Origin of the sequence: Loktanella sp. IMCC34160 (genome assembly GCF_004145845.1) — a bacterium.
In the GTDB taxonomy this organism is placed as follows: domain Bacteria; phylum Pseudomonadota; class Alphaproteobacteria; order Rhodobacterales; family Rhodobacteraceae; genus SELP01.
Window position 1 is genome coordinate 1 of sequence record NZ_SELP01000001.1, and the last position, 112,886, is coordinate 112,886.

Consider the following 112,886-nt stretch of genomic DNA (forward strand, 5'->3'; position numbering starts at 1 on the left):
TCACGCCGATCGAAACCGCAACGACCTCCTCGGCCTTGCCCGCTTCCTTCAGACGGATCGCCTCTTCAACCGCAATCTCGTCGAACGGGTTCATCGACATCTTCACATTGGCAAGATCAACACCCGTGCCGTCCGCCTTAACACGAACCTTCACGTTGTAGTCGATCACGCGCTTCACAGGCACCAAGACCTTCATAAGCGTAAATCTCCCAAGTTTGCTGTGCAGGATGCACTGACTCGAGGCTGGTGTTAGCAAGCGCGGCACGTCGAAAACAGTGCAAAATCGACGCGGCATGGATCAGGGACGCCACGTCCGCCGTTTCGGTGACGCAAGGGAATGGGGCAGGGGCGCCGGTGTTAGCGGTCACGTCCCAATGTGGAAAGGAGATCCGCCCCTAGCGGGTCGCGCCCGGCACCCAAAGGACATCGTCCTGTCCATCGTTGTTCGCGATCCGCGCCGCGACGAAGAACCAGTCGGACAGACGGTTGAGGTATTTCACCGCCGCCGGGTTCACTGATTCCATCGTCGCCAGTTCGACGGCCTTGCGTTCGGCGCGCCGCGCCACGGTCCGGCACACATGCAGATGCGCCGACAGGGCCGATCCGCCCGGCAGGATGAAGCTGCGCAGCGGTTGCAACTTTGCGTTCATCGCGTCGATCTCGCGCTCCAGCCGGTCCACCTGGCTGTCGACGATGCGCAGCGGCGTGTATTCGGCCTCTGCGTCCTTTTCCATGTCGGGGCGGCACAGGTCCGCGCCCAGATCGAACAGGTCGTTCTGAATCCGCTCCAGCGCGGCGGCGGTATCGCCGTCGGCCGCCAGCCGGGCGACACCGACGAAGCAGTTCAATTCGTCCGAGGTGCCATAGGCGGCCACCCGCATCGAATGTTTGGCCACGCGCGCGCCGTTGCCAAGCGCGGTTTCGCCGTGGTCGCCGGTTTTGGTGTAAATCTTGTTCAGAACGACCATGGTTACTGCCCCCCGCTGCGGCGCAGCCAGACGAACAGCAGGATCAGCAGGACCGCCACGAACTGCGCCGCGATCCGGTAGCGCATGATCTTGTTGGCGTTCCGCTTGTTGTATTCCCCGCCCTTCGAAAAGGATCCGATGCCCCAAAGCAGAATGCCGGCCACCAGCAAACAGGACAGGGCGACGACAATGAACAGCGGGTCTTGCAGCATTTGGAACCTCGTGCGGGTCTGCGGTTTCGCCCCGATGTAGCAGGGCTGTCCCGAAAAGAAAGGGGGCTAGCCCCTGGAAATGATCCAGTCCAGCGCCCGGCTGGGCAACAACCGCTTGAGAAGGCCCATCGCATGGGTCGGCGTTGTGACATAGTAACGCGGCCTTGGGTTCGGGCTGTTCAGCGCCCGCAAAAGCACCTTTGTCACCGCGGCGGCAGGCAGTTCGAACCGGTCGGGTGCGCGCTCTTCATACAGACGGTTCCGCAGGGTTTCGTATTGTTGTGCCCGCGCCGAGGCCTGCCAGTCGATCCAGCGTTCAAAATGCGGGATGGCGTTCTGCCGGATCTTCGATGTGATCGGCCCTGGTTCGATCAGCACGACCTTGATGCCCGTCTCCGCCATCTCTAGCCGCAGCACGTCGGACAGCCCTTCCAGCGCGTATTTCGTGGACACATAGGCGCCACGCCATTTGTAGGGGACGAACCCGAGGATCGAGGAACATTGCACGATCCGCCCGTGGCCCTGTTGTCGCATGACCGGGATCACCGCCCGGGTCAGCTCATGCCAGCCAAAGACATTGGTTTCGAATATGGCCCGCAGCGCGTCGGTCGGCACATCCTCGACCGCGCCGGGGCAGGCATAGGCGCCGTTGTTGAACAGCGCGTCCAGCGTGCCGCCCGTGGCCTCCAGCACCTCGGCCAGCCCCTTCTGGATCAGCTTTGGATCGGTGTAGTCGATGCGCGGGCTTTCGAAGCCTTCGGCGATCCGCTTGTCACAGTCATATTGGGCGCGGCAACTGGCAAAGACCCGCCATCCGGCAGCCCGCAGCCCATGCGCCGCATCAAGACCGATGCCAGAGGAACAGCCAGTTATCAGGATGGATTTCTGCGTCATGGCGCAGTCATGCCGGGCGGACCGATAGGGGGCAAGCGTTTTCGCGGGTCAGGCGCCGATCTCGACCAGCAGGCGTTCGGCCATCCAGCCGACCTTGCCGTCCTCGACCGTGCGGATCCGAGCCCAGCCGTTCAGGGTTTCCAGAACCTCGGCTTCGGTCCCGCGCGTCAGGGTCACGATCACGCCATAGCTGGTGCCGGGGCCGGACCGCATGTTCACCCGCGACCCGGACACCGCCCGCAGGTCTGTCTGTGCCACCAGCGCGGGCGCGGAAGTGTCGATCAGGGGTTGGGCAAGCGACTGAAAGACCAGCGTCGTGGCTGCGGTCTCAGCTTCGGCTACCTCGGTCGGCGGGGCAGGCGGCACGGTGTCCTCACTGCTCATGGCAAGGGCCAGCGCCGCCTCAAGCGCCTCGGCGGGCGAGGTTTCAACAACTGGTGCCGTGAGTTCGGGGGCCATGGCGCTGGCAAGGACAACCTGCGCCTCGGGCACCGCCGGGGCCAGCGTTGATTTCGAGACGGCCGCCGGTTCGGCAGTTGTCGCGACGACGCGCTCGCGTTCTTGCGGCACAAACTCCGCCCCGCCGGACGCCTCGTAGAACGCCCATCCCATGAACACAAAAGTCAACGGCACATAAACTTTCACCACGTCACCCCCAACCGGCAATTACAGCAGACACCAGAATATATTAGCGGGATTCGCAGATTTTTCGGAGGGAAAACCCAAAATTTCCTCCCCCCAACCCGTCTTTACGACGGTCGCGGGCGCCGCTACACAACATCCATGAATGATCTTCCCGAAGACCCCAATATCGGCTCTGCCGTTGTCAGTGAACCGCTGCGCCGCGCCATTGGCGACCGCTACCTGACATACGCGCTGTCGACCATCATGAACCGGGCGCTGCCCGATGCGCGGGACGGGTTGAAGCCCGTGCACCGGCGGATTCTCTACGCCATGCGCGAGCTGAAGCTGTCGCCGACTGGTGGGTTCCGGAAATCGGCCAAGATCTCCGGCGACGTGATGGGGAACTATCACCCGCATGGCGACGCGGCGATCTATGACGCCATGGCCCGCCTCGCCCAGGATTTCGCGGTGCGTTACCCGCTGGTCGACGGGCAGGGGAACTTTGGCAATATCGACGGCGATAACCCCGCCGCCAGCCGCTATACCGAGGCGCGGATGACCGCCGCGGCCGAGGCCCTGATGGAAGGGCTGGACGAAAACGCCGTGGATTTCCGGGCGAACTATGACGGGACGCTGGAAGAACCTATCGTGCTGCCCGCCGCCTTCCCGAACCTTCTGGCCAATGGGGCCAGCGGCATTGCCGTGGGCATGGCAACCAACATCCCGCCGCATAATCTGCACGAACTGATTGACGCCTGCCTGCATCTGATCAAGACGCCCGATGCCCGCGACGATACCCTGCTGAACTATGTGCCCGGCCCGGATTTCCCGACCGGCGGCATCATCGTCGAACCACGCGAAAACATCGCGCAGGCCTATCGCACCGGGCGCGGATCGTTCCGTCTGCGCGCGAAATGGGAGGTCGAGGATCTTGGCCGTGGCCAGTGGCAGATCATCGTCACCGAAATCCCCTATCAGGTTCAGAAGTCGAAGCTGATCGAAAAGCTGGCCGAGGTCATCCAGACCAAGAAGGTGCCGCTTCTGGCCGATGTGCGCGACGAATCCGCCGATGATGTGCGCATCGTGCTTGAACCCCGGTCGCGGACTGTCGAACCCGACATGCTGATGGGGATGCTGTTCCGCAATTCCGATCTGGAAATCCGGTTCAGCCTGAACATGAACGTGCTGATCGACGGGCTGACCCCCAAGGTCTGTTCGATGAAGGAAGTGCTGCGCGCCTTCCTGGATCACCGGCGCGACGTGCTGCAACGCCGCAGCCGCCACCGGATGGACAAGATCGACAACCGGCTCGAGGTGCTGTCAGGCCTGATCACCGCCTTCCTGAACCTTGACCGGGTGATCGACATCATCCGCTACGACGACGACCCCAAGGCCGCGCTGATGTACGAGGACTGGAGCACGCCGCACCAGTCTACCCTCCGCCGCGCCACCTCGGAACGGGATTACCTTTCGCCGCTTGCCGGTGTCGATGTGTCCGGCCTTGCGCTGATCGTTGACGAAGACGCCGTTGCGCCCGCCTTTGCCGAAGACAGCGAACGCAAGATCCCGTCGTCCTACGCGGGCCGGGAAAACGGGCTGTCGGATGTGCAGGCCGATGCGATCCTGAATATGCGGCTGCGCAGCCTGCGGCGGCTCGAGGAGGAGGCGCTGGTCAAGGAACGCGATGCCCTGATGATCGAGCGGGCCGACCTCGAGGACCTCTTGGACAGCGAAGACCTGCAATGGGCCAAGATCGCCGACCAACTGCGCGAGACCCGCAAGGCCTTTGGCAAGGACAGCCCCGGCGGCGCCCGCCGCACCCAGTTCGCCGAAGCGGGCGAGGTCGAAGAGGTGCCGCTTGAGGCGATGATCGAACGCGAGCCGATCACCGTCATCTGTTCCAAGATGGGCTGGATCCGGGCCATGACCGGCCACATCGACCTGACCCGCGAGTTGAAATTCAAGGACGGGGATGAAGGCCGGTTTGTCTTCCATGCGGAAACCACCGACCGGTTGCTGATCGCCGGGCAGAACGGCCGGTTCTACACACTCTCGGCGGCGAACCTGCCGGGAGGGCGCGGCATGGGCGAACCCCTGCGGCTGATGGTGGACCTGCCCAACGACAGCGACATCGTTGATATCTTCAAGCACGACCCCGAGGGCAAGCTGCTGGTCGCTTCGAACGTGGGCAACGGCTTTGTCGTGCCGGAAACCGAGGTTCTGGCCCAGACCCGCACCGGCAAGCAGGTGTTGAACGTCAAAGACGGGGAAACCGCCTGCATCGTCCACCGGATCAGGGGCGATCATGTGGCGGTCGTGTCGCAGAACCGCCGGTTCCTTGTCTTCCCGTTGGCCGAGGTGCCGGAAATGGGCCGGGGCAAGGGCGTGCGGTTGCAGAAATACAATCAGGCGCGCGGCGCACAGGGCTTGCTGGAACTTGACGGCGGGTTGTCCGACCTCACCACCTTCAACATCGAAGAGGGGCTGAGCTGGACCATGGGCGGCGGCAACACCCGCACCGAAAAGGACCTTGGCCAATGGCTGGGCAAGCGGGCGGGCGTCGGAAAACAGCCCCCCCACGGCTTCCCACGCGACAACAAGTTTACCTGAACCGGCAGGCCGGGCTTGCCCCGGCACCGCTCTTTGGCGAAGATCAGGGTCAAAGAGCAATCGAGGCGTGTATGACAGAGGGGCAGGGGCCGTGGGCGGCCGGCAAGAAACTGGACACCAGCACGCACCGCAGCCCCTGGCCCCATGCCGCGGGCGCTGATCCGTCCCCCCGAGTCACGCCGCAGGACGACGCGCGGCCGCGGTTTTCGGTTCCGCCGGCCAGCGGGCAATTGGCGACTGGTTTTGCGGGACGCCGGGGGCGGCTGTTCGGCCTTGCCTTTCGGACCAGCCTTCTGACGATCCTGACCCTTGGGATCTACCGGTTCTGGATGAAGACGCGGCTGCGGCGCTGGTATTGGTCGGCGGTGCGCCCGGGGGGAACCCCGCTCGAATACACCGGCACCCCGATCGAGAAACTTCTGGGGTTCCTGATGGCCGTGGTCATCATGGCCTTTTACATCGGGGTCGTGAACCTGATCCTGATGTTCGTCAGCTTCGCGGTTCTTGCCGACAATTACGCGGCCTACCTGACCAGCTTCCTTGGGGTGATCCCCTTGTGGTTCTATGCCTCATACCGGTCCCGGCGCTATGTGCTGGCCCGGACCCGGTGGCGGGGCATCCGGTTCGGGCTGGAACCGGGGGCGTGGGGCTACACGTGGCGCGCGATCCTGCACTGGATGGTCACCATCCTCAGTCTTGGACTGCTCTGGCCGCGCATGACCTTCGCGCTTGAGAAATACAAGATCGACCGGACCTCCTTCGGCTCGGTCCGGCTGCATCAGGGCGGCAAGTGGACCATGCTCTACCGGATCGCGCTTTTGCCCATTCTGTCCGGGCTGACGATGGTCGGGATCGGTGTCTGGATCCTCTACCTTGATCCCATCGGGCCGATGGTGCCGGACCCGTTCAGCGATGTGCGCCAACTTGGGCCACGCAACCCGGAGCGGATCTGGCTGCTGGTTCTGGCCGGGATGGTCGGATGTGTGGGGATTGTCCGCTATATCGTGCAGTCAAAGGCGATCATGGCCAATCACAAGACCGCCGGCGGCGTCGGGCTGATCGCGGCGCCGCGCACCGGCCGGGTGCTCTGGATCTACTCGATGGGCTATTTCCTGACCTACCTGTGCATGGTGCTGCTGATGATCCCGCTTCTGATGCTTCTCGGGTTCTATCAGCTTGGGTTCGAACCCGACTTCGGCGAGGGGCCAGTTTCCGCCATCCCGGAATGGGTGCTGATCGTCGCGGGGCTGATCCTGTATTTCTCCATCTTCCTGACATGGTCCGTGCTGCGGCACCCGCTGGTGACCCTGCCGCTGTGGCGGCACTACGCCGAGACGCTGACCATCACCGGAGAGGCGGAACTGGCGCAGATCCGGCAACGCGACCGCGACGAGTTTTCCGAGGCCGAAGGCTTTGCCGAGGCGCTGGACGTGGGAGCCGCCATATGAGCCTGTTTCCGCCCCGCACATTCGTCGACCGTGCCATCTATCATGACGGGCAGACCGCCGCCGCCCGGCGCATTCAGGTCGAGGTTATGCCCCTCGAAAAGCTGCTTGTTCTGCACCTTGATGACGGCGCGAAACTGACCTGGCCGCTGGACGAGGTCCGGCAGGTCCCCGACCTTGCGGGCAAGGATCAGCTGGTGTTGCGGCGGGCCGGAACCGGGACCGAGCGGATCATCGTCGCCAATGCCACCGATATCGGGTTGATCCGGGCGACCGCGCCGAACCTTGGACGGAAAGACCCGGTTCCGCAAAAGGGGCGCATTCTGCGCTGGGCTTCTGCGGCGGTGGGGGCGGTTGCGCTGATCATCTTTGTCCTTGTCCCGGTCATGGCCGACCAATTGGCCCGATTCCTGCCGCCCGAAGGGGAAAAGGCGCTGGGCGATGCCACCCTTCTTCAGATCCGGCGGGCGCTGGATGAAACGGGGTTCAGCGAACTGCCCATCTGCGACAGCCGCAAGGGAACCTATGCCCTGCGCCAGATCGAACGGCGGCTGGCGGCTAATGCCGACTTGCCCATCGATTTGACCGTGCATGTTCTGGATCACCCGATGGTCAACGCCTTTGCCCTTCCGGGCGGGCATATCGTTCTGTTCCGCGGGCTGATCGACGAGGCCGAGACCCCCGAGGAGGTCGCCGCCGTCTTTGCCCATGAAATGGGGCATGTCGAGGCCCGCGACCCGACCCGCATCGCCCTGCGGTCCGCCGGGTCCATCGGGGTGCTGGGCCTGTTGTTCGGGGATTTCGCCGGTGGGGCGCTGGTGCTGTTCCTGACCGAACGGCTGATTCAGGCGGATTACACCCGCGAGGCCGAGGCCGCCGCCGATGCCTATGCCCATAGCCTGCTTCTGGCCGCCGACCTGCCGCCGCATGGCATCGCGACCTTCTTCGAACGGCTTCAGGACAGCTATGGCGACGAACCCGCAATCCTTCAGCATTTCCTGTCGCACCCGGAAATGGGCGACCGGATCGCCGCCGCCCGCGCCGCGACCCCTGCTTTCTTCGAGGGGCGGCAGCTTCTGACCGAAACAGAGTGGCAGGCGCTGCGGGCGATCTGCGACCGCTACTAATGGCCGGGTGATTGCCTGTCGGGGCAGGCTGGGCTAACCATGTCTGACCGGTTTCAAAAAGGGGGTCCACATGATCCGTCGCATTGCCGCACTTGCCTTCCTGTCGCTTCTGGCCGCCTGTGGCGGGGTGCGGGACGATCTGACCACCGCGCCTGACCCGATCGGCAACTTCCTTCTGGGTCATAACATCGCCGCGGCGGTCGACCCGCAAAAGGGCCCGTTCTCGCGCGATGCCACGAATGAGGAATGGAAGGCTGCGGTCGAACAGGCGGTGGCCGACCGGTTGGGCCGCTACGACGGGGACGCCTATTACCACGTCGCCATCGGCATACAGGGCTATGTCCTGGCCATGCCGGGCATCCCCGCGGTCTATGCCCCGAAATCCGTGCTGATCTTCGAAGTGACCTTTTTCGAGGACGCCACCCAGCGCAAGCTTAACGAAGAGCCGATCCAGCTGACTGTCTTCGAACCCTGCTGTTCGATTCCCTTCCTTGGGTCCGGCCTGTCGAAATCCCGAGAAGAACAGCTTGAAGGGCTGGCCTTCAACGCGGCGCGGGCCATCGAACGGACGATGCGCGAAAACGCCGATTGGTTCGGCGGCACGCCCGAGGTGCTCGAGGAGGATGCCACCATCCTGTCCGGCAACCGCATGGCCGAGATTCAGGCGGAGGCAGAGGCTGGGGCAGAGGCCGGGGCGGCCGAGGCCCAGTAAATCTCCGCCGCGTCGGCCTCTCGCAATCTTGCGGGGATCGGTGCTTGATTTCCTCGCGGTTCGTCGATACATCGCCCGCGATGTCGAAACGGGCCGCAGGGAATGCAATGCCGGGCCCCCGAACTTGCGAGGCCGAGCCAGATGGCTAAGGAAAAGTTTGAACGTAATAAGCCGCACGTGAACATCGGGACCATTGGTCACGTTGACCACGGCAAGACCACGTTGACCGCTGCGATCACGAAGTATTTCGGTGACTTCCGTGCGTATGACCAGATTGACGGCGCGCCGGAAGAGAAGGCCCGCGGGATCACCATCTCGACCGCTCACGTGGAATACGAGACCGAGAACCGTCACTACGCCCACGTCGACTGCCCCGGCCACGCCGACTATGTGAAGAACATGATCACCGGTGCTGCCCAGATGGACGGCGCGATCCTGGTTGTGAACGCTGCTGACGGCCCGATGCCGCAGACCCGCGAGCACATCCTGCTGGGCCGCCAGGTGGGCATCCCCTACATGGTCGTCTACATGAACAAGGTCGACCAGGTCGACGACGAAGAGCTGCTGGAACTGGTGGAAATGGAAATCCGCGAGCTTCTGACTTCCTACGAATACCCGGGCGACGATATTCCGATCATCCGTGGCTCGGCCCTGGCCGCCATGGAAGGCCGCGACGCCGAGATCGGCGAGAACTCGATCCGCGCGCTGATGGAAGCTGTCGACAGCTACATCCCGACCCCGGCCCGTGCGGTTGACCTGCCGTTCCTGATGCCGATCGAAGACGTGTTCTCGATCTCCGGCCGCGGCACGGTTGTGACCGGTCGTGTGGAGCGTGGCGTGATCAACGTTGGCGACGAGATTGAAATCGTCGGCATCCGCGACACCAAGAAGACCACCTGCACCGGTGTGGAAATGTTCCGCAAGCTGCTGGACCGTGGTGAGGCCGGCGACAACATCGGCGCCCTGCTGCGTGGTGTTGACCGTGAAGGCGTCGAGCGTGGCCAGGTGCTGTGCAAGCCGGGTTCGGTGAAGCCGCACACCAAGTTCGAAGCCGAAGCCTACATCCTGACCAAGGAAGAAGGCGGCCGTCACACCCCGTTCTTCGCCAACTACCGCCCGCAGTTCTACTTCCGGACCACCGACGTGACCGGGACCGTTGAACTGCCGGCCGGCACCGAGATGGTGATGCCGGGCGACAACCTGAAGTTCGGCGTCGAACTGATCGCGCCGATCGCCATGGAAGACGGCCTGCGCTTCGCCATCCGCGAAGGCGGCCGCACGGTTGGAGCAGGGGTGGTTTCCAAGATCATCGAGTGATCCTTCGGGATATCGCGATAGGGGCCGCCTTCGGGCGGCCCTTTTTCTTTGGGGGGAGGCCTTTTCGCGTCCGGACCCCCTTGATCTTGGTCGTAGGTGCCAGTAATTGCCTCCTTGGTCCTAGGGGTATAGCTCAGCTGGTAGAGCGACGGTCTCCAAAACCGTAGGTCGCGGGTTCGAACCCTGCTGCCCCTGCCACCACCTTTTCGGGCGCCACCGGGCGCATGTCCTGCCGAGAGGTTTTCTTGACCAACTTTCCCACCCTTGCCCTGCACGTCGGTCCGCACAAGACCGCGACGACCCATTTGCAACGCGCGATGGAGCGGAACAAGGAGCGGCTGATCGCCCATGGGGTGCGGTTCTACGGCCCCGAGTACCTGCGCGACCGGGGGCGGAACGTTTCGGGCCTGTTCGGACTGGCCGGGGGCCGGGCGTCGCATCGGGCGCCTCACGACCAGTTGCGGTTTCTGGCAAAAGACGGGCATCGGGTTGTCCTGAGCGAGGAAAACTTCTTTGGGCGGCTGCGGGAAGACGACGGGTCGCTGCCCCGGCCCCTCTACCCTGATGGTCCGTCGCGGGTGGCTGACCTGGCCGCCGCCCTGCCCGGTGTCCGGCTGGAGGTGTTCATCAGCCTGCGGCACCCGCTCCGCATGATCGCTTCCATGTATAGCCAGCTGCTTTACAGCCATGTCTACATGACGCCCGAAGACTTCTGCACGGCCCATGATCCGGCGATTCTGGACTGGCTGCGGATCCTGACCGACCTGTCGAAGATCGACGGGTTGGCGGCGATCAACGTCTGGCGCTACGAGGACTACAACCGCATTCAGAACCGCCTGATCCCGGCCTTCATCGGCGAGGCCGCGGCCGACGGGTTCGAGCCCGAACCGGGCCGCCCGAATGTCGGCCTGTCGCAAGAGGGGATGGAGTGGGTCTTTGCCCAGCTTGCCGCCGATCCGAACGCCGATCCGATCGACACGGCGCGCGCCCGCTTCCCGGTGGCGGGCGGCCGGGAACGGATGCAGCTTTATTCCGATGACATCCGCGCGGCGGAGGACCGCCGCTATACCGCGCAGATCGCCGCGATCCGGGACTTGTCCAAGGTCCGGTTCATCGACCCGGCCGCGCAGGCTTGAAAACCGCGCCGCAACTGCGTATGTCGGCGAGCGTTCAAACAAGGAAGCAACAGCCCATGGCACAAGGTGGCACCGCCCAACCGCAGGAAAAGCGCAAGCGCACCTCTCCGGTTCAGTTCATCCAACAGACCCGCGCGGAAATCGCCAAGGTGGTCTGGCCGACCCGCCGCGAGGTTTTGCTGACCACCCTGATGGTCTTCATCATGGCCGTGCTTCTGGCGTCCTTCTTCGCGCTGGTGGATATTCTGATCCGCACGGGGCTGGATGGGGTCCTGACCTACTTCGGTAGCTGACGCCCAGGAAAGTGGGCTGACCCCCTTGAATTCATTGGCTTTGAGGGGTATCAGCCAGCGACTTCCGGATAGGGCGTGCGGCGAATCGTGTTGCACGCCGATTTTTGTTTTCGGAAATATTCAGGTTAACGGCCTGAACAAAATGGAAATTTTTGCCTTCGGGCATTTGACGGCGAGGTGTCGAGGAACATGGCGAAACGGTGGTATTCGGTAAGCGTGCTCTCGAACTTCGAGAAGAAGATCGCCGAACAGATCCGCGCCAAGGTGGCTGAATCGGGGCTGGAAGACCAGATCGACGAAGTTCTGGTGCCGACCGAGGAAGTGATCGAGGTTCGCCGCGGCAAGAAGGTGACGACCGAACGCCGGTTCATGCCGGGCTACGTTCTGGTCCACATGGAAATGTCGGACGAGGGATATCACCTCGTCAACGGAATCAACCGGGTGACCGGGTTCCTTGGTCCGCAGGGCCGCCCGATGCCGATGCGCGACGCAGAGGTGCAGGCGATCCTTGGCCGGGTCGAAGAGGGCCAGGAAGCGCCGCGGACCCTCATCCACTTCGAAGTGGGCGAGAAGGTCAAGGTCAACGACGGCCCGTTCGAGGATTTCGACGGGATGGTCGAGGAAGTGGACGAAGACAACCAGCGCCTGAAGGTGACGGTGTCGATCTTTGGCCGGGCCACCCCGGTCGAACTGGAATTCACTCAGGTCTCCAAGCAGGCCTGATGAACCTTGTGGGAGGCGAGGCGGTCGCGACCGTCGGACCGGACCACGCAACGTAAGGCCCTGACCGGCGCGCCGGATCAGGGGTTGAAAGAAGGAGAGGCCAAATGGCCAAGAAAGTCGTAGGGCAGCTGAAGCTCCAGGTGAAAGCCGGGCAAGCCAACCCCTCCCCGCCGGTCGGCCCCGCACTGGGTCAGCGCGGCATCAACATCATGGAATTCTGCAAGGCGTTCAACGCCAAGACGCAGGAGATGGAGCCGGGTGCCCCGTGCCCGACCGTGATCACCTACTATCAGGACAAGTCGTTCTCGATGGAGATCAAGACTCCGCCGGCGTCCTACTACCTGAAGAAGGCGGCCAAGCTGAAGTCCGGCGCCAACAAGCCGGGCAAGGAAACTGCGGGCACCGTGACCGTGGCTCAGGTTCGTGAAATCGCCGAAGCCAAGATGAAAGACCTCAACGCAAACTCCGTCGAGGCCGCAATGCAGATCATCCTGGGCTCCGCCCGGTCGATGGGCGTGGAGGTGAAGTAATGGCCAAGCTTGGTAAGCGCACCCGCGCAGCCCGCGACGCATTCGCCGGCAAGGAAAACCTGTCGGTCGCCGATGCGGTTGAACTGGTCAAGGCAAACGCCAACGCCAAATTCGACGAAACCGTCGAAGTTGCCCTGAACCTTGGTGTTGACCCGCGTCACGCCGACCAGATGGTTCGTGGCTCGGTCAACCTGCCGAACGGCACGGGCAAAACCGTCCGCGTCGCCGTGTTCGCCCGTGGCGACAAGGCCGACGAAGCCAAGGCCGCCGGTGCCGACATCGTTGGCGCCGAAGACCTGATGGAAACCGTGCAGTCCGGCAAGATCGACTTTGACCGCTGCATCGCCACCCCGGACATGATGCCGATCGTCGGCCGTCTGGGTAAGGTTCTTGGCCCGCGCAACCTGATGCCGAACCCCAAGGTCGGCACTGTGACCATGGACGTCAAGGAAGCTGTCGAAGCTGCCAAGGGCGGTCAGGTCCAGTTCAAGGTTGAAAAGGCCGGTGTGGTCCATGCCGGGATCGGCAAGGCCTCGTTCGACGCCAAGAAGCTGGAAGAAAATCTGCTGGCTTTCGTCGACGCCGTGCAAAAAGCCAAGCCGTCGGGTGCCAAGGGCACCTACATGAAGAAGGTCGCGATCAGCTCCACCATGGGGCCGGGCGTGTCCGTCGACGTGTCCTCGGCGACCGGCAACTAAGAGATTTGTTGCCCCGCAAGGGGTGACGAATGGCGGGGCCGCGAAACCGGCCCCGTCCTGTCCGAGACGGAGGGTTGGGAGACATCCCAATAATTCCTTCCCGAGATGGGGAACGAGACAAGATTTCCGTTTGGGCGCATCCGCGTTCCTTCGGGCGATCACGGCCTCGGGACCCTGAAATTGGACCCGAATGCCCCCAGAAGACCGGGGGTTAAATTGAGCCGGAGGGGAAACCCTCCAAACTTGGAGTGAAACTGTGGATAGAGCACAAAAAGAGAAGCTGGTCGACGAACTCGGCCAGATCTTTGAAAGCTCTGGCGTCGTGGTGGTTGCCCACTACGAAGGCATGACAGTTGCCGAAATGCAGGACCTGCGCGCGCAAATGCGTGAAGCGGGCGGGTCCGTGCGCGTTGCCAAGAACAAGCTCGCCAAGATCGCCCTTGAGGGAAAGCCCTGCGCAAGCATCGCTGACTATCTCACGGGCATGACCGTGCTGTCCTATTCTGAAGATCCCGTGGCTGCGGCCAAGGTTATTCAGAAATACGCCAAGGGGAACGACAAGCTCGTGATCCTCGGCGGTGCAATGGGCGACACGGCGCTTGACGCCGCTGGTGTCAAAGCGGTCTCCGAAATGCCGTCGCGCGAGGAGCTTATTGCCTCCATCGTCGGCTGCATCGGTGCACCCGCTGCGAACATCGCCGGTGCCATTGGCGCGCCTGCTTCGAACATCGCGAGCATTCTTTCGACCATCGAAGAGAAAGCTGCATAAGCAACCTGACTGCCCTCGTGGGGATCAAGTCCCACACGTTGGAACACACATCAAACGAACGGAAAGCATAAAATGGCTGATCTGAAGAAACTTGCTGAAGAGATCGTGGGTCTGACCCTTCTCGAAGCCCAGGAACTGAAAACCATCCTGAAAGACGAATACGGCATCGAGCCCGCCGCTGGCGGCGCTGTCATGATGGCTGGCCCCGCTGCTGAAGCTGGCCCGGCTGCCGAAGAAAAGACCGAATTCGACGTCGTTCTGAAGGACGCTGGCGCCCAGAAGATCAACGTGATCAAGGAAGTCCGCGCCATCACCGGTCTTGGCCTGAAAGAAGCCAAGGACCTGGTCGAAGCCGGTGGCAAAGTCAAAGAAGCCGCTGCCAAAGCCGAAGCCGAAGAAATCAAGGCGAAGCTGGAAGCCGCTGGCGCCACCGTCGAGCTGGCCTAAGCCAGACGACCGGGGCCGCTCTGGCCCTGCAAACACAGGCTGGGCCCGCGAAATCGCGGGTCCAGCCGAACCTGTCTTAGCAGGGGGCGACGCAATGGCCCCCTTCTTGGGTAGGTTCCAATGGTCGGGAGGTGTCCGGTGGGACGGACGCCAGGAATTGACCGGAAAGCCCGCTCTCAGATGGGTCTCGTGCCGTAGCCCAGCGGCGTGAACCCGCGACGAGATATGAAAAGGTGATGACGCACATGGCTCAATCGTTCCTTGGCCAGAAACGCCTGCGCAAGTACTACGGCAAAATCCGCGAAGTTCTCGAAATGCCGAACCTGATCGAGGTTCAGAAGTCGTCCTACGACCTGTTCCTGCGGTCCGGCGACGCGGATATTCCCGCCGACGGCGAAGGCATCAAAGGCGTGTTCCAGTCGGTTTTCCCGATCAAGGACTTCAACGAAACCTCCGTTCTGGAGTTTGTGAAGTACGAACTGGAAAAGCCGAAGTTCGACGTTGAAGAATGCATGCAGCGCGACCTGACCTACAGCGCCCCGCTGAAGGTTACCCTGCGCCTGATCGTGTTCGATGTCGACGAAGACACCGGCGCCCGCTCGGTCAAGGACATCAAGGAACAGGACGTCTTCATGGGCGACATGCCCCTGATGACCCCGAACGGCACCTTCATCGTGAACGGGACCGAACGCGTCATCGTGTCCCAGATGCACCGGTCGCCCGGCGTGTTCTTCGACCACGACAAGGGCAAGACCCATTCCTCGGGCAAACTGCTGTTCGCCTGCCGCATCATCCCCTACCGCGGCAGCTGGCTGGACTTCGAATTCGACGCCAAGGACCTCGTGTTCGCGCGCATCGACCGTCGCCGCAAACTTCCCGTGACCACCCTGCTCTATGCCCTTGGCATGGACCAGGAGGCGATCATGGATGCCTACTACAACACCGTGGACTACAAGTTCGAGAAGAAGGGCCGGGCCTGGGTTACCAAGTTCTTCCCCGACCGTGTCCGCGGCACCCGCCCGACCTATGACCTTGTCGACGCCAAGACCGGCGAAGTCATCGCCAAGGCCGGTGAAAAGGTCACCCCGCGCACCGTGAAGAAGCTGAAGGACGACGGCAAGGTCACCGACCTGCTGGTGCCCTTCAACCACATCGTGGGCAAATACGTCGCCAAGGACATCATCAACGAGGAAACCGGCGCGATCTACGTCGAAGCCGGTGACGAGCTGACCCTCGAGATGGACAAGGACGGCGACGTGATCGGCGGCACCGTCAAGGATCTGCTGGACGCGGGCATCACCGATATCCCGGTGCTGGACATCGACAACATCAACGTCGGCCCCTACATCCGCAACACCATGGCCGCGGACAAGAACATGAACCGCGAAAGCGCGCTCATGGACATCTACCGCGTCATGCGTCCGGGTGAACCGCCGACCGTCGATGCTGCCTCGACCCTGTTCGACAGCCTGTTCTTCGACAGCGAACGCTATGACCTCTCGGCCGTTGGCCGGGTCAAGATGAACATGCGTCTCGATCTGGATGCCGAAGACACCCAGCGCACCCTGCGCAACGAAGACATCGTTGCCTGCGTCAAGGCGCTGGTGGAACTGCGCGACGGCAAGGGCGACGTGGACGACATCGACCACCTCGGCAACCGCCGCGTCCGCTCGGTCGGCGAACTGATGGAAAACCAGTACCGCGTCGGCCTTCTGCGGATGGAACGCGCGATCAAGGAACGCATGTCTTCGGTCGAGATCGACACCGTCATGCCGCAGGACCTGATCAACGCGAAGCCGGCCGCCGCCGCAGTGCGCGAATTCTTTGGTTCGTCGCAGCTGTCGCAGTTCATGGACCAGACCAACCCGCTGTCCGAAGTGACGCACAAGCGCCGCCTGTCGGCCCTTGGGCCGGGCGGTCTGACCCGCGAACGCGCAGGCTTCGAAGTGCGCGACGTGCACCCGACCCACTATGGCCGGATGTGCCCGATTGAAACGCCGGAAGGGCCGAACATCGGTCTGATCAACTCGCTGGCCACCTTCGCCCGCGTGAACAAATACGGCTTCATCGAAACCCCCTACCGCCGCGTTGTGGACAGCAAGGTGACCGACGAGGTCATCTATATGTCCGCGACCGAGGAAATGCGTCACACCGTGGCCCAGGCCAACGCGACGCTGGATGACAAGGGCGCGTTCCAGAACGATCTGGTCAACACCCGCCAGTCGGGCGACTACACCATGGCCCCGCGCGAAAGCGTGGACCTGATCGACGTGTCGCCCAAGCAGCTGGTGTCGGTTGCCGCCTCGCTCATCCCGTTCCTTGAAAACGACGACGCCAACCGCGCCCTGATGGGCTCGAACATGCAGCGTCAGGCCGTGCCGCTTCTTCAGGCCGAGGCGCCGCTGGTCGGCACCGGGATCGAAGGCGTCGTGGCCCGTGACTCGGGTGCTGCGATCATGGCGAAACGCGCCGGGATCATCGACCAGGTCGATGCCCAGCGTATCGTTGTGCGCGCCACCGAAGACCTCGAAGTGGGCGATCCGGGCGTGGACATCTACCGGATGCGCAAGTTCCAGCGGTCGAACCAGAACACCTGTATCAACCAGCGTCCGCTGGTGAAGGTGGGCGACACCGTGCAAAAGGGTCAGGTCGTGGCCGATGGTCCGTCGACCGACATGGGGGAACTGGCGCTCGGCAAGAACGTCGTCGTCGCCTTCATGCCCTGGAACGGCTACAACTACGAAGACTCCATCCTGATCTCGGAACGGATCGTCCGTGACGACGTCTTCACCTCGATCCACATCGAGGAATACGAAGTCGCCGCCCGCGATACCAAGCTGGGGCCGGAAGAGATTACTCGCGACATCCCGAACGTTGGTGAAGAAGCGCTGCGCAACCTCGACGAGGCTGGCATCGTCTACATCGGCGCCGAGGTCGGGCCTGCGGATATCCTCGTCGGCAAGATCACCCCGAAGGGCGAAAGCCCGATGACGCCGGAAGAAAAGCTTCTGCGCGCCATCTTCGGTGAAAAGGCGTCCGACGTGCGCGACACCTCGCTGCGCCTGCCGCCGGGTGATTTCGGCACCGTGGTCGAGGTCCGCGTGTTCAACCGCCACGGCGTGGAAAAGGACGAACGTGCGCTCCAGATCGAACGGGAAGAGGTCGAACGCCTTGCCCGTGACCGGGACGACGAAATGGGGATCCTTGACCGGAACATCTATGCCCGCCTGAAGTCGATGCTTCTGGGCAAGGTGGCCGTGAAGGGGCCGAAGGGCTTCAAGGCCAATACCGAGGTGACGGAAGAGGTCCTTGCCGACCTGACCCGTGGCCAGTGGTGGCAGCTTGCGCTGAAGGAAGAATCCGATGCGCAGATCGTCGAGGCCCTGAACGAACAGTACGAGGCGCAGAAGCGCCAGCTGGACGCCCGTTTCGAAGACAAGGTCGAAAAGGTCCGTCGCGGGGATGATCTGCCGCCGGGCGTGATGAAGATGGTCAAAGTCTTCGTCGCCGTGAAGCGCAAGCTTCAGCCGGGCGACAAGATGGCCGGTCGTCACGGGAACAAGGGTGTGGTTTCCAAGGTTGTGCCGATGGAAGACATGCCGTTCCTTGCCGATGGGACGCCCGTCGACTTCGTTCTGAACCCGCTGGGTGTGCCGTCGCGTATGAACGTCGGTCAGATCCTTGAAACGCACATGGGCTGGGCGGCCCGCGGTTTGGGCATCCAGATCGACGAAGCCCTGCAGGAATATCGCCGGTCCGGCGACCTGACCCCGGTGCGTGAAGCGATGCACTTTGCCTATGGCGACGATGTCTATGACGAAGGCATCGCCGGCATGGACGAGGCTGACCTGATCGACGCCGCGTCGAACGTGACCCGTGGTGTGCCGATCGCCACCCCGGTGTTCGACGGCGCGAAAGAGGCGGACGTGAACGATGCCCTCAAGCGGGCCGGTTTCGACCAATCCGGTCAGTCGGTTCTCTACGATGGCCGCACCGGCGAGCAGTTCGCCCGCAAGGTGACGGTCGGCGTGAAGTACCTGCTGAAGCTGCACCACCTTGTCGACGACAAAATCCACGCCCGTTCGACCGGGCCGTACTCGCTCGTCACGCAGCAGCCGCTGGGTGGTAAGGCGCAGTTCGGTGGCCAGCGTTTCGGGGAAATGGAGGTCTGGGCTCTGGAAGCTTACGGCGCCGCCTACACCCTGCAGGAAATGCTGACGGTGAAGTCGGACGACGTGGCAGGCCGGACCAAGGTCTACGAGTCGATCGTCAAGGGCGAGGACAACTTCGAAGCCGGCGTGCCCGAGTCGTTCAACGTCTTGGTGAAAGAAGTCCGGGGCCTCGGCCTCAACATGGAACTCCTGGATGCGGAGGAGGAGGAGTAGGGCCCCGCGCCCCGCTCCCCCCACCTTCCCCTGATATGTAAGGACGCAAAATGAACCAGGAACTGACCAACAACCCGTTCAACCCGCTCACCCCGGCCAAGGCATTTGACGAGATCAAGGTCTCGCTGGCCTCGCCCGAGCGGATTCTGTCGTGGTCCTATGGCGAGATCAAAAAGCCCGAGACCATCAACTACCGGACCTTCAAGCCCGAGCGTGACGGCCTGTTCTGTGCCCGCATCTTCGGGCCGATCAAGGACTACGAATGCCTCTGCGGCAAATATAAGCGGATGAAGTATCGCGGCGTTGTCTGCGAAAAATGCGGGGTCGAAGTTACCCTGCAAAAGGTTCGCCGCGAACGCATGGGCCACATTGAACTGGCCGCTCCCGTCGCGCACATCTGGTTCCTCAAGTCGCTCCCCAGCCGGATCGGCCTGATGCTGGACATGACCCTGCGGGATCTGGAACGCATTCTCTACTTCGAAAACTACGTGGTGATCGAACCGGGCCTGACCGACCTGTCCTACGGCCAGCTGATGACCGAGGAAGAATTCCTCGACGCGCAGGACGTCTATGGCATGGACGCCTTCCAGGCGAACATCGGCGCCGAGGCGATCCGCGAAATGCTGTCGATGATCGATCTTGAATCGACCGCCGAACAGCTGCGCGAAGAGCTGAAGGAAGCCACCGGCGAACTGAAACCCAAGAAGATCATCAAGCGCCTGAAGATCGTCGAAAGCTTCATCGAATCCGGCAACCGTCCGGAATGGATGGTGCTGACCGTCGTTCCGGTCATTCCGCCGGAACTGCGCCCGCTGGTCCCGCTGGACGGCGGCCGCTTTGCGACCTCGGACCTGAACGACCTGTATCGCCGCGTGATCAACCGGAACAACCGCCTCAAGCGGCTGATCGAACTGCGCGCGCCCGATATCATCGTCCGCAACGAAAAGCGGATGCTGCAGGAATCCGTTGACGCCCTGTTCGACAACGGCCGTCGCGGCCGCGTCATCACCGGCGCCAACAAGCGTCCGCTGAAATCGCTCTCGGACATGCTCAAGGGCAAGCAGGGCCGCTTCCGTCAGAACCTTCTGGGTAAGCGGGTCGACTTCTCGGGCCGTTCGGTCATCGTGACCGGCCCCGAACTGAAGCTGCACCAGTGCGGCCTGCCCAAGAAGATGGCGCTCGAACTGTTCAAGCCGTTCATCTACTCGCGGCTGGAGGCCAAAGGGCTGTCCTCGACCGTGAAGCAGGCGAAGAAGCTGGTCGAAAAAGAGCGTCCCGAGGTTTGGGATATCCTGGACGAGGTGATCCGCGAACACCCGGTTCTTCTGAACCGCGCGCCGACCCTGCACCGTCTGGGCATCCAGGCATTTGAACCGATCCTGATCGAAGGCAAGGCGATCCAGCTGCACCCGCTGGTCTGCTCGGCCTTCAACGCCGACTTCGACGGCGACCAGATGGCCGTGCACGTCCCGCTGAGCCTTGAGGCCCAGCTGGAAGCCCGCGTCCTGATGATGTCGACGAACAACGTTCTGTCGCCCGCAAACGGCGCGCCGATCATCGTTCCGTCGCAGGACATGATCCTTGGCCTCTACTACACCACCATCCAGCGTGACGGGATGAAAGGCGAAGGCATGGCCTTCTCTGACATCGAAGAAGTCGAACACGCGCTGGCCGCTGGCGAGGTGCACCTGCACGCCAAGATCACCGCGCGGATTCCGCAGATCGACGAAGAAGGCAACGAGGTCATCAAGCGGTATGAAACCACCCCGGGCCGTCTGCGTCTGGGTGCGCTTCTGCCGAAGAACGCCAAGGCCCCGTTCGAACTGGTGAACCGCCTTCTGCGCAAGAAGGAAGTGCAGCAGGTCATCGACACCGTCTACCGTTACTGCGGTCAGAAAGAGTCGGTCATCTTCTGTGACCAGATCATGGGCATGGGCTTCCGCGAGGCCTTCCGCGCCGGGATCTCCTTCGGCAAGGACGACATGGTCATCCCCGACACCAAATGGACGCTGGTCGACGAGACCCGCGATCAGGTGAAGGACTTTGAACAGCAGTACATGGACGGCCTGATCACCCAGGGCGAAAAGTACAACAAGGTCGTGGATGCCTGGTCGAAGTGTAACGACAAGGTCACCGAGGCGATGATGTCCACCATCTCCGCCAACAAGGTCGACGAGAACGGCGCCGAAATGGAACCGAACTCGGTCTACATGATGGCCCACTCCGGGGCCCGTGGCTCTGTCACCCAGATGAAGCAGCTGGGCGGCATGCGCGGCCTTATGGCCAAGCCGTCGGGCGAGATCATCGAAACGCCGATCATCTCGAACTTCAAAGAAGGTCTGACCGTGCTGGAGTACTTCAACTCCACCCACGGCGCCCGTAAGGGTCTGTCGGATACCGCTCTGAAGACCGCGAACTCGGGCTACCTGACCCGTCGTCTGGTTGACGTGGCGCAGGATTGCATCGTGCGTCAGAACGATTGTGGCACCGATCTTGCGATCACCGCCGAAGCAGCCGTGAACGACGGTGAAGTCGTGTCCTCGCTGGCCGAGCGTGTGCTGGGCCGGGTTTCCGCCGATGACGTTCTGCGTCCGGGCACGGACGAGGTCGTCGTCGCCGCAGGCGAGCTGATCGACGAACGTCGCGCCGACCTGATCGAAACCGCCGGCGTCGCCAAGATGCGCATCCGCAGCCCGCTGACCTGCGAGGCCGAGGATGGCGTCTGCGCCACCTGCTACGGGCGTGACCTTGCCCGCGGCACCAAGGTGAACATCGGCGAATCCGTCGGGATCATCGCGGCACAGTCGATCGGTGAACCGGGCACCCAGCTGACCATGCGGACCTTCCACATCGGCGGCGTTGCGCAGGGCGGGCAGCAGTCCTTCCTCGAAGCGTCCACCAACGGCAAGGTCGAATTCCGCAACGCATCGTTGCTGGAAAACGCGATGGGCGAACAGATCGTCATGGGCCGGAACATGGTCATAGCGATCATGGACGAAAGCGGCGAAGAACTGGCACAGCACAAGGTGGGCTACGGCTCCAAGGTGTTCGCCAAGGAAGGCGCCATGGTGTCCCGCGGTGACAAGCTGTTCGAATGGGATCCCTACACCCTGCCGATCATCGCCGAAAAGGGCGGTATCGCCCGCTTCGTCGATCTTGTGAACGGCATCGCCGTGCGCGAGGAAACCGACGATGCAACCGGCATGACCCAGCGGATCGTGACCGACTGGCGGTCGGTGCCGCGCGGCAGCGACCTCAAGCCCGAGATCATCATCGCGGGCGAAGATGGCGAACCGGTGCGCAAGGAAGACGGCAACCCCGTCACCTATCCGATGTCGGTGGATGCGATCCTGTCGATCGAAGACGGTCAGAAGATCGAGGCCGGTGACGTGGTCGCGCGTATCCCGCGCGAAGGCGCCAAGACCAAGGACATCACCGGGGGTCTTCCCCGCGTGGCGGAACTGTTCGAAGCCCGCCGTCCCAAGGACCACGCCATCATCGCCGAAATCGACGGCTATGTGCGCTTTGGGAAGGACTACAAGAACAAGCGTCGCATCGCCATCGAATCCGCCGAGGATCCGGATCAGCGCGTCGAATACATGGTGCCCAAGGGCAAGCACATTCCGGTTCAGGAAGGTGACTTCGTCCAGAAGGGTGACTACATCATGGACGGCAACCCGGCACCGCACGACATCCTGTCGATCATGGGGGTCGAGGCCCTTGCAGATTACATGATCAACGAAGTGCAGGACGTCTACCGGCTTCAGGGCGTGAAGATCAACGACAAGCACATCGAGGTGATCGTTCGCCAGATGCTGCAGAAGTGGGAGATCATGGACTCCGGCGACACCACCCTTCTGAAGGGTGAACATGTCGACAAGTCGGAATTCGACGCCGCCAACGAAAAGGCACTGGCACGCGGTGGCCGTGCGGCACAGGGCGAGCCGATCCTTCTGGGGATCACCAAGGCATCGCTCCAGACCCGCTCGTTCATCTCGGCCGCGTCCTTCCAGGAAACCACCCGCGTGCTGACCGAGGCTTCGGTTCAGGGCAAGCGCGACAAGCTGGTCGGCCTGAAGGAAAACGTCATCGTTGGCCGTCTGATCCCGGCCGGGACCGGTGGCGCCACCAGCCGCGTGCGTCGCATCGCCGGCGAACGCGACAACAAGGTGATCGAGGCCCGGCGCGAAGAAGCCGAAGCCGCCGTTGCCCTGGCTGCGCCGGACATGGACGATGTGGTCGGCGGGGACGACTTCGACACGCTGGTCGTGGACATCCCCGAAAGCCGCGAAGAATAATCGCGACTGACTCAAGAACAGCGAAAGGCCCCCACGGAAACGCGGGGGCCTTTTCGTTTTCGTCACGGCCCTTTTCTGCAAACCTCACCGTAGCGGCAGCGGGAAAGTTAGGATCATAGCTAACTAATATTGACAGGGGTCGGTTTCCGGTCATACTTAGCTACATGGCTAAGTATGGAGCGAATCTCGACCTCTGTTTCGCGGCGCTGAGTGATCCCACCCGACGCGCGATCCTTTCCCGCCTTGCGCGCGGCGAGGCAACCGTAAGCGAACTGGCGGCCCCACATGACATGGCGTTGCCGTCCTTCATGGGGCACCTGCGGCGGCTGGAAGAGGCCGGACTGGTTGCTACCCGGAAAAGTGGCAGGACAAGGTTCTGCACCCTCTCGGCCAATGCCTTTCTCCCGGCTCGGTCGTGGCTCGACGAACAGAAAGACCTCTGGGAACAACGCCTCGATACCCTCGACACCTATGTGACTTCACTTCTGAAAGACGATCCCGATGAACCTTGACCCTCAGACTGACCTCTCCTTCACCCGCACCCTTGCCGCGCCCCGGCAGCTTATCTGGGAATGCTGGACGACCCCCGAACACATCAAGAATTTCTTCATCCCCAAGCCCCACAGCGTCACCGCCTGCGACATCGACCTGCGGGTCGGCGGCCGGTTCAACACCACCTTCGAGGTGGAAGGGAACGTGATGGAAAACACAGGCGTCTATCTGGAAATCGTGCCGGGCACGCGGCTGGTCTTCACCGATGGCTACAGCGAAGGTTGGAAGCCAGCGGCCGACCCCTTCATGACCGCCATCATTGACCTAGAGGACGATGGCAACGGCGGGACCATCTATACCGCAACCGCGCGGCACCGGTCGCAGGAGGCCGCCCAGAACCACGAAGCCATGGGCTTCTTCGATGGCTGGGGCACCGTCGTGACGCAGCTGGAGGCCTACGCGCAAAGCCTGTCCTGACCCCAAAGGACAAAGCGGGCGATCCCTCTGGCGCCTCCCCGAGCCGCCCGCTAATGCTTTGCCCATGAAAGCCCTCAGTCCCAATATCACCGGCGCCCTCTTGATGATGCTGTCGATGGCCGCCTTCACGGTCAACGACACCTTCATGAAGGCGGCAGCGGCGCATGTGCCGTTCTATCAGGCGATCACCTTGCGGGGCGTGGGCATTTCCATCGGGCTGATCGGGCTGGCGCTGTGGCGGGGGCAATTGCGGGTCAACCTGCCCCGGCGCGACTGGGGCCGGATCGGGTTGCGCACCGCGGCCGAGATCGTCGGCACGCTTCTGTTCCTGACCGCGCTTGTGTATATGCCACTCGCCAATCTGTCGGCGATCCTGCAATCGCTGCCGCTGACCGTGACACTGGCCGCCGCGATCTTTCTGGGCGAACCGGTTGGCTGGCGGCGGATGACGGCGATCGGGGTCGGGTTTCTGGGGGTGCTGCTGATCGTGCGGCCGGGAACCGAGGGGTTCACCATATATTCGGTCCTTGGCGTCGGCGCGGTTCTGGCCGTGACAGTGCGGGATCTTGCCGCGCGGCGGCTGTCGGCGGGGGTGCCCAGCCTGATGGTTGCGGTCGTGGCCGCGCTCGGGGTGACCGCCTTTGGGGTCATTGGGGGGCTGCGCGAAGACTGGGTCCCGGTCGGCGGGGCAGGGGGGCTGATGCTCGCTGGCGCCGCGCTTTGCCTGATGGTCGGCTATGTCGCCTCGGTCTCGGCCATGCGGATCGGGGAAATCGCCATCGTCGCGCCGTTCCGCTACTCCAGCCTGCTGGTTGCGCTGGTCCTTGGGTTCCTTGTTTTCGGCGACTGGCCCGCCTGGCCGACGCTTCTGGGGGCGGCCATTCTTGTGGGCACGGGGCTCTATACCTTCCACCGGGAACGGCGGGTCGCGCGGCGAAATGCCCGGATGACCCCCTGACGCCCGGGTGCTGTTGACAGGGGGAACGACTCCCCCTATACGCCGCCCATCCGGGTCCGGGGGTCTTCCCGTGCCCGATATCAGAGTCGTCGTGGTCATGATCCGGGATACTACTTCCCCGATCCTCTGAAGACACACCGCACCGATCCTCCGGTAAGGGATCGACTGCGGGTTTTTTGTGCTGTTACGGACGCGTGCGGCACGTCATCGAAAACCGCGGACCTACGGGGCCGCTACACTAGTGTAGGATAGGGAACAAAGCCCAATGCCAACGATCCAGCAGCTGATCCGCAAACCGCGGCAGCCGAAAGTCACCAAGTCCAAGTCGCAGCACCTCGAGCGCTGCCCGCAGAAGCGTGGTGTTTGCACCCGCGTCTATACCACCACCCCGAAGAAGCCGAACTCGGCCATGCGGAAGGTCGCCAAGGTGCGCCTGACCAACGGTTTCGAGGTGATCAGCTACATCCCCGGTGAAAGCCACAACCTTCAGGAACACTCGGTGGTTCTGATCCGTGGCGGCCGGGTAAAAGACCTTCCGGGCGTCCGTTACCACATCCTGCGCGGTGTCCTCGATACCCAGGGTGTCAAAGATCGTAAGCAGCGCCGTTCGAAGTACGGCGCCAAGCGTCCGAAGTAAGGAGAGACCGCAATGTCGCGTCGTCACGCCGCCGAGAAACGTGAAATCCTGCCCGACGCCAAGTTTGGCGACCGGGTTGTCACGAAGTTCATGAACAACCTGATGATCGATGGCAAAAAATCTGTTGCCGAACGGATCGTCTACAACGCCTTCGACCGGGTCGAAAGCAAGCTCAAGAAGGCCCCCGTGGAAGTGTTCCATGAGGCGCTGGACAACATCAAGCCGTCGGTCGAAGTTCGTTCGCGCCGGGTTGGTGGTGCCACCTACCAGGTTCCGGTCGAAGTTCGCCCCGAACGCCGTGAAGCGCTCGCCATCCGCTGGCTGATCACCGCTTCGCGCTCCCGCAATGAAAACACCATGGAAGAGCGCCTTGCAGGCGAGCTTCTGGACGCGGTCAACGGCCGCGGTTCGGCTGTGAAAAAGCGGGAAGACACCCACAAGATGGCCGACGCGAACAAAGCGTTCAGCCACTACCGCTGGTAAGAGGAAGACCTTTCCATGGCTCGCGATTATCCCCTCGACCGCTACCGCAACTTCGGCATCATGGCCCACATCGACGCAGGCAAGACCACCTGCTCCGAGCGGATCCTGTTTTACACCGGCAAATCCCACAACATCGGTGAAGTGCACGATGGTGCCGCCACCATGGACTGGATGGAGCAGGAACAGGAACGTGGGATCACGATCACCTCGGCTGCGACCACCACCTTCTGGGAACGCACCGAAGACGGCGTGACCCCGGACACGCCGAAGCACCGGATGAACATCATCGACACCCCCGGCCACGTTGACTTCACCATCGAAGTCGAACGTTCGCTGGCCGTGCTCGACGGTGCCGTTGCCGTGCTCGACGCCAACGCCGGTGTCGAACCCCAGACCGAAACCGTGTGGCGTCAGGCTGACCGCTACAAGGTTCCGCGCATCGTGTTCGTCAACAAGATGGACAAGATCGGCGCCGACTTCTTCAACTGTGTTCGCATGATCGAAGACCGCACCGGCGCCCGCGCCGTGCCCGTTGGTATTCCGATCGGTGCTGAAAACGAACTGGAAGGCCTGATCGACCTCGTCACCATGAAAGAATGGGTCTGGCGCGGCGACGATCTGGGTGCGTCCTGGGTTCAGGAAGACATCCGCGACAGCCTGAAGGACATGGCTGACGAATGGCGTGGCAAGATGATCGAAGCCGCCGTCGAAATGGACGACGACGCGATGATGGCCTACCTCGAAGGCGAAGAGCCCGACGTGCCGACCCTGCGCAAACTGCTGCGCAAGGGCACGCTGTCGCTGACCTTCGTTCCGGTTCTTGGCGGTTCCGCCTTCAAGAACAAGGGCGTCCAGCCGCTTCTGAACGCCGTAATCGACTACCTGCCGAGCCCGCTCGACGTGGTTGATTACATGGGCTTCAAGCCGGGCGACGAGACCGAAACCCGCAACATCGCCCGCCGTGCGGATGATGACATGCCGTTCTCGGGTCTCGCGTTCAAGATCATGAACGACCCCTACATGGGCACCCTGACCTTCACCCGGATCTACTCGGGAAAGCTGGCCAAGGGCGACACCCTGCTGAACTCGACCAAAGGCAAGAAAGAGCGCATCGGCCGTATGGTGATGATGCACTCCAACAAGCAGGACGAGATCACCGAAGCCTTCGCCGGCGACATCATCGCCCTGGCAGGTCTGAAAGACACCACCACCGGTGACACGCTCTGCGCCGTCAACGATCCGGTCGTGCTGGAAACCATGACCTTCCCGGATCCGGTGATCGAGATCGCGGTCGAACCCAAGACCAAGGCTGACCAGGAAAAGATGTCCCAGGGCCTGCAGCGGCTTGCCGCCGAAGACCCGTCCTTCCGCGTCGAAACCGACATCGAGTCGGGCCAGACCATCATGAAGGGCATGGGCGAACTTCACCTCGACATCCTCGTCGATCGTCTGAAGCGCGAATTCAAGGTCGAAGCAAACATCGGTGCTCCGCAGGTGGCCTACCGCGAAACCATTTCGCACGAGGTCGAACACACCTACACCCACAAGAAACAGTCGGGTGGTTCGGGTCAGTACGCCGAGGTCAAGCTCATCATCACCCCGACCGAGCCGGGCGAAGGCTACTCCTTCGAATCCCGCATCGTCGGCGGTGCCGTGCCGAAGGAATACGTTCCGGGCGTGGAAAAGGGCATCACCTCGGTTATGGACTCCGGCCCGCTGGCTGGCTTCCCGGTGATCGACTTCAAGGTTGCTCTGGTCGACGGTAAGTTCCACGACGTGGACTCCAGCGTTCTGGCCTTCGAAATCGCTGCCCGTATGTGCATGCGCGAAGGGATGCGGAAAGCTGGCGCCAAGCTGCTGGAACCGGTGATGAAGGTCGAAGTGATTACCCCGGAAGAATACACCGGCGGGATCATCGGCGACCTGACATCGCGTCGGGGTCAGGTGCAGGGTCAGGACACCCGCGGCAACGCCATCGCCATCGACGCGATGGTGCCGCTGGCCAACATGTTCGGCTACATCAACACGCTGCGTTCCATGTCTTCGGGCCGCGCGCAGTTCACGATGCAGTTCGACCACTACGACCCCGTCCCGCAGAACCTGTCGGACGAGATCCAGAAGAAATTCGCCTAACTGCGGTGGGCCGTCTGGCCCACCCTACCACCCCTGTAGGGTGCGTGTTTCAACGCACCGCGACACATCAAGGAGGCCACAATGGCTAAGGAAAAGTTTGAACGTAATAAGCCGCACGTGAACATCGGGACCATTGGTCACGTTGACCACGGCAAGACCACGTTGACCGCTGCGATCACGAAGTATTTCGGTGACTTCCGTGCGTATGACCAGATTGACGGCGCGCCGGAAGAGAAGGCCCGCGGGATCACCATCTCGACCGCTCACGTGGAATACGAGACCGAGAACCGTCACTACGCCCACGTCGACTGCCCCGGCCACGCCGACTATGTGAAGAACATGATCACCGGTGCTGCCCAGATGGACGGCGCGATCCTGGTTGTGAACGCTGCTGACGGCCCGATGCCGCAGACCCGCGAGCACATCCTGCTGGGCCGCCAGGTGGGCATCCCCTACATGGTCGTCTACATGAACAAGGTCGACCAGGTTGACGACGAAGAGCTGCTGGAACTGGTGGAAATGGAAATCCGCGAGCTTCTGACCTCCTACGAATACCCGGGCGACGATATTCCGATCATCCGTGGCTCGGCCCTGGCCGCCATGGAAGGCCGCGACGCCGAGATCGGCGAGAACTCGATCCGCGCGCTGATGGAAGCTGTCGACAGCTACATCCCGACCCCGGCCCGTGCGGTTGACCTGCCGTTCCTGATGCCGATCGAAGACGTGTTCTCGATCTCCGGCCGCGGCACGGTTGTGACCGGTCGTGTGGAGCGTGGCGTGATCAACGTTGGCGACGAGATTGAAATCGTCGGCATCCGCGACACCAAGAAGACCACCTGCACCGGTGTGGAAATGTTCCGCAAGCTGCTGGACCGTGGTGAGGCCGGCGACAACATCGGCGCCCTGCTGCGTGGTGTTGACCGTGAAGGCGTCGAGCGTGGCCAGGTGCTGTGCAAGCCGGGTTCGGTGAAGCCGCACACCAAGTTCGAAGCCGAAGCCTACATCCTGACCAAGGAAGAAGGCGGCCGTCACACCCCGTTCTTCGCCAACTACCGCCCGCAGTTCTACTTCCGGACCACCGACGTGACCGGGACCGTTGAACTGCCGGCCGGCACCGAGATGGTGATGCCGGGCGACAACCTGAAGTTCGGCGTCGAACTGATCGCGCCGATCGCCATGGAAGACGGCCTGCGCTTCGCCATCCGCGAAGGCGGCCGCACCGTCGGCGCAGGCGTCGTGTCGAAAATCATCGAATAATTCGGTGATTGCAATTTCGTGGGGCGGGCTGTAAGGCCCGCCCCACACCGTTGAATTCGGGTTCGACGTGGCAGGGCAATCCCGCTCCTCTCACCTCTCAACCTTAAGCCGCGAAAGGCAATGAAAATGGCAGTCCAAAGCCAAAACATTCGCATTCGGCTCAAGGCTTTCGATTATCGCGTTCTGGATGCGTCCACCGCCGAGATCGTAAGCACCGCGAAGCGGACCGGCGCATCCGTGCGCGGGCCGATTCCGCTGCCGAACAAGATCGAGAAATTCACCGTTCTGCGCGGTCCGCACATCGACAAGAAGTCGCGTGACCAGTTCGAGATCCGCACCCACAAGCGCCTGCTTGATATCGTGGACCCGACCCCGCAGACCGTTGACGCCCTGATGAAGCTCGACCTCGCCGCTGGCGTGGATGTCGAGATCAAGGTCTAAGGAGGGCACCAGCTATGTTGCGCTCTGGCGTTATCGCGAAAAAAGTCGGCATGACCCGACTGTTCATGGAAGACGGCAAGCAGATCCCTGTGACCGTTCTTCAGCTGGACAACCTGCAGGTTGTGGCCCAGCGGACCCAGGACAAGGACGGCTACACCGCTGTTCAGCTGGGCGCCGGCACGGCCAAGGCCAAGCGGACGACGAAGGCCATGCGTGGCCACTTCGCCGCTGCCAAGGTTGAACCCAAGCGGAAGGTCGCGGAATTCCGCGTTTCCCCCGACAACCTCATCGAAGTCGGCGAAGAGATCGTCGCCAGCCACTACAACGAAGGCCAATTCGTTGACGTGTCCGGCACCTCGATCGGTAAAGGCTTTGCCGGTGCCATGAAGCGGCACAACTTCGGCGGTCTGCGGGCCTCGCACGGTGTGTCGATTTCGCACCGTTCGCACGGGTCGGTCGGCCAGTGTCAGGATCCGGGCCGTATCTTCAAGGGCAAGAAAATGGCCGGTCACATGGGCGCTGCCCGTGTCACCACCCAGAACCTGCAGGTCGTCCGCACCGATGTGGACCGTGGCCTGATCATGGTGAAGGGCGCCGTTCCGGGCTCCAAGGGTGGCTGGGTCACCATCAAGGACGCCGTGAAAAAGCCGCTCCCTGAAAACCTGGTTACCCCGGCCGCGCTGCGGTCTGCCGTGACCGCTGCAACCGCTGCTGACGCCTCGGCTGAAGCCGCTGAAGGAGGCGAGAACAATGAAGGCTGAAGCGATCAAGCTTGACGGCAAAGCCGCCGGCGCTGTCGATCTCTCGGACGAGATCTTCGGCCTCGAGCCCCGCGCCGACATCCTGCACCGCGTCGTTCGCTGGCAGCGGAACAAGGCCATGGCCGGGACTCACTCGGTCCTGACCAAGTCGGAAGTCAGCTACTCGACCAAGAAGATCTACCGCCAGAAGGGCACCGGTGGCGCACGTCACGGTTCCAAGAAGGCCCCGATCTTCCGTCACGGTGGCGTCTACAAGGGCCCGACCCCGCGGTCGCACGCCCACGACCTGACCAAGAAGTTCCGCAAGCTGGGCCTGCGCCATGCGCTGTCGGCCAAGCTGAAGGCGGGCGAGCTGGTCATCCTGGACGTGGCTGACGTGAAAGAAGCCAAGACCGGCGCGCTGGCCAAGCAGGTCAACGCTCTGGGCTGGAAGCGTGCACTCGTCATCGACGGGGCCGCGGTGAACGAAAACTTCGCCAAGGCTGCGCGCAACATCGCCAACCTGGACGTGCTCCCCTCGATGGGTGCCAACGTCTACGACATCCTCCGCAGTGACACGCTCGTGCTCACCAAGGCTGGTGTCGAAGCTCTGGAGGCTCGTCTGAAATGAGCGCGAAAGCAGAACACTACGACGTGATCCGCAAGCCGATCATCACCGAAAAAGCGACCATGGCGTCGGAAAACGGTGCGATCGTCTTCGAAGTGGCCATGGACGCCAACAAGCCGCAGATCAAGGAAGCTGTCGAGGCTCTCTTTGGTGTGAAGGTGAAGGCCGTCAACACCACCATCACCAAGGGCAAGGTCAAGCGGTTCCGGGGCTCCCTCGGCAAGCGCGCTGACGTCAAGAAAGCCTATGTGACGCTGGCCGAAGGCAACACCATCGACGTGTCGACCGGCCTCTAAGGCCCGCACATCGGGAACGCATTGAACCCCGGCTGCGACAGCGGCCGGGGTTTTTCTTTGCGCGCGCCATGGACCCGCAAGCGCACCAACTTGCCTTGGTCCTGCCGCGATATCGCCGTTTTTGGCTGGCGTAATCGGGGGTTGTAGTGCCCCGTGTGACCCAGAATGGGTCGGGCCAGATCAAAAGGTGGTCGAACATGGAATATGGTCGCATTGAACCGCTCTCCGGCGTTTCGGGCAAGGAAGAGACGGCTGTCACGCTGAAGTCGATCAAAGAGCTGCTGGACGAGGAACTGGCACGGACCGGCGACAGGGCCGCCGTGCAAGAGGTGATCAAGCAGCAGGCCGCGACAGCCGAGCGGAAACAGGCCCCGGCCGTTGCCCCGCAGCCGGCCCCGAAACCTGCGCAGCCGCAGGCCCAGAAACCCTCCGCGTCGCATGTCCTGCCGTTGCAGACGCCGCCGCACATGCGCGCGCCCGCGAAACCGGTGGCCCCGGCCCGGCCCGTCACAACCGCACGGCCCGACACCCCGGCGACCAAACTTCAGTCCGCCGTCCCGCTGGCCCCGGCCCAGGACACCGCCCCCAGCCCCAAATCCGGCTCACTCCTGAAACGGCTTCTGGGCCGCTAGGCAACAGCAGCGACGCGCCCGCCGTTGCCGGCGGTCAAATTCGCCCCCTAGAAATGACAAAGCCCCCTAGGCGAAAGCCCTCGGGGCCTTTTTGCTCTATTATGATGATTAGATTCGGTTCCGATACATTTGAGAGGCACACGGCATGAGAGGTCAGGTAGAATTCAACCGACCTATGAAATACAAGGTTGTCCGCAAGCTCGGAGAAGGAGCTTGCGGCGAGACGATACAGTTGCGCGACGAGTCGATGGCCGCAGATTTTGTAGCCAAGAAATATTCACCGCTCATCAGTGAAGATGACGACAAGGAACTATTTGGCGAGTTGTTCGAGCGGTTTAGAGATGAGGCACGAATACTGTTCAAACTCAACCACCCGAACGTCGTGCGGGTTTTCAACTTCTACGACTATAGCGAGAAGAAGACCGCCTACATATTGATGGAATATGTTGAAGGGTCAGAGATATTGGCGTTTTTGGCGGAGAGACCGTCTGACGCTGATCGTGTTTTTGAAGGAATTGTCGAAGGCTTCATGCATCTTCAGCGTCAAGGCGTTCTTCATAGGGATATCCGTCCAGCGAACATTCTGGTTCAATCAGACGGCTCGCCCAAGATCATCGACTTTGGTTTTGGAAAAAGCTCGATCACTAGTGAAAGGTTGGCTGAAAGGAAGAGTATTTCGCTAAACTGGTGGTGCGAAACTCCCCCGGAGTTTGGAGTAGGTATCTACGATTTCCAAACGGAAGTATATTTTGTGGGGAAACTATTTGAGCACGCATTGTCTGACGGAAAGCTCACCAATTTCCGATACAATAGCTTGGTCCAAAAAATGTGTGAGCTTGACCGTGAGCTTCGGATCGAAAGCTTCCAAGAACTGCAATCCGAAGTAAGCCGAGGAAAGTTTCAGGAGTTGTCATTTTCCAAGGAGGAGGTCTCCGTTTATCGGTGCTTTGCAGACGGCCTTTCATCGGTGATTTCCACTGTGGGTTCAGATGCTCGATTTGAGCGCGATGCTGACAAAATTACCGCTGATCTTAGCAATCTGTATCGGAATTCAATGTTAGAAGAGTTCCTTCCTGCGCCGAACCAACTTGTTAAGATCTTCGTCAAGGGGGAATTTCGATATTGGACCAATCGGTCTATAGAGGTGCGGGCTATCCAGGACTTCCTTGAGTTCATCCGCAGTTTGCCCACTGAAAAGCGGGTGGTCGTAGTCGAGAATATCATTGCAAGGCTTGAAGCGTGTGAACGTACCAAGCCAAGTGAATACGACTTGGACGACGAAATCCCTTTCTAACGCCCTTGACCCCACCCCCATCCCCCTCTAAACCCCGCCCATCCACAGCCCCGGATTCGTCCGGGGCCGTGTGTTTTTGACTATGGGGACCTTCGGGGCCCTTCACCTGCCGGGCCTTACCGCCCGCAAAGCAACGGAAGACAGAAAACATGGCACTCAAGTCGTATAAACCGACGACGCCTGGCCAGCGTGGGCTGGTGCTGATCGACCGTTCGGAGCTTTGGAAAGGTCGTCCGGTCAAGTCCCTCACCGAGGGTCTGACCAAAAAGGGCGGTCGGAACAACACCGGACGGATCACGGCACGTCGTCGTGGTGGTGGCGCAAAGCGTCTCTATCGCATCGTGGACTTCAAGCGGAACAAGTTCGACATCTCCGCGACCGTCGTTCGCATCGAATATGACCCGAACCGGACCGCCTTCATCGCCCTCGTCCAGTACGAAGACGGCGAACAGGCCTACATCCTTGCCCCGCAGCGTCTGGCTGTTGGCGACAAGGTCATCGCTTCGACCAAGGCTGACATCAAGCCGGGCAACGCGATGCCCTTCTCGGGGATGCCGATCGGGACGATCGTTCACAACATCGAAATGAAGCCCGGCAAAGGCGGCCAGATCGCCCGTGCTGCAGGCACCTACGCCCAGTTCGTTGGTCGTGACGGGGGCTATGCCCAGATCCGTCTGTCCTCGGGCGAACTGCGTCTGGTGCGTCAGGAATGCATGGCCACCGTCGGTGCCGTGTCCAACCCCGACAACTCGAACCAGAACCTCGGCAAGGCCGGTCGCGTCCGCCACTACGGCAAGCGTCCGTCGGTCCGCGGTGTCGCGATGAACCCGATCGACCACCCGCACGGTGGTGGTGAAGGCCGCACCTCGGGTGGCCGGACCCCGGTTACCCCCTGGGGCAAGGACACGAAGGGTCGTCGGACCCGCAACAAGAACAAGGCGTCGCAGAAGCTCATCCTTCGCTCGCGTCACGCCAAGAAAGGGCGCTAACACATGGCACGCTCTGTTTGGAAAGGTCCGTTCGTTGACGCTTACGTGCTTAAGAAAGCCGAAGCTGTTCGCGAGTCGGGCAAGAACGAAGTCATCAAGATCTGGTCCCGCCGGTCGACGATCCTGCCCCAATTCGTGGGTCTGACGTTTGCCGTCTACAACGGCCAGAAGCACATTCCGGTCAACGTGACCGAGGACATGATCGGCCAGAAGTTCGGTGAATATTCGCCGACCCGTACCTACTACGGGCATGCTGCCGACAAAAAAGCGAAGCGGAAGTAAGTCATGGGCAAGGCACAGAACCCCCGCCGCGTGGCCGACAACGAAGCAATGGCAAAACTGCGCATGCTTCGCACCAGCCCGCAGAAACTGAACCTCGTCGCCGGCATGATCCGTGGCAAGAAGGTGGAAAAGGCCCTGGCCGATCTGACCTTCTCGAAAAAGCGGATCGCGCAGGACGTGAAGAAATGCCTTCAGTCCGCAATCGCCAACGCCGAGAACAACCACAACCTGGATGTCGATGAACTCGTCGTCGCCGAGGCTTATGTCGGCAAGAACCTGATCATGAAGCGCGGTCGCCCGCGGGCGCGTGGCCGGTTCGGCAAGATCATCAAGCCGTTTTCGGAACTGACCATCACGGTGCGTCAAGTCGAGGAGCAAGCCTAATGGGTAACAAAGTCAATCCCGTCGGGATGCGCCTTCAGGTCAACCGCACCTGGGACAGCCGCTGGTACGCCGACACCAAGGACTATGGCAACCTTCTGCTCGAAGACCTCAAGATCAAGGACTTCGTGAAGAAAGAGTGCAAGCAGGCCGGCGTCAGCCGCGTCATCATCGAACGTCCGCACAAGAAGTGCCGTGTGACCATTCACACTGCACGTCCGGGCGTGATCATTGGCAAAAAAGGCGCCGATATCGAAACGCTCCGCAAGAAGCTTGCGAACCTGACCTCGAGCGAACTGCACCTCAACATCGTTGAAGTGCGCAAGCCCGAACTGGACGCTGCCCTTGTGGGTGAATCCATCGCGCAGCAGCTTGAACGCCGCGTGTCCTTCCGCCGCGCCATGAAGCGCGCCGTGCAAAACGCCATGCGTATGGGTGCCCTCGGCATCCGCGTGAACGTTGCCGGCCGTCTTGGCGGTGCGGAAATCGCACGGACTGAATGGTATCGCGAAGGTCGCGTGCCGCTGCACACCCTGCGTGCCGACATCGACTATGCTCTCTCCGAAGCAATGACCCCCTATGGTATCATCGGGATCAAGGTCTGGATCTTCAAAGGCGAGATCATGGAACATGACCCGAGCGCGCGTGACCGCAAAGCTGCCGAACTGCAGGATGGCCCCGCGCCCCGCGGTGCCGGTGGCCGTCGCTAAGGAGTAGAACAGATGCTGCAACCGAAGCGCACGAAATTCCGCAAGATGCACAAAGGCCGGATCAAGGGTCAGGCGAAGGGCGGGTCTGACCTGAACTTCGGCACCTACGGTCTGAAAGCCACCGAGCCGGAGCGCGTCACCGCGCGCCAGATCGAGGCTGCCCGTCGTGCCCTGACCCGTCACATGAAGCGTCAGGGCCGGGTCTGGATCCGCATCTTCCCGGACACCCCCGTCACCGCCAAGCCCATCGAAGTTCGTATGGGTAAAGGTAAGGGCTCCGTTGACCGGTGGACCTGCAAGGTCAAGCCGGGCCGCGTGATGTTCGAAATCGACGGTGTGAACGAAGAAATCGCTCGCGAAGCCCTGCGCCTCGCCGCGATGAAACTTCCGGTCAAGACCCGCACCGTCGTCCGGGAAGACTGGTAACCGGTCAAATCCATTGGATTTGACCGTGCGGGGTAAAGCGATTGGCAAAGCCAATTGCGGCCCCGCCCGATCGGACCAGAGAAAAACTAGCCCCCGCCGAGAAATCGGCGGGGGTTTCCTGTTTCCATGCCTGGCCATCCAGAACCCGCCGGGACGCCTGCGGCCCGGCACACGCCCGGCCCGCCACACGGCGGGCGTGTGCCTACTGGATCGATCGCTAAGGCTTTCGGCCCTGCTCGCGAGGCTTGGCGACTTTGGCAAAGAACGTTGTATCCCGGTCGACCTGAAAATCGATTCCGGTGAACTCCTGAATGGTCACCGTCAGGCGGGCGAACACCAGATCGGGATCGCCCCCCGTCTTGCCCGCTACCAGATCAACCATCTCTCCGACGGTATAGACCCTTTGGGCTTCGCCTTCTGCGAATGTGATGTCGAATGTCCGTTCGATTGCCGACAAGAGATAAAGATCGTCCAGATCATCGGACAGATCTACTGTATTGTAGCGCGTGATGACATGGCGCCGCGGACGAACCCGAAACAGTTCTTCCGCAATAGCCCTGAAAAGCCCCCTCACTCCCACCGGTAGTTGAAGCTCACCGAAATCCGGTCGTCCTCGGCCATGTTCATCGGCACCTCGTGCCGCAGCCAGCTTTCCCATAGCAGCACCTCGCCCACCTTGGGCGCGGCGTAGACGAAGGTCTGCAGCCCTTCCCGCGCGCCCTTCTTGCGGGTCGGGGCGGCCATCATCCGGGCCGACCGCGGGTCTTCCAGCTTCAGCGCGCTGGCCCCGTCGGGCATCTGCACATAGGTGGTGCCGGAAATCACCGAATGGGGGTGGATGTGCGACGAATGCATCCCGCCTTCCGGCAGGATGTTGATCCACAGGTCCTCCAGCACCAGCGCCCGCCCGTCCAGATCGAACTCCAGATCCTCGGCAAAGGCCGCGACATGCTGGTCCAGCGCATCGGCGATCTGCTTGAACACCGGGAACCGCCAGGGCAGGTCGGTCAGCGAGGCGTAAGAGGTGTATCCGGGGTATCCCTTCTCTTCGCACCATTCCTGCCCGGCCTCGTCATCCTCCGCGATGGAATAGCAGGAGGCGACCAGTTCGTCATTGTCCACGGGGGTGCCGAACTCGGACAGTTCGGCACGGTAAAGGCGGGTCACGAAGAGGGATTTGATATCAGCCATGCGCCCGTCATAGCGCAGGGCGTTTTCCGGCGCGAGAGGCTTTTGTTTATTGGCCTTCGTCCCGCGAACCGCTACATCTGGGGCGGGGACGGACGCCTCGGCAGGAAACCCGGAAAACAGTCCTTGCCAACCCCCCGGAACCCCCCTATACGGCCCACTTCTACACCCACTCCACCGGAGAATCGGGTCACGCCCTTATGGGCGGCTCGCCGGTGATGTTGAAAGGAAAAAGGCGATGAACGCCAATGAACTGCGCGACAAGACCCCGGACCAGCTCCGGGAAGAGCTTGTCAACCTGAAGAAGGAAGCCTTCAACCTGCGCTTCCAGCAGGCCACCGGCCAGCTTGAGAACACTGCACGCATGCGCACCGTCAAGCGGTCCGTTGCCCGTGTGAACACCATCCTGAACGAAAAAGCGGCCGCTGCCGCGTCGGAGGCCTGATCCATGCCCAAGCGTATTCTTCAGGGTGTCGTGACGTCGAACCAGAACGCCCAAACCGTCACCGTTCAGGTCGAACGTCGTTTCAAGCACCCGCTGCTGCAAAAGACCGTCCGTAAGTCCAAGAAGTACCGGGCTCACGACGAGACCAACCAATTCAACGTCGGCGATACCGTCCGTATCCAGGAATGTGCGCCGAAGTCGAAGACCAAACGCTGGGAGGTCATCGCCTCCTAGGGGCGGGGACACTCCAGTTAATCGAAACCCTGGGGACTAGGGCAAACTGCAAGCCCCCCCAAAGGTCGGGAGAAACCAAATGATCCAGATGCAGACCAATCTGGATGTTGCTGATAACTCTGGCGCTCGCCGGGTTCAGTGCATCAAGGTTCTGGGTGGTTCGCACCGTCGCTATGCGTCGGTCGGCGACATCATTGTCGTTTCCGTCAAGGAAGCCATCCCGCGTGGTCGCGTGAAAAAAGGGGACGTCCGCAAGGCCGTCGTCGTGCGCACCGCCAAAGAAGTCCGTCGTGAAGACGGCACCGCAATCCGCTTTGACCGTAACGCCGCCGTGATCCTGAACAACGCAGGTGAACCGGTCGGTACCCGTATCTTCGGGCCGGTCGTGCGCGAACTGCGTGCCAAGAACTTCATGAAGATCATCTCGCTCGCTCCGGAGGTGCTCTAATGGCCGCCAAGCTGAAAAAAGGTGACAAGGTCGTCGTTCTTGCCGGTAAGGACAAGGGCAAGACCGGTGAAATCGCGTCCGTCGATCCGAAGGCCGGCAAGGCCGTCGTCGAAGGCGTGAACATCGCCATCCGTCACGTCAAGCAAAGCCAGACCAGCCAGGGTGGCCGCACGCCGAAGGCGATGCCGATCGACCTGTCGAACCTGGCCATCGTCGATGCCAATGGCAAGGCGACCCGCGTTGGCTTCCGCGTGGAAGGCGACAAGAAGGTTCGTTTCGCCAAGACCACGGGAGACGTGATCTGATGCTCGATACCGCGAACTACACCCCGCGTCTGAAGGCCCAGTACGCTGCGTCGATCAAGGCCGCTCTGAAAGAAGAGTTCGGCTACAAGAACGACATGCAGATCCCGCGCCTGGACAAGATCGTGCTCAACATCGGCTGTGGTGCCGAAGCGGTGCGCGATTCCAAGAAAGCCAAGTCGGCTGTCGACGATCTGACCACCATCGCCGGTCAGCGCGCTGTCACCACCAAGGCCAAGAAGTCGATCGCCGGCTTCCGCGTCCGTGAAGACATGCCGCTCGGTGCCAAGGTCACCCTGCGCGGCGACCGGATGTATGAATTCCTCGATCGTCTGATCACCGTGGCGATGCCCCGTATCCGCGACTTCCGCGGCGTTTCGGGCACCTCCTTCGACGGCCGCGGCAACTATGCCACCGGCCTGAAGGAACACATCGTCTTCCCCGAAATCAACTTCGACAAAGTCGACGAAGTTTGGGGGATGGACATCGTCATCTGCACCACCGCGAAAACCGACGCGGAAGCCAAGGCGCTGTTGAAGCTTTTCAACATGCCCTTCAACTCGTGACGCGCGGGAGGAGATAGAGAAATGGCTAAGAAATCCATGGTCGAACGCGAAAAGAAGCGTGAAAAGCTGGTGGCGCAATACGCCGCCAAGCGCGCCGCGCTGAAAGAAATCGCGAACGATGAAACGAAGTCGATGGAAGAGCGTTTCAAGGCGCGCCTGGCCCTGGCCAAGCTGCCCCGCAACAGCTCGCCCACCCGTCTTCACAACCGCTGCCAGCTGACGGGGCGTCCCCACGCCTACTACCGTAAGCTCAAGGTCAGCCGGATCATGCTGCGCGAGCTTGGCTCGAACGGCGAGATTCCCGGTCTGGTCAAGTCCAGCTGGTAAGGAGGGTTGAGAAATGAACGATCCTATCGGTGATATGCTGACCCGTATCCGCAACGGCCAGATGCGTGGCAAGTCGACCGTGTCGACCCCCGCCTCCAAGCTGCGTGCGTGGGTTCTGGATGTGCTGGCCGACGAAGGCTACATCCGCGGCTATGAAAGCTCGACTGATGTCAACGGCCACCCGGCCTTTGAAATCAGCCTGAAGTACTACGAAGGCACCCCTGTCATTCGCGAACTCAAGCGGGTCTCCAAGCCCGGCCGTCGCGTCTACATGGGCGTCAAGGACATCCCGTCGGTCCGTCAGGGCCTGGGTGTGTCGATTGTCTCCACCCCCAAGGGTGTGATGTCGGATGCGAACGCTCGCGCCAACAATGTTGGTGGCGAAGTGATTTGCACGGTCTTCTAAGGAGGATTGGCTATGTCTCGTATTGGGAAAAAGCCGGTCGAGATGCCGTCGGGTGTTTCGGCGACCATCTCCGGCCAGACCATCGAAGTGAAGGGCCCGAAAGGGACCCGCAGCTTCACCGCAACCGACGATGTGACCCTGACCGTTGAAGACAACGTCATCAAGGTCACCCCGCGTGGCATGTCCAAGCGGGCCCGTCAGCAGTGGGGCATGTCCCGCAGCCAGGTGGAAAACCTTGTGACCGGCGTGACCGAGGGCTTCAAGAAAGAGCTCGAGATCACCGGGGTTGGTTACCGTGCCAACATGCAGGGCAACACGCTCAAGCTCGCTCTCGGCTACAGCCACGACGTGGATTTCGAAATCCCCGCTGGCGTGACCGTGACCGCGCCCAAGCAGACCGAAATCGTTGTGGAAGGTATCGACCAACAGCTGGTGGGGCAGGTTGCTGCCAACATCCGCGAGTGGCGCAAGCCCGAGCCCTACAAGGGCAAGGGTATCCGCTACAAGGGCGAGTACATCTTCCGCAAGGAAGGCAAGAAGAAGTAAGGACCAGACAGATGGCAAACAGCAAACGTACCCTGTTTCTGAAGCGTCGCCTGCGCGTCCGGAACAAGCTTCGCAAGGTCAACGACGGCAAGATGCGCGTGTCGGTGCACCGTTCGAACAAGAACATCAGCGCCCAGTTGATCGACGATGTGAACGGCGTCACCCTCGCTTCTGCCTCCTCGCTCGAGAAAGATCTCGGCGTGGTCGGCAAGAACAACATCGAAGCCGCCGCCAAGGTTGGTGCCGCTCTTGCCGAGCGTGCCAAGAAAGCTGGCGTGACCGAAGCCTACTTCGATCGTGGCGGGTTCCTGTTCCACGGCAAGGTGAAGGCCCTGGCCGACGCCGCGCGTGAAGGCGGCCTGAAGATCTAAATGTCTTGCGGGGGGCGTTCGCGCCCCCCCGATGATCCGGGCCCGCGCCTGTCGCGTGCACCAAGGATCGAGTTGAACGGCGCGCCCGTCGCGCCTTGAGAGAGGAAGCCAAATGGCTCGTGAACCGCAACAGCGTGGGAATCGTCGCGAACGCGAAGAAGCCCCCGAATTCGCCGATCGCCTCGTCGCGATCAACCGTGTGTCCAAGACCGTGAAAGGTGGTAAGCGCTTTGGCTTCGCCGCTCTCGTCGTCGTGGGCGACCAGAAAGGCCGCGTCGGCTTTGGTAAGGGCAAGGCCAAGGAGGTCCCCGAGGCCATCCGTAAAGCCACCGAACAAGCCAAGCGCCAGATGATCCGCGTGCCGCTGCGCGAAGGCCGCACGCTGCACCACGACATCGAAGGCCGTCACGGCGCCGGTAAGGTCATCATGCGCACCGCGCCGACCGGGACCGGGATCATCGCCGGTGGTCCGATGCGTGCCGTGTTCGAAATGCTGGGTGTTCAGGACGTCGTCGCCAAGTCGAACGGCTCGCAGAACCCCTACAACATGATCCGCGCCACCCTCGACGGCCTGCAGAAGTCGCAGTCGCCGCGCAACGTCGCTCAGCGTCGTGGCAAGAAGGTCGCTGACATCCTCGGCTCCAAGGGCGATGCCCCTGCCGAAGCCGAAGCGTAAGGAGACGGACCCATGGCAAAAACCATCGTCGTCAAGCAGATCGGCTCGCCGATCCGCCGCCCCGCCAAACAGCGTGCCACGCTGGTTGGCCTTGGCCTGAACAAGATGCACAAGACCCGCGAGCTGGAAGACACCCCGTCGATCCGCGGCATGGTCGAAAGCATCCCGCACCTCGTCGAGATCATCGAAGAGCGCGGCTAAGTCATCGGTTGCACAGCAACCATGCAGCGCCCCGGCCAGAAATGGTCGGGGCGTTTCTTGTTTCTGAACTCAGGGTTTTCTGATTTCCTAGTTCAATGAACGCGATTCTTTGGTTTCTTGTTATCGTTGGCTTATGCGCACTGGTCGTTATTGGTGCGTTGCTGCTGATCCCGAAGCCATCCGCAGACGGTGCAGTCAAAGCCACCGCTCGCAAGAGCGCCAGTTTGCTTTCATTTATCTTTGCGACCCTGGCTATTACCGAGATCTGGTTGCTCGGGTGGATCTTCCTCCCGAAAATCTACGGAAATCCGGAGAATGTCGGCGTTGCGGGCGATATGTTTGGCGTCCTCACGTCTCTATTCTCTGGTTTCGCGTTCGCGGGCCTAATCTCGACACTGCTGATGCAGAGACAAGAGCTCGAATATCAACGACAAGAATTGCGGGACACACGTGAAGAGTTTTCAAGACAGCGTTTTGAGAGTTCATTGTTCTCAATAGTTGGCCTTTGGACACAGCATATTGATGGTCTGGTCCTAAAAAACGACTCAGATATCACTCTACATGGGAGGGCTGTCCTAGACTACTATGCGAGCGAGTTGCCTAACCAGGTGCAGATTATCTTGGATTCAGATGAAGAGGGCCCTTTCTGGGAGTTGGTCCCGATCCCGATATTTGATGATTATGTTGATCAGGTTCTCGAATACGAAGAGTACTACGAAAGGGAGCTAGAGACAGATCTCGGCCCCTACTTCAGGCTGCTTTATCATGCTATTCGCCATATTGAACGTTCCAACTTGGACGAGAGCGACAAGCAAAAGTACTCCAAGATTGTTCGTGCACACCTAAGCTCGCCCGAATTGGATCTGCTTTTTTTCAATTGCTTCTCGAAATGGGGATATGGCTTTAGAGATTGGATATGTGACTATAGACTTCTCAAGCATATTCGGCCCAAAACGAAGCAAACCAACCCCTTGTTGGTTGAGGACCTGGGTCCTGATGCATTTTCCGATTGAGCAACCTGCTTCCCATGCGTTCTCTGCATTCCGGGGCTTCGGGATTGGCGGTGGTGCGGCGCGGACGGTGGGCGTAGGCAGCGGTCAACCCCAGACAAAAGGCACCCCAATGACCTTCCTCCGCACCCTCGCCGCCAAGATCAAAACCACCTGGGCCAACGGCCCCGTCCCCTGCTGGACTGAATACCTGCACCAGACCCAAGGCGCCCGTCAGTAGGGATCACACCCCACCAGCGCAAAGGTGATTGGGAACCGAACCCGGTTGTGGCAATGCTGGGGGCACCCCAACGAAAGCCCCGCCGATGCGTCTGTTCCTGCTGACCAGCCTCACCATGATCGCCTTCGCGGCGAATTCCCTGTTGAACAGGGCAGCCCTGTCAGGCGGACACATCGGCGCCTCTGAATTCGCCTCGGTCCGGGTTCTCAGCGGCGCGGTCATGCTTTGGCTGCTCATGACGCTCCAGTCCCGGACGCGACCGGTCCTGCTCCGCCCGGATTGGCGCGGTATCGCGGGGCTGGTGGCCTATCTGGTCGGGTTTTCCTACGCCTACCTACATGTCGACGCCGGTCTTGGCGCGCTGGTGCTGTTCGCAGGCGTCCAGCTGACCATGTTTGCCGGGGCCTTGGCCGAAGGGGAAAGCCCGCCGGCGGCCCGTTGGCTTGGCATGGCCGTGTCGCTGGCGGGGCTGACCTATCTGGTCTGGCCGACCGAAACCGTCGCCCTGCCGCCCCTTTCCATCGGGTTGATGGTGATCGCCTCGGTCGGATGGGGCGTCTATTCGCTGGCCGGGCGGCGGGTGTCGGACCCGCTGGCCGCCACGACCACCAATTTCTTCTATGCCAGCCCCGTGGTGGTTCTGGCCGGTCTGGCGCTGCATCCAAGCCCGGCGCTGTCGGCACCCGGGATCTGGCTGGGCGTCCTCTCCGGCGCCATCACCTCGGGGCTTGGCTATGCGCTCTGGTATCGGGTTCTGCCGTCGCTTGGGGCCACCAAAGGCGCAATCGCGCAGCTGTCCGCCCCGGTTCTCGCGCTCATCGGCGGCGCGCTGTTCCTGTCGGAACCGCTGACAACGCGGGCCGTGCTCGCGTCGGTCTTGGTTCTGGGCGGTATCGCATTGGGTGTCGTGCAGCTCACCACAAGGACGAAACCGGGTCGCTAGAAGCCCGCGTTGGTATCTTGCGGTGCACGCGCCGGTGTCTAACATGGCTTCACCGCAATCGAGGGGCGAACATGATCACAAGGTTGGTTACGAGTATTGTCTTTGCCGTCGGCTTTGCCGGGGCGACGTCGGCCTATGACCTCAGACAGATGGTCGACCTGATCGAAAGGACGCCCTGGGGCTGGACCACCGTTGAAAACGTCTGCGTCGAACAGGTCCGCTATTTCACGTTCAACGACGAAATGGACATCATGTTCAGCGACATTGCCGAACTGGATGAACCGCTGGTCTACCGGGTTCACGAATACAGCTCATATTCCATCACAATGGAAATCGACGGTGAAACCAGAATGACGGACGAAGGCGTCCCGGTGGTCTGGGAACTCCGATTTGGGGGACCCGACGGTATTTGTTGGCGGGCAACGCATTGGAGCTTCTTTGACTGCTCTCCGTTTCTGGTCCGGTGCCCGGAGTTGTCGCCGACTTCCTGAACCCGGCAGACCCGGCGCGACAGCACACAGAGGGCTTGAACGTCCCGGCCCCAACCCGTATACGCCCCCGGTGGCCTCGTGATGGGGCCCGACTCAATTGGAAAAGCCGTGTTTGCCCGTTCCGTCGCTGGGGGGCAGTTCCGGCAAAGGAGAAGCGACATGAAACTTCACGAACTTCGTGACAACGAAGGCGCAACCAAGAAGCGTATGCGCGTTGGCCGCGGCCCGGGCTCTGGCAAGGGTAAAATGGGTGGCCGTGGTATCAAGGGTCAGAAATCCCGCTCGGGTGTGGCGATCAAGGGCTACGAAGGTGGCCAGATGCCGCTCTACCAGCGTCTGCCCAAGCGTGGCTTCAACAAGCCGAACCGCAAGAAATTCGCCGTCGTCAACCTGGGCCTGATCCAGAAGTTCATCGACGACAAGAAGCTCGACGCCGCCAACATCAACGAGGACACCCTCGTGGAATCCGGTCTGATCCGTCGCAAGCTGGACGGTATCCGCGTTCTGGCCAAGGGCGAACTGACCGCCAAGGCGACCATCACCGTGACCGGTGCCTCCAAGGGTGCTGTCGAAGCGGTGGAGAAGGCCGGCGGCTCGCTGACGGTCACTTCCGCGGTGGCGGCCGAGTAAAAGGGTTGTCGGCGCCGCACGCGGCGCTTACATCGCTTACAGAGTTTTCCCAACGCCGCCGCCCGGGGACCCGGTTGGCGGCGTTTCAGCGAAAAGAGATCCTAAATGGCTTCAGCAGCAGAACAAATGGCGTCAAACCTGAGCTGGTCTGCCTTCGGCAAGGCAACCGAGCTTCGGCAACGCATCCTGTTCACCATCGGCCTTCTCATGGTCTACCGTCTTGGCACCTATATCCCGGTTCCCGGGATTGACACGGGCGCCCTGCGTGACTTCATGGAACAGGCGGCAAGCGGTATCGGGGGCATCCTGTCGATGTTCACCGGCGGCGCGCTCAGCCGGATGGGGATCTTCGCACTGGGGATCATGCCCTATATCTCCGCCTCGATCATCGTGCAGCTTCTTGGGTCCATGTACGAACCCTGGAAGCAGCTGAAGAAAGAAGGCGAGCAGGGCCGCAAGAAGCTCAACCAATACACCCGCTACGGCACCGTGGTGCTGGCCACCTTCCAGGCCTTCGCTCTTGCCCGCAGCCTTGAGGCCGGCAGCCTCGCGTCCGATCCGGGCCTGTTCTTCCAGGCCTCCTGCGTCCTGACCCTTGTCGGGGGCACCATGTTCCTGATGTGGCTGGGCGAACAGATCACCTCGCGCGGGATCGGTAACGGGATTTCGCTGATCATCTTCGTGGGCATCGTGGCCGAACTGCCCGCCGCCGCCGCGCAATTCCTGTCGACCGCCGCCGCCAACCGGGAAACCGGCGCGCTTCTGATCATCGGCGTGATCATTGGTCTTGCCCTGCTGCTGGCCTTCGTCGTCTTCATGGAACGCTCGCTGCGCAAGATCCACATCCAGTATCCCCGCCGTCAGGTGGGCATGAAGGTTTATGATGGCGGGTCCAGCCACCTGCCGATCAAGGTCAACCCGGCGGGCGTGATCCCGGCGATCTTCGCCTCGGCCCTGCTGCTGCTGCCGACCACCCTGTCGACCTTCTCGGGCGGCTCCGCCGGGCCGGTCATGTCGTGGATCCTTGCCTACTTCGGGCCGGGCCAGCCGCTCTATCTGCTGTTCTTCACCTCGATGATCGTCTTCTTCACCTACTTCTACACCAAGGAAGTGGCGTTCAAGGTCGATGACGTGGCCGACAACCTGAAGAACCAGAACGGCTTTGTCCCCGGTATCCGCCCGGGCAAGCGGACCGCCGAATACCTCGACTACGTGGTGACCCGCGTGCTGGTCCTCGGCTCCGCCTACCTTGCGCTAGTTTGTCTCATGCCCGAGATTATCCGCTCGCAACTCTCGATTCCTTTCTACTTTGGCGGTACGTCAGTGCTGATCATCGTGTCCGTGGGGATGGACACGATCCAACAGATCCAGTCCCACCTGCTGGCGCACCAGTACGAAGGGCTGATCGAGAAATCGCAACTGCGCGGAAAGCGTGGAACCAAGAAACGGACGAAGGGACCGTCGCGTCGATGAACATCATTCTTCTCGGACCGCCGGGGGCGGGCAAAGGTACTCAGGCTGCACGGCTTGTGGATGAACGCAACATGGTGCAGCTGTCGACCGGTGACATGCTGCGCGCCGCCCGCACGTCCGGGACCGAGATGGGCAAGATCGTTGCCGGGGTCATGGACCGCGGTGAACTTGTCACCGATGAGATCGTGATCGGCCTGATCCGCGAACAGCTTGAACAGGGCGGCGATCACGGCGGGTTCATCTTCGACGGCTTCCCGCGCACACTGGCGCAGGCCGATGCGCTGGGTGCGCTTCTGAACGAACTGGGCCAAAGCCTTGATCACGTGATCGAGCTGCAGGTCAATGACGACGTGCTTGTCGAACGGATTCTTGGCCGCGCGGCCGAGGCCGTGGCCGCCGGCGGCACAGCCCGCGCGGACGACAACGAAGACAGCCTGCGGGTCCGCCTGATGGCCTATTACAAGCAGACCAGCCCGCTGATCGGCTATTACCACGCCAAGGGTCAGCTGCAGTCGGTCGATGGTCTGGCCAGCATGGACGACGTCGCCGCCAGCATCGCCAAGGTGCTTGGTTAAGAACGGGCGGGCAGGGGCTTGACCCTCTGCCCAATCCCCTCTAATCAGCCCCATCCCGCAAGGGAATCAAACTGTTGGTTCCGGGTCGCTCCCGCATCTGACAATCACCTCGAATGACAGCGGCCCGTGGGGAAACCCGTCGGGCCTCCGTTGTGAAAAAAGGTTCCGGGAATACGGAACCGCAACGAAAGGAAGCTAAACGTGGCACGTATTGCCGGCGTGAACATCCCGACTGCAAAGCGGGTTCCCATCGCCCTCACCTACATCACCGGTATCGGTAACACCTCGGCCGTCGCAATCTGCGAAGCCGTTGGCATCGACCTGACCCGCCGGGTCAACGAACTGTCCGACGCCGAAGTGCTCGCCATCCGCGAACATATCGACGCCAACTACACTGTCGAAGGCGACCTGCGCCGCGAAGTGCAGATGAACGTCAAGCGCCTGATGGACCTCGGCTGCTACCGTGGCCTGCGTCATCGCCGCAACCTCCCCGTCCGCGGCCAGCGGACCCACACCAACGCTCGCACCCGCAAAGGCCCCGCAAAGGCCATTGCCGGTAAGAAGAAATAAGGGAGGGCTGCAATCATGGCACGTGATACCCGCCGCGGGGGCAAGAAAAAGGTCTCCAAGAACATCGCCGCCGGTGTGGCGCATGTGAACTCCACCTTCAACAACACCAAGATCCTGATCTCGGACGTGCAGGGCAACGCAATTGCCTGGTCGTCGGCCGGGACCATGGGCTTCAAGGGCTCGCGGAAATCGACCCCTTACGCCGCTCAGCTTGCTGCTGAAGACGCTGGCAAGAAAGCCCAGGAACACGGTGTTAAGACGCTGGAAGTCGAAGTGCAGGGCCCCGGTTCGGGCCGTGAATCGGCACTGCGCGCTCTGGCTGCTGTTGGCTTCAACATCACCTCGATCCGCGACGTGACGCCGATCGCGCACAACGGCTGCCGTCCGCCGAAGCGCCGCCGCGTCTAAGCGAATTTTTATGGCTGGGGCCCGCCCGTTTGGTGCGGCCCCAGTCCGTCATTTTGAAACCTCGGGCGTCTGGGCCAATCGGACATGGGGCACAGACAGGAATGGAGGGACGCATGATCCACAAGAATTGGGCAGAACTGATCAAGCCGAACCAGCTTGAAGTAAAGCCGGGCAATGACCCGATGCGGTCCGCGACCGTTGTCGCCGAACCGCTGGAGCGCGGCTTTGGTCTGACGCTGGGCAACGCGCTGCGCCGCATCCTGATGTCGTCGCTGCAGGGCGCCGCCATCACCGCCGTCCAGATCGACAACGTCCTGCACGAGTTCTCCTCGGTGCCGGGGGTGCGTGAAGACGTGACCGACATCGTGCTGAACCTCAAGGGTGTCGCGATCCGTATGGAAGTCGAAGGGCCGAAGCGCCTGACGGTTCAGGCCAAGGGCCCGGGCATCGTCACCGCTGCTGACATTTCGGAAAGCGCCGGGATCGAGATCCTGAACAAGGATCACGTGATCTGCCACCTCGACGAAGCCGCCGACCTCTACATGGAACTGACCGTCAACACCGGTAAGGGCTATGTCGCGGCCGACAAGAACAAGCCGGAAGACGCGCCGATCGGCATGATGGCCATCGACGCCATCTACTCGCCGGTCAAGAAAGTCAGCTACGACGTGCAGCCGACCCGCGAAGGTCAGGTTCTGGACTATGACAAGCTGACCATGAAGGTCGAAACCGACGGCTCGATCAGCCCCGAAGATGCCGTGGCCTATGCCGCTCGCATCCTTCAGGACCAGCTCGGGATCTTCGTCAACTTCGACGAGCCGGAAAGCGCCTCTGCGTCCTCCGACGACGACGGTCTGGAATTCAACCCGCTCCTCCTCAAGAAGGTGGACGAGCTGGAACTCTCCGTCCGTTCGGCGAACTGCCTGAAGAACGACAACATCGTCTACATCGGCGACCTGATCCAGAAAACCGAAGCCGAGATGCTCCGCACCCCGAACTTCGGCCGCAAGTCGCTGAACGAGATCAAGGAAGTTCTGTCGGGCATGGGCCTGCACCTTGGCATGGATGTCGAGGATTGGCCGCCGGACAACATCGAAGACCTGGCCAAGAAATTCGAAGACCAGTTCTAAGGATTTTCGGCCCCCGATTTCGGTTGGGGGCCGATGTACAAATCGGGCGTTTCACCGTCCCGAATTTGTACAAACCGGGCAAAACGCCCCAAGGAGAGCGGCTGACACGCATCGGCTGCCAGACAAAGCAAAAACGCCCGTAGAGGGCACCAGATTGGAGACTAGACAATGCGCCACGCACGCGGATACCGCCGCCTGAACCGGACCCACGAACACCGTAAGGCCCTCTGGGCCAACATGGCCGGTTCGCTCATCGAACACGAACAGATCAAGACCACCTTGCCGAAAGCCAAGGAACTCAAGCGGATCATGGACAAGATGATCACCCTTGGGAAGCGTGGCGATCTGCATGCCCGCCGTCAGGCCGCGGCGCAGCTCAAGCAGGACCAGCACGTTGCCAAGCTGTTCGAAGTGCTCGGGCCCCGCTATGCCGAACGCAACGGCGGTTACACCCGCGTCCTGAAGGCCGGCTTCCGCTACGGCGACATGGCCCCGATGGCCATCATCGAACTGGTCGACCGTGACCCGGCCGCCAAGGGTGCCGCCGACAAGGCCCGCCTTGCCGAAGAAGAAGTCGCGGACGAATAATAGCCGCGTTTCACGGCACGAAATTCTGAAGGGCTCTGTCGAATGACAGGGCCCTTTTTGCTTTACCCTACGTCAATCAATTCCGCGGGCTGCTACTTTCCGCCGCGGTGTTCGTTTCTTGGGCCGACGATTCCACAAGGAAATCGTTCAATTCATTCCCCAGCCCAAGAAATGAAATGATTTCAGCGCGTTGCGCCAATTCCAATTTTTCAAATGCATGTTCCAGATCGCGATCTTGCGCACCCATACCGCTACTCATTGTTTATTTCGACAAAGCACAATTTAAGGTTGACCGAGATTCGATCAACTTGTCTAAAAAGGCATGTCCTTGAGATCTGGAATCGAAGCGCACACCACCAAACTCGCTCTCATTGCTCCGGGCGGGTTCTTCTATGCCTTGCACATCCGCTTCGCGCTGCCGCTGCTTCACCACCAGACCTATCCCAAGGGTTGGACCGACAGATATACAGAGGAGGCCTATGCGCTTCGCGACCCGATCATCGCCTGGGGGTTTAGCCAGATCGGGGCCGCACGCTGGAGCGAGATCGAGATCCCGGACCCGTTCAACATTCTTGGACAGGCACGCGAATTTGGCATGATCTATGGTGTGGCAGTGTCCTATGGGCCCATGCAATCCCGCACCATTGCCTCTGCCGCACGTGCTGACCGAGAGTTCAACGATGATGAAATCGCGGACTTCGCGGGCGAGATCGCCAAGCTCCACGACATAACGGAACCCCCAAAGTCCTTGACGGACGCCCAAGTAGAGGCCCTGCGGTGTGTCGCCGAAGGGGATCGTCACGCAGCTGCCGCAGCACGATTGGGGATATCCGAAAGCGCATTCAAGGCCAGGCTTTCATCGGCGCGCAGCGCCCTCCTGGCCAGAACCACCGCCGAAGCGATCCAGCGGGCAAGGGACAACCGGCTGCTCTGACCATCCTTCGCGATGTGACGGCAGGGTCGTGTGACCCTAACCCACTCGCTGGAGACGATGATGTACAGCACCACGCTATCTTTCGCCAACATGCACAACCATGGCGAGCTATTTGTTAACATTCTGCGCGCCCGGCGGGAATCCTTCATAGTTCGCAACCAATGGGATCTGCCCGAAACCATGGGCATGGAATACGATCAGTACGATACCCCGCAAAGCCGATGGCTTGCCGTCCACGACGATACCGGCCGGGTTTTGGCCGGGGTCCGGCTGACCCCGACAACCGCACGCTGCGGCATCTATTCCTACATGATCCGGGACGCGCAGAACGGATTGCTGGACTCGATCCCCGAGGATCTATTGTTCGAGACCGCCCCAGTGGACGAAGGCACATGGGAAGTGACCCGGGGGTTTGTGGCCCATGACATCCCCGCGTCCATCCGGCACCGTGTCCGGATGCGGTTGGTGCTGCAAATGCTGCGCACCTCGCGCGAGGAGGGCATCCGCCGCATGCTGGCGCTCTTGCCATCGAACTGGCACCGTTGGGCGGCCCGGTGCAGCCTTGAAATGAGCGCGGCGGGGCGGAACATGAACATGGGCGGGATCGACTATCAGGCGGTCTGGATCGACTTCTCCACCCAGCTTCACTGAGCCTTTCCAAGCCCATGGTGGCGGCATAGTCTGCGGCCATGGCAGACCTGTTCGATACCGCGGCAAGCGCCGACACACCAAAGGGGCCGCGGCCCCTGGCCGACCGGTTGCGGCCGCGCACCCTGTCCGAGGTGATCGGTCAGGAACAGGTGTTGGGTCCTGATGCGCCGCTTGGGGTCATGCTGGCCTCTGGCTCGCTGTCGTCGCTGATTTTCTGGGGGCCGCCCGGGGTGGGCAAGACGACGATCGCCCGGTTGCTTGCCCGCGAAACCGATCTGCATTTCGAACAGATCAGCGCGATTTTCACGGGCGTGCCAGAGTTGCGAAAGGTGTTCGAGGCGGCGAAGCTGCGCCATCGAAACGGCAAGGGAACTCTCTTGTTCGTGGACGAAATTCACCGCTTCAACAAGGCGCAGCAGGACGGGTTCCTTCCGCATATGGAGGACGGTACGATCCTTCTGGTCGGGGCCACGACCGAAAACCCCAGCTTTGAACTGAACGCCGCCCTGCTGTCGCGGTCGCAGGTTCTGGTCCTGACCCGCCTGACCCTTGCCGATCTGGAGCGGTTGGCGCAGCGAGCCGAGAAAGAGCTGGGCCGCGCCCTGCCACTGGATGGCCCCGCGCGCGAGGCGCTGCTGGAAATGGCCGATGGGGACGGGCGCGCGCTGCTGAACCTGATCGAACAGGTCGCGGCGTGGAAGGTCGACGGGAAACTGGGGCCGGACGCGCTGACCACCCGGCTGATGAAGCGCGCGGCGAAATACGACAAATCGGGCGACGAGCATTACAACCTGATTTCGGCGCTGCATAAGTCCGTGCGCGGGTCCGACCCGGACGCGGCGCTTTACTGGTTTTCCCGGATGCTGGAAGGGGGCGAAGACCCAAGGTTCTTGGCCCGCCGCCTGACCCGCATGGCGGTCGAAGATATCGGCCTGGCCGACCCGCAGGCCCAAACAATCTGCCTGCATGCCTGGGAAACCTACGAACGGCTGGGCAGCCCGGAAGGGGAGTTGGCCCTGGCGCAGGCGGTTACCTACCTCGCGCTCGCGCCGAAATCCAATGCGGGCTATGTCGCCTACAAGGCGGCCCGCGCGGCCGCAAAGAAGACCGGTTCGGAGCCGCCGCCGAAACACATCCTGAACGCCCCGACCAAACTGATGGAAGATCAGGGCTACGGGGCCGGTTATGCCTATGACCACGACGCGGAAGATGGATTTTCGGGGCAGAACTATTTCCCGGACGGGATGAAGCGCGGGGTCTATTACCAGCCCGTCGATCGAGGCTTTGAACGCGATCTGAAGAAGCGGGTCGATTTCTTCGCGGGGCTGCGGGCAAAGCGGCAGGCCAAGGGCCGGAATTGACTCTTTCCCCCCAAAGGGCCAAGGGGTGCGCATGATGACAACACTCCTTTCCATTGCCGCTGGCGGGGCCATTGGCGCCACGGCCCGCTACCTGACCAACACGGCCGTGATGCGCCTTGTCGGGCCGGGATTTCCATGGGGCACGGTCGTGGCCAATGTGGCCGGATCGTTCCTGATGGGCGTCTTGGTCGTGGTGCTGGCCCATAAGGGCGGAATGCGGTTCGCGCCCTTCCTGATGACCGGGGTTCTTGGTGGGTTCACCACGTTTTCGGCGTTTTCGCTGGACACGATGACCCTGATCGAACGGGGGGCAACGGCGCAGGCGGGGGCCTATGTGCTTGGGTCGGTTGTTCTGTCTGTCACGGCATTGGCCGTCGGCATGGTCTTGGCACGGGGGATAGTGGCATGAGTGGCGTTCAGAACCGGAAGATCGGCCCCGATGACGCCGAACAGCGGCTGGATCGCTGGCTGAAGAAACAGTTCCCGCACCTGACCCAGGGCCGCATTGAAAAGATGTGCCGCAAGGGCGAGTTGCGGGTCGATGGTGGCCGGGTCAAACCGGCAACCCGGCTGGACGAAGGGCAGACCGTGCGCATCCCGCCGCTGGGCGATGCCGCCGACCAGCCCGCGCCCAAGATGGAGCGCAAGATCAAACCGACCGACGCGCAAATGATCCAATCCTGCGTGTTGTGGAAAGACGAACACATCATCGCGCTGAACAAACCCTCTGGCCTGCCGTCGCAGGGGGGATCGGGGCAGGGGGATCGCCACGTCGATGCCCTCAGCGAGGCGCTGAAATTCGGCTACAAGGAGCGGCCCAAGCTGATCCACCGGCTTGACAAGGACACCTCGGGCCTTCTGCTGCTGGCCCGGACCGACCGGATTGCCCGCCGCCTGTCCGAGGCGCTGCGCCACCGCAATGTGCGCAAGATCTACTGGGCCGCCGTGGCGGGCACGCCGCACCCCCGCGCGGGCACGATTAAATACGGTCTGGTCAAGGCGCCGGGTCGCGGACGCGGCGGTGAGGGCGAAAAGATGCTGTGCATCCACCCCAAAGAGGTGGAGGCGACTGAAGGCGCAAAGCGGGCGGTCACCGACTATGCCGTGCTGACCTCGCTTGGGACCCGGATGGCCTGGCTTGCCATGGTTCCCGTGACGGGCCGGACGCACCAGCTGCGCGCCCATATTGCCGAAATCGGCCACCCGATCATCGGCGATGGGAAATACGGCGGCTCGGCGCAGGAAAATCAGGGCGATGGCTGGGGCGCTGGCGTGGGCGGCGGCGTGTCGGATGCGCGGCTTCACCTGCACGCGCGGACGCTGATCTTTGAACATCCCATCACCAAGAAGATGATCACGCTCGAGGCGCCGCTGCCGCCCCATATGCAGGCCACATGGGACTATGTAGGCTGGGATGTGACCCACGCGCCGCTTGATCCGTTCAACATGCCCGATGAGTAAACTGCGGCTGGTTTTGTTCGATGTCGACGGCACGCTGGTCGACAGTCAGGCGGATATCCTTTCGTCCATGGCCGCCGCATTCGGGGCCGAAGGGCTGGCCGTACCATCGCGCGAGGACGTGCTATCCATCGTCGGCCTGTCCCTTCCCGTTGCGATGGAACGGCTGTTGCCCGGTGTCGACGAGGTCCAGCGCGACAGGATGGTCGAGACCTATAAGGATGCCTATGTCAGCCTTCGACAGGCGGCGCCTGTCGAACAGACCAGCCCGCTTTACCCTGGCATCCGCGACGTGCTGGATGGGCTTCGGGCCGATCCCTGGACGGTGCTGGGGGTGGCAACCGGAAAGTCCCTGCGCGGTCTGACCAAGTTGATCGAGGGTCATGGGCTGGAGCAGTATTTCACAACCCAGCAGGTGGCCGACCATCACCCCTCCAAGCCGCACCCGTCGATGGTTCTGGCGGCCCTATCCGAAACCGGAATGGCGGCGCGCGATACCGTCCTGATCGGGGACACCAGCTACGACATGGACATGGGGCGCGCGGCGGGCGTCAAAACAATCGGGGTCGGCTGGGGGTATCACCCGGCGGACAGGTTGCAGGCGGATGCCGTCGCGCGGACGGCGGCAGAGCTTCCCGGCCTGATCGCACAAGTTTTGGAGCAGTAGAGATGAGCAACTGGAAGCCCAAACGGTTCTGGAAGGACGCCACGGTCGCAGAGGCTGACGGCGGCTGGCAGGTTCTGCTTGACGGGCGTCAGGTGCGCACGCCTGCCAAAGCGGTTCTGATCGTCCCGACGAAGGCCTATGCCGAGGCAGTGGCCGCCGAATGGGACGGGCAACAGGATCTGGTTGACCCGACCACCATGCCGGTGACCCGGTCGGCCAATGCCGCCATCGACAAATTGTCGATCCAGCGGGAAGAGGTGATCGACATGCTGGCCGCCTATGGCGAGACGGACCTGCTGTGCTACCGCGCCACCGGTCCGCAGGAACTTGTCACCCGCCAAGCAGAACAATGGGATCCGGTCTTGGCTTGGGCGAATGCCAGATTCGGCACCGCCCTGCGTCCGGTCGCGGGGGTCATGTTTGCCGAACAACCGGCCGAAAACCTGTCCCGGATTCGGGACGAACTTGCCTCATTCGATTCGTTTTCCCTCGCCGCGGCCCATGATCTGATCGCCTTGTCGGGCTCTCTGGTGCTGGCGTTCGCGGTAACATCCGGCCATCTGGACGCAGCTGCGGCCTGGCAATTGTCACGGTTGGACGAGACCTGGCAGGCGGAACAATGGGGCGTCGATGACGAGGCAGCCGAGGCCGCCGCGATCAAAGAACAGGCGTTTCTGACCGCTGCGGATATTTTCACGCTGTGCGCCAGACGGGCATGACGGGACGATTGGCTGCAAATTCGGGCAAGGTCGGGCCGATTTCCTGTTGAACGTGGTGTTAAATCCCGCCAGCGCCCTTGACCATCCGGTATGAATCCGAACACTCTGTGACCTGTTGAGAGGGGAGAAACTTCTCAAGTATCGCCACCGTTCACCTGAACGGAAGATAACTGCCGCCCCATCCAAGGGGCGGAAACTCAGGAAGAGGTAAAAATGAAAAAATCCGTAATCCTCGGCGCCCTGACCGTTGCTGGTCTTGCCGCCGGTGCTGCCTCGGCGGCCACGCTTGACGATGTGCGCGCCCGCGGCAAGCTGAACTGCGGCGTCACCACCGGCCTGACCGGCTTTGCGGCCCCCGATGCGAATGGCGTCTGGGAAGGCTTCGATGTCGGCATGTGCCGCGCCGTTGCCGCAGCCGTCCTTGGCGACGCAACCGCCGTTGAATTCGTTCCGACCACTGGTCAGACCCGCTTTACCGCTCTTGCTTCGGGCGAAGTCGACATGCTGGCCCGGAACACCACCTGGACCTTCTCGCGCGACGTCGACCTGAAGTTCGAATTCACCGGCGTGAACTACTACGACGGTCAGGGCTTCATCGTGCCCCGTTCGCTCGGCGTGTCTTCGGCCAAGGATCTGGACGGCGCGACCGTCTGCATTCAGACCGGCACCACCACCGAACTGAACCTCGCGGACTTCTTCCGCGCCAACAACATCAGCTACGAGCCGGTGCCGATCGAAACCAACGCCGAAGGTCAGCAGCTGTATCTGGCTGGCTCCTGCGACACCTACACCACCGATGCGTCCGGCCTTGCCGCGACCCGCGCCACCTTCGAGAACCCGGGCGATCACGTGATCCTGCCGGAAATCATCTCGAAAGAGCCGCTGGGCCCGCTGGTTCGCCACGGCGACAACGAGTGGGGCGACATCGTGCGTTGGACCCTCAACGCTCTGGTCACCGCAGAAGAGCTTGGCGTGACTTCGGCCAACGTTGCTGAACTGGCCGCTGGCCCGACCGGCAACCCCGAAGTGAACCGTCTGCTCGGCACCGAAGGTGAACTGGGCGCCATGCTCGGCCTCGAAGCTGACTGGGCCGTCAAGGCCATCGCAGCTGGCGGCAACTACGGCGAACTGTTCGAAACCAACATCGGTGAGAACACCCCGATCGGTCTGGCCCGTGGCCTGAACGCCCAGTGGACCGAAGGTGGCCTGATCTACTCGCCGCCGTTCCGGTAAGATACAGAACGGAAAAGGGCGCGGGATATCCCGCGCCCTTTTTCCAACAAGACGATGCACGCAGTCCCGTGAAACTGGGTCACGCCGGATCAACCGGTGGGCCGCACCAAGGGACGCCGGGGAGAGACATCAATGACGACCCTATCCGACCCGCCGAAACCGGGGTTTCGGCCTAGTCAGCTTATCTACGACACCCGCTATCGGTCGATGACGATCCAGACCGTTGCCTTCATCCTGTTGATGGCGGCGATCTTCTGGCTCGTGTCGAACACGATCGAAAACCTCAATGCGCTGGGCAAGGACTTCAACTTCGGGTTTCTTGGGCAGCCGGCGGGCTATGACATCAACCAGCGGCTGATCGAATACGACAGCCAGGCCAGCCACGGGCGCGCGGCGCTTGTCGGCATCCTTAACACGCTTCTGGTCGCGGTTCTGGGCTGTGTCGCCGCCACGATTGTCGGTGTGATCGCCGGGGTCCTGCGTCTGTCGAAGAACTGGATCGTGTCGCGGCTGATGTCGGTCTATGTCGAAGGCTTCCGCAACGTTCCCCTGCTTCTGTGGATCGTGCTGATCTTTGCGGTCTTCAACGAATCCACGCCGCAGCCCCGCGATTTCCGGGGCGAAGACCCGGCGGCCTCGATGATCTTCGGGGACACCGTCGCCATCACCAACCGCGGCACCTATGTGCCCGAGCCGCTGTTCTCCAACGGCCTTGGCGATGTCGACGTGAAGCCGGGTTGGATTTTCTCTGACCTGTATTTCGCGATCAGCATTGATCTGGCGGCAATCGTCCTGACGATCATCGCCAGTATCCTGCTGATCCGTCTGATCAATCAACGTGCGCACCGGATTCAGGACGCCACGGGGGTCAGGCCGACGACGTGGTGGGTGAACCTGCTGGTGTTCTTCGTGCCGGTCGGGCTGCTGCTTTGGTATCTCGGGTTCCACCTTGGCTATCCTGAACTTCAGGGCTTCAACTTCTCGGGCGGTACGCACATCCGTAACTCGCTCATGGCGTTGTGGCTGGCGCTGACGCTTTATACCGGCGCCTTCATCGCTGAAATCGTCCGGGGCGGTATCCTTGCCATCAACAAGGGCCAGACCGAGGCCGCGTTTGCATTGGGTCTGCGTCCCAGCAAGACGATGAACCTTGTCATCCTGCCGCAGGCAATGCGGGTCATCATCCCGCCGCTGATCTCGCAGTATCTGAACCTGACCAAGAACTCCTCGCTCGCCATCGCCGTGGGTTACATGGATGTCCGCGCCACCCTGGGCGGCATCACCATCAACCAGACGGGTCGAGAGCTGGAAGGGATGCTTCTCTTGGGCCTGTTCTACCTGATCCTCAGCCTGCTGATCTCGGGTGGGATGAACATCTACAACAATAGCGTCAAGCTGAAGGAGCGTTGATATGAGTACTACCGACCTCAGCTACGTCCGCACCGAGATGCTGCCCCAGCAAGAACCGCCGCTGGCGGAAAAGGGGGTGTTCAAGTGGATGCGGGAAAACCTGTTCAGCTCGTGGATCAACGGGCTGCTCACCATCGCGTCGCTTGTCGTGATCTATGTGGTCATCTCGACCCTCGCGCCCTGGCTGCTCAATTCGGTCTGGGATGCAAACAGCCTGACAGAATGCCGGGACATCCTTGCCGAACAGGGGTTGGATAGCCACGGCGGCGCCTGCTTTGCGGTTCTTGGGGATCGCTGGCACCAGCTTGTGTTTGGCTATTACCCCAGCGAATTGTACTGGCGTCCGGCGCTGGCACTGGTGATCTTCCTGGCCGGGCTTGCGCCCGTTCTGTTCACCGGCTTGCCCCGCAAGATGCTTATCCTGACCGCGCTTGTCCCCTTCGTCGCCTTCTGGCTGCTTTGGGGCGGGTCGATCTGGCTGCCGGTTTCGGTGGCGCTGGGCTTTGTGGTGGGCTTTCTTGCCCTCAAGTTCCTGACGCCGATCGTCGGCACGCTTGCCGGAACGATCCTGATCTTCGTGCTGCCGATCCTGTATTGGCTGTTTGTTGCGGGGCCGCTGGCCAGTGGGCTGGCGAGCGCGGTGCCGATCGAGATCCAGTTCGTTGAATCCCGGGCTTTTGGGGGCTTCATGCTTTCGGCTGTTATCGGGCTTTCGGCCATCGTTCTGTCGCTGCCACTGGGTATCCTTCTGGCGCTTGCGCGTCAGTCGAACCTGCCGATCATCAAGTATTCCTCCGTCACCTTTATCGAAGTGATCCGGGGCATTCCGTTGATCGTCTGGCTGTTCACCGCCCAGCTTCTGCTGAACTACTTCCTGCCGCCGGGGACGAATTTCGACCTGACCCTGCGGGTGATCATCATGGTGACCTTCTTCTCCTCGGCCTATATCGCCGAGGTGATCCGGGGCGGTCTCGCCGCCTTGCCGAAGGGCCAGTATGAAGGGGCCGACAGTCTTGGCCTGAACTACTGGCAATCCATGCAGTTGATCGTCCTGCCGCAGGCGCTGAAGATCTCGATCCCGGGGATCGTGAACACCTTCATCGGCCTGTTCAAGGACACCACCCTTGTCGTCTTCATCGGCCTGTTCGACCCGCTTGGGATCGCATCGGCTGTCCGTGCAACCACGGACTGGAACGGCGTCTATTGGGAACTGTTCATCTTCATCGGCCTGATGTTCTTCATCGCCTGCTTCAGCATGGGCCGCTACTCACTTTTCCTGGAGAAGAAGCTCCAGCGCGAACACCGCTAAGGGAGACCATAAATGTCTGAACTTGCTATCGAACGAGAAATCAACCGCAGCCAAATGCAGGTCTCTGACGAGGTCGCGATCCAAATCACCAACATGAACAAGTGGTATGGAACCTTCCACGTCCTGCGGGATATCGACCTGACGGTTCATCGCGGTGAACGGATCGTGATCTGTGGCCCGTCCGGGTCCGGAAAATCCACCCTGATTCGCTGCATCAACCGGCTTGAGGAACATCAGGCAGGGCAGATCGTGGTGGACGGGACGGAACTGTCGTCGGACCTCAAGAACATCGACAAGATCCGGTCCGAGGTTGGTATGTGCTTTCAGCACTTCAACCTGTTCCCGCATCTGACGATCCTTGAGAACTGCACGCTTGCGCCGATCTGGGTCCGCAAGGTGCCCAAGAAGGAAGCCGAAGAAACGGCGATGCACTTCCTTGAAAAGGTGAAGATCCCCGAACAGGCCAACAAATATCCCGGCCAGCTTTCGGGCGGTCAGCAGCAGCGTGTGGCCATCGCCCGCTCGCTGTGCATGAAGCCGCGGATCATGCTGTTCGACGAACCGACCTCGGCGCTTGACCCCGAGATGATCAAGGAGGTTCTCGACACCATGATCGAACTGGCCGAGGAAGGCATGACCATGCTGTGCGTCACGCACGAGATGGGCTTTGCCCGGCAGGTGGCGAACCGCGTGATCTTCATGGATCAGGGCCAGATCGTCGAACAGAACGAGCCGGAACCCTTCTTCAACAACCCGCAGTCGGACCGGACCAAGCTGTTCCTCAGCCAGATCCTGGGCCACTAAGCGATTGGAATGAACGACAGGGGCGGGCCATCTGGCCCGCCCTTTTTCGTTGTCCTAACCGATCAGGTCACGGGGGGTCGTGAAATCCACCACCCGCCCGGTGCCGGGGCGCACATCGGCCCAGCTGTCGGCGTCAAAGTCAAAGATGGTCGTCGCCGCAGTTGGATAGTCGTGGAATCGAGGATGGGCCGGGGGCGTGGCCGCCAGCCCAGAGGCGAAATCCCCGATACCCGGATTGTGCCCAACCATCAGGACCGTGTCGGCCCCGGCCATGGCCAGAGTTGCCAGCATCCGGGTGGCGGGCGCATGGTACAGCCGGTGGAAATACTCGGCCTGTGGCGGGTCGGGCAGTTCCGCCGCGATCAGCGCCCAGGTTTCGGCCGTTCGCACGGCATCGGAACACAGCACTTCCTGCGGCAGGTAGCCATTGCTGGTCAGCCATTTGCCGATCGCGGTGGCCGATGCCCGGCCGCGTGCATTCAGCACCCGGGCGTGATCTTCGGCGAGGGGATCGTCCCAGCTTGATTTCGCATGGCGGGTCAGGATCAGGCGCAGGGTCATCGGTGAAACCGTCCCATGTGATAAGCGGATTGTTCGGGCAGTCGCCGGTCTTGCCCGACCGGACAAGCGCGACGCACAAGGCAGCCCCGGGTCAGGCAGTCCGCCCCCTCTGTTGCGTCCAGATGTGCGTGGCATGCAGGCACGTCATATCCCGCGTCCGTCAGGGCGCCCACGGGGCAGGCGGCAAGGCAGGGTTGCGCGCAGGTATCGCAGGGGCGGGTTCCGGAGTTGGAGGGCAGGGCATAGGGCAGGGCGATGGCGCCCCTAAAGGAAATGAACAAGCCTGCAACGTCGTGGACGAGCAGGTTCACTGGCGAGGCCCAGCAGCGCCCGCTTTGCAGCGCCCATGTGAAGAAGGGCGCGTAGGGCGGCCCATCGCTGGGAAAGATCGCGGTGCCGCCCAGCGTCTGCGCCAGACTGCCGATGATCCGCTTGGACCAGCGGTCAATCGGATCGGACCGCCCGTCCTGCCATTCGGGGCTGTCGGTCATCCGGGGCCAGAAGGCGGGTTCGTCCGGGGCCAGAAGGATCAGGCTTTGCGCGCCTTTGGGAAGAGTCTCGACCCCGCCGACGACCCCGGCCACCATAAGGTGGTTGCGGGCGGCCCGGGCCTCGATCTCGGCCAGCGGCGTCATCCCCGGCGGGGCTTTACGCTTGGTTCCGTGGACCGGATGATCGACCCGGCACCGTGTTCGGTGAACAGTTCAAGCAGCGAGGCATTGGGCAGTCGACCGTCAAGGATGACCACGGCGCGCACGCCCTCCTCGATCGCCTTGAGCGCGGTTTCGGTCTTGGGGATCATGCCGCCTGCGATCACGCCCTTGGTGGTCATGTCGCGCACCTGATCGGGGGCCAGCTGGGTCACCACTTCGCCGCTGTCGTCCTTCACGCCCGCGACGTCCGTCAAAAGTAGAAGGCGGTCGGCCTTCAGCGCCCCGGCAATGGCACCGGCGGCGGTGTCACCGTTGACGTTGAAGGTTTCATTGTCGGCCATACCGGTGGCAACGGGGGCCACAACCGGGATGATTCCGGCATTGAACAGGTCGCGCAGCACCTGCACGTTCATTTCCACGGGGCGTCCGACAAATCCCAGTTCCGGGTCGTCGGCCTCGCAGACGATCATGTCGTCGTCCTTGCCCGACAGGCCCACGGCGCGGCCACCCTGATCGTTGATGGCCTGCACGATACGCTTGTTCACAAGGCCCGACAGGACCATTTCAACCACTTCAACGGTTGCCTTGTCGGTGACGCGCTTGCCCCGCACAAAGTTCGATTCGATCCCCAGTTTGCCCAGAAGATCGTTGATCATCGGGCCGCCGCCGTGGACGACGACGGGGTTCACGCCGACCTGCCGCATCAGCACGATATCACGGGCGAAATCGGCCATGGCCTTATCGTCGCCCATGGCGTTGCCGCCGAATTTGATGACGACGACCGCGCCGGAATATCGCTGCAAATAGGGCAGCGCTTCGGAAAGGGTGCGGGCGGTGGCGATCCAGTCACGGTTCATGTTCTGCGTCCTCACGGGCGTCTTGTCCTTGTTCCTGCGCTAGTCCAGCGCGGCGATGATAGCGCGAAGCGTCTCGATCCCATCGCCTTTTTCCGAACTCGTCAGGACGATTTCGGGAAAGGCGGCGGGGTGGCGGTTCAGGGCTGCACGGGTCTTGGTCAGGCTGGCATCCAATTCCGATTTACGGACCTTGTCGGTCTTGGTCAGCACCGCCTGAAAGGCCACGGCGGATTTGTCCAGCAGGCTCATGATCTCTTCATCGACGGGTTTTACCCCGTGCCGTGCGTCGATCAGGACAAAGGCGCGGCGCAGGGTCGGACGGCCCGACAGGTAGGATTTCAGCAGGCGCTGCCATTTTTCGACAACGGCCACCGGCGCATTGGCAAAGCCATAGCCGGGAAGGTCCACCAGGTACCGTTCGTCGCCCAGCCCGAAAAAGTTGATCTCTTGCGTGCGCCCGGGCGTGTTCGACGCCCGTGCCAGCCCCTTGCGCCCGGTCAGCGCGTTGATCAGCGAAGATTTCCCGACGTTCGACCGCCCGGCAAAGCAGAACTCGATCCGGTCGGCCGGGGGCATCCCGGACATCGCCACGACACCTTTCAGGAAATCGCAGGGCCCGGCGAACAGCTTGCGCCCGGTTTCCAGTGCGGCATCGCTTGGTGTTTCCACCTCGGGAAAGGGGAGTTGCATGGTCAAAGAACCTCCAGCGGGTCGCCAACCCGGATGTCGCCACCCGTGGTGACCTCGGCATAGACCCCGAAATTCCGGTGGCCCCAGCCGTCTTCCAATGTGCCCAGCGTATCGGTATCGCGCTTGCCCGTCACGGGGTTCGCGGCGGTGTGCAGGCAGCGCACCACCTCTTCGCGGATGGTCAGGGCCGCAGCGCCGATCCGGATGCTTTTCCCGATCCACTCCCGCTCTTCCCATGGGGCAAGCCCGTCGACCCAGATGTTGCCGCGCCAGCGCTCTTCCTCGATCGGGCGGCCCAGTCGCTGCGACACGGCGCGGTGCGAGGCCCGGTTCATGATCGTGACCGAGGGGAAATCGGTATCGGTCCAGCCGCGGCCACCCTTGGTGCGGACAATGGCAACCGGGCGGGCCCGGTCAGCGGGACACAGCGGCGCTGTCCACGCGGTAAGGGTGCTGCTGGCGTCGGGCGCGTCGGGATCAAAAGTAAGGCTGCCAAGATCCTGATGGGTCAGCGTGATCTGCCCGGTGGCTTCGTCCAACCGGGCGTTGATCCCGGCCAGACCCGGCGTCCGGGTTCCGATCATAAAATTCTGACAGGAGATCCAGCCGCTTTCGGGGTCGTCGCGCGTGGCGTCATGGGTCACGGCCCAGGTCCGGTCCCAGGGCAAGGCCTGACCGGCGGTCAGGGTGACGCCGGTCAGGGGCTCGCGCCCGTGGCTTTTGATCGGGTGCCGCCACAGCGCGGCGACAGCCGCCATCACTTGTCGCCCGGCTTCTTGGTGCTGTTCGCCGCAGCCTGCGCCGGCTTGCGGCGGAAGCTTGCGATGATGTTGCCAAAGACGTCGGGCCGGTGCCCGTGGCTGCGCATGATCGTGTACTGCTGAATGAAGGTGATCACGTTGTTGGTGATCCAGTACAGGACCAGCCCGCTGGCAAAGCTGCCCAGCATGAACATGAAGACCCAGGGCATCCAGGCGAAGATCATCTTCTGCGTCGGATCGGTGGGCGCCGGGTTCAGCTTTTGCTGAAGCCACATCGAAATACCCAGCAGGATCGGCAGGATGCCGAGGCTGAAGATTTCGAGGAACCCAAGGTTCGGGACACTATGGGGCAGGATGCCGAACAGGTTGAAAATGGTGGACGGGTCGGGGGCGGACAGGTCCTTGATCCAGCCCACCCATGCGGCCTGTCGGATCTCGATAGTGTTGAAGATCACCTTGTAAAGCGAGAAGAAGATCGGGATCTGGATCAGGATCGGCAGGCAGCCCGAAGCCGGGTTCACCTTGTTGTCCTTATACAGTTTCATCATCCCTTGCTGCATGGCCTGCCGGTCTTCGCCAGCGCGTTCCTTCAGCTTCTCCATCTCGGGCTGAAGTTCCTTCATCCGCGCCATGGAAACATAGGATTTATAGGCCAGCGGCAGCACGATGATCTTCAGCACAAGGGTCAGCGCCATGATCGCCCAACCCATGTTGCCGATCAGCCCGTGCAGCCAGTGCAACACGGCGAAGATGGGTTTCGTCAAGAAGAAGAACCAACCCCAGTCGATGGCGTCGATGAAGCCACGCACGCCTTCTTCGCTTTGGTAGTGGCGGATGGTTTCCCATTCCTTGGCGCCCACGAACAAGCGGGTCGCAACGGATGCAGATGCGCCAGCCTCAACCGCCTCGACCGGCATGACGGCCTCTGCCTGGAACAGTTCCCGGCCCTCGAAATAGCGAGAGTTGGATTGGAACGGCGTGCCTTGCGCCGGGATCAGCGTGGTCAGCCAGTAGTGGTCGGTATAGCCGATCCAGCCATCTTCGGTGACCTCGATCCGCTCCATCTGGCTTCCGTTGACTTCGGAATAATCCTCGATGGCGTTGTATTTCTGGACATCCAGCGTCCCGTCGGACAGGCGCACAAGGCCTTCGTGCACGACGAAGACGCCGGTCAGGTCGTCGGGCCGGGTCACCCGCCGGATCAGGCCGTAGGGGCGCACGCTAACAGCGGCGCCGCCTGCGTTCTCCACGTCCTGCGTGATGGTGAACATGAACTGGTCGTCGATTTCGTAGGTCTGGCGGAAGATCTGGCCGGCGCCGTTGTCCCAGACGAGCGTCACCGGGCTGTCCGGGGTCAGCGTGTCGCCACTTTCCACCGTCCAAACCGTGTCGGGGGTCGGAACGGCGCTGCCTTCAACACCGTCAACCGCGGCCCAGCCGAAGGAGGTGTAATAGGCGTCGTTCTCGCCAACCGGCTTCAGCAGGCGAACCGTTTCCGACTCCGGGTCCAGTGTTTCGCGGTATTGCGACAGGTAGACGTCGTCGATCCGGCCACCGAGAAGCGAGATCGACCCGGTCAGTTCCGGGGTCTCGATGGCGATGCGGGCAATCTCGGCCTCGGCATCCGCGGTAGCTTCGGCACCGGGGGCCGTGGCCGCCGTGTCGGTGCCGCCCGTGGCTGTCGGCGTCAGGGCATCGCCGGCACCGGGGGCGATCGTGGCGGTGGCCACATCCTCTTCGGTCGGGGTGACCGGGGTTTCCGGCGGGAAAAGCCAGAACCAGACAAGGATCACGAGGAAGCTGAGTCCGGTTGCGAGGATGAGGTTCTTGTTCTGATCGTCCATCAAAGCCGCCATGAGGTATGGATAGGTCAGGCCGGTTCAACAGGCCGAAACCCCAAAGGTCAAGCGGTTTTCAGGGAAATCGGGGGCAAATGCCCCGGCGGCGGCGATTGGTCGCCCGACGGGTGCCCGGCGCCTGTCCCGACGGTCTGCGCCGCAGGCCGTCGCGGCGAAATCAGATCGCCTTGCGACGGAAGGGAATCGCCCCGGACTGCACCGCGCAATAGCGGGTGATCCAGGCGTCGACCTCTTCCGGGGGAAGCGGACGGGCGACGCCGAACCCTTGCAGGTGACCGCAGCCGAGTTTGGCCAGCATCGCCTGTTCTTCAGGGGTTTCGACCCCTTCGGCGAGGGTATCAAGGCCGAGTCGGTCGGCCATGGTCAGGATCGCGGACACCATTTTCTGTTGTTCGGGGTCGGCGTCGATATTGGTCACGAATGACCGGTCGATCTTGATCCGCTCGATCGAGAAATTTCGGATCGAGGTGATGGAGGCATGTCCGGTGCCGAAATCGTCAAGATCGAGGCTGCAACCAAGGCGTGACAGGGATTTCAGGTTGCGCACGACGATGTCTTCGGCGTGGTTGGCCACAACGGTTTCCAGAACCTCGACAGCCAGCCGTTCAGCCTGAAGGTTGAACCGATCCAACTCCCAGGCGATCCGGTCGACAAGGCGGGGGTTGCGCAGCTCCTCGTTCGAGAAATTGACGCCGACGCGGGGAATGTTGAACCCGGCCTCGTCCCAGCGGCGCAGCGCGGTCAGGGCATCATGGACCATGATCTCGCCCAGCTTATCCATCAGGCCCGCCTGCTGCAGCGCCGGAAGGAATTCCACCGGTGGGATCAACCCGCGGCCCGGATGTTGCCAGCGGGCAAGGGTTTCGAAGCCGGTGATCGCACCGGTCCGCGACGAGACCTGCGGCTGGAAATAGGCCCGAATTTCGCCCCGCTCCATCGCGGTGGCGACGTGGTCGGTCAATTCATTGCGGCTGCTGATCCGGCTTTGCATCGCCTCTGAAAAGCTGCGGATCGCGCCGGGGGCATAGCGCTGCGCCTCGATCAGGGCGCTGGTGGCACTTTGCAGCAGGTTTTCCGGGGTTGGACTCGACAGGCGGGACGCAAGGCTAAATCCGATCGAGGCCGTCACATAGACATTCGCCCCGTCAATGGCGATTGGTTCTGCGATGGCCTGTTGCACCCGCGCGGAAAGCTGGATCGCCACTTCGAGGTCGAGGCGCCGGACAGGGCATAGCGCAATGGCAAACGTCGGACCTTCAAGCCGCGCGGCAAGGTCCGTATCCCGCAGCACAAGGGTCACACGCTCTGCCGTTTGTTTGAGGATCTGTTCGATGGCGGCCCGGTCATGACGTTCTTCCAGCAGCTTGAACCGATCGATTTCAAAGACGAGGGCCCCTGTCACATGCCCATTCTTTGCCGAACGGGCCAACCCGCATTCCAGCCGTTCAATAATCGCTTCGCGCTGGGCCAGCCCGGTAACCCGGTCAATGGCCCCGCTTGAAAGCGCGAGGTCGGAGGGGACCGCCACCGCCAGTAGAACTGGCACGATGACCGCCGCGGCGATCACACCTGTCGTCCCTGCCGACAGAAAGGCCGCCAGCAAGGTCAGCGGAAGCAGCGCAAGCAGATGGGGACGACGCAGGGTTCGAAGCGGGGTGAGCAGGTTCTGAGCAGTTATTGCCATCTCTCGGCCTTCTTGGGGTCGGTCCTGAATACCCGAACCCTAGGGGCCGAAACCTGAGGGGTCTGTTAACGTAACAGCGGAATTTCGTTAGAATTTTCCGTTTTCCGGTCAGAAATCGTCAACGCCTTGAAGTCGAAGATCGCCGGGTCGAGCAGGTGCGATGGCCGCGTGTTCATCAAGGCGCGGAACATCTTTTGCCGCCGTCCGGGGGCGTTCTTTTCCCAGCCGTCAAGAATCGCCTTTACCTGTTGCCGTTGCAGCCCGTCCTGCGATCCACACAGGTCGCAGGGGATGATCGGATAGTTCATCGCCTTGGCGAACTTCTCGCAATCGGCCTCGGCCACATGGGCCAGCGGGCGATAGACGAAGAGGTCGCCTTCCTCGTTCACAAGCTTCGGCGGCATCGTCGCAAGGCGCGATCCGTGGAACAGGTTCATGAAGAAGGTTTCAAGGATATCGTCGCGGTGATGGCCCAGAACCACCGCCGAACAGCCCTCTTCCCGTGCGATCCGGTACAGGTTCCCGCGCCGCAGCCGGGAACACAGCGCGCAATAGGTGCGCCCTTGCGGCACCTTGTCGACAACGATGGAATAGGTGTCCTGATATTCGATCCGGTGCGGGACGCCCATCTTTTCAAGGAACTCCGGCAACACGGTCGACGGAAACCCCGGTTGACCCTGATCGAGGTTGCAGGCCAGCAGGTCCACCGGCAACAGGCCGCGCCACTTGAGTTCATTGAGGATGGCCAGAAGCGTATAGCTGTCCTTGCCCCCCGACAGGCAGACGAGCCAACGCGCATCCCGTTCGATCATCCCGTATTGGTCGATCGCCTCGCGCACGTTCTGGACGATCCGTTTGCGCAGCTTCTTGAACTCCGTCGATTTCGGAGCCCCGTGAAACAGCGGATGGATGTCATCAAGATCGTCAAGCATGGCGCGGGATTAGTGCAGTTGGGGCGTTCCGGCAAGGGGCGGCGGCAGGGGCCGGAATACCTGACTAGGCGGTTTGGGCGGGAACCGGCATTCTGGGACCAAAATGGGGGGACCGACCGATGGACTATGTTTTCTGTGTGCGCAGTATCAAGAACGGGGCGTTCGGGGACGAACCGGGCGCCACCCATTTCCTGAAGGTTCCGGCCGGCAAATCGCCCGATCCGGCCCATAAGATCGCCAAGTCGACGTGGTTCAAGGAGGTGCAGCAGATTGCCCGCCACGGCCCGCAGGACAATGGCCCGGTCGGGGATGTGCTGATCTATGTGCACGGTTTCAACACGCCGCAGGACGTGATGATGGAACGGCACCGCAACCTGCGCGCCGGGCTGGAGGCGCAGGGCTATGAGGGAGCGGTGATCAGCTTTGACTGGCCCTGCGCCTCTACCGCGCTGAATTATCTGGAGGACCGGACCGACGCCAAGATGACGGCGATCCGGCTGGTGGACGAAGGCATTGCCGCCTTTGCCGCGATCCAGCGGCCAGACTGCCGGATCAATGTGCATCTGATGGCGCATTCCATGGGCAGCTATGTTGTCCGCGAGGCCTTCGACGACGCGGACGACCGCCCCGGCGTTGCGGCGCACAGCTGGTCGGTCAGCCAGGTCATCCTGTGCGGGGCGGATATTTCGGCCGGGTCGCTGGAGGACGGAAACGCGAAATCGTCGTCGCTCTACCGGCATTGCGTGCGGCTGACGAACTACTTCAATCCCTTTGACGATGTCCTGAGCCTGTCCAACGTCAAACGGGTCGGCGTTGCGCCCCGCGCCGGTCGGGTCGGGGCACCGGCGAATGTGCCGCGCAAGGCCGTGAACGTGAACGTCGGCAATTGGTATGATGCGCGCAAGGCGAACTTTGGCGGCGTGAAAAGCGCGCCGCACACGTTCTATTTCTATGACCCGGATTTCCTGCGCGATGTCTTGTTCACCCTGCGGGGCGATATCGACCGCAAGCTGATCCCCGGACGTGCGATGGGGTCCGAGGGGAACCTTGTGCTTCTGCCCTGATTGGTCCGAAGCGGAATCGGTCGCGTATCAGAACCAAACAGGAGTTTCTGATGCGCATCCTTCTTGCCTGCCTTTTGTTCCTTGCTGCCTGCACGGGAAAGCCGGATCTAGACGATCCCGCCCTGACCGATCGGAAGCTGAACCTGGAAGAATTCTTTGACGGTCGGATCACAGCCTACGGCCAGTTTCAGGATGTCCTTGGGACCGTGCGCCGATCTTTCGTTGTCGAGATCGAAGGGGACTGGGACGGCGAGCGCCTGCGGCTGGTCGAGGATTTCGTCTATGAAGACGGGGCGACCGAGCAAAGGGTCTGGACCCTGACGAAGACCGGGGAAGACACCTGGCAAGGAACCGCGCCGGGCGTTATCGGCACCGCATCGGGCGTGGAAGACGGGAACCGGTTCAACTGGGTCTATACGATTGACCTGCCGATCCCCTCTGCCGATGGAACCGTCGATACCATGCGCGTCGATTTCGACGATTGGATGTGGCTGCTCTCCGATGACCGGTTGTTCAACCGCGCCTATGTGGAGCGGTTCGGCGTGGTCATCGGAGATGTCAGCATCATGTTCGAGAAGCACTAGCGGCCGGGGGGAACCACCTCGTAGCCCGGCTCTTCCGGTTCGTCGTCGATCAGTTCCATCGGGAACCCATCGGCCAGAACCTTTAGCCCGGTCGCTTCTTCCAGCCGCTCGACGATCTTGTCCGATTGCGCGCGGGTGCCATAACGTTTCTGCCCGTCGCTCATGATCTCGATCATCAGTGGCGAGATTTCCAGGGGCACGTTGTGATCGTCGGCGATCTTCTGGAAGAGGCCGATGTCCTTCTGAACAAGGTCCATGGTGAAATTCACGTCGCGCGATCCCGACAGGATCAGCTGGCTTTCGGTTTCATGGACGAAAGAGGTGCCAGAGCTGATCTTGATCGCCTCGTAGGTGGTCGCCATGTCGAGGCCTGCCGCCTTCATTGTCACCAGCGCCTCGCACAGGGTCAGAAGGTTCGCGGTGGCAAGGTAGTTCGTCATCACCTTCAGGATCGAGGCGGTGCCGAGATCGCCGGTGTGCAGGACGCGGCGGCCCATGACTGTAAGGAAGGGCAGGATCCGCTCGAAGGTGTCGCGCGGGGCGCCACAGAAGATCGAGATATTGCCGGTGTCCGCCCGGTGGCACCCGCCCGATACGGGGCATTCGACCGCCGTGCCGCCGCGCGCCTCGACCTCTTTTGCAAGGCGCTGAATCTCGCTGGCGTCGGTGGTGGACATTTCCATCCAGATCTTGCCGGGGCCGACCTCGGGCAGCATCTGGGTGACGACGGCGTCGGATGCGGCGGGCGAGGGCAAGCAGGTGATGACCGCGTCGCAGACCCGCATCAGCTCGGCCGGGCTATCTGCCGATTTCGCGCCGCGGGCAACGAAACTGGCGACCTTTTCGGCGTCCAGATCGTGCACCGTCAGGTCCATCCCGTTGCGCAGCAGGCTGCCGGACAGTTTGCCGCCGACGTTGCCCAGCCCGATAAAACCAACTTTCATGTATTCCTCCCGTTCGTGGTTGCCCGCACCCGAACAGGGAAAACCGACCGCGTCTAGCCTGTCTGCGCCTCAATCCACATAGAAATCAGTCTGGCACATTGTCGATGCCGGACCCGCCCAGCGGATGGCAGCGCAGGATGCGGCGGGCGGCAAGATAGCCCCCTTTGATGCCGCCGTGCTTTTCCAGCGCCTCCAGCGCATAGGCCGAACAGGTCGGCTGATACCGGCAGCCGTGCCCGACCCAGGGCGAAAACACCATCCGGTAGAATTTCACCGGCAGTGACAGGGTCCAGGCAAGGGGGCTCATCCGTGCACCTTTATCAAGGCGCGGATCAAATCATCCTGCATCTGGGCAAAGTCATAGGTTGCGGTCACGTCGCGGCGGCCGACCAGCACATAGTCCCAGCCGGGACGGGCGTGCGCCGGAAGAACCAGCCGGGCAATTTCGCGCAGCCGCCGTTTGGCCCGGTTACGCGCGACGGCATTGCCGACCTTCTTGGAACAGGTGAACCCGATACGGACGGTGGGTGCATCGTCCTTGCGGTCACAGGCCTGAAGGTGGAACGACGGCGTGCCCTGTCGCAGCGCCTGTGCCGCGCGCAGGAAATCCGCCCGTTTCTTCATGACCTGGGGACGAAGCAAAACCGCCGCGGGCGAGGCCCCGGCGGTTTCGGTCTTTTCCACATCCTGCGGTGTCATGTCTGACCCCGCGCCAAGCGGCATTACGCGCTCAGCGATTTCCGGCCGCGGGCGCGACGGGCGTTCAGGATCTTCCGGCCGGCCTTGGTGGCCATGCGGGCGCGGAAACCGTGGCGGTTCTTGCGAACCCGGTTCGAGGGCTGGAACGTGCGCTTCATCGCGTCTCTCCGTATTCATCGTTGGGGCCAAACCAATCAGATTCGAGGCCCGGGGCATTCGAAGCCCTGCCAATAAGGCGGCACCGGCAGGCTGTCAACATGGGCGACGGGGAAATCCTGCAACATTTGCCGATTCCACCCGCGCCGATTGTTACAGGAATGGGGAGACGACCCGCAATTCCTGAAACAGCCGTTCACCACCTATCACCGAATGGTGAGGAGGCTTCCCGTGCTGGACCTTGGCGGTCATCTAGGGCCCTATCAAACAACGCGTAGGACAGAACATGGCCGAGATGACAGACCCGACCGAGCCCACCCAACATCCCTTGCTGCGGCGCTTGCCGCTGATCGCCATCGTTGCCGCTGCGGTCTTCGGGGCAATCTACCTGCGCGATTACCTGAGCTTTGAAGCGCTGCGCGACAACCGCGAGGCGTTGATCGCCTTTCGGGACGCCAATTATGCCCTGACGGTTCTGGCGTTCATCGCCGCCTATGTCGTCATCGTGGCCTTCTCGCTTCCCGGGGCGACCATCGCCACGCTGACCGGCGGGTTCCTGTTCGCGACCTTCCCCGGCGCATTTTTCAACGTCACCGGGGCCACGATCGGCGCGGTGCTGATCTTTCTTGCGGCGCGTTGGGGATTGGGCGACCGGCTGGGCGCGAAACTGGAAGGGTCCGATGGCGCGGTGAAGCGAATCAAGGACGGGATCGACGAAAACCAGTGGTCGATGCTGTTCCTGATCCGACTGGTCCCGGCGGTGCCCTTCTTTGTCGCGAATCTTGTGCCGGCCTTCCTTGAGGTGCCGCTTTACCGCTTTGTCGTGTCCACCTTCCTTGGGATCATTCCCGGTGCGGTCGTCTATACCAGCGTCGGTGCGGGACTTGGCGAAGTCTTCGCACGGGGCGAGACCCCGAACCTTGGGATCATATTCGAACCCCATATCCTGTTGCCCATTCTTGGCCTGTGCCTGCTGGCGGCCCTGCCCATTGTGATCAAGGCCGTGTCGGCCCGGAAAGGAGCCCGGAAATGAATCGGATCAAGACAGATATCTGTGTGATCGGGGCCGGATCGGGTGGGCTTTCGGTTGCGGCGGGCGCGGTGCAAATGGGAGCCTCGGTTGTGCTGATCGAAGGGCACAAGATGGGGGGCGACTGCCTGAACTATGGCTGTGTTCCGTCAAAGGCGCTCCTGGCGGCCGGCAAAATGGGCTTGGGCTATGCCGAGGCGAAGGACCATGTTGCCAGCGTGATCGACACAATCGCCCCCGTCGACAGTCAGGAACGGTTCGAAGGGCTGGGCTGCACCGTCATCCGCGACTACGGGCAGTTCATCAGCCCGCGCGAGGTGCAGGCGGGCGACACGATCATCACCGCCCGCCGGTTCGTGATTGCGACAGGGTCGTCGCCCTTCGTGCCGCCGATTCCCGGGCTGGACGATGTCACGGTTCACACCAACGAAACCATCTTTGACCTGCGCGAAAAGCCCGATCACCTGCTGATCATAGGGGGCGGGCCGATCGGGATGGAAATGGCGCAGGCGCACCGGCGGCTGGGGTGCAAGGTCACGGTCATCGAAGGGGCCAAGGCGCTGGGCAAGGACGACCCGGAGCTGGCCGCGATTGTGCTGGACCGGATGCGCGCCGACGGGATCGAGATTGTCGAAGGGGCACAGGCCGAAAAGGTCAGCGCCGAGGGTGGTGTTACGGTTCACACGACCAAGGGCGATTTCACCGGATCGCACCTGCTGATGGCGGTGGGCCGCAAGGTCAACATCGACAAGCTGAACCTTGGCGCGGGGCAGGTGGCCCATGACCGGCGCGGGATCGACGTGGATGCGGGTCTTCGGTCCCGCTCGAACCGCCGCGTTTATGCGATTGGCGATGTGGCCGGCGGGCTGCAATTTACCCATGTGGCGGGCTATCACGCGGGGGTCATCATCCGGTCGATGCTGTTCGGCCTGTCGTCAAAGGCCAAGGTAAGTCACATCCCCTGGGCAACCTATACCGACCCCGAACTGGCGCAGGTCGGCCTGACCGAGGCCGAGGCACAGGCCAAATACGGTGACCGTGCCGAGGTCGCCCGGTTTGAGTTCCACCATAACGACCGGGCCATTGCGACTGGCCAGACTACGGGGCTGATCAAGGTCATGGTGGTCAAGGGGCGGCCCGTTGGTGCCTCGATCGTCGGGGCGGGTGCGGGTGAATTGATCGGCCTCTGGGCCATGGCCCTTGCCAACAATCTGAAAATGTCGGCCATTGCCGGAACGGTTCTTCCCTATCCGACCATGGGCGAGATTAACAAACGTGCCGCAGGTGCCTATTTTAGTCCAAGGCTGTTTGACAGCCCCATGGTAAAACGAGTGGTAGGGTTCGTGCAGCGCTGGCTGCCCTAGGTCCCTTCGCGGAGGTGAGATGTTCAGAACCCTGTCCGGTCGGTTCCTTGTCTTGACGGTCATCTTCGTGATGCTGGCCGAAGTGATGATCTTCGTGCCTTCCATCGCGCGGTTCCGGCAGGACTATCTTATGAACCGGTTGGAACGGGCGCAGATCGCCTCGCTCTCGCTGGAAGCGGACGACATGATCACGCCCGAGCTTGAGGCCGAACTTCTCAAGAATGCGGGGGTCTTCAACGTTGTCTTGCGCCGCAACGAGGTTCGGCAACTTGCCCTGTCGTCCCCCATCCCGGCCCCGATCGAGGCGACCTTCGACATGCGGGGCACGCCCGGCTGGATGCTGATCCGCGACGCGATGAACACCCTGTTCAACCCCGGAAACCCGATCATCCGGGTAATCGGCAACCCGGTTCAGGATGGCGGGTTGCTGATCGAGGTCACCATGGAGCAGGGGCCGCTGCGCGCGGCGATGATCGATTATGGGCTGAACATCCTAGCCCTGTCGGCGGTGATTTCTGTGATGACCGCCAGTCTGCTGTTCTTTGCGGTGCAGATGTTGCTGGTGAAACCGATCAAGGGCGTGGTGCGGCACATGCAATCCTTCGCGCAGGCCCCGGAAGACGCCCGGCGGATAATCGAACCCAGTGCGGGTGTCACCGAACTGTATGAGGCCGAAATGGCGCTGCACGACTTGCAGACCCAGCTTGCCGCCGCGCTAAAGCAGCGCGAACGGCTGGCCCAGCTTGGCGAAGGCGTTGCGAAGGTAAGCCATGATCTGCGCAATATCCTGACCTCGGCCCAGTTGTTCACCGACCGGATCGAGGCATCGGAAGACCCCATCGTCAAACGCATGGCACCCAAGCTGGTGAATTCCATCACTCGCGCGGTCCATCTGTGTGAAAGCACCCTTGCCTTTGGCGGCGCCAAGGAACCGCCGCCCCGCCTTGAGAGGATCCGTCTGGCCGAGGTGGTGGCCGAGGTGATCGACAGCGAACGGCTTGCAGCGGGTGACCATGACTTGTCTTTCTCGGAAGACATTCCCGCCGATCTGATTGTCAGGGCGGATGCCGAACAGCTCTACCGCGTCATCGGCAACCTTGTCCGCAACGCGCGGCAGGCCATCGTCGCGACCGGGGAGAGCGGCGAAATCAGCGTCCACGCCCATGAAGACGAAGACCATTGGTGGATCACTGTGGCCGATACCGGGCCCGGTCTGCCGCCCAAGGCCCGCGAACACCTGTTCCAGGCCTTTCAGGGTGGCACCCGGAAAGGCGGCGCCGGGCTGGGCCTTGTGATCGCGGCAGAGCTGGTCCGGGGGCACGGTGGACGGCTGGAACTGGGGCGCACCGACGAGACCGGAACCGTCTTTGCCATTTGCCTGCCCAAGGCCGGGATGGCCGGTTAAGGTCTGTCCGAAATTTCTTGCCAAGCCCCCTTGCATTGGCCGACCCATAGGGCTACATCGCGCTCACTCTACTGCGGACTGGTAGCTCAGTTGGATAGAGTACTTGACTACGAATCAAGGGGTCGGGGGTTCGAATCCTCCCCAGTCCGCCAGATATCCCCAAAAACTTGAGAAAACGCGTTATTTTTAGGGGATTCCTTAAAGTTGCGACCCATTTTGCAACCCATTTTGCGACCCATTTGCCGTCTTGCGCCACGGCTTTGCTTGAATGTATGCCGGTCGTATGACCCTGATTCAGCGCGGAAAGAGCAAGACGTTCCACCTGCTGCGGCGCGTTCCAACGCGATACGCCGAAGTAGATTCACGCGAGAAGGTCTGCATATCCCTTCACACCGATAGCAGACGGGAAGCTGAAACGCGGGCCGCCGGGGCCTGGTCCGGCTTGATTGAAAGTTGGGAGTTGCGGCTGCGAGGCCGGAGTAACGACGCAGAGGAAAGCTACAAAGCGGCGAAGGAGATCGCGAGATCGAAGGGCTTCCGGTTTATGCCAGTCAAGGAGGTGGCGGAGCTACCAATCGACGAGATCATTGACCGCGTGCTGGCGACCATCGGGCCGAACGGGAAGCCATCTATCGAAATTTCGAAGGGCACCCTTGGCACCGCCCGTGCCCCAGAGATAACCGTGTCACGCGCGCTCAAAGCTTTTTGGGATCTGGCGGCCGACCGAACCCTTGGAAAGAATACGGACCAGATCCGGCGATGGGAGAACCCGCGAAAGAAGGCGGTGGCAAACTTCATTAAGGCCGTCGGCGATATTCGGATCGACCATATCTCCGCCGACGACATGCTCGACTGGAAGGAATGGTGGCTTGACCGCGTGCGGTCTGGCGAAGTCACCGCGGGGACCGCGAACAAGGATTTTGTTTACTTCGGCGATATCATGGAGACAGTGAACCAGGGCAAGCGTCTCGGTATCGCGCTTCCTGTGCGCGGCTGGAACATTCGGAACCGCGAGGATCGGCCGGAGCGTCCGGCCTTTTCGACAGATTGGATCAAGGAGAAACTGCTGGCGCCTGACGCGCTGGCCGGGTTGAACCCGGACGCCCGCGGGCTGGTCATCGGGATGATCAACACAGGCTACCGGCCCTCCGAAGGTGCTTGCCTGACATCGGCGCAGATCCGCCTCGACGTCAACATCCCCTATATTTCGATTGAACCGGTTGGGCGCACATTGAAGACCAAGCAGGCCAAACGGAAGATCCCGCTTCTTGGTGTAAGCCTCGAAATCTTCCGGGAGTTCCCCAACGGGTTTGAGCGCTACCACAAGAGCGGGAACGTCTCGAACACGATCAACAAGTATCTGACCGAGAACGGGCTACGCGAAACCCCGGCCCATTCCCTTTACAGTCTCAGGCACTCGTTTCAGGAACGCATGATCGCGGCCAGGGTCGATGACCGGATCAGGCGGGAACTCTTCGGCCACCGGCTGACCGAAGAGAAGTATGGCGACCCCGGTCTTGATGTGAAGCGGGATCAGTTGCGGGCCGCCGCTATCTATTGATTTGCCAGTTCTTGTGCTTGGACAAGTTCTGCGAGGCGTGTGTAGCCTTAGGAGGTCCTCTGGACCGGGGTTTGGTCTTTTGGGACCTGTGCTAACCTGATGCAATGATTGGAGCTTTGGTCTCTCGCTCAGCCTGAGTGGCGATTGAGCGGGTCCGGTTTTCTCTGCTTCCCCGCGTTTCCTGGGTGCTTCCCCGGGTTTTGCGTGGGCTTGTTTCCTGAAGCGGAGAAGGATTGCCCCAATGGCACAATCACAAAGTAGAACCCGCGCAGCGCAGTGGGCGAAGACCCCTCAGACCCGGCCAGACAGACGGGACGCGTTTATCTGGGACACGGAGGTTCCGCAGCTGGCCGAGCGTCGGCGCGGCGCGGCCCGCAGCTGGATCGTCCAGACACGCGCGGGCGGGCGCAGCCTGCGCCGCAAGATCGGCGATGTGGAGGAGATGCCCGTAGAGGTCGCCCGGGCGCTGGCCCGCGAGGCGCTGGCAGAGATCGCGGCGGAGGGAGGACTTGGCCTCTCCCCTGCCGAGACCATCGCCAGCTTCGCGCCCCGGTTTCTGGAAGACTGCGCCGGACAGTGGAAGCCAACAACCCTGGCGTCTCACCGGCTGTGTTTCACCGGACAGATCCTCCCCGGTCTTGGAGAGGTCTGTGTCGCGGAGCTGACCAAGGCGCAGGTGATCCAGTGGCGCGACGGGCTGACTGTCGCCCCCGGCACCCGCAACCGGGCGCTGGCGGTGCTCTCGTCGATGATGCGCCATGCGGAGCTGTTGGGTCTGCGCCCCTCCGGTGCAAACCCCTGCGCCGGGCTGCGGCGGCACAAGTCCGACTTTGCCGCCGACTATCTGGACCCTGCAGGATATGCGGTTCTGGGCCGGGTGCTGGACCGCGCCGCCGAGCGGTATCCTTTGGCCGTACCCTTCGTCCGCTTCGTGGCCCTGACCGGCTGCCGCAAGAGCGAGGCGATGGGGGCCACATGGGACCAGCTCGACCTGACCCGCGCGGGCGGGCGGCTGGCGCTGCCCGATGCCAAGTCCGGGCCAAAGGCGCTCTGGCTCGGACGTCCGACCCGGGCGCTGCTGGCGGGCCTGCCCCGGCACGGGCGGGCGATCTTCGCGGGCGAGGACCCGGCGGCGCTGGAGGCTGAACTGCGCCCGCTCTGGCGGGAGCTGCGCAAGGCGTTGCGCCGCCCCCGGTTCCGGCTGCATGACCTGCGCCACAGCGCGGCCTCGGTCGGGATCAACCGCGGCTTCTCGCTGCAGGTGATCGGCGGGCTTCTGGGCCACGCGGACCTCGACAGTACCGCGGGCTATGCCCATCTCGATCAGGGGCGGATGGTTGCGGCGAGCGAGCGGGTGGGCGCGCATCTGAGCCGCGCCTTTGCCAGACCCCGGACTGGCGGGGCACCGCCCCCGCGCGCCGCCCGGCGCAAGACGCTGGCGGCACCGGGGCCAGAGGACTACGCGGCCTTCGCAGAGAGCGGCGATGGGCTGCACGGCTTCTGTGCTGCCCGGAAGATCGACCCGCGGCTGTTCCACGCAGGGCTGAAAGACTGGCAGAAGAGCGGGAGGACCACGTCATGACCGCCCGCTCCCTCCTGACCCCGCACACCCTCGCCAGCCTGCGCCCGGCAGAGAAGGAATACACCCTTGGCGACGTGCAATGTCCCGGCCTTGGCCTGCGGGTCCAGCCCGGCGGCACCCGGTCCTGGGTGCTGTCGAAACGGATAGATGGAAAGCCCCGGCGGATCACCCTCGGGACCTGGCCCGAGATGTCGCCCGAGGCAGCGCGGGCGGCCTTCCACGCAAAGATCGCCGCGTTGACGCCCCCGGCCTCCCCCACGGCAACGGGGGCGGGAACGCGGCGGGGCAGTCCGGCGCTCCGGTCCCGGATCGCCCCGCCTACGCCGGTCTTTGCAGAGCTGGTGGCCCGCTTCATGGCGGAGCGCGGCAAGGGGTTCAAACCCTCCAGCATCGTTCCGCTTCGCGCCTATCTGGACTCCCAGCTCCTGCCCGCTTTCGGCAAGACCCCGGTCGGGGCCATCACCCCGGTGCAGGTGGCCGAGTGGTTCCACCTTTACTCCCGCACCCGCCCCGGCGGGGCCAATCAGGCGCTGGGGCACTTCGGCACCATCTTCAACTGGGGCAAGGCGCAGGGCTATCTGCCCGAGGACCTGCCCAACCCGGCCACCCCCATACGAAGGAATCGCCGACAGGCGCGGGGGCGCATGCTCAGCTTTGACCAGATCCGGGCGCTGGCCCGCGAGATCGACCGCGAACGGGGGGCGCATTGGCTGGCGGCGCAGGCGCTCCGGCTGATCCTGCTTACCGGTTGTCGCCGGGGCGAGATTCTGGGGCTGCGCTGGTCCGAGGTCCTAAAAACCAAGCTGGCGCTCTCGGACGCCAAGACCGGGCCGCGCGACGTGCTCCTCAGCGCGCCTGCGCGGGACACGCTCGACGCGCTCCGGCGTGAGACCGGCCATCAGCGGTTTGTCTTCCCCTCGCAGAAGTCGCGGTCGGGCCGCGTGGTAAGCATCGCCGGGGTCTGGGCGCGGCTGCGGCAGGCGGCCGGGCTGCCCGAGGACATCCGGATCCACGACCTGCGGCACACCTACGCCTCCCACGCGATCCTCGCGGGCGAAAGCCTGCCCACTGCGGGCAAGCTCCTGGGCCACAAGACGCCGCGCACCACCAAACGCTACGCCCACCTCGACGGCTCAACCCTCAGCAAAGCCGCCGACACACTGGCCAAGGAGATCGACCGGATGATGCGGGGCGAGGCCGAGACGACAAAACGGTGAAAGTGCACCACAAAGTCAAGGCGGCCCGGCAAAAGCCGGGCCGCTTGAAGCCATGAGCAAGGGAGGATCAAGGGGGGCAACGGGTTCTGGCAACTGGCCGTCCCAAGCGCATACGGCAAGTGGCTCAGAACGCAGCTCGAAGCTGTCGGCTGACGTCAGCTAATACGTACTAGTACGTCCGCTTTGGGGCCGTCCAAACCAAACAGATAGAAGAACGGCCCTGAATCCGAAGCTGATCATCACTTGCGACCAGAAGGACTCCTCTAGCTGTTAGCTATCGTTGCTAGGATTATGGAAGATGATCCGACCAACATTGTCACCCACAACACAGGTCTGATTTCCGATTACGACACGTTCTGTCGCACGAAGTGGGCCGACCCCGTTGGCACGGGCTTCTTGCATATCGCTGCATGGTTGGAGCTGAACTCGCTGATAGCCCTTCGAAATCATGCAGGCTTCGAAATTACGTACACGTGTTGCGGCGTTGGCATCCTGCGCGGCGTAGACCCCAGTCAACAACGCGACTGCGATCTCTGCTCCAGGGCTTCGGTTTACAGGCACTTCTTGGGTGGCCTTGGTTTCACAGTAGGCCCGGTCACGCTCATAGTCAGCGTAGCGCATATTTTGCTTCACAAATGCTTCTTGTGCAACGCATCCGCTCAGCAAGATCATTGCCGAACCCGCTGCCAAAATCGTTCTCTTCATAGTGGTAGATTTCCTTTCAACACATCTGACTAAATGCGGCCATAAAGAGCGATTCAATTCGCTCAACACCACTGGCAGACCAAGGCATTTTCCCTGTCAGGTCAAGCTTGTATGGCTCGAACATCGAAAACTCTCACACTGTCTCCATTTTGATAGATTGACAATTCTAGGTTGTTCGCACTTTCTTCTAGAGAAGCCCTTTGGAAGAAATCCATGCGTCATTTGGTTCACTATTGTGCGGCAATGGCAGCGGCCCTATCGATTTCTGCTCTGATACCACAACCTTCATTTGCCCACAGCGGTGGCCTCAACGCCGCAGGTTGCCATGCAGGGAGTCGTCCCTATCATTGCCATCGCAGTCCAAGTGAGATGGTTCGCACTCAAGACGGTCGCAATCGCCTAAGATGCGATCTTGGAAGCCGTTCGCGCGAGTGCACGCAAGGCAGCAATTCGACAATGGTTCCTGTGCTGAACATTCAGATCCAGCTCCAGCGCCATTGCAGCGGTCTGCCACGGAACTTCGCCGACGGAAAATGGGGGCCACTCACCCAACAGACGCTAGTGAGGTTTCAAAGAGCATATGGCCTCGTTCCTGACGGGGTATACGGACCCGCAACCGCTGCCGCGCTCTCGACCAGCCCCAATGGGCGCTGCTAGTTGAGGTAGGGTGCGCCCAAGCTGAAGACACTCGGCAAGGATTTCACCGAAGATCTTGAGCATGTGCCTGGCCGCTTCGTTGTGTACAGGATTGTCCGGCCCCGCAAAGCCTGCGCGGGCTGTGAAGCGATTGTCCAATCGCCGCTGCCGTCACGCCCCATCGAGCGCAGAAGACCCGGCCCCGGCCTGCTAGCGCATGTGTTGGTCAGCAAATACGCCGCTCATCTACCTTTGTAACGCCAGTGCCAGATCTATGCCCGAGAAGGGATTGATCTCGACCGCTCGACCATGGCCGACTGGATGGGCCGGTCAACGGCACTGTTGGAACCGCTGGCCGGCCGCTTCACTTCTACGCTTCTCTGTTCCCGGTATCGAGGTCTCTGAACATGTCAAAATACTCAAACTCGACTGTCCAAGTAGCGCGCAGGTTCGACTGGGCCAGATCGCTTATTTCCTTGGGGTAATTGGGGGTTGTCGGGGCCAAGGGAGGGACACTGGGTGCCGCGACTTCAACACCAACAGCCTCAATGATCTTGTGTCCGCAATATGCAAGGTTCCTCGTTTCAACACAGGCCAAGACCCGAGACGCGTAGTCAAAGGCAAAACGTGTCGGGTTTCCAAAATGGAACTGGTATCCTCGTCGGATATGGCGAATGGCATGCATTGAAAAATGAGCGGCAGAATGTTGTATGGGGTCTTCTGACGACAACGCCTCCGCCAGATCATTGGCCGTGCTAAAATAGGAAAACGCTGCTGCTTCACCTGAATCCCATCGTGCGCGGTGGTCCGGCAGCCCCATGCGCTGTCGGCAATAGAAACCAGACACAAATCTCTCGATTGGATCACGATAGGTTATGACAAGACCGGAAGGTTCTCCGAAGCGCTCTTCTGCCTCTGCAAGTGTGCAGTGGTTCAACAGCACTATCCTGTCTTGAAGGACTTGAGGCTCCTGAAGCTTGGGAGCGTCAAGTGCGCCTCGGATCAATCGCTTGACATAGGTCCCACCGGTCTTTCCGACATGCATTAAGAAAAGCACAATGTATCTCTACCCAATAAAGCCAACATATCTCCCTTGGCAGCCTCAACGACATGCCTATAGGTCTATCGACGTCGTGCAGTAGCGACTAGGACGCAACACATGTCGGCCGTGGCAGGGTCCAATCCGTTTGGCCGTTTTCCGTTTCTCAATAACGCATAATGTAACCTTCATGCCACGCATCATTCTACATCTCAAGCCTGCGGATACCTGCAACAATCTCAAGGGTTGGCACTTGCGATTGTACAGAGACATCCGCGACCTGTGTGAGGTCGATGGCATAGCCCTTGAGATCAGGGAGCGCGACAACGATATTCGTGTTGGAACTCGCCGAGTAAGAGACCGGCGATTTGCAGACGGAAACCTCCACATTATCGATGACAGGTCTGTTGAGGCCGAGGGCGTTCTCAACGCTGCTGTGGCTTACTTGTGGGAGTACTGGCATCTCGATCCAATAGGCACCAAGGCCTTCTCATCCATTGGCCACATGACATATGATCCTTCGTCCGTCGCTCCAAAGCGCACGGAAGCATTCATGCGCAATTTGAAGAACAGGTACGTTGACAGTAGGAAGTCGAAGTATCGCCAACCTTTTGTTCGGCTTGACCTTCCGACGGGAGCGATTTCGGTCTTCTTTCAAGGGCGGTATCCGATGGCTTCGGGGGCATCGCAACATTCCGATTCCAAGATACTTAGGGCCACACAAGAGGCCGCCGGAGACCGGCCAATCATTGTAAAACCTCATCCGATGTCGAGCGACGCATCGGATAGGCGAATGGTTGAGGACCTTGCCAAAGAGGATGACCGGATTTTCCTGGTTGATGCAAACGTGCACGATATTCTGGCAGCGAGCGCTTGCACGATCTCAAACAACTCCACGGTCGCCTTGGAAGGCTTTATGCATGGAGTCCCTGCGATCCATTGTGGTCGATCAGACTTTCACCACTTGGCCGAAGACGGGTCCGATCTCTCCCAATTGCAGACGGCAATCCAGAAGGCTGTCGGCACGCGCCACGACTACGATACCTACCTGACGTGGTATTTCGTCAAACATTGCATCCACCTCAGGAGCGGAAAACTTAACGAGATATTGTGGGATCGGTTCGCACGGGCGGGATTTCCGCGGGAGCGCTTTCTTGACGGTTAGTTCACCCGTCATTTCTCCTTGGCCTCAAGACGGCTCAAGAAGAGGGGCCGGGCACCATGAACACCGAATCGAAGACCAAACCTATCATCTAGATCTTTCCCAATAGCACGAAAGTACGCTCGATGATCCATCATCATAAGTCGTTGTGCGAATGCGCAATGCCCCGGTGCTGTCGCAATTATCGGCGTGAGCGGCCTCAGGCAACTCTTTGATTAAGAAATTGTTTCCTTGAAAGAAACACAATTGTTAGGGGTGGGTCTCGCTTGTCTTTTACCGGATCTTTTGGCAGCGTTTGGTAAATTTCGGAGTTCATTCATGAGTATCTTTCTTCTCCCGCTTTTCATTTCGATGTTGGCGCTGAGCCTGTTTCTTGACTTTGGTGTTCAAGACGAGGGAGGCGAGGGGACAGCCGGGTCTGACGACGAAGACCTTGGACCCGGCGACGACACGTTTGACGCCGGAGCCGGGAACGATCTTGTTCGCGGAGGTTATGGCTTCGATGACATCCTTGGAGGCTCTGGGGGCGATATGCTCTGGGGCGACGGAGGGAAAGACATTCTGATCGGCGGAACCGGAGCCGACATCCTATATGGTGGCGGATGGCATGACGGATTGTCTGGGAATGCCGGAGACGACACATTGTTTGGTGGATCTGGCGAGGACATCCTAGACGGTGGTGCCGATGATGACGTCCTCGTGGGTGGTGACGGTGACGACTATCTAATTGGGGGGGCCGGAGCGGATACCCTTCTTGGGGGTCAAGGGTTTGATTTCTTGAACGGCGGCAATGCCTATGAAAGTGAACTTGATTTGTCCACTTTGAGCGAGGTCATCCGAAATGATGGCCCGCTGCCGGAAAACCTGTTTCCACAGGGGCTGGATGATGAAGCGGACTACATCGATGGAGGGCCTGGGGAGGACTTCTTGCTACTTGGTCCAGGTGATACAGCGGTCGATGGAGATGTTGTTCAAGACTTCATTATTATTGGCGACTGGATATTGGGGCATGAGCCTGCCGAGATTCTCAGTGCACATTACCAAGGGCCACCTGAAGGGGAAGCATGGGAAAGTGATGCTGTGGCCGAACGGATCATTGTTTACTACAATGAGGCAGATCCCATGCCCGCCTTGACGTTTTTGGAAGACGGCCCAGACCATACGCTTATTCAACTGGACGGGACAACCATCGCTCGGGTCGAAGGCGATCCTACTTGGGTTGAATTGGGAACCTACCTGCTCAGCTACTAGATCAACTCGAGGGGCGGAGTGCTGCCGTTCGCTGCGGCTACGAAATAGAGCTGTCCTCAAGTCAAAAACAGACATTCACGAAAGTGGCGGCAAGAGGTCGGCGCACTCAAAACCAGACTTTTTTGGATAGGCTGGTGTTGTCTCGGCTCTCGCTGTGTAGTGTCGAAGTTATTGTCAAACGTAATTGAGAACATAAACAAAATGCAAATTCGGCGACTAAAAATTAGGAACTTTCGCAGCGTGGCGAGCGGGGAAGTCCTGTTCAATGAACACACGGTTCTGATCGGAAGCAACAGCGTCGGAAAATCCACGGTGTGCGAAGCGCTCGATCTGCTGCTTGGACCTGATCGGCTTTCGCGCACCAACCCGATCAATGAACACGATTTCCATCAGCGGACCTACCTCGACGAAGATGGCGAGCCGGTCGTGATCGAACTCGAGGTCGTTCTTACCGATCTTACACCGGAACTCGAGGTCAAGTACCGGGCGCATCGCGAGTACTGGGACACAAAGGACGAGACCCTTCTCGATGAGGGCGATGATCCTGAGGACACCGACCTCGACCATGTCACACCGGCGCTTCGCATCGTGTTCGAAGGGACCTACGACAAAGAAGAGGATGAGTTCTCGGCGCAAACCTATTTCGCGTCCCCGCCTCCCGATGATGGCGGGAGTCCAGTGCGCGTAAGCCGGTCATCGAAGCGGGAATTTGGCTTCATCTATCTGAGGGCGTTGCGGACGGGCGCGCGCGCACTCAGCCTGGAACGCGGATCACTCCTGGATATCATTCTTCGGCTCAAGGAGGACGATCGTTCGGAAATGTGGGAGCAGACCCTTGGACAGCTTGAGGAGTTGGATCCGCCGATTGATCAGATTCCCCAACTAAAGAAGATTCTGGAGGACGTTGACGAGCGGGCAAGGCGCTTCATCCCCCTGACCGACGAAGGTCAGGCTTTTCGGCTTTTTCCCTCGGCCCTAACGAGAGAAGATCTGCGCCACTCGATTACCCTGTTCGGTTCGTCGGAACGGTCCAACACACCTGTACCGTATTGGCGCTTGGGATCTGGGGTCATCAATGCGCTGGTGTTTTCCCTGCTGACCTTCATCGCGCAGTTGAAAAAGAACGTGATCTTCGCGATGGAGGAACCGGAGATCGCTATTCCTCCGCATACGCAACGACGGATCGTGAAGTTCCTGCGGAGTCGGATGCAGCAGGCCATCCTCACCACGCACTCGCCATTTGTGCTCGAGCAGTTTGAACCGGAAGACGTCGTTATCCTGGAACGCGCCGAAGGCTGCGAGTTGACCGGCAAGCATGTCGAGATGTCCGGCATAAAAGCCAAGACGTATCGTGGCAACCTTCGACGCATTTTGGCCGAAGCCATGCTGGGCACAGGTGTCATCTGCGTAGAAGGCGTCTCCGATGCCGAGGTGCTCTCATCCGCCTCCGACGTGATCGAAGAGGGGTATAGTCCTGGCGCATATACTCCGCTTGATCTGTCTGGCGTGACAATCGTCCAATGTGAAGGCGACGGTGGAATCCTACGCTATGGCGAGTTCTTCAAATCACTCGGGAAGAATATCTACGCGTTATATGACAAGCAGGCTAACAGAGATATCGCAGACGATATCGATGATCTCTTCGATGCCTCCTGGCAGCTTGATCAGACAGGGATCGAGTTTCTACTAGCCGAAGAAGTCACGATCGCGGTTCTGCGCAAATTTCTGAAGCGCGCATCGAAATGGCAGGACTACCCATCCAACGCGGCCAAGCCGGCGCAGTTCAAGTATGACGCCGATCTTGATGACGACGATGTTCGCAAGCTTGCGAAGCGGGTGTTGAAGGTCCGGAAGGGCTCAGGATACGCGGGGCGCCTGGTCGAGCTTTGTGGGCCGGACGATCTCCCAGGAATCGTTGTGGAAGCGCTCGAGACCATTAGCGATGCGTTGCCTGACAATCTCGTGCCAGGAGATGATGAGGGGGATGAGGATGGCTCGCCCGATGGTGAATGAGCTCTGCCAACCCGGAAGATGAATTCACGCTCTGTGAGCAGCGCAAGCGGATACTCGACGATGACGGCCACATGCTCGTTGTCGGGGGGCCCGGTTCGGGAAAGACGACGATCGCGCTTCTGAAAGCACGCCGCCGCGTCCTTGAGCAGCTCAGTGCAGGGCAAAAGGTCCTGTTCGTCAGTTTCTCGAACTCGGCTATTCGTCGGATCATGGAGAGTGCCGGTGGTATTTTGACCGACGAAATCGCTGATCGCGTGGACATCAAGACCTATCACTCGTTCGCTTGGGAAATCCTGACCTCGCACGGCTATCTCACATCGTCTCGCCGGCGACTGAAGATCATTCCTGCCCAAGACGCTGCGGTGCGTGCCGCGGGGTTGAGCAAGGACGATTGGCGGGCGGAGCAGGATCGCCTTTATGTCGAGGAGGGGCTGGTGACATACGATCAGTTCGCACCGCGCGCAGCCGAACTACTCCAACGCTCGGCGGCCGCGCGCGCATGCTTTTGCGCTGCGTATCCGCTCATTCTCGTAGATGAGTTTCAGGATACTGACGAGGAGCAATGGGCGCTTGTCCAGGCATTGAGCGAGCAATCCGAGATCATTGGGCTCGGTGACGCCGAGCAACGAATCTTTGAATGGCGCCCCGGCGTGTCTGAGACCCGTCTCGAAGAATTTGGCAACGCGTTTGAGTGTGAACGGTTCGACTTCGCCAATGAAAATAATCGTAGCCCGGCAACGGGTATCGCGGGATTTGCGCGTTCACTTCTGTCGCCAGGGTCCGAACTGGACTTTCCCGATGAAATCGTGCGCCAACGGTTCAGACCGGGGCGGCTGGCCGTGCAGCTTCATCTTGCGGTCCGCAAAGCGTTCAAGGAGGCGAAGGAGCGATCGGGCAAGGATCGACCGAAAATCGCGATGGCGGCGCGGAGCAAGCGGCTCGTGAGACAGGTCTCTGACGCGCTCTCCGTGAAGGCGAGCGCAAACGGACGGGTTCTCAAGGCGCTGCCGCACGATGTGTTCATCGACCAGCATCAGATACTCCTCGCTTCGCGTGTGATCGCAAATATCATGTCCAACGCAAGCGGGGTTCCGCGGAACGAGCAGTTGGCTGAGGCCCTGGACCGAGTTGCTGACATGTTGCGGTCTGCGGCGAACAAGACCAACATCGTGGCATCTGACAGGCTAAGGAACTGGGCGGGTAAATGCCGGGAAGGTAAGGCGCCAAAGACGAAATGCGTTTCTGCCCTTGCTACTGTGATGGCGCAGATTGACGAAGAAGGCCTTACCGGTTCTCCGACGCAGGATTGGATTGCCACTCGAAGATTGCTTGCAAAGGCCGATGCGAGTGAACTGAAAAAGGTCGCGGATCTGGCACGGTATCTCCGCCTGCTGCGACGAGGGTCGGTGATCGAACAGGCATTGATCGGTCTTTGGGTGGCGCAAGGCAATTACCAGGGCGCAGAGGCAGCCCTTGAACAGGCTATCCTTCAAGATCAACTTGTGGATTCGCAGCGAGAGTCAGCCACAATTTCGGTAATGAATATGCATCAGCTCAAAGGGCGGGAGTATGACGCGGTCGTTCTCGTTGAGGATCAATACAATAACTTCATGGCACAGGATAAGGCTCCGCCACACGCCGATACACGGCGCCTGTTGCAGGTATCTTTGACGCGTGCGCGCGAGTTTGTCGTGGTTGTCTCAAATGCCGGTGACGACACTTTTGACCAACTGCTATCATAATTAGCCTAATGGATCGTACGGAGAAAGATCGAGGTGTGAGCGGACTGCTTCTCGTCGCCTTCGGTTTCAGACTCGCGTGCGCTGCGCCATGAAAGACCGCTTCGGGCACGCCGCACCGCAACGATGGTCGTGCTGCCGAATGCCCGCTAAGGGCCGCTTCTCGAGTTCCGTTTCAAGAAAGTGCCAAGATGTTAGCCGTCTTGGACCGATTGCGAAACCTTACAAGACTCGACTCTGAGGAAGAGCTTGTACACAATGTACGCATTTGTGGTGATTTAAGATGATAGATGATCTTTCCGTTGCAACCTCTGCAAATTTTCATACAATTCGAAGGAAATTGTCAAGCAAGGCCATCGATGACTTGTTTGTAAAGCTTCGTGCGAGCCACGGTGCTACGGCCCAAAACGAATTCAAATACATACGTGAACAACTCGACGACGTTCACTGGTCTGCGATTTGCTTCAGATATGAGAGCCCGCCCTCCTTTCTCGAAAACACCACTACGATACGAGAGCGCCTTTGCGGATTTATGCTGTTAATCGAACATCAAGGTTATGTAGCAGTCCTCTCGTCCCGATTGATCCTCCCGTCCTCCTTCAAGACGGCCCATCTCTCGGCGGTTACAACGGCTCGTGTCGAAGGCGCGATCGCCAAAACGGATGCGGTTTTCCAGCGCATGACGATGCGCAACATGTCCATCTCGCCCTACGCGATGCGCTCCAAGACCGTTGATGCGCCAGATCTTGCTAATGTTGTTGGCCAGGCGGGGAGTAGGCGATATGCGCCCCGTACATACAGCGTCGTTGCGAATGGCATGCAGAGTACCGCGACGCCGAGCACCGGACGCATTGGCGTTCGTTCGGCGCGCACCGATCTTCCTGGCGTCATTACCTTTGCTAAGAACGTTATCGAAGAGCTTCGTGTGGATAATACGGACATATCACCATTCATCAGGTCCTTTGCCCGACCGGTGTCTTTGACCGAAGCTTTGGAAGCTTCGGAGCCAATTGCCATGGCGATTGATACAAACAAGCTTTCCGACGCCGTGGGCGATGTTGAGGAGGGCATCAGACTCATTCGCCTGAACGACGATACGGCAGTCGACCTATCTGCAGAAGAACTGACGGCTTTGATGGAAAGACTTGACCACCCCCTGAATATCGAAGGGAGTGCCCGCCTCAGAACGGCACGCGACCCCGCGACAGGCGATCAGGGGGCTTCGATCCGACTGAACAAGAACCGCATCGCTCTCCGCTCCCTGTCCTCGCCTCAGTTATCTGATGTTTACGTGGAGAGAGCCGGTGAGGCGCTTGGTGAAGATGGTGACCGGCAGACGTTGCTAGCGTATCTCGACAATATGAATGCGCTCATCGTCCTGTTCGAGGATGTGCGATTAGCCTATATCGATGGTCAGGTATTCCGAGACGAAACTCTTGTAGATGGGGGTGAGTCATTTCTACGCCACTTCACCGTCTGCGAGCCTCTATCGGCAGTTACAAGCGAGAAAGGGGCATTCACCGCTGCGCAGACCGCGTTCGATGACACTTCAAGTTTCGGAGCGATTGTCGATCACATTGCCGCTGCAGATCCCATCCTACTATGCGACGACCTTGGCGATGAATGGGCTGACTTCATAGGCGTCTCCGACAGCGTCGGGGTCACGCAAATCTCTTTCTACCATGCAAAGCACGGCGCGCCGTCTCTCGGTGCCAGCCCCTTCCATGTCTCGGTCAGCCAGGCGATTAAGAACCTCGGAAACATGTCGTTTCCTGAAGAGCGGCTCGCTGGTAAGCTAGGATTGTGGGGTTCGACCTACAACGCGCCCAATCAGGAAACTCAGATTCAACGGACGATACGCTCGAACGCCGCTGATCTTGCAGTCGCGCTGCGTCGCGCAAGAGTGGCACCGGATGCGCACCGCCGCGCTGTCATTGTGACTTCGTCGCTCAGTCGGCAAGCGCTCGAGGACGCTTTAGCCGCTATTCAGCGCGGTGAAAGGCCCACTCCGTCCTTTGTTCAACTCTACTGGCTTATGCAATCCTTCTTCTCGGCATGCGCGGAAGTCGGTGCCAGCGGCGCGGTCATCTGCCAGCCATGACGCCGCCAGGCAGGCGCGGCGAAAATCCGGTATGACGGGCCGCACCGTGGCAAAGGCTGTGTCAGGTCAATGGCGGCTTAGGGCCGACCGGGCATTAGAAATGGACCGACAAATACACCAAAGCGCATGGCGCGCTCTTCACGTATAGTCGTCGATGCTGTCCTCCAAACTCTCGCCGGTCAGCTCGCAGAAGGTCTTTAGAGCACCTTGTAGCGTGAAATATTGATGTTCGCTGCGGTGAACGAACAGCTCGCCACGGATCGTGATCATGGCGACAGCCCAGTCTTTGATCGCGTCAGCTTCCGCGGCACGGGTAAGAACGACCAGCCCGTCTTCGACGAGCGCGCACTGAACGACCAAGCTCTGGTAAATGTCGTTCCGGGCAAAAACCTGTCCGAACCGGAGGTTCTGTGCGTATCGTTCCAAACCATCTTCTGACACCGCCTCCGGGCATCCCGGAAACTCGGTGGGAACCCTCCACTTCACTTGGATCGCCGATGGCGTCAGGCTTTCATACTCTTCTGGCTCCGGCTCGAAATCAGCTCGCTCACGGGTGCCGTAGAGCCACTCGCCGATTGTGCCGCCGCTCGGAACCGATCCGCTCTTCGCCCATGCCTCGAAGCGGGACTTGGTTCTGGCACCCTCTTCCTTGGTCACGGTTCGCATCCATGAGACGTCGGGAAAGGATGTCTCGTTTATGGGCTTGGACGGATCTTCGAGAAACGCTTCTATCGACCCGTAAGCCAGCTCAATTCTGCGGGCGGTGGTTTCGTTCAGGAGGGCATTTTCCAGCCTAGTGAGCCAGCGCAGGTTCTCGGGCCTGTTATTCGCCCGATTGGTGTCGATGTGATCGACGACATGCTGATCGGTGGGTGGCGGACCGTTGAAGGCGCTGCAAACGATGCGATGGATCGGCACACCGGCCAGAAGTTGGTAGCCGGTCGTGAGGTTCTGGCGTCCGAAGGTCCATGCTTTGTCGAGCGGACGAGCGCGTTTTCGGAATTCATTTAGTCGATAGACCGCGCCGTTGTCACGGACGCGATATCGCTCGCCGCGATATTCGACCTCGACTTCGGCTTCGTAGATATCCAAGAGGTGGTCATGCTCGCCCACAGGCGTTTTCAAGGATGGCATCTTGCTCTCCAGTGCAAGGGTGTCTCGGCCTTCCCCGGAATGGCCCGGTGCCGGCTATTTTTGGCAGACGTGAAATAGTGCGTCGGGCGCTGCCTTATGCTCTGGACGCATCGAGAGACTGGCGAATGTATGAGGTTAGAGTCAAGAAGAACGAGGGACAGCGCACCCTCTCGCTACGCTCACTAGTCTGAAGGAACTTTGATGACGGCTTTGCGGGCTGCAAACGGAGCATCCAATCGCGGCATTGAGAGTCCGGTAGGGGCCGCACGAAACACTGACTTCTGTAGCCAGCGTGGCAGGGTAATCATTATACGGTGCGCTTCTTGGTGCGAATACTGGTAAGAGTTGTGCTGTAAGTCAATCAAGATAGTAGGATGTGCAATTGGAACGCCTTTTTGTGACTGTGCTCGGCAATCGAAACTCTGGAAAATCCCTCACTTGGAACACCCTATTTGGGGCGACAGTCCGAACTGGTAAGAACACTCGAAAACTTTCTTTGAGCGGGAACCGATGCGTTGAGGTTTTCTTGATCAGTGGTTCTCCGGAAGAGCGAAAGACCTATGCCGGTGACATCTTGGCAGACCAAGAATGCCGAATTGTTTTGTGTTCGGTTCAGTACGCCGACACGGGTTTAGAAACTTACGACTATGCATTTGCGAACGGGTTCTCGGTCTTCGCCCAATGGCTAAACCCTGGTTATCATGACGCGGGTGAGAATTTTAATCGTCATGGCATGACGCCTTGGTTGCTTGCCCGAGGTGCCACTATCTCGATTAGAGATGCTACTCGAGCAGTTCATACCAGAGCCGAAGAGATACGTCAGTTTGTTGATGGATGGGCATCATCACGTGGCTTAACTTTTCCCTGTCCGTAGGACCTTTTAGATCTGGAAAGCCATGAATGGCCGCGATGCAGGCTGCGACCGCAGCATCATTAGAGCTCGTCGGATGGCGGCTATGGGCCGAATTCTGGTTCCAATCAATTGCGCCAGGGCAAACGGACATCAGCGAACGGAACGGGGTCGTAACGAAGATCGCTCAATGGCTGACTTGAAACCTCCACACACATACCGTCGCGTCCCATTTCGAGGATGCCGGGGATGGGTTGAAACAGGGGAAGATCTGGGTCGCAGATCGGCACCGGAGGGGAAATCGACCGGCACATGGCCGAGGCCGTCAAGGCGGCTCTCAACATCGGACATTCCATGCTTTCAATACTTTGCTCCAGGTCTTTCGCCAGATCTCTGTCCGCATCCTTCAAGCCTGAGGTTGCGGCATCGTAGGCGATGTCTACGGCGTAGACGTTTTCGAGGAGGTACTGAAGATTCTGACCAGAATAGGCGATCATGTTCTCGAAGAAGACCTGTTGCGACTGGTAATCCGATGGGTGACGGTCGGCGATCGCCAGACTCGCTCCAAGTCGCCAGATGCTATCATTCATTTCACCGTACCACATCCCGTCTTCCCATGACCGTCGGGCCTGATGAAGGAGGTCGGGAAGTGGGGTCACCTGATAGTCTTCAAGCAGGAGCTGTGCCTGAAACCTGAGTAGCTTGTGATTGAAAGGATCGTCTTCCAATCGGGACGAGACCATGTCCCGGACCCGGGCTCTGGCCTCCTCGGCATATCCGTCGTTTTGGAAAAATCGGGCGATCCTGCCTGCGTCGGACAGATAGCGAACAGGGTCGGAGTCGTGGGTCAGGGCTGTACGATGGATCTCGAAAATTCGTTCCGGGGTTCCCTCGTAGTCCCTTTGGTGTCGGAGGAAAGTGACAAGGCGGGCCGCGTCAAGGGTTGGTTCCTCCAGTTGCCATAACAGGTCTTCAGCGCGAGCGCGAATGTCAGCGTCGACATGCCGGACGACAGCCAATTCCGTCATGCAAAGGTCCGCATCATAGTCCCGAGCGGCCTGACCGTACATCAGACACAGGTTGGCGACATCCCTTCCCCCGCTGGAAGACCGGATCTGCGCCGCACGTGAAATGCGCAGGACACTCTCTCGTTCAGGGGCGATCTCAATCAATCTGGTGGCCAAAGGCGCGGCCTCGTCCAGCGTTGCATATCGCATCTCCATTGCGACCAGCCCGGCATCGAGCCCAGGTACAAAACCGGTGGGATTGGCCGCGGCCTGCCGGGCAAGAGCGTGCGCCCGACTGCGAGCATCTTGCCAGGGCTGCATCGCCTCTCGGACCTTTGGCTCGCGATAGATTTCGTACTCACTTCCCAACAATTCGACCGCCCTGATCGCCACCCAGGCTTCCGCTGCGACTGCAAATGGGGATTCATGGCGCTCAGCGTGCCACTTTTCTATCACTTCGATCCGTTGGGGGTGGGTGGTCTGAAATAGCCGTGAAGCGATGTCACGTAGGTCTTTCGCGCTGCCGCCGTCGATCACATCCTGATGCAGTTCAGCGAGGACATTTTCAAGTCCGGCGATATCCCCGGCATCCAAGAGCAGCCTTACCTGATCCACCGGAGTTTCGGCCTTCACTTGATTGGCCACTGGAAGCACGCACGCCCATATAACGAACGCGAGTTTGATGAATATCGCCGATTTGTCGGGCTTCCCCCGGGCCTCGCAACAGGTCGGATGTTTGCCGTGTTTTTTCGGAAGGTCAGACCAACGCAACAGAATCATCGCCCCGCTCCCGTGAAGTAATCGGTCGGGACTGGGCTGAAGCCAAGCTGATGAATTGGCGCGGACTTGACCCAGGCACAGTCGGAACTGTTTTCCATCATGCGCCGGGCCCGATCCGGAAAATCCGACGCCCAACCTCCGATCGAGCAGAAGTTCTGGTTCGGTGCGGCTGTACAAAGGTAGTCGTAGATCCGTGTGACACGGAACAGCTCGCAACGTGACGCCTCGCCAATGGTCTCCGGATCCAAAGTTGAATTCGGGGCAAGGCGCGCCTCGCCAGTGGCGATCGACTGAGCCTCGAACAGATAGATTAGGTAGGATCTGACGTAGCTAACGTCGTGGTTGCCATAGAATATCTGGTTCTGAAAATACGGCATCTGGCGTTCAACCTGCCATGTGCCATTTGCGACCGCGTCAAGACGCCGCCCAAGTGCCCATGTTTCCGGCAGGTATGACCCGTGAACAAGCATCTCTTGCCAGAGGTCCTGTGCCTGCTCGATGGTGGCCGTCGGATCGCGGCGCAGGCGACGATCAAGGCTATCCTCGATCAAAACCCGAAGAATTCGGTGGCTTTGAGGATTGTCAGGGAGCCGGTCCGTCAGCACGGCGATCATCGCATCATGCGCTTCGATCTCATAGAATGGCATTTGAAAAGTCCGGTTGATCCTGGCCAGTTGATCGACATAGGCGGGGACGATCATCTCTGGCCCCAGACTGGCGCGATGGAGCCGCACCACTTCGTCAGGCGCTTCTGGTCGGTTTGACCATTCTCTGAGGTAGGCCGCCAGTCTTGCATAGTCGAGAAACTCTTCATCGCGGCGGTCGAGCGCTTCAAGCGCCGCCTGCCGCCACCTGCCGCTCAGACCGTTCTCGAAGACCGCGTCGATGAAGCACAACTCTGCGTCATAGTCCGGAACCCTCTCCGTCATGGTTCCGCAAAGAGCGATGATCTCGACCGCGCTTCCCCCCCAATTGAGGTTTGCTGCAGCCAGTCCAAGCAAGATCGCGTGCCGGTCGGGCGCGATATCAAGTTCGCGATCGACGATCGTCAGCATCCCGCCATAGTCCCCGCGTACTTCGCGAAGCAGGATTGCGGCATCCAGTGCAGGAAGAAAGTCGTCGGCGGACTCGACCGCAAGCGCGGCATAGCCGGATGCGCTCTGCATTTCATCTTCAAAACCTTCAATGGCAAGCGGAGATGTCATGCCGTAGGCAGCAGGACCCCGGACCAGAAAGGCGCGGTAATAGTGCGACCATGCCAGTGCCGCCGCAGCATAGGGAGACGCAGGATAGGCTTCCAGCCAGGCCTTGGACAACTCCATCCGATCCCGGTTCGCGGTGACAAACAGGATGGAATAGACAGACCGGAGTTGCGAAAAATCCCGCACGTCGAGCGCCGCTTGATGAGCCGCCGAAAACTCGGTTTCAAGCTGTTCGAAATCGCGGCTTTCCAGAGTCTGGCGCACGAAGTCCGCTCCGAATTCGGCCCGTACTGGTTGGCCAATTGTTATTAATAGAAGAAAGCAAGTGATAAATGTCTGCATGACAGCCCCTTTTGCTCTACTTTAGGTTTATTCCGAAATCGGCAAATGTATGGCAACAAAATGAAAACTATCTTCGTGGGGTGATGGGGAGACATCACGTTGCTCGTCAGGGATGAGCTTTGATGGTAGGTGATCGAGATGCCGATGAGCAGGGCGGCTCCGTTCAGATTCCGGGACGAACGTTCCAAAAAGGATTCTGTATTGGCACAGGATCGCTGCGGATTCGCTAGTTCTCCGTATCGATCGAGCGACTTGACGGATCTTGCACTATCGACTTGCCAATGGCGATGGACCGACCCAAAAGAGCCCCTCTTCGCAGATAGATGCTGAGCGGCGGTGCGACGGACACAGTGAGAGAGTCAAGCCGTCGCTTTGATCTGCGGGCTGGCTTCTACAGAGGGTGTCGACATTGCAGCGAATGTCCGTAGTGCAGGCTGCGAACGCAACACCATGACACTAGGTCGAGTGACCGGCTGAGGCCGTCCGGGCTGGTGGACAAGGCCTGGAAGTGACTTGGCGGCTGCCCGCCTGCGAACATGCCAAGCTCACCCTGACGATTCCCGTGTGTAGTCCGGTTTTGCTGGACAAATCGGTTGGGATTTGGCCTGATGTTGCCTGAAGCAGGCCAATCGGCCAAAGCTTCCAATCTGTATCGGACACATTTTGCGCCTCAAAGCTCTGCAAATACAACAGCTTGACGCGCAAACCTCCAAAAACACATTCCCGCCGGGTTGGCGAGGCGTGTGTGTGTGGGGGGGGTGGTGGACGAGGTGGATCGGCGGCGATGGAACTGCCCGAAGGTTCTCCAAACGGCCACTCAGTTGAGGTTTCGGGCACCTGATTGGACCTTAGACTCAACGGTAAGATTCCCCAATAATTTTGCGATGTAGGATGCTAAGGAATCCTAAGCTTCGAACGCATCACTAGGAGTAGAAATCCAGCCTCTGGCGAATTGGCTCACTATGCCGTTGGGCTCACCGGCGATCGCCGCCCTGTTCCCATGATTTTTTACCAAGAAGGGCAGTCTTGCGACATCGCGGATGTTAAAGAAATGCAACATCATCGCAGAGATCGATCGCCTCAATCAGAAGGCCACTGAGAAGGCCGAGATCACCGCGACAGAGGTGCTGGATAAGTGGGTCAACATCTTCCGGGCCGACCCAATCGACGCCATCAAGATCAGGCGTGTCCCCTGCCGCTACTGCTACGGAGCCAGCCACCTCTACCAGTGGCGGAATGAGGCCGAGTTTCGGGCGGCACAGGCCCGGTTCAATGCCAAGTCTGACAAATGGAAGGCGGAACACGCCCATGAGGCGCCTTCGATGGACGGGGGCTTCGGCTACAAGCGTCTTCGCCCCCCTCATCCAGAGTGTCCCTATTGCGAGGGGGAAGGGGAACCCGAGATCTACATCGCCGATCTGTCAAGCCTCCCCCCGCAGGCCAGGGCCCTGATCAAAGGGGTCAAACAGACCCAGCACGGCATCGAGGTGCTGTTTCACGATCAGATCAAGGCCACCGAGTTTCTGTCCCGCTTTACGAAACTGGAGGATGCGCCACGCGATCCGGCGGAAAGCATCGACCGTTTGGCCGCCGCAATCGCGACGATCCAGTCACGCGGCTCTTCCGCCCCGATCAAGACCGGGCAAGGCTCGCAGCCTCAAAGTGATTTGGAAGAAGAGGATATTGACCCATGACCTTGATCAACATTGCCCCCATCTACGTCAACAACGCCGATGGCACCCGCCGGAACCTTGTCGAGGCCGCCAATGCGGCGCTCCTGGAGTATTCAAAGCGGGGCAACGACCTCGGCCACCGCATCGCCCGCAACTGTCACGTCGAATCCGCTGGGACAGTCCTGGAACCCGGCAACCCGCTTGTCGCTCTTGTGATCGAATGGGCGGGATCGCCTTCGCAGACGCACACACCCGTCGCCTACCTCGTCCCCGGCCTGATCAGCAAGGAAACCATTGTCGCCGAGATAATTGCCTCCTGCCTCTTTTTGTCCGATGACTACTTCCAAGCCGCTTCCGAGGGCCGGGAGTTCGATGAACCGGAAGAGGACGACCGCAGCGACACCCCGTCGACCGGTGAGACGATCCACTGATGGCACAACGCGGCATCATAAACCGGCGGATGATCGACACGCTGCGCGATGCGCCGCCCGAGATCGTCAGTGAGGCGCTTGCCCTAAGCGTCACACCGGACATGGTGCCGCAGACCGACGTGGAACTGATCGCATGTCTCGCCTCTTGGGAGTGGCGCATATTCAGCGGCCAACTCTACAAGATCATGACCAAGGATCCAGAGGCCGACGAGGACGACGAAACCGCCGTTCTCGTCGTCCCCTTCATCCCCAACCGGGCGCAGCGGAAGTTCCTCGACCGGCTCCACACCCGCAACGTCATCCTCAAGGCCCGTCAGCTGGGCTTTACCACCCTGATCGCCATCCTTTGGCTCGACCACGCCTTGTTCAACGCGGACCAGCGCTGCGCCATCATCGCGCACAGCCTCGAAGATGCTGGCGTCATCCTGCGCGACAAGGTGAAGTTCGCCTTCAACAACCTTCCCACCTACCTGATCGGCGAGGAAGGGCAGAACGAGTTGCCTCTGTTCTGGCTCTCCAAGGATAGCGAGACCGAGATTGTCTTCGGTCACAACAACAGCGCCGTTCGGGTCGCCACATCTGCCCGGTCAGGCACCTACCACCGGCTTCATGTCTCCGAGATGGGGAAGATCGGGGCCAAGTTCCCCCTGAAGGCCAAGGAAATCGTCACAGGCTCGCTTCCCACGGTTCCCAAGACCGGGATCACCGTCATCGAGTCCACCGCCGAGGGAAGATCGGGCGAGTTCTACCGCATCGCCACCCGCGCGGAAAAGAACACCCAGATCGCGGAGGCCACAGGCCGCAGGCTGGCCGCCAAATCGTGGAACTTCCACTTCTTCCCGTGGTGGGAAGAGGCCGCCTATGTCGAAGACCCCGCCAATGTGGATCTGACGCCGGCGGATGAGGAATACTTCCTCGACCTCGAATCCCAGATCGGCCGCAAGATCACACCGGAGCAACGCGCCTGGTATGTGATGACCCGCGAAGACGAGCAGGGCGGCGATGCCGAAAAGATGTGGCAGGAGTATCCCACCACCCCGGAAGAGGCATGGAAGGCCAGCACAGAAGGAACATGGTTTGCCAAGCAGCTTGCCGCGGCCCGCAAACAGGGCCGTATCGTCCCAAGCCTTCCCAAGCTGACCACCGTTGCGACCCACACCTTCTGGGATATCGGCCACGGCGACGGGACCGCGATTTGGCTGGGTCAAGAGGTGGGCGCACAGTTCCGTTTCGTCGGCTTCATCGAGGAATGGGAAGAGGATTACGAGTTCTATTGCCGCAGGCTGGACGAGGAAGCCGACAAGCACGGCTATCGCTGGGGCTACCACCACCTCCCCCACGACGCGATCCAGAAGCGCCAGCAGATGAATTCCCGCGTCGGACGTGAGGGCCGCCGGGTCAACAGCGCCGAGGAAATGCTTCAAGCCCTCCGGCCTGACTGGCGGTTTCACATCGTCCCGCGCGTGGATCGCGTCATCAACGGCATCAATGCGGTGCGCGAAGAGTTCGCCTCCTACTGGTTCGACGCCACCGAATGTGCGGCTGGGCTAGTGCACCTCGAACGCTACTCCAAGAAGCGAAACACCGTGCAGGGCGGTTTCACCGACGAACCGCTGCATGACGAACACTCCGAGGCCGCCGACGCGCTGCGCCAGAAGGCGCAAGGCTACCGGCCCCTCGCATCGATCCCTCGCAACCACGAACCCCACGGCAGACGGTCCCGACCGCACCGCCGCGCAATTTCAGGAATGGCAGTATGATGCAGACCCAGCCCCAACAGATCGCCAACACCCCGGAAATGGCCGTGGACCTGCGCTACCCCGCCATGGAAGCCGACTATGGCGACATCCGCCTCACCCTGACCTGGTATATCCCGGACGGTCAGCCCTGCATGGTGCTGACCCCTCTGTTGCAGCGTCACAAATCCGCCTTTGTTCCGCCAATCATCCTTTTGACCAACGCTTGGCGCTGGGATGAGAAGATCGGAGACACCCGCTGGGCATATGACGCAGCAGGCATCTTCACCGAGGCGCTGGGGTTCACCCGATCGATCGCCATGACCCATCGCATCCTTTCCATCATCCGCGACAATCTGGGCGAACTCTTGGCCCTGCCCAACATGACCCACACCGAGTCCCATGCCGTGGTCGCAGAACTCACCGTAACCAACCGCAGCACCGGGAAGACCCGCCAGATCGAGGTATCCCGACATGTTTGAGAACAACGAGCACGACTACGACCCCGAACGCCCCGAATGTGCGAAGTTCGCCCGCGCCATCGACACCGACCCAATGCGGCACCTCAAGGATCCGGCACCGGACCTCAAAGCCGTGGCCCCGTCCAAGCTGGATAGCCCGCAGATAAAGAACCGCCACACCAGCCTGATCAGCCATTTCTTCACCGAACTGGAGATCCAGAACAGCAACCGCCGCCGCCGCGCCGAATACGAAAGCTTCTATGATGGCTGGGGGCAATGGGCGGAAGAAGACAAAGAGATTTTGGAGGGACGCGGCCAAGTGCCTCTTACCTTCAACGTCTCCGCGACCTCTGTGAACTGGCTTCTGGGGACTGAAAGACGCGGCCGCACAGATTTCCGCCTTCTCGCCCGCCGGAAAGAAGGCACCAAAGCCGCCGAACATAAGACCTCGATCATGAAATACCTCTCCGATGTGAACCGGTCAGAGTTTGGTATCTCGCGCGCCTTCAAGGACAGCACGATCACCGGGCTTGGCTGGCTGGAATCCGGGGTGCAGGACGCCGACAACCGCGAACCCGTCTATGACCGCTACGAAAGCTGGCGGAACATGATCCATGACAGCCGGGCCACCGAGGATGATCTGAGCGATGCCCGCTACCTCTTCCGGGTCCGCTGGACCGATGTCGACACCGCCTGTGCGCACTTCCACGACCGGAAATCCATGATCATGGCATCCGCTCAAGACACCTTCGACTATTTCTCCGGTCTCGGAGGCGGGCTTGATGACCCCATGGACGAGAAAGAAGAGCAGCTTGACGATGCTGGCCTCACCAGTGCCACCCTTGCCCCCCTGAACGGATCGGGCACACGGCGCCGGGTCAGGCTCATCGAATGCTGGTATCGCATCCCGGAGAACGAGATGCAGATGTCGACGCCTCCCAACAGCTGAATCCATGAGATGCGGTCAATTCTAGCTGCTGTTGCGGTGCGCTGGCGCTAGTAGTCTAGTCAAAGACTGCTATATAATCTGACCGACAGACCTGTCCCCATCAGGCCTACTTGGTATGGTGACGAGTGCTGAACTGAATAGCCCACTATGATGTGGCGAAGCCGAGCGGAAAACGAATGCTGCAAAAGCTCATTGAAACTACTCGGTGGTTTCGGATGCCGAGGCGACTCCCGTCAGCAAGGCAGCTTCGTGCCAGAGGTGATTGGAATCTGGCGGCAAATGAACTCCTAGCGCTTCTTGAGGATGGTCCGAGAAGCTACCTGGAGGCTGTTCTCATCTCCTTTGTGCTTTTTCAGGCTAGAAATCTGGAGGAAGCTGAAGAGGCATTCCGGTTGATCAGTTCAAATCCCATTCGCTATCGACTTGGAAGCGACGCGGATGTGGACTTCCTAAGCAAGTTCTCAGATTTTCATCTGCATATTTGCTCGAAAAAGAATGGGAGACATGTTCCGTCAATAGTGGATTTGAACTCTTTGCTGACCGACCAAATGAGAGCTTCGCGGCGAGTTCGGCGTGTTCTTCCCAAGTCAGAGTGGGGCGACATCCATCCGGACGTCTGGTTGCAGCCTCACTCGAACAGAATACCTGGTTGGGTCGACGCCAAACTTGCGAGTCGGCTTGTCGAAAGAATCAAGAATGGAAGCGACGTCAAAGCGGCCTGAAATCTTGTGCTACGCAGGCATGGCCGGGACGTCTAGACGTAATTCTCAATGACCGATCAAACTGATGAACAGAAGGCCTGGATCGTGATCTTGATGGCGACCTATGATGGGGCGCCCCACTTGGCAGAACAATTGAATAGCATCGCCGCACAGACCTATGAGAATTGGTCGTTGCTGGTAGGCGACGACGGTTCAAATGATGGTACGCTTGATTTGTTGGAGGCATTTGGGAAACGGGGACATAAGTTGTCGGTCATCAAAGGGCCAGGGGAGGGTAGCACAGCGAATTTCATGGCACTATTGCAGGCTGCCGCCGAACAGGAAAAGGGGGGGTGTATTGCCTTTTGCGACCAGGACGACGTTTGGCTGCCTGACAAACTGGAACGTGCGGTCGAGCGCTTGCGTGCCGTCGCGCAGGATGTCCCTGCGCTCTATTGCAGCAGGAGCTGGGTGACGGACGCCGAGTTGGGGAATTGTAAGCTTTCGGTAGCTTGGTCGCGCCCGTTGGGTTTCCGCAACGCCATCGTGCAGAATGTAGCGGCAGGCAATACGATAGTACTAAACCCCACCGGGTCGCATTTGGTTTTGCAAGAGAGCAAAGTCGCAGGCGTGGTAGTGGTTCATGACTGGTGGATCTACCAGATCATAAGCGGCGCAGGGGGGCGGTTGATCTATGATGATTTGCCCACGCTACTATATCGCCAGCACGGCAGAAATGTCATTGGTGCAAACACCGGGCTACGAGCCCGTTTGAAACGCATTAGGATGTTGTTGGACGGTACCTTTTGCAGGTGGAGCCAAATCAATGTCGAGGCACTCAACCGGTCAAAATCAAGATTTACGCCGGAAAACCAGATGATCCTAGACGGGTTTGCCTTAATGCGCCGCGCTGGGATTCTGCGCAGACTGCGACTCATCTGGCAGTTGCGGCTCTACCGGCAGACTTGGCTCAGTACGGCGGCGCTATGGCTAGCGGTACTGATCAAGCGAATTTGAGGTGGATTTCAAACCGTACGCTCGGGATGCGAAATCTGATCTGGGTGCATTTGCGCAATGGGAGCCCTGGGATGCGATCACATTGGCTCTGAGTAGATTCTCAATGAACCTAATCGATCGCGCGTCAGGGCAGTGTAGCGTGACTGTCATGGACCTCTTTGGGGGCGCTCAACGTACTTGGATGTCTTCTTGTTTCCCCTTGCCACATCTCGCTCCCTTTGTCACATTTTCCCGATGGCAGCGCTCGTTTTTGGAAAGATAGACTGCAGCAACTAGCTGAGGCCACCAAGATGCTCGCTCAGATGCGCGATAAATCGGCCCTCGTGGAGTGGCTGAATTGGCCGGAGGCGGTTAAAGTTGCTCGGCATTGATTATGACCCAAAAGGACGACCGCTTTGAACGCGACTCATTCGCCCTCTTCACGCTTTTCGCCTCAACAGTCGCTTCTGCGCGGCCTTGCGCGGCGGCCGCCAAATCTGGTGCGAATCAAGTCGACGCTTGGACTCGTCTCGAAGTTGACTTTTTTCGTGTTCGTGTTCGTGCCAGCGCTGGTCGGGGGCTACTATTACTTTGCGATCGCTAGCGATCAATACGAGACCGAGATACGGCTCGTTGTTCGTAGCATTGGGTTGCAGACGGCCCAAGAGGAGGGTGGCGACCGAGTGACTATGCTAGGTGGGGCCGCAGTGGTGCAAGATGCTCACATCCTAGTCAACTACCTCTCGTCAGTGGACGTTGTGAAGGATCTCCAGGATGACGTCGATCTACGCGCAGCCTTTTCTAGGGAAGGGGTTGATGAGTTTTCGCGGTTGGAACCGGATGCGACAATGGAGGAATTGCACAGCTATTGGAAACAGCAGACCACCTCCTACGTTGACGGGCCATCGGGCATCATCCAATTCTCTGTCCGGGCTTTCAGTCCCGAGGATGCGGTGCTCATCTCGGAAGCCGCGATCAGGCGCGCGGCGGGTCTGATCGAAGAGCTGTCAGAGGAGGCGAAACGCTCGTTGCTCGAACGTTCTAGGCGAGAACTCGACGCGGCAAAAGCCGCTTACGTCGCCAGCCTAAACGATCTGCGGGATTTGCAGAATGAGGCAGGCATCCTCAATCCGCTAACCGAGGCTGGGGTTTCCACAGAGCTAATCGCCACGCTCTTCATGGAGAAGCTCGAGGCCGAGGTTGAGCTAGAGGTGCTCAGAAACAGCGGCGCCTCCAACTCCCCGTTGATGACTCAGCTGTACAACCGAATTGACACGCTGGGATCTCGGATTGATGAGCAGCGCCAGCAGATGGCGGGGGTGCAACAGGATGGAGGTGAGTTGTCGGCCTTTTTCGCTAGAATCAACTCGCTTGAGACTGAACGGTTGCTGGCCGAGAGCCTCTACCGCTCGGCTAGCAGAAACTTCGATTTGGCCAAGTCAACCACCGAGCGGCAATCTACTTTCGTTTCTGTCTTTTCTCCGCCGATCCTGCCGACGTCCCCGAACCATCCCCAACGCTTTGCGCTTTGGATCATTCTTGTCAGCTGCCTGCTGGCCGTTTGGGCCACGCTTGTCCTTGTTCTTGCTTCCATAGACGATCATAGGAGCTGACTTGTGATCGTGATGGATCGAGTAGATAAGTTCTATGAACTCGAAGGTCAGCGGCGTTACATTTTGCGCCAACAGTCTATGCATTTCGAGGCGGGCTACTCTTACGGGCTCCTAGGCGTAAATGGGGCAGGAAAGTCCACGACCATTCGGCTTCTGGCGGGGCTTGAGCTGCCGGACTCGGGAACTATCCGCCGGGACTTAAGGGTGTCGTGGCCATTGGGGTTTGCGTCCGGCTTCAACTACCTGATGAGCGGGCGAGAAAACCTCAAGTTTGTCTCCCGTGCTTATGGCGAGGACCCCAAGAGGGTGCTCAAGTTCGTTTCCGACTTCTCCGAGTTGGGGATCTACCTAAACCAGCCAGTAAAGACGTATTCCTCTGGCATGATTGCTCGTTTGGCTTTTGGACTGTCCATGGCGATTGAATTCGATTGCTATCTGATCGACGAGATTGTTTCGGTGGGCGACGCCCGTTTCCAGCAGCGCTGCGAGGACGTGTTCAAGGAGCGGCGAAAGCGAGCTTCGCTAATCATGGTCTCCCATGACATGAACATGATTAGCCGCTTCTGCGACCGAGCGATGGTGTTGGTGGATGGGGAACTGCTCGCTTTTGCGAGCGTCGACGACGCGATAGGCGTCTATATGCGGTTGAACAAATGACCTACATGTCTAGACATTCTCGCTCTGCGGCGCCGCGGGGTTCCTTTGATGGATGACCAGAGCCATCATAACGCCCTAACCCCCCCGGCTCGACAGACGTCGGCGCAGCCTGCTGTGCGCAACCGGCAGATTTCGGAGCAACTGCGGGACGCATCGCGAAAGCTTGCTATGCAAAGCGGTTCGCGGCGCGGGATCTATTCCGCTCTTGGTCTCGCACCGAGGCGGCGCGACCGAGCGTTCAGGCTACTCTACAGATTGGCCTTCGTGATGTGCTTCCTGGCACCGCTGGCTGGTGGGCTGGGGTACCTGTACTATTTTCTCAGCCCCCAGTACGAGACTGAGACACGCTTCGTATTGCGCTCTGCGCTGCCCGCCTTTCCAAATGCCGACGCGCCAAATGACGCCAACGTCGCCTCCTTAAAGGTTGTGCAGGACACCTTGGTGGTGGTCAGCTTCCTAGAGAGCCCTGGCCTGGTCAAGCGCCTCAACGAGGAAGTCAATCTGGAGAGGATCTACGGTGGGGCGGAGGTCGACCCACTTTCTAGGATGCGGCTCGGTGCAAGCCCTGAGGACATGGCCGAATATTTCGAGAAATTCATTACCACCGAAGTGAGCTCTGTGAGCGGTATCGTGACGGTAAAGTTGCGCGCCTTCCGGCCCGAGGACGCAAGCGAAGTGCTTGAAATAATCTTCTCGCTCGCCGAAGAGCGGGTGAACCTGCTCAACGGAACAATCTGGGCCTCAGTCTTGGAGGTGGCCGAGCGCAACTTCGACGAGGCATCGGTCCAGCTTCGTGAGGTGCGCCAGCGATACGCGGCGCTGCAAAATGAGACCGGCGTCTTCGATGTCGAGCTGGAAGCCAAGGTCCTATCCGAGGTCATCACCGCCTTGCGCACAGAACTGATCGACCTCGAAAACCGCCGCGCAACGCTGTTACTGGAAGTGCCCGAGACCCATCTCAATGTAGTGCGCTTCAATCGAGCCATCGAAGTCCGCACAGCCCAACTAGAGCAACTGAAGGACGAGTTGGCAAGCTCTCGGGGAAGTGCCGCTACCTTGTCGATCAACCAACAGCGCTTCGATGCGCTCCGAGTTGAGCTGGAGATCGCGCAGGATCGCTTCAAAACGGCGGCTACTGAGCTGGAGCAAGCCAAGCTTCTTAACTCGGTGCAGATGGTCTTTCTTGACCGCTTTATATTTCCCACCGTGCCGCAAGGCAGCAGCTACCCAATCTATGCTTGGGAGGTGGTGCGACTGCTGTTTTTTTGCCTATCGACTTGGGGTCTGGCATTTCTGGCGCTGAGCTGGCTGCAGCGTCGTGTCGATTAAGGGCGCGATGATGAGCGAAACCAAACCAGTGCATGAGGTGTTTATTTCCCGGCGCCAAAGCATGTTGGCCGCCCTGGCCGAGCAACGCAACATTATGGGCGCGGTAATTCTGCGTGACTTGCGGACCCGTTTCTTCAACCACGGCTTGGGCTTCCTGATCGTACCAGCTTTTCCCTTTGTGCACCTCTTCGCGCTTTTGCTGTTACACAATCTGGCGGGCAGCGAATACGCCTATGGCGAGGATGCGAACGTCTTTCTGGCCACTGGCCTCATCCCAACATTGAGCTTCATGTACGTCTCTCGCTTCATGGGGCTATCGCTTCTGATGAACCGTCCCATGCTGGCCTACCCGATAATCGGGATGCTTGAAGTTGTCTTTGCGCGTGCCATTTTGGAGATTCTGGGGGCGGTCTGGATGGCGGCGGCGGTGATTTCGGTGCTCTATGCGGTTGGGTCGGACCCGCTTCCGGCGGACCCAGTGCAGGCTTTTTTAGCCTTCTGCACAACCTTGCTCTTGTCTGTGAGTGTCGGGCTGCTAGTGGCTCTGGTCACAGCGGTCTTCGAGACATTTGTTACCGTCTGGGCACTGACGCTGATCTTGTTCTATATTGCCTCAGGGTCACTCTTTGTAGTGTCGTTGTTGCCTGCGCAGGCAGTGCGCATCCTAGCCTGGAACCCGGTACTTCATTGCACTGAGTGGATGCGGACGGCCTATTATCCAAGCTATCCCGAACAGGTGCTCGACAAAGGGTATCTTCTGGCGGTTGCCTTCGGTGCGCTGGTGCTGGGGCTCGCGGCAGAGCGGGCCCTGCGCCGCCGGATCCTAGGGGGCTAGAGTCATCAGCCAAAAGAAGATTTTCGACGGAATTCGTGGGCAAGCTAGTGGGAAAGAGACATCTTCGCTCGAACGAGAGCCATGTCTTGCGCCCAAGTGGTCAACTGCGTGTCCGAGTAAGCCGAGATGGCATGCAATTCAGATAATAGCGGCGGCCAAATGGCGGTCAGCATTGAGGTATTCGTCAACATTTTGTCGGGCTTGAGGGGGTGGCTGCCGATAGTCTTTCCTCCTCCGTCTGACCCGGGTCAAACTGCGAGGGGGCGAAGCTGAACGACATAGGCTTTTGTGAGTAGAAGGCGCGTTAGTGGGAATACTTTTCCGAATTCTCACATTGAATGTCGGCCTAAACTGTAGTTTCACCGCCCACATGGCTAACGGAGTGGGCGATTTCTCATGAGTAAACTTTTCTGCGTTTGTAAAGAGCGGGCCAAAAGGCTACTTGGTATGAAGAACTACCTCAGAGTTCGCCAAACGATCTTAAATGTGCAGCAGAAATTAGCCTTCGGTGCGCAAGAGGTTGCCGCCGATGCGGCCCTTTTTGCCAAGATATCGGCGTCCAAGACGACCTTCAGCATTGTTGTGCCGATCTACAATACGCCTGAGCCGTACCTACGGCAGTGCCTACAATCAGTCTATGATCAGATCTACCAAAAGTGGGAGCTTGTCCTGGTCGACGACAAGTCGACGGCGCCACACATTCGCCCCGCGCTGGAGGCGGCGGCCAATGCTGATCCACGGGTCCGAGTGGTGTTCCGTGAAGAGAATGGAAACATCTCAAAGGCCACGAACTCTGGCCTTGAAGCAGCCACAGGTGACTACTACACGGTGTTGGACCACGACGATCTTCTGCACCCTGCGGCTCTTTTCTGGATGGCTGAGGCCATCCAACGCAATCCAGAAGCGGAGTACTTATATTCCGATGAGGACAAGACTGACAAGCATGGCCAGCATTTTTACAGCCCATTTCTTAAGCCGGGCTGGTCGCCAGAACTCCTGCTTCAATGCATGTATACCTGCCATATGAGCGTGTTCGACCGCAAGAAGGCGCTGCAGATCGGCGGTTATCGCAGCAGTTTCGACGGGGCGCAAGACTATGATTTTACGCTGCGTTTCGTCTCAAGATTCGACAGAATATGTCATGTGGACAAAATCCTGTATCATTGGCGGGAGTGGGAGGAGTCGACTGCGCTGAACCTGGATGCCAAGCCAGAGGCCTACAAGCGCCAACGCAAAGCGCTAACTGAGTACCTTGATGCCCAGGGCGAGACCTACACTATCGGGGATCACGCCATTCGCGGTCACCACAAAGTCACTTTTCTGCCGCGGCGGCGCGAGAAAGTTTCGATAATTATTCCTACAGCCAACAAGTCGGCTGAGATCAACGGCCACACTGAAAATCACGCAAACTCCGTCGTGCGCTCGATCCTAGAGACTACCACCTACGACAATTTCGAGATTATCCTCGTCCACGACAACAACCTGACCGACGCGCAGCTGCGTGCCTTTCGTTCCACAATTCGAGTTAGGTTGGTGGAGTACTGCAACGATGAAGGTTTCAATTATTCGGAGAAGGTAAACCTAGGAGCATCCGCCGCGACCGGCGAACACTTCCTGTTGATGAATGATGACACTCGGGTGATCACGCCGAACTGGCTTGAGCGGATGCTAGGTATGGCGCAGCGACCCGGGGTCGGGGCAGTGGGGGCGAAGCTCCTGTTCCCGAACGGTACTGTGCAGCACAGCGGAATATGGCTACGGGGCAACGTGGCCGGACATATCGATTACGGTTCCGAGCGGAACGCATTGGGCTATGACCTAAGCGGCAACTCAAACCGCAACTGCATTGGGGTAACAGCAGCCTGCCAACTGACTCCAAGAGCGGTATTCGAAAGACTGGATGGCTACCGTACCTATTTTCCGTTGAACTACAACGATGTGGACTACTGTCTTCGGGTGCACCAGAGTGGGCTGCGCTCCGTATGTCTAAATGATGTGGAGCTCTTCCATCATGAAGGGGCATCGCGCTCGGGCGGGCAAGAGGTGGCGACCGACGAGATCGAGCGCTTTCTGGAGTTATGGCGTGAGCGGGTACCCTACGACCCCTATCTGCCGTCCAACCTAGTTTAGACCAGACACACAGCCCGCGGGCACAGGTGACCCCTCAGTCAGTCGGTGGAATCTGCTTCTACAACCCTCTGACGCAGGGCTTCATAGGCGCGCCGCTCCAAGCTTTTGGGGTCCAGCTCGACTTTTCCAGCCGTTGGGCCCAGGCTCGCTTCGGCGGTCATTCCTTCAAAGGCTTGGACCGTTTCCTCCACCTGTGCGACATTCCCGGCTATTTTCCGCAGCCCAAGAGTGTTCTCCACGGGTCGGCGTTTCTCGATCAGGCACATCGAGTTGCGGAACCTTATCTCGTGGACATGACTTAGCATTTGTCCCATGGGCGGCAGTCCGAAGCGTTCCTCGAAGAACGTCATCGGGGTCTCACTCATCTCCGGGACGGTCCAGTGCTCGAGGTTGACGTAGTCGCTCAACCGCCGGAAAAAAGCCGCTGCGCTATCAGGCCGCTCGAGCCCACCGTTCCAAGGAGTTTGGAAGCCGCACATCAAATCCTCGCAGATATATACACCCCCGTCGCATAACCGGGTAAAAAGATGTGGGAATGCACGTATGATGTCCGCGCTCTGGTGAGAGCCATCGTCGATCACGATGTCGAACTCTGGGCAGATTCCATCGATTTCCGTGAAGGTTGTCTCCGCACCAGCGTCGCCCACCACAACCTGGATCTCTGGGGCCTCGAACTCTAGCGCACGGCAGGTTGGGTTGATGTCGCAGCCGATAATGTGGCGCTTCCGAGGAAAGTATTTCGACCAGATTTCTAGCGAACCGCCGTTTTGCACTCCAATCTCAAGCAGACGGATTTGATCCTCACGGAAGGGCGCTAGAGCCGCTTCGTAGACCTGCAGGTAGGTTGACCACTTGTCGCTCACCTTGCCGGTGTGGGCATCCCATATCGCACAAAGGCTCAACATGCTTGTGTGGCTCTCTCAGTTCGCGCTCTTTGTCATTAGAAAGAGACAGGAAGGGCCGTTGGGTCCATCGGTCTCCTCGAAGCCGATCTGGATGTTGTCGAAACCGTTGCGCTTGCACAAGGCGATAATATCGGGGCGCTCCATCCAGAAATGAACGTCATCCGGGCCGCCGCAGTAGCTACTCTGGTCCCACGCGCGGTAGTAGCTACGCCGGTGGAGCCGGAAGACATGATCTCTATGTTCGAATGCGACCGGCTCCCGCGAAAAGACCGTCCTCCGTGGGTCGTCCTCGTGCATGACCTCCGAGTCGAAATAATGGGTCCAAAGGATTAGGGCGCGGCACTTCTTGCCGATGTTGTCAAGTACTTCGACCGGGTTGTGCATGTGGTAAAGTATACCGGAGGCTAGAATGACGTCGAAAGTCTGATCCATCTGCTCCAGATAGCGCACGAAGTCACCGAGTAGGAAACGGCTTCGAGTGAGGCCTAGGATTTCTTTCGTGATCAGGCAGCGCAGGAACGCTTGCTTGTTGCCTTCGATTGCCAAAATCTCGCCAGCGCCGCGACGCTCGACGAGATAGGTATGGCTCCCTTCCAGCGGCCCGAGTTCCAAAACCCTTTTTCCTTCAAGGGACCCATACCGATCCAGCGCCCAGTGAAGCCGGGGGTCCGCGTGCAGGGCCATCGTACCCGCGGTCAACTCCAGGTCATCGGGAAAGGATCCGGCCCATCCAGACATCAGATCTAGGGCGTTTTGCGGGTGCGGTTCGCGATACTCAAACTTCGCAGTTAATGCATCGGTATTCTGGGCCGGTTTAGTCTGGAACCATCGGAAGAGCCGCTTGATGCGTTCAGAAATTCGCACGCTTGACCTCCACTCGCTGTCGCAGGGGCTCAACTCATTGCAGCCCAATCTCACCGGTCGCATGTTGCTGATCTCGCGTCAACGGGTGCCTTCCTGTGTGGGAAAAGTTGCCTGCTCGAGATAATGGTATACGACGAGGTCATTCTCCAAAGCAAGTTGCAGCGCGTTAACGCCCTTGAGGGCCTCTGCTAGAGCGAGAATGTGGATGGGGCGGTCGATCTCTGGCATTGCCAAGGGCGGTAAGCCAAGTTCAAAGCCAAGTTCTGTGTGGGCGCTTCTCGCGTCGACGCCGAGGATAGTGCGGTCGAAATATGAAAGGGCATTCAGCGCGCTCGGAATATCTCGCCGCGCGCCTCCTACACCGGGCGTATGGCCTGTAAGCAGGCCCGTGAGGGGCGACTCGATGGCAGACAACACCGGTCTAGGGGCTGATTTAAGCCTCCGACATAGTTTGTCCGTATCTGTAATCGCTATTCCTTCGAGATAGGCAGCGAGCGGAAGTAGCGCCACCACCTCTCGCTCCTCAAGATCGCACTGTACTTGGTGCGGTCCCTGGCACAGATGCGACAAGGTTTTGGCGAGTGACACGAAAGGCTCTTCGATTGAAACGATAGAGTATATGCCCTCGGACAGGTGCTTTTGGTGCGGTTTTACATTTACCCGTCCCTCGAAATACATTGATGAATAGTTGCCAAGATTAAAGAGCTGGCTCAGCGTCTCCTGCCCGTAGAGATGGGCGTCGACAAGGCTGTAAGCGAAGTGAGGCGCCAGGGTTGTAGCATAGGGATTCGATGCAGGCAGGCAGGTCTCGAGCCGGAACACCCGTCGTTGAATATGACGGTCCGGCCGGTTGCGCCGGTAGATCAGGAACCCGCTCTCCGCGTCGGTAATGGTAAGTTCGCGAACATCCCGCAGCGCTGGGATTTTGGTGGTGTCGAGGGTAAATGAGGCTAGGCCTGTCTGGTGTCGACCGATCCGTACCAGATCCTCAACTACTGCGTCGCATGGACCGGAATAAAGCACAACCTCATCCCCGACCACACGGATCGAGATATTTGCGGACAGACTATTGGGTACGAAGTAACCTTCAAGACGATCCTCGGTCTCAGTATGCACGTTAAACATCATTGTAATACTGCTGCTCGTTACCGCATCCGTGTACCAACTCTTATTAGATTGCTACGAACATGCCAAAAGATACTCATAGACCAGCGATCAGTACACGCTTCCGTCGGATCGCCTCGCTGCGACTTGGCATCTGCTTGGAGGGGGCGCAAGATACGGATTGGGTCAATCTGTGCCGC

The 112,886-nt window shown here is 60.4% G+C and carries 116 protein-coding genes, 2 tRNA genes and 2 pseudogenes (1 of these 120 running past the window's edge); 91 read left to right on the top strand and 29 right to left on the bottom strand.

All coding sequences use genetic code 11. From position 1 onward, the window contains the following. The 5 genes and pseudogenes from EU803_RS00005 to EU803_RS00025 form a co-directional block, all read right to left on the bottom strand. Positions 1–196 (bottom strand): annotated as a pseudogene (locus EU803_RS00005) (electron transfer flavoprotein subunit beta/FixA family protein); the annotation flags it as partial. A 199-nt stretch (positions 197–395) separates the two neighbouring features. Then, positions 396–968 carry a cob(I)yrinic acid a,c-diamide adenosyltransferase gene (locus EU803_RS00010; RefSeq protein ID WP_129678808.1) on the bottom strand — a complete coding sequence of 191 codons (573 nt, stop codon included), beginning with the start codon at positions 966–968 and terminating at the stop codon, positions 396–398. A 2-nt stretch (positions 969–970) separates the two neighbouring features. Further along, on the bottom strand, positions 971–1,180 hold the full coding sequence (locus EU803_RS00015) for a twin transmembrane helix small protein (protein ID WP_129678809.1): 210 nt from the start codon (positions 1,178–1,180) through the stop codon (positions 971–973). A 66-nt stretch (positions 1,181–1,246) separates the two neighbouring features. Further along, entirely contained in the window at positions 1,247–2,074 is an 828-nt protein-coding gene (locus tag EU803_RS00020; RefSeq protein ID WP_129678810.1) for an SDR family NAD(P)-dependent oxidoreductase, read from the bottom strand. A 48-nt stretch (positions 2,075–2,122) separates the two neighbouring features. Further along, positions 2,123–2,707 carry an SH3 domain-containing protein gene (locus EU803_RS00025; RefSeq protein WP_129678811.1) on the bottom strand — a complete coding sequence of 195 codons (585 nt, stop codon included), beginning with the start codon at positions 2,705–2,707 and terminating at the stop codon, positions 2,123–2,125. Between the two features lie 150 nt (positions 2,708–2,857). Between EU803_RS00025 and EU803_RS00030 the strand changes: the two genes are divergently transcribed. The 33 genes from EU803_RS00030 (at position 2,858) to rplP (ending at position 36,444) form a co-directional block, all read left to right on the top strand. Further along, positions 2,858–5,308, top strand: a complete 2,451-nt coding sequence (locus EU803_RS00030) for a DNA topoisomerase IV subunit A (RefSeq protein ID WP_129678812.1) — start codon at positions 2,858–2,860, stop codon at positions 5,306–5,308. A gap of 71 nt (positions 5,309–5,379) precedes the next feature. After that, complete coding sequence (locus tag EU803_RS00035) at positions 5,380–6,756, top strand: DUF898 family protein (protein ID WP_207209145.1); 1,377 nt, start codon at positions 5,380–5,382, stop codon at positions 6,754–6,756. Then, positions 6,753–7,880, top strand: coding sequence for a M48 family metallopeptidase (locus tag EU803_RS00040; protein WP_129678813.1), 1,128 nt, complete (start codon positions 6,753–6,755; stop codon positions 7,878–7,880). The genes EU803_RS00035 and EU803_RS00040 overlap by 4 nt, the downstream gene beginning before the upstream one ends. Positions 7,881–7,950: 70 nt before the next feature. After that, on the top strand, positions 7,951–8,592 hold the full coding sequence (locus tag EU803_RS00045; RefSeq protein ID WP_129678814.1) for a hypothetical protein: 642 nt from the start codon (positions 7,951–7,953) through the stop codon (positions 8,590–8,592). A gap of 141 nt (positions 8,593–8,733) precedes the next feature. Further along, positions 8,734–9,909 (top strand): elongation factor Tu, encoded by a 1,176-nt coding sequence (tuf, locus tag EU803_RS00050; RefSeq protein ID WP_129678815.1) that lies wholly within the window; start codon positions 8,734–8,736, stop codon positions 9,907–9,909. 122 nt (positions 9,910–10,031) lie between these two features. Next, a tRNA-Trp gene (locus EU803_RS00055) sits at positions 10,032–10,107 on the top strand. A gap of 47 nt (positions 10,108–10,154) precedes the next feature. Beyond that, entirely contained in the window at positions 10,155–11,045 is an 891-nt protein-coding gene (locus EU803_RS00060; RefSeq protein WP_129678816.1) for a hypothetical protein, read from the top strand. 56 nt (positions 11,046–11,101) lie between these two features. Next, positions 11,102–11,338 (top strand): preprotein translocase subunit SecE, encoded by a 237-nt coding sequence (secE, locus tag EU803_RS00065; RefSeq protein WP_129678817.1) that lies wholly within the window; start codon positions 11,102–11,104, stop codon positions 11,336–11,338. A 189-nt stretch (positions 11,339–11,527) separates the two neighbouring features. Continuing rightward, on the top strand, positions 11,528–12,061 hold the full coding sequence (gene nusG, locus EU803_RS00070; protein WP_129678818.1) for a transcription termination/antitermination protein NusG: 534 nt from the start codon (positions 11,528–11,530) through the stop codon (positions 12,059–12,061). Between the two features lie 104 nt (positions 12,062–12,165). Beyond that, positions 12,166–12,591 (top strand): 50S ribosomal protein L11, encoded by a 426-nt coding sequence (rplK, locus tag EU803_RS00075; RefSeq protein WP_129678819.1) that lies wholly within the window; start codon positions 12,166–12,168, stop codon positions 12,589–12,591. Beyond that, positions 12,591–13,289, top strand: a complete 699-nt coding sequence (rplA, locus tag EU803_RS00080) for a 50S ribosomal protein L1 (RefSeq protein WP_129678820.1) — start codon at positions 12,591–12,593, stop codon at positions 13,287–13,289. Before rplK ends, rplA begins: the two co-directional genes overlap by 1 nt. A gap of 256 nt (positions 13,290–13,545) precedes the next feature. Then, on the top strand, positions 13,546–14,058 hold the full coding sequence (gene rplJ, locus EU803_RS00085; protein WP_129678821.1) for a 50S ribosomal protein L10: 513 nt from the start codon (positions 13,546–13,548) through the stop codon (positions 14,056–14,058). Positions 14,059–14,130: 72 nt separating this feature from the next. Further along, entirely contained in the window at positions 14,131–14,505 is a 375-nt protein-coding gene (gene rplL / locus EU803_RS00090) for a 50S ribosomal protein L7/L12 (protein WP_129678822.1), read from the top strand. Positions 14,506–14,750: 245 nt separating this feature from the next. Beyond that, entirely contained in the window at positions 14,751–18,890 is a 4,140-nt protein-coding gene (gene rpoB, locus EU803_RS00095) for a DNA-directed RNA polymerase subunit beta (protein ID WP_129680099.1), read from the top strand. Between the two features lie 50 nt (positions 18,891–18,940). Next, the gene (rpoC, locus tag EU803_RS00100; RefSeq protein WP_129678823.1) at positions 18,941–23,188 is read left to right on the top strand and encodes a DNA-directed RNA polymerase subunit beta'; all 4,248 of its coding nucleotides are present in this window, start codon (positions 18,941–18,943) and stop codon (positions 23,186–23,188) included. 164 nt (positions 23,189–23,352) lie between these two features. Beyond that, positions 23,353–23,700, top strand: coding sequence for a metalloregulator ArsR/SmtB family transcription factor (locus EU803_RS00105; protein ID WP_129678824.1), 348 nt, complete (start codon positions 23,353–23,355; stop codon positions 23,698–23,700). Beyond that, positions 23,690–24,157 (top strand): SRPBCC family protein, encoded by a 468-nt coding sequence (locus EU803_RS00110; protein WP_129678825.1) that lies wholly within the window; start codon positions 23,690–23,692, stop codon positions 24,155–24,157. The genes EU803_RS00105 and EU803_RS00110 overlap by 11 nt, the downstream gene beginning before the upstream one ends. A gap of 64 nt (positions 24,158–24,221) precedes the next feature. Further along, positions 24,222–25,115, top strand: coding sequence for a DMT family transporter (locus EU803_RS00115; protein WP_129678826.1), 894 nt, complete (start codon positions 24,222–24,224; stop codon positions 25,113–25,115). Between the two features lie 265 nt (positions 25,116–25,380). Then, positions 25,381–25,752, top strand: a complete 372-nt coding sequence (gene rpsL, locus EU803_RS00120; protein ID WP_129678827.1) for a 30S ribosomal protein S12 — start codon at positions 25,381–25,383, stop codon at positions 25,750–25,752. A gap of 12 nt (positions 25,753–25,764) precedes the next feature. Beyond that, positions 25,765–26,235, top strand: coding sequence for a 30S ribosomal protein S7 (rpsG, locus tag EU803_RS00125; protein ID WP_129678828.1), 471 nt, complete (start codon positions 25,765–25,767; stop codon positions 26,233–26,235). Positions 26,236–26,250: 15 nt separating this feature from the next. Next, positions 26,251–28,368, top strand: coding sequence for an elongation factor G (gene fusA / locus EU803_RS00130; RefSeq protein WP_129678829.1), 2,118 nt, complete (start codon positions 26,251–26,253; stop codon positions 28,366–28,368). Between the two features lie 81 nt (positions 28,369–28,449). Further along, positions 28,450–29,625 (top strand): elongation factor Tu, encoded by a 1,176-nt coding sequence (gene tuf / locus EU803_RS00135; RefSeq protein WP_129678815.1) that lies wholly within the window; start codon positions 28,450–28,452, stop codon positions 29,623–29,625. Positions 29,626–29,751: 126 nt separating this feature from the next. Further along, positions 29,752–30,066, top strand: a complete 315-nt coding sequence (gene rpsJ, locus EU803_RS00140) for a 30S ribosomal protein S10 (RefSeq protein WP_129678830.1) — start codon at positions 29,752–29,754, stop codon at positions 30,064–30,066. Between the two features lie 14 nt (positions 30,067–30,080). Further along, entirely contained in the window at positions 30,081–30,827 is a 747-nt protein-coding gene (gene rplC / locus EU803_RS00145; protein ID WP_129678831.1) for a 50S ribosomal protein L3, read from the top strand. Further along, on the top strand, positions 30,817–31,437 hold the full coding sequence (gene rplD / locus EU803_RS00150) for a 50S ribosomal protein L4 (protein ID WP_129678832.1): 621 nt from the start codon (positions 30,817–30,819) through the stop codon (positions 31,435–31,437). Before rplC ends, rplD begins: the two co-directional genes overlap by 11 nt. Further along, complete coding sequence (locus tag EU803_RS00155; protein ID WP_129678833.1) at positions 31,434–31,730, top strand: 50S ribosomal protein L23; 297 nt, start codon at positions 31,434–31,436, stop codon at positions 31,728–31,730. The genes rplD and EU803_RS00155 overlap by 4 nt, the downstream gene beginning before the upstream one ends. Positions 31,731–31,927: 197 nt before the next feature. Beyond that, positions 31,928–32,362 (top strand): hypothetical protein, encoded by a 435-nt coding sequence (locus EU803_RS00160; protein WP_129678834.1) that lies wholly within the window; start codon positions 31,928–31,930, stop codon positions 32,360–32,362. Between the two features lie 175 nt (positions 32,363–32,537). After that, positions 32,538–33,656 carry a protein kinase gene (locus EU803_RS00165; RefSeq protein WP_165352731.1) on the top strand — a complete coding sequence of 373 codons (1,119 nt, stop codon included), beginning with the start codon at positions 32,538–32,540 and terminating at the stop codon, positions 33,654–33,656. Between the two features lie 149 nt (positions 33,657–33,805). Further along, on the top strand, positions 33,806–34,645 hold the full coding sequence (rplB, locus tag EU803_RS00170; RefSeq protein WP_129678836.1) for a 50S ribosomal protein L2: 840 nt from the start codon (positions 33,806–33,808) through the stop codon (positions 34,643–34,645). Positions 34,646–34,648: 3 nt separating this feature from the next. Further along, entirely contained in the window at positions 34,649–34,927 is a 279-nt protein-coding gene (gene rpsS / locus EU803_RS00175; RefSeq protein WP_129678837.1) for a 30S ribosomal protein S19, read from the top strand. A gap of 3 nt (positions 34,928–34,930) precedes the next feature. Continuing rightward, a complete protein-coding gene (gene rplV / locus EU803_RS00180) occupies positions 34,931–35,311 on the top strand; it encodes a 50S ribosomal protein L22 (RefSeq protein WP_129678838.1) in 381 nt (126 codons plus the stop codon). Next, entirely contained in the window at positions 35,311–36,018 is a 708-nt protein-coding gene (gene rpsC / locus EU803_RS00185) for a 30S ribosomal protein S3 (RefSeq protein ID WP_129678839.1), read from the top strand. Before rplV ends, rpsC begins: the two co-directional genes overlap by 1 nt. A 12-nt stretch (positions 36,019–36,030) precedes the next feature. Next, positions 36,031–36,444, top strand: a complete 414-nt coding sequence (gene rplP / locus EU803_RS00190) for a 50S ribosomal protein L16 (protein WP_129678840.1) — start codon at positions 36,031–36,033, stop codon at positions 36,442–36,444. Positions 36,445–36,661: 217 nt separating this feature from the next. Here rplP and EU803_RS00195 read toward each other — a convergent pair whose 3' ends face one another. Continuing rightward, complete coding sequence (locus EU803_RS00195; RefSeq protein ID WP_165352732.1) at positions 36,662–37,018, bottom strand: hypothetical protein; 357 nt, start codon at positions 37,016–37,018, stop codon at positions 36,662–36,664. Beyond that, a complete protein-coding gene (locus EU803_RS00200; protein WP_129678842.1) occupies positions 37,015–37,635 on the bottom strand; it encodes a 2OG-Fe(II) oxygenase family protein in 621 nt (206 codons plus the stop codon). Before EU803_RS00200 ends, EU803_RS00195 begins: the two co-directional genes overlap by 4 nt. Positions 37,636–37,870: 235 nt before the next feature. Here EU803_RS00200 and rpmC point away from each other — a divergent pair, with 235 nt between their 5' ends. From rpmC to rplQ, 21 genes are all read left to right on the top strand, one after another. After that, positions 37,871–38,077 (top strand): 50S ribosomal protein L29, encoded by a 207-nt coding sequence (gene rpmC, locus EU803_RS00205; protein ID WP_129678843.1) that lies wholly within the window; start codon positions 37,871–37,873, stop codon positions 38,075–38,077. A 3-nt stretch (positions 38,078–38,080) separates the two neighbouring features. Further along, positions 38,081–38,311, top strand: coding sequence for a 30S ribosomal protein S17 (rpsQ, locus tag EU803_RS00210; protein ID WP_129678844.1), 231 nt, complete (start codon positions 38,081–38,083; stop codon positions 38,309–38,311). Positions 38,312–38,390: 79 nt separating this feature from the next. After that, on the top strand, positions 38,391–38,759 hold the full coding sequence (gene rplN, locus EU803_RS00215; RefSeq protein ID WP_038073566.1) for a 50S ribosomal protein L14: 369 nt from the start codon (positions 38,391–38,393) through the stop codon (positions 38,757–38,759). Further along, positions 38,759–39,064 carry a 50S ribosomal protein L24 gene (gene rplX, locus EU803_RS00220; protein ID WP_129678845.1) on the top strand — a complete coding sequence of 102 codons (306 nt, stop codon included), beginning with the start codon at positions 38,759–38,761 and terminating at the stop codon, positions 39,062–39,064. Before rplN ends, rplX begins: the two co-directional genes overlap by 1 nt. Further along, positions 39,064–39,627, top strand: a complete 564-nt coding sequence (gene rplE, locus EU803_RS00225; protein ID WP_129678846.1) for a 50S ribosomal protein L5 — start codon at positions 39,064–39,066, stop codon at positions 39,625–39,627. The genes rplX and rplE overlap by 1 nt, the downstream gene beginning before the upstream one ends. A gap of 21 nt (positions 39,628–39,648) precedes the next feature. After that, positions 39,649–39,954, top strand: coding sequence for a 30S ribosomal protein S14 (rpsN, locus tag EU803_RS00230; protein ID WP_129678847.1), 306 nt, complete (start codon positions 39,649–39,651; stop codon positions 39,952–39,954). Between the two features lie 13 nt (positions 39,955–39,967). Continuing rightward, positions 39,968–40,360, top strand: coding sequence for a 30S ribosomal protein S8 (rpsH, locus tag EU803_RS00235; RefSeq protein ID WP_129678848.1), 393 nt, complete (start codon positions 39,968–39,970; stop codon positions 40,358–40,360). Positions 40,361–40,372: 12 nt separating this feature from the next. Next, a complete protein-coding gene (rplF, locus tag EU803_RS00240) occupies positions 40,373–40,906 on the top strand; it encodes a 50S ribosomal protein L6 (RefSeq protein ID WP_129678849.1) in 534 nt (177 codons plus the stop codon). Positions 40,907–40,917: 11 nt separating this feature from the next. After that, the gene (gene rplR / locus EU803_RS00245; RefSeq protein ID WP_129678850.1) at positions 40,918–41,277 is read left to right on the top strand and encodes a 50S ribosomal protein L18; all 360 of its coding nucleotides are present in this window, start codon (positions 40,918–40,920) and stop codon (positions 41,275–41,277) included. Between the two features lie 112 nt (positions 41,278–41,389). Continuing rightward, positions 41,390–41,953, top strand: a complete 564-nt coding sequence (gene rpsE, locus EU803_RS00250; RefSeq protein ID WP_129678851.1) for a 30S ribosomal protein S5 — start codon at positions 41,390–41,392, stop codon at positions 41,951–41,953. 12 nt (positions 41,954–41,965) lie between these two features. Then, on the top strand, positions 41,966–42,154 hold the full coding sequence (rpmD, locus tag EU803_RS00255; RefSeq protein ID WP_129678852.1) for a 50S ribosomal protein L30: 189 nt from the start codon (positions 41,966–41,968) through the stop codon (positions 42,152–42,154). A gap of 95 nt (positions 42,155–42,249) precedes the next feature. After that, positions 42,250–43,167, top strand: a complete 918-nt coding sequence (locus EU803_RS00260; RefSeq protein ID WP_129678853.1) for a putative phage abortive infection protein — start codon at positions 42,250–42,252, stop codon at positions 43,165–43,167. A 302-nt stretch (positions 43,168–43,469) separates the two neighbouring features. Then, the gene (locus tag EU803_RS00265; protein WP_129678854.1) at positions 43,470–44,327 is read left to right on the top strand and encodes a DMT family transporter; all 858 of its coding nucleotides are present in this window, start codon (positions 43,470–43,472) and stop codon (positions 44,325–44,327) included. Positions 44,328–44,476: 149 nt separating this feature from the next. Next, a complete protein-coding gene (locus EU803_RS00270; protein ID WP_129678855.1) occupies positions 44,477–44,818 on the top strand; it encodes a hypothetical protein in 342 nt (113 codons plus the stop codon). Positions 44,819–44,977: 159 nt separating this feature from the next. After that, on the top strand, positions 44,978–45,448 hold the full coding sequence (rplO, locus tag EU803_RS00275) for a 50S ribosomal protein L15 (protein ID WP_129678856.1): 471 nt from the start codon (positions 44,978–44,980) through the stop codon (positions 45,446–45,448). Positions 45,449–45,574: 126 nt separating this feature from the next. Further along, positions 45,575–46,921, top strand: a complete 1,347-nt coding sequence (secY, locus tag EU803_RS00280) for a preprotein translocase subunit SecY (protein WP_129680101.1) — start codon at positions 45,575–45,577, stop codon at positions 46,919–46,921. Further along, complete coding sequence (locus EU803_RS00285) at positions 46,918–47,496, top strand: adenylate kinase (protein ID WP_129678857.1); 579 nt, start codon at positions 46,918–46,920, stop codon at positions 47,494–47,496. The genes secY and EU803_RS00285 overlap by 4 nt, the downstream gene beginning before the upstream one ends. A 201-nt stretch (positions 47,497–47,697) precedes the next feature. Beyond that, positions 47,698–48,066: a 30S ribosomal protein S13 gene (gene rpsM / locus EU803_RS00290; RefSeq protein ID WP_129678858.1), complete on the top strand. Its 369-nt coding sequence runs from the start codon at positions 47,698–47,700 to the stop codon at positions 48,064–48,066. 15 nt (positions 48,067–48,081) lie between these two features. Next, positions 48,082–48,474, top strand: coding sequence for a 30S ribosomal protein S11 (gene rpsK, locus EU803_RS00295; protein ID WP_129678859.1), 393 nt, complete (start codon positions 48,082–48,084; stop codon positions 48,472–48,474). 113 nt (positions 48,475–48,587) lie between these two features. Further along, positions 48,588–49,604 carry a DNA-directed RNA polymerase subunit alpha gene (locus tag EU803_RS00300; RefSeq protein ID WP_165352733.1) on the top strand — a complete coding sequence of 339 codons (1,017 nt, stop codon included), beginning with the start codon at positions 48,588–48,590 and terminating at the stop codon, positions 49,602–49,604. A gap of 168 nt (positions 49,605–49,772) precedes the next feature. Beyond that, positions 49,773–50,192 (top strand): 50S ribosomal protein L17, encoded by a 420-nt coding sequence (gene rplQ, locus EU803_RS00305; RefSeq protein WP_129678861.1) that lies wholly within the window; start codon positions 49,773–49,775, stop codon positions 50,190–50,192. A 76-nt stretch (positions 50,193–50,268) separates the two neighbouring features. Here the strand turns inward: rplQ and EU803_RS00310 are convergent, their stop codons facing one another. Then, positions 50,269–50,451, bottom strand: coding sequence for a hypothetical protein (locus EU803_RS00310; protein ID WP_129678862.1), 183 nt, complete (start codon positions 50,449–50,451; stop codon positions 50,269–50,271). A gap of 63 nt (positions 50,452–50,514) precedes the next feature. On the opposite strand from EU803_RS00310, the gene EU803_RS00315 reads away from it, so the two are divergent. The 11 genes from EU803_RS00315 (at position 50,515) to EU803_RS00365 (ending at position 60,738) form a co-directional block, all read left to right on the top strand. Beyond that, the gene (locus EU803_RS00315) at positions 50,515–51,126 is read left to right on the top strand and encodes an autoinducer binding domain-containing protein (protein WP_129678863.1); all 612 of its coding nucleotides are present in this window, start codon (positions 50,515–50,517) and stop codon (positions 51,124–51,126) included. 60 nt (positions 51,127–51,186) lie between these two features. Beyond that, positions 51,187–51,777 carry an acyl-homoserine-lactone synthase gene (locus EU803_RS00320; protein ID WP_129680103.1) on the top strand — a complete coding sequence of 197 codons (591 nt, stop codon included), beginning with the start codon at positions 51,187–51,189 and terminating at the stop codon, positions 51,775–51,777. A 38-nt stretch (positions 51,778–51,815) separates the two neighbouring features. Next, positions 51,816–53,138: a replication-associated recombination protein A gene (locus tag EU803_RS00325; RefSeq protein ID WP_129678864.1), complete on the top strand. Its 1,323-nt coding sequence runs from the start codon at positions 51,816–51,818 to the stop codon at positions 53,136–53,138. Positions 53,139–53,169: 31 nt separating this feature from the next. Continuing rightward, entirely contained in the window at positions 53,170–53,547 is a 378-nt protein-coding gene (crcB, locus tag EU803_RS00330) for a fluoride efflux transporter CrcB (RefSeq protein WP_129678865.1), read from the top strand. Further along, complete coding sequence (locus tag EU803_RS00335) at positions 53,544–54,599, top strand: RluA family pseudouridine synthase (RefSeq protein ID WP_129678866.1); 1,056 nt, start codon at positions 53,544–53,546, stop codon at positions 54,597–54,599. Before crcB ends, EU803_RS00335 begins: the two co-directional genes overlap by 4 nt. Continuing rightward, positions 54,592–55,263 carry an HAD-IA family hydrolase gene (locus EU803_RS00340; RefSeq protein WP_129678867.1) on the top strand — a complete coding sequence of 224 codons (672 nt, stop codon included), beginning with the start codon at positions 54,592–54,594 and terminating at the stop codon, positions 55,261–55,263. The genes EU803_RS00335 and EU803_RS00340 overlap by 8 nt, the downstream gene beginning before the upstream one ends. 2 nt (positions 55,264–55,265) lie before the next feature. Continuing rightward, complete coding sequence (locus EU803_RS00345; protein WP_129678868.1) at positions 55,266–55,982, top strand: ATP12 family protein; 717 nt, start codon at positions 55,266–55,268, stop codon at positions 55,980–55,982. A gap of 213 nt (positions 55,983–56,195) precedes the next feature. Continuing rightward, positions 56,196–57,215 carry an amino acid ABC transporter substrate-binding protein gene (locus EU803_RS00350; RefSeq protein WP_129678869.1) on the top strand — a complete coding sequence of 340 codons (1,020 nt, stop codon included), beginning with the start codon at positions 56,196–56,198 and terminating at the stop codon, positions 57,213–57,215. A gap of 132 nt (positions 57,216–57,347) precedes the next feature. Beyond that, on the top strand, positions 57,348–58,625 hold the full coding sequence (locus EU803_RS00355; protein ID WP_129678870.1) for an ABC transporter permease subunit: 1,278 nt from the start codon (positions 57,348–57,350) through the stop codon (positions 58,623–58,625). Between the two features lies 1 nt (position 58,626). Then, on the top strand, positions 58,627–59,934 hold the full coding sequence (locus EU803_RS00360; protein ID WP_129678871.1) for an amino acid ABC transporter permease: 1,308 nt from the start codon (positions 58,627–58,629) through the stop codon (positions 59,932–59,934). Positions 59,935–59,946: 12 nt separating this feature from the next. Next, positions 59,947–60,738, top strand: coding sequence for an amino acid ABC transporter ATP-binding protein (locus EU803_RS00365; protein ID WP_129678872.1), 792 nt, complete (start codon positions 59,947–59,949; stop codon positions 60,736–60,738). 54 nt (positions 60,739–60,792) lie between these two features. On the opposite strand, the gene EU803_RS00370 is transcribed toward EU803_RS00365, so the two are convergent. The 8 genes from EU803_RS00370 to ttcA form a co-directional block, all read right to left on the bottom strand. Then, the gene (locus EU803_RS00370) at positions 60,793–61,299 is read right to left on the bottom strand and encodes a histidine phosphatase family protein (RefSeq protein ID WP_129678873.1); all 507 of its coding nucleotides are present in this window, start codon (positions 61,297–61,299) and stop codon (positions 60,793–60,795) included. Then, positions 61,296–61,934, bottom strand: a complete 639-nt coding sequence (locus tag EU803_RS00375; RefSeq protein WP_129678874.1) for a ferredoxin — start codon at positions 61,932–61,934, stop codon at positions 61,296–61,298. Before EU803_RS00375 ends, EU803_RS00370 begins: the two co-directional genes overlap by 4 nt. Beyond that, positions 61,931–62,809, bottom strand: coding sequence for an acetylglutamate kinase (gene argB, locus EU803_RS00380; RefSeq protein WP_129678875.1), 879 nt, complete (start codon positions 62,807–62,809; stop codon positions 61,931–61,933). The genes EU803_RS00375 and argB overlap by 4 nt, the downstream gene beginning before the upstream one ends. Before the next feature lie 39 nt (positions 62,810–62,848). Continuing rightward, the gene (gene yihA / locus EU803_RS00385) at positions 62,849–63,499 is read right to left on the bottom strand and encodes a ribosome biogenesis GTP-binding protein YihA/YsxC (RefSeq protein ID WP_129678876.1); all 651 of its coding nucleotides are present in this window, start codon (positions 63,497–63,499) and stop codon (positions 62,849–62,851) included. Between the two features lie 2 nt (positions 63,500–63,501). Next, complete coding sequence (locus EU803_RS00390) at positions 63,502–64,257, bottom strand: MOSC domain-containing protein (RefSeq protein ID WP_129678877.1); 756 nt, start codon at positions 64,255–64,257, stop codon at positions 63,502–63,504. Next, positions 64,257–66,104 carry a membrane protein insertase YidC gene (yidC, locus tag EU803_RS00395; protein ID WP_129678878.1) on the bottom strand — a complete coding sequence of 616 codons (1,848 nt, stop codon included), beginning with the start codon at positions 66,102–66,104 and terminating at the stop codon, positions 64,257–64,259. Before yidC ends, EU803_RS00390 begins: the two co-directional genes overlap by 1 nt. 172 nt (positions 66,105–66,276) lie before the next feature. Further along, positions 66,277–67,803: a bifunctional diguanylate cyclase/phosphodiesterase gene (locus EU803_RS00400; RefSeq protein ID WP_129678879.1), complete on the bottom strand. Its 1,527-nt coding sequence runs from the start codon at positions 67,801–67,803 to the stop codon at positions 66,277–66,279. A 65-nt stretch (positions 67,804–67,868) separates the two neighbouring features. Next, on the bottom strand, positions 67,869–68,735 hold the full coding sequence (gene ttcA / locus EU803_RS00405) for a tRNA 2-thiocytidine(32) synthetase TtcA (protein ID WP_129678880.1): 867 nt from the start codon (positions 68,733–68,735) through the stop codon (positions 67,869–67,871). A gap of 119 nt (positions 68,736–68,854) precedes the next feature. Between ttcA and EU803_RS00410 the strand changes: the two genes are divergently transcribed. Both EU803_RS00410 and EU803_RS00415 read left to right on the top strand, forming a co-directional pair. Continuing rightward, positions 68,855–69,799 carry an alpha/beta hydrolase gene (locus EU803_RS00410; RefSeq protein ID WP_129678881.1) on the top strand — a complete coding sequence of 315 codons (945 nt, stop codon included), beginning with the start codon at positions 68,855–68,857 and terminating at the stop codon, positions 69,797–69,799. Between the two features lie 50 nt (positions 69,800–69,849). Continuing rightward, positions 69,850–70,383 carry a DUF3833 family protein gene (locus EU803_RS00415; RefSeq protein ID WP_129678882.1) on the top strand — a complete coding sequence of 178 codons (534 nt, stop codon included), beginning with the start codon at positions 69,850–69,852 and terminating at the stop codon, positions 70,381–70,383. Here the strand turns inward: EU803_RS00415 and EU803_RS00420 are convergent. From EU803_RS00420 to rpmH, 4 genes are all read right to left on the bottom strand, one after another. Then, complete coding sequence (locus EU803_RS00420; RefSeq protein WP_129678883.1) at positions 70,380–71,327, bottom strand: NAD(P)-dependent oxidoreductase; 948 nt, start codon at positions 71,325–71,327, stop codon at positions 70,380–70,382. The genes EU803_RS00415 and EU803_RS00420 overlap by 4 nt on opposite strands. An 85-nt stretch (positions 71,328–71,412) precedes the next feature. Further along, positions 71,413–71,634, bottom strand: coding sequence for a membrane protein insertion efficiency factor YidD (yidD, locus tag EU803_RS00425; RefSeq protein ID WP_129678884.1), 222 nt, complete (start codon positions 71,632–71,634; stop codon positions 71,413–71,415). Next, positions 71,631–71,951, bottom strand: a complete 321-nt coding sequence (gene rnpA / locus EU803_RS00430; RefSeq protein ID WP_242494270.1) for a ribonuclease P protein component — start codon at positions 71,949–71,951, stop codon at positions 71,631–71,633. Before rnpA ends, yidD begins: the two co-directional genes overlap by 4 nt. Positions 71,952–72,049: 98 nt before the next feature. After that, positions 72,050–72,184: a 50S ribosomal protein L34 gene (gene rpmH / locus EU803_RS00435; protein ID WP_026757035.1), complete on the bottom strand. Its 135-nt coding sequence runs from the start codon at positions 72,182–72,184 to the stop codon at positions 72,050–72,052. A gap of 293 nt (positions 72,185–72,477) precedes the next feature. Between rpmH and EU803_RS00440 the strand changes: the two genes are divergently transcribed. The 7 genes from EU803_RS00440 (at position 72,478) to EU803_RS00470 (ending at position 80,341) form a co-directional block, all read left to right on the top strand. Next, entirely contained in the window at positions 72,478–73,215 is a 738-nt protein-coding gene (locus EU803_RS00440; RefSeq protein ID WP_129680105.1) for a TVP38/TMEM64 family protein, read from the top strand. Next, complete coding sequence (locus tag EU803_RS00445) at positions 73,212–74,576, top strand: FAD-dependent oxidoreductase (protein ID WP_129678886.1); 1,365 nt, start codon at positions 73,212–73,214, stop codon at positions 74,574–74,576. Before EU803_RS00440 ends, EU803_RS00445 begins: the two co-directional genes overlap by 4 nt. Positions 74,577–74,595: 19 nt before the next feature. Next, positions 74,596–75,981, top strand: coding sequence for a HAMP domain-containing sensor histidine kinase (locus EU803_RS00450; RefSeq protein WP_129678887.1), 1,386 nt, complete (start codon positions 74,596–74,598; stop codon positions 75,979–75,981). Between the two features lie 75 nt (positions 75,982–76,056). Continuing rightward, a tRNA-Arg gene (locus tag EU803_RS00455) sits at positions 76,057–76,133 on the top strand. Between the two features lie 131 nt (positions 76,134–76,264). Then, the gene (locus EU803_RS00460; protein ID WP_129678888.1) at positions 76,265–77,542 is read left to right on the top strand and encodes a DUF6538 domain-containing protein; all 1,278 of its coding nucleotides are present in this window, start codon (positions 76,265–76,267) and stop codon (positions 77,540–77,542) included. A 241-nt stretch (positions 77,543–77,783) separates the two neighbouring features. Further along, positions 77,784–79,124 (top strand): tyrosine-type recombinase/integrase, encoded by a 1,341-nt coding sequence (locus EU803_RS00465; protein WP_129678889.1) that lies wholly within the window; start codon positions 77,784–77,786, stop codon positions 79,122–79,124. Further along, positions 79,121–80,341, top strand: a complete 1,221-nt coding sequence (locus EU803_RS00470) for a site-specific integrase (protein ID WP_129678890.1) — start codon at positions 79,121–79,123, stop codon at positions 80,339–80,341. Before EU803_RS00465 ends, EU803_RS00470 begins: the two co-directional genes overlap by 4 nt. Positions 80,342–80,611: 270 nt before the next feature. Here the strand turns inward: EU803_RS00470 and EU803_RS00475 are convergent, their stop codons facing one another. Beyond that, the gene (locus tag EU803_RS00475) at positions 80,612–81,046 is read right to left on the bottom strand and encodes a hypothetical protein (protein WP_129678891.1); all 435 of its coding nucleotides are present in this window, start codon (positions 81,044–81,046) and stop codon (positions 80,612–80,614) included. A gap of 678 nt (positions 81,047–81,724) precedes the next feature. On the opposite strand from EU803_RS00475, the pseudogene EU803_RS00485 reads away from it, so the two are divergent. Then, positions 81,725–82,045, top strand: a pseudogene (locus EU803_RS00485) (transposase); the annotation flags it as partial. A gap of 7 nt (positions 82,046–82,052) precedes the next feature. Here EU803_RS00485 and EU803_RS00490 read toward each other — a convergent pair. Further along, positions 82,053–82,727 (bottom strand): hypothetical protein, encoded by a 675-nt coding sequence (locus tag EU803_RS00490; RefSeq protein WP_129678893.1) that lies wholly within the window; start codon positions 82,725–82,727, stop codon positions 82,053–82,055. A gap of 184 nt (positions 82,728–82,911) precedes the next feature. On the opposite strand from EU803_RS00490, the gene EU803_RS00495 reads away from it, so the two are divergent. From EU803_RS00495 to EU803_RS18695, 5 genes are all read left to right on the top strand, one after another. After that, entirely contained in the window at positions 82,912–83,886 is a 975-nt protein-coding gene (locus tag EU803_RS00495) for a hypothetical protein (protein ID WP_129678894.1), read from the top strand. A 315-nt stretch (positions 83,887–84,201) separates the two neighbouring features. Next, a complete protein-coding gene (locus tag EU803_RS00500) occupies positions 84,202–85,134 on the top strand; it encodes a calcium-binding protein (RefSeq protein WP_129678895.1) in 933 nt (310 codons plus the stop codon). Positions 85,135–85,335: 201 nt separating this feature from the next. Next, a complete protein-coding gene (locus tag EU803_RS00505) occupies positions 85,336–87,147 on the top strand; it encodes an AAA family ATPase (protein ID WP_129678896.1) in 1,812 nt (603 codons plus the stop codon). Beyond that, on the top strand, positions 87,144–88,889 hold the full coding sequence (locus EU803_RS00510; protein ID WP_129678897.1) for a UvrD-helicase domain-containing protein: 1,746 nt from the start codon (positions 87,144–87,146) through the stop codon (positions 88,887–88,889). Before EU803_RS00505 ends, EU803_RS00510 begins: the two co-directional genes overlap by 4 nt. Positions 88,890–89,169: 280 nt before the next feature. Then, a complete protein-coding gene (locus EU803_RS18695; protein WP_129678898.1) occupies positions 89,170–90,987 on the top strand; it encodes a hypothetical protein in 1,818 nt (605 codons plus the stop codon). A 138-nt stretch (positions 90,988–91,125) separates the two neighbouring features. Here EU803_RS18695 and EU803_RS00520 read toward each other — a convergent pair whose 3' ends face one another. From EU803_RS00520 to EU803_RS00535, 3 genes are all read right to left on the bottom strand, one after another. Further along, the gene (locus EU803_RS00520; RefSeq protein WP_165352734.1) at positions 91,126–92,079 is read right to left on the bottom strand and encodes an HNH endonuclease signature motif containing protein; all 954 of its coding nucleotides are present in this window, start codon (positions 92,077–92,079) and stop codon (positions 91,126–91,128) included. 1,020 nt (positions 92,080–93,099) lie between these two features. Continuing rightward, the gene (locus EU803_RS00530; protein WP_129678901.1) at positions 93,100–94,758 is read right to left on the bottom strand and encodes a hypothetical protein; all 1,659 of its coding nucleotides are present in this window, start codon (positions 94,756–94,758) and stop codon (positions 93,100–93,102) included. Beyond that, entirely contained in the window at positions 94,755–96,302 is a 1,548-nt protein-coding gene (locus tag EU803_RS00535) for a DUF4034 domain-containing protein (RefSeq protein WP_129678902.1), read from the bottom strand. Before EU803_RS00535 ends, EU803_RS00530 begins: the two co-directional genes overlap by 4 nt. Positions 96,303–97,342: 1,040 nt before the next feature. Between EU803_RS00535 and EU803_RS00540 the strand changes: the two genes are divergently transcribed. The 11 genes from EU803_RS00540 (at position 97,343) to EU803_RS00590 (ending at position 109,813) form a co-directional block, all read left to right on the top strand. Beyond that, positions 97,343–97,996 carry a terminase small subunit gene (locus EU803_RS00540; protein ID WP_129678903.1) on the top strand — a complete coding sequence of 218 codons (654 nt, stop codon included), beginning with the start codon at positions 97,343–97,345 and terminating at the stop codon, positions 97,994–97,996. Further along, the gene (locus EU803_RS00545) at positions 97,993–98,406 is read left to right on the top strand and encodes a hypothetical protein (RefSeq protein ID WP_129678904.1); all 414 of its coding nucleotides are present in this window, start codon (positions 97,993–97,995) and stop codon (positions 98,404–98,406) included. The genes EU803_RS00540 and EU803_RS00545 overlap by 4 nt, the downstream gene beginning before the upstream one ends. Then, positions 98,406–100,166: a terminase gene (locus tag EU803_RS00550; RefSeq protein ID WP_129678905.1), complete on the top strand. Its 1,761-nt coding sequence runs from the start codon at positions 98,406–98,408 to the stop codon at positions 100,164–100,166. Before EU803_RS00545 ends, EU803_RS00550 begins: the two co-directional genes overlap by 1 nt. Beyond that, a complete protein-coding gene (locus EU803_RS00555) occupies positions 100,163–100,624 on the top strand; it encodes a hypothetical protein (RefSeq protein WP_165352735.1) in 462 nt (153 codons plus the stop codon). The genes EU803_RS00550 and EU803_RS00555 overlap by 4 nt, the downstream gene beginning before the upstream one ends. Beyond that, complete coding sequence (locus EU803_RS00560) at positions 100,617–101,552, top strand: hypothetical protein (protein ID WP_129678907.1); 936 nt, start codon at positions 100,617–100,619, stop codon at positions 101,550–101,552. The genes EU803_RS00555 and EU803_RS00560 overlap by 8 nt, the downstream gene beginning before the upstream one ends. A gap of 770 nt (positions 101,553–102,322) precedes the next feature. After that, positions 102,323–103,270: a glycosyltransferase gene (locus EU803_RS00565; protein WP_129678908.1), complete on the top strand. Its 948-nt coding sequence runs from the start codon at positions 102,323–102,325 to the stop codon at positions 103,268–103,270. Positions 103,271–103,665: 395 nt separating this feature from the next. After that, the gene (locus tag EU803_RS00570; RefSeq protein WP_129678909.1) at positions 103,666–104,862 is read left to right on the top strand and encodes a hypothetical protein; all 1,197 of its coding nucleotides are present in this window, start codon (positions 103,666–103,668) and stop codon (positions 104,860–104,862) included. A 12-nt stretch (positions 104,863–104,874) separates the two neighbouring features. Next, the gene (locus EU803_RS00575; protein ID WP_129680107.1) at positions 104,875–105,519 is read left to right on the top strand and encodes an ABC transporter ATP-binding protein; all 645 of its coding nucleotides are present in this window, start codon (positions 104,875–104,877) and stop codon (positions 105,517–105,519) included. A gap of 48 nt (positions 105,520–105,567) precedes the next feature. Further along, positions 105,568–106,848: a hypothetical protein gene (locus tag EU803_RS00580; RefSeq protein ID WP_129678910.1), complete on the top strand. Its 1,281-nt coding sequence runs from the start codon at positions 105,568–105,570 to the stop codon at positions 106,846–106,848. Positions 106,849–106,858: 10 nt separating this feature from the next. Continuing rightward, positions 106,859–107,683 carry an ABC transporter permease gene (locus EU803_RS00585; RefSeq protein WP_165352737.1) on the top strand — a complete coding sequence of 275 codons (825 nt, stop codon included), beginning with the start codon at positions 106,859–106,861 and terminating at the stop codon, positions 107,681–107,683. A 447-nt stretch (positions 107,684–108,130) separates the two neighbouring features. Beyond that, positions 108,131–109,813, top strand: a complete 1,683-nt coding sequence (locus EU803_RS00590) for a glycosyltransferase (RefSeq protein WP_165352738.1) — start codon at positions 108,131–108,133, stop codon at positions 109,811–109,813. 38 nt (positions 109,814–109,851) lie between these two features. Here EU803_RS00590 and EU803_RS00595 read toward each other — a convergent pair whose 3' ends face one another. From EU803_RS00595 to EU803_RS00610, 4 genes are all read right to left on the bottom strand, one after another. Continuing rightward, positions 109,852–110,718 carry a class I SAM-dependent methyltransferase gene (locus tag EU803_RS00595; RefSeq protein ID WP_129678913.1) on the bottom strand — a complete coding sequence of 289 codons (867 nt, stop codon included), beginning with the start codon at positions 110,716–110,718 and terminating at the stop codon, positions 109,852–109,854. A gap of 15 nt (positions 110,719–110,733) precedes the next feature. After that, the gene (locus tag EU803_RS00600; protein ID WP_165352739.1) at positions 110,734–111,582 is read right to left on the bottom strand and encodes a DUF1698 domain-containing protein; all 849 of its coding nucleotides are present in this window, start codon (positions 111,580–111,582) and stop codon (positions 110,734–110,736) included. 78 nt (positions 111,583–111,660) lie between these two features. Further along, positions 111,661–112,710, bottom strand: coding sequence for a hypothetical protein (locus tag EU803_RS00605; RefSeq protein ID WP_129678915.1), 1,050 nt, complete (start codon positions 112,708–112,710; stop codon positions 111,661–111,663). Between the two features lie 162 nt (positions 112,711–112,872). Continuing rightward, positions 112,873–112,886, bottom strand: partial view of a class I SAM-dependent methyltransferase gene (locus EU803_RS00610; protein WP_165352740.1) — the end only. Its footprint extends 706 nt past the window's final position; only the last 14 of its 720 coding nucleotides appear in the window; its start codon lies beyond the right edge, outside the window; the stop codon is at positions 112,873–112,875.

Excerpts from the sequence above, each read along its gene's own strand:
- EU803_RS00010 (WP_129678808.1), bottom strand. The coding sequence starts at position 968 with ATGGTCGTTCTGAACAAGATTTACACCAAAACCGGCGACCACGGCGAA.
- EU803_RS00015 (WP_129678809.1), bottom strand. The coding sequence starts at position 1,180 with ATGCTGCAAGACCCGCTGTTCATTGTCGTCGCCCTGTCCTGTTTGCTG.
- EU803_RS00020 (WP_129678810.1), bottom strand. The coding sequence starts at position 2,074 with ATGACGCAGAAATCCATCCTGATAACTGGCTGTTCCTCTGGCATCGGT.
- EU803_RS00030 (WP_129678812.1), top strand. The coding sequence starts at position 2,858 with ATGAATGATCTTCCCGAAGACCCCAATATCGGCTCTGCCGTTGTCAGT.
- EU803_RS00035 (WP_207209145.1), top strand. The coding sequence starts at position 5,380 with ATGACAGAGGGGCAGGGGCCGTGGGCGGCCGGCAAGAAACTGGACACC.
- EU803_RS00040 (WP_129678813.1), top strand. The coding sequence starts at position 6,753 with ATGAGCCTGTTTCCGCCCCGCACATTCGTCGACCGTGCCATCTATCAT.
- EU803_RS00045 (WP_129678814.1), top strand. The coding sequence starts at position 7,951 with ATGATCCGTCGCATTGCCGCACTTGCCTTCCTGTCGCTTCTGGCCGCC.
- tuf (WP_129678815.1), top strand. The coding sequence starts at position 8,734 with ATGGCTAAGGAAAAGTTTGAACGTAATAAGCCGCACGTGAACATCGGG.
- secE (WP_129678817.1), top strand. The coding sequence starts at position 11,102 with ATGGCACAAGGTGGCACCGCCCAACCGCAGGAAAAGCGCAAGCGCACC.
- nusG (WP_129678818.1), top strand. The coding sequence starts at position 11,528 with ATGGCGAAACGGTGGTATTCGGTAAGCGTGCTCTCGAACTTCGAGAAG.
- rplK (WP_129678819.1), top strand. The coding sequence starts at position 12,166 with ATGGCCAAGAAAGTCGTAGGGCAGCTGAAGCTCCAGGTGAAAGCCGGG.
- rplA (WP_129678820.1), top strand. The coding sequence starts at position 12,591 with ATGGCCAAGCTTGGTAAGCGCACCCGCGCAGCCCGCGACGCATTCGCC.
- rplL (WP_129678822.1), top strand. The coding sequence starts at position 14,131 with ATGGCTGATCTGAAGAAACTTGCTGAAGAGATCGTGGGTCTGACCCTT.
- rpoB (WP_129680099.1), top strand. The coding sequence starts at position 14,751 with ATGGCTCAATCGTTCCTTGGCCAGAAACGCCTGCGCAAGTACTACGGC.
- rpoC (WP_129678823.1), top strand. The coding sequence starts at position 18,941 with ATGAACCAGGAACTGACCAACAACCCGTTCAACCCGCTCACCCCGGCC.
- EU803_RS00105 (WP_129678824.1), top strand. The coding sequence starts at position 23,353 with ATGGCTAAGTATGGAGCGAATCTCGACCTCTGTTTCGCGGCGCTGAGT.
- EU803_RS00110 (WP_129678825.1), top strand. The coding sequence starts at position 23,690 with ATGAACCTTGACCCTCAGACTGACCTCTCCTTCACCCGCACCCTTGCC.
- EU803_RS00115 (WP_129678826.1), top strand. The coding sequence starts at position 24,222 with ATGAAAGCCCTCAGTCCCAATATCACCGGCGCCCTCTTGATGATGCTG.
- rpsL (WP_129678827.1), top strand. The coding sequence starts at position 25,381 with ATGCCAACGATCCAGCAGCTGATCCGCAAACCGCGGCAGCCGAAAGTC.
- rpsG (WP_129678828.1), top strand. The coding sequence starts at position 25,765 with ATGTCGCGTCGTCACGCCGCCGAGAAACGTGAAATCCTGCCCGACGCC.
- fusA (WP_129678829.1), top strand. The coding sequence starts at position 26,251 with ATGGCTCGCGATTATCCCCTCGACCGCTACCGCAACTTCGGCATCATG.
- tuf (WP_129678815.1), top strand. The coding sequence starts at position 28,450 with ATGGCTAAGGAAAAGTTTGAACGTAATAAGCCGCACGTGAACATCGGG.
- rpsJ (WP_129678830.1), top strand. The coding sequence starts at position 29,752 with ATGGCAGTCCAAAGCCAAAACATTCGCATTCGGCTCAAGGCTTTCGAT.
- rplC (WP_129678831.1), top strand. The coding sequence starts at position 30,081 with ATGTTGCGCTCTGGCGTTATCGCGAAAAAAGTCGGCATGACCCGACTG.
- rplD (WP_129678832.1), top strand. The coding sequence starts at position 30,817 with ATGAAGGCTGAAGCGATCAAGCTTGACGGCAAAGCCGCCGGCGCTGTC.
- EU803_RS00155 (WP_129678833.1), top strand. The coding sequence starts at position 31,434 with ATGAGCGCGAAAGCAGAACACTACGACGTGATCCGCAAGCCGATCATC.
- EU803_RS00160 (WP_129678834.1), top strand. The coding sequence starts at position 31,928 with ATGGAATATGGTCGCATTGAACCGCTCTCCGGCGTTTCGGGCAAGGAA.
- EU803_RS00165 (WP_165352731.1), top strand. The coding sequence starts at position 32,538 with ATGAAATACAAGGTTGTCCGCAAGCTCGGAGAAGGAGCTTGCGGCGAG.
- rplB (WP_129678836.1), top strand. The coding sequence starts at position 33,806 with ATGGCACTCAAGTCGTATAAACCGACGACGCCTGGCCAGCGTGGGCTG.
- rpsS (WP_129678837.1), top strand. The coding sequence starts at position 34,649 with ATGGCACGCTCTGTTTGGAAAGGTCCGTTCGTTGACGCTTACGTGCTT.
- rplV (WP_129678838.1), top strand. The coding sequence starts at position 34,931 with ATGGGCAAGGCACAGAACCCCCGCCGCGTGGCCGACAACGAAGCAATG.
- rpsC (WP_129678839.1), top strand. The coding sequence starts at position 35,311 with ATGGGTAACAAAGTCAATCCCGTCGGGATGCGCCTTCAGGTCAACCGC.
- rplP (WP_129678840.1), top strand. The coding sequence starts at position 36,031 with ATGCTGCAACCGAAGCGCACGAAATTCCGCAAGATGCACAAAGGCCGG.
- EU803_RS00200 (WP_129678842.1), bottom strand. The coding sequence starts at position 37,635 with ATGGCTGATATCAAATCCCTCTTCGTGACCCGCCTTTACCGTGCCGAA.
- rpmC (WP_129678843.1), top strand. The coding sequence starts at position 37,871 with ATGAACGCCAATGAACTGCGCGACAAGACCCCGGACCAGCTCCGGGAA.
- rpsQ (WP_129678844.1), top strand. The coding sequence starts at position 38,081 with ATGCCCAAGCGTATTCTTCAGGGTGTCGTGACGTCGAACCAGAACGCC.
- rplN (WP_038073566.1), top strand. The coding sequence starts at position 38,391 with ATGATCCAGATGCAGACCAATCTGGATGTTGCTGATAACTCTGGCGCT.
- rplX (WP_129678845.1), top strand. The coding sequence starts at position 38,759 with ATGGCCGCCAAGCTGAAAAAAGGTGACAAGGTCGTCGTTCTTGCCGGT.
- rplE (WP_129678846.1), top strand. The coding sequence starts at position 39,064 with ATGCTCGATACCGCGAACTACACCCCGCGTCTGAAGGCCCAGTACGCT.
- rpsN (WP_129678847.1), top strand. The coding sequence starts at position 39,649 with ATGGCTAAGAAATCCATGGTCGAACGCGAAAAGAAGCGTGAAAAGCTG.
- rpsH (WP_129678848.1), top strand. The coding sequence starts at position 39,968 with ATGAACGATCCTATCGGTGATATGCTGACCCGTATCCGCAACGGCCAG.
- rplF (WP_129678849.1), top strand. The coding sequence starts at position 40,373 with ATGTCTCGTATTGGGAAAAAGCCGGTCGAGATGCCGTCGGGTGTTTCG.
- rplR (WP_129678850.1), top strand. The coding sequence starts at position 40,918 with ATGGCAAACAGCAAACGTACCCTGTTTCTGAAGCGTCGCCTGCGCGTC.
- rpsE (WP_129678851.1), top strand. The coding sequence starts at position 41,390 with ATGGCTCGTGAACCGCAACAGCGTGGGAATCGTCGCGAACGCGAAGAA.
- rpmD (WP_129678852.1), top strand. The coding sequence starts at position 41,966 with ATGGCAAAAACCATCGTCGTCAAGCAGATCGGCTCGCCGATCCGCCGC.
- EU803_RS00260 (WP_129678853.1), top strand. The coding sequence starts at position 42,250 with ATGAACGCGATTCTTTGGTTTCTTGTTATCGTTGGCTTATGCGCACTG.
- EU803_RS00265 (WP_129678854.1), top strand. The coding sequence starts at position 43,470 with ATGCGTCTGTTCCTGCTGACCAGCCTCACCATGATCGCCTTCGCGGCG.
- EU803_RS00270 (WP_129678855.1), top strand. The coding sequence starts at position 44,477 with ATGGTCGACCTGATCGAAAGGACGCCCTGGGGCTGGACCACCGTTGAA.
- rplO (WP_129678856.1), top strand. The coding sequence starts at position 44,978 with ATGAAACTTCACGAACTTCGTGACAACGAAGGCGCAACCAAGAAGCGT.
- secY (WP_129680101.1), top strand. The coding sequence starts at position 45,575 with ATGGCGTCAAACCTGAGCTGGTCTGCCTTCGGCAAGGCAACCGAGCTT.
- EU803_RS00285 (WP_129678857.1), top strand. The coding sequence starts at position 46,918 with ATGAACATCATTCTTCTCGGACCGCCGGGGGCGGGCAAAGGTACTCAG.
- rpsK (WP_129678859.1), top strand. The coding sequence starts at position 48,082 with ATGGCACGTGATACCCGCCGCGGGGGCAAGAAAAAGGTCTCCAAGAAC.
- EU803_RS00300 (WP_165352733.1), top strand. The coding sequence starts at position 48,588 with ATGATCCACAAGAATTGGGCAGAACTGATCAAGCCGAACCAGCTTGAA.
- rplQ (WP_129678861.1), top strand. The coding sequence starts at position 49,773 with ATGCGCCACGCACGCGGATACCGCCGCCTGAACCGGACCCACGAACAC.
- EU803_RS00310 (WP_129678862.1), bottom strand. The coding sequence starts at position 50,451 with ATGAGTAGCGGTATGGGTGCGCAAGATCGCGATCTGGAACATGCATTT.
- EU803_RS00315 (WP_129678863.1), top strand. The coding sequence starts at position 50,515 with ATGTCCTTGAGATCTGGAATCGAAGCGCACACCACCAAACTCGCTCTC.
- EU803_RS00320 (WP_129680103.1), top strand. The coding sequence starts at position 51,187 with ATGTACAGCACCACGCTATCTTTCGCCAACATGCACAACCATGGCGAG.
- EU803_RS00325 (WP_129678864.1), top strand. The coding sequence starts at position 51,816 with ATGGCAGACCTGTTCGATACCGCGGCAAGCGCCGACACACCAAAGGGG.
- crcB (WP_129678865.1), top strand. The coding sequence starts at position 53,170 with ATGATGACAACACTCCTTTCCATTGCCGCTGGCGGGGCCATTGGCGCC.
- EU803_RS00335 (WP_129678866.1), top strand. The coding sequence starts at position 53,544 with ATGAGTGGCGTTCAGAACCGGAAGATCGGCCCCGATGACGCCGAACAG.
- EU803_RS00340 (WP_129678867.1), top strand. The coding sequence starts at position 54,592 with ATGAGTAAACTGCGGCTGGTTTTGTTCGATGTCGACGGCACGCTGGTC.
- EU803_RS00345 (WP_129678868.1), top strand. The coding sequence starts at position 55,266 with ATGAGCAACTGGAAGCCCAAACGGTTCTGGAAGGACGCCACGGTCGCA.
- EU803_RS00350 (WP_129678869.1), top strand. The coding sequence starts at position 56,196 with ATGAAAAAATCCGTAATCCTCGGCGCCCTGACCGTTGCTGGTCTTGCC.
- EU803_RS00355 (WP_129678870.1), top strand. The coding sequence starts at position 57,348 with ATGACGACCCTATCCGACCCGCCGAAACCGGGGTTTCGGCCTAGTCAG.
- EU803_RS00360 (WP_129678871.1), top strand. The coding sequence starts at position 58,627 with ATGAGTACTACCGACCTCAGCTACGTCCGCACCGAGATGCTGCCCCAG.
- EU803_RS00365 (WP_129678872.1), top strand. The coding sequence starts at position 59,947 with ATGTCTGAACTTGCTATCGAACGAGAAATCAACCGCAGCCAAATGCAG.
- EU803_RS00370 (WP_129678873.1), bottom strand. The coding sequence starts at position 61,299 with ATGACCCTGCGCCTGATCCTGACCCGCCATGCGAAATCAAGCTGGGAC.
- EU803_RS00375 (WP_129678874.1), bottom strand. The coding sequence starts at position 61,934 with ATGACGCCGCTGGCCGAGATCGAGGCCCGGGCCGCCCGCAACCACCTT.
- argB (WP_129678875.1), bottom strand. The coding sequence starts at position 62,809 with ATGAACCGTGACTGGATCGCCACCGCCCGCACCCTTTCCGAAGCGCTG.
- yihA (WP_129678876.1), bottom strand. The coding sequence starts at position 63,499 with ATGCAACTCCCCTTTCCCGAGGTGGAAACACCAAGCGATGCCGCACTG.
- EU803_RS00390 (WP_129678877.1), bottom strand. The coding sequence starts at position 64,257 with ATGGCGGCTGTCGCCGCGCTGTGGCGGCACCCGATCAAAAGCCACGGG.
- yidC (WP_129678878.1), bottom strand. The coding sequence starts at position 66,104 with ATGGACGATCAGAACAAGAACCTCATCCTCGCAACCGGACTCAGCTTC.
- EU803_RS00400 (WP_129678879.1), bottom strand. The coding sequence starts at position 67,803 with ATGGCAATAACTGCTCAGAACCTGCTCACCCCGCTTCGAACCCTGCGT.
- ttcA (WP_129678880.1), bottom strand. The coding sequence starts at position 68,735 with ATGCTTGACGATCTTGATGACATCCATCCGCTGTTTCACGGGGCTCCG.
- EU803_RS00410 (WP_129678881.1), top strand. The coding sequence starts at position 68,855 with ATGGACTATGTTTTCTGTGTGCGCAGTATCAAGAACGGGGCGTTCGGG.
- EU803_RS00415 (WP_129678882.1), top strand. The coding sequence starts at position 69,850 with ATGCGCATCCTTCTTGCCTGCCTTTTGTTCCTTGCTGCCTGCACGGGA.
- EU803_RS00420 (WP_129678883.1), bottom strand. The coding sequence starts at position 71,327 with ATGAAAGTTGGTTTTATCGGGCTGGGCAACGTCGGCGGCAAACTGTCC.
- yidD (WP_129678884.1), bottom strand. The coding sequence starts at position 71,634 with ATGAGCCCCCTTGCCTGGACCCTGTCACTGCCGGTGAAATTCTACCGG.
- rnpA (WP_242494270.1), bottom strand. The coding sequence starts at position 71,951 with ATGAAGAAACGGGCGGATTTCCTGCGCGCGGCACAGGCGCTGCGACAG.
- rpmH (WP_026757035.1), bottom strand. The coding sequence starts at position 72,184 with ATGAAGCGCACGTTCCAGCCCTCGAACCGGGTTCGCAAGAACCGCCAC.
- EU803_RS00440 (WP_129680105.1), top strand. The coding sequence starts at position 72,478 with ATGACAGACCCGACCGAGCCCACCCAACATCCCTTGCTGCGGCGCTTG.
- EU803_RS00445 (WP_129678886.1), top strand. The coding sequence starts at position 73,212 with ATGAATCGGATCAAGACAGATATCTGTGTGATCGGGGCCGGATCGGGT.
- EU803_RS00450 (WP_129678887.1), top strand. The coding sequence starts at position 74,596 with ATGTTCAGAACCCTGTCCGGTCGGTTCCTTGTCTTGACGGTCATCTTC.
- EU803_RS00460 (WP_129678888.1), top strand. The coding sequence starts at position 76,265 with ATGACCCTGATTCAGCGCGGAAAGAGCAAGACGTTCCACCTGCTGCGG.
- EU803_RS00465 (WP_129678889.1), top strand. The coding sequence starts at position 77,784 with ATGGCACAATCACAAAGTAGAACCCGCGCAGCGCAGTGGGCGAAGACC.
- EU803_RS00470 (WP_129678890.1), top strand. The coding sequence starts at position 79,121 with ATGACCGCCCGCTCCCTCCTGACCCCGCACACCCTCGCCAGCCTGCGC.
- EU803_RS00475 (WP_129678891.1), bottom strand. The coding sequence starts at position 81,046 with ATGAAGAGAACGATTTTGGCAGCGGGTTCGGCAATGATCTTGCTGAGC.
- EU803_RS00490 (WP_129678893.1), bottom strand. The coding sequence starts at position 82,727 with ATGCATGTCGGAAAGACCGGTGGGACCTATGTCAAGCGATTGATCCGA.
- EU803_RS00495 (WP_129678894.1), top strand. The coding sequence starts at position 82,912 with ATGCCACGCATCATTCTACATCTCAAGCCTGCGGATACCTGCAACAAT.
- EU803_RS00500 (WP_129678895.1), top strand. The coding sequence starts at position 84,202 with ATGAGTATCTTTCTTCTCCCGCTTTTCATTTCGATGTTGGCGCTGAGC.
- EU803_RS00505 (WP_129678896.1), top strand. The coding sequence starts at position 85,336 with ATGCAAATTCGGCGACTAAAAATTAGGAACTTTCGCAGCGTGGCGAGC.
- EU803_RS00510 (WP_129678897.1), top strand. The coding sequence starts at position 87,144 with ATGAGCTCTGCCAACCCGGAAGATGAATTCACGCTCTGTGAGCAGCGC.
- EU803_RS18695 (WP_129678898.1), top strand. The coding sequence starts at position 89,170 with ATGATAGATGATCTTTCCGTTGCAACCTCTGCAAATTTTCATACAATT.
- EU803_RS00530 (WP_129678901.1), bottom strand. The coding sequence starts at position 94,758 with ATGATTCTGTTGCGTTGGTCTGACCTTCCGAAAAAACACGGCAAACAT.
- EU803_RS00535 (WP_129678902.1), bottom strand. The coding sequence starts at position 96,302 with ATGCAGACATTTATCACTTGCTTTCTTCTATTAATAACAATTGGCCAA.
- EU803_RS00540 (WP_129678903.1), top strand. The coding sequence starts at position 97,343 with ATGTTAAAGAAATGCAACATCATCGCAGAGATCGATCGCCTCAATCAG.
- EU803_RS00545 (WP_129678904.1), top strand. The coding sequence starts at position 97,993 with ATGACCTTGATCAACATTGCCCCCATCTACGTCAACAACGCCGATGGC.
- EU803_RS00550 (WP_129678905.1), top strand. The coding sequence starts at position 98,406 with ATGGCACAACGCGGCATCATAAACCGGCGGATGATCGACACGCTGCGC.
- EU803_RS00555 (WP_165352735.1), top strand. The coding sequence starts at position 100,163 with ATGATGCAGACCCAGCCCCAACAGATCGCCAACACCCCGGAAATGGCC.
- EU803_RS00560 (WP_129678907.1), top strand. The coding sequence starts at position 100,617 with ATGTTTGAGAACAACGAGCACGACTACGACCCCGAACGCCCCGAATGT.
- EU803_RS00565 (WP_129678908.1), top strand. The coding sequence starts at position 102,323 with ATGACCGATCAAACTGATGAACAGAAGGCCTGGATCGTGATCTTGATG.
- EU803_RS00575 (WP_129680107.1), top strand. The coding sequence starts at position 104,875 with ATGGATCGAGTAGATAAGTTCTATGAACTCGAAGGTCAGCGGCGTTAC.
- EU803_RS00580 (WP_129678910.1), top strand. The coding sequence starts at position 105,568 with ATGGATGACCAGAGCCATCATAACGCCCTAACCCCCCCGGCTCGACAG.
- EU803_RS00585 (WP_165352737.1), top strand. The coding sequence starts at position 106,859 with ATGAGCGAAACCAAACCAGTGCATGAGGTGTTTATTTCCCGGCGCCAA.
- EU803_RS00590 (WP_165352738.1), top strand. The coding sequence starts at position 108,131 with ATGAAGAACTACCTCAGAGTTCGCCAAACGATCTTAAATGTGCAGCAG.
- EU803_RS00595 (WP_129678913.1), bottom strand. The coding sequence starts at position 110,718 with ATGTTGAGCCTTTGTGCGATATGGGATGCCCACACCGGCAAGGTGAGC.
- EU803_RS00605 (WP_129678915.1), bottom strand. The coding sequence starts at position 112,710 with ATGATGTTTAACGTGCATACTGAGACCGAGGATCGTCTTGAAGGTTAC.